The sequence below is a fragment of the Rhodococcus sp. 852002-51564_SCH6189132-a genome (genome assembly GCF_001665495.1).
GTDB classification, from domain to species: Bacteria; Actinomycetota; Actinomycetes; order Mycobacteriales; family Mycobacteriaceae; genus Rhodococcus; species Rhodococcus pyridinivorans.
In genome coordinates, this window is record NZ_LZMJ01000034.1 from 1 (window position 1) to 114,793 (window position 114,793).

Consider the following 114,793-nt stretch of genomic DNA (forward strand, 5'->3'; position numbering starts at 1 on the left):
GGGGCGGCGCGCCGCGCCCCCCCCGGCCGGGCGCCCGCCGCCGCCGGGCGGGCGCGCGCGGGGGTGGGGGGGGGGGGGGGGGGGGGGCGCCGCCCCCCCCCCCCCCCCCCCCCCCCCCCCCACCGGGGGTGGATCGGTGGGGCGGTGGATCAGAGGGCCCGGTCGCGGGTCTCCACTAGCGCCGCGGTGCAGACCAGGCTCACGAGGCCGATTCCGGCCAGCATGATCCCGATCGCGATACCGCCGTAGGAGGCGGCGAGCGGTGCGGCGATCATCGGCGGGATGGCGCCGCCGAGGACACCGGCGAAGTTGTAGCCCAGACCGGCACCGGTGTAGCGGTAGCGGGTCGCGAACATCTCGGGCAGCAGTGCTCCGCACGGCCCGTAGGCGATACCGAAGATCGCGAGGGTGATCATCATTCCGAGCACGAACGCAATCGGTGAGCCGGTGTCGAGGAGCGGGAACAACACCAGTGCCCAGACCACGGAGAAGGCGCACGAGACCATGATGACCTTCTTGCGCCCGAAGCGGTCGGAATACAGCGCGGACAGCACGATCGCGAGACCGAAGACGAGCGACGAGGCGATGCCCACCACCAGGACGAACGGCCGGTCGAATCCCAGCTCGGACGTCGCGTAGCTGGTCAGGTAGGCCGTGCCCATGTAGAAGAAGGCGAACATGATGGCCAGCGCGCCGCCGGCAAGGAAGATCTCCTTGGCCTGGTAGCGCAACGCGTCGAGGAAGGGCAGCCGGCGCGGGGCCTCGATCTCGGCGGCCGGGGCACTACGGCGGGCTTCCTGCTCCGCACGAAAGACAGGAGTCTCTTCGATGGCGAGGCGCATGTAGAGGCCGATGCCGACGAGAACGATGCTGAGCAGGAACGGGATCCGCCAGCCGTAGTTCAGGAAGGCGTCGTTGGTGTCGCCGAGGGCGAGACCGGTGAACAGGAAGGTTCCGCTCGACAGGGCGAATGCGATGGCGGGACCGAGCTGCGGGAACATCGCGTACAGACCGCGTTGGCCTGGTGGCGCGTATTCGGCGGTGAGCAGGGTCGCACCGGCCCACTCACCGCCCACTGCGAAGCCCTGGGCGAATCGCAGCAGCACGAGGATGATCGGGGCGGCGACACCGATGGTCTCGGCGCCGGGCAGAAGGCCGATGAGCAGGGTGGAGATACCCATCAGCAGCAGCGTGGAGATCAGCGTCTTCTTGCGTCCGATGCGATCGCCGAAGTGCCCGAACAGCATTGCGCCCACGGGGCGGGCGATGAAGGCGACGGCGAAGGTCGCGAAGGAGGCGACGGTACCTGCGGTCGATCCGAGCGCGGGGAAGAAGACCGTCGGGAAGACGAGCGCTGCGGCGGTGCCGTAGATGAAGAAGTCGTAGAACTCGATCGTCGTGCCCATGCAGCTGGCGACGGCGACGCGCCGGATACCGGGCCCTTCCTTCGAGGGGCCCGCGTGGCGGGGTGTGGATGGATCGGGACGCGAACGTCCCACCGGTCCGGCGACGGGGGGTTCGGCAGCCCCCGGGGTCGACACACTGGTCACGTGAGTCCTCCGTTGTCCGTTCGAACCGCGGGCGTGATCGCCTCGGCGGATGAACGAAACGTAGTGATGCCGGTCACCCCCGCACCACCCCCGAAAGGGGGGTAGAGGTGACCGGCATCACATAGTGCGCCGAACGAACGAAATTGTCAGCGGCCGGCGGCGCCCGCGATCTCCTGGCGCATCTCGCCCCACACGGAGGCGTAGGAGTCGATGTTGGCGGCCGTGGCCCACGCCAGCGAGCCGCCCTTGATCTTCTCCAGGGCCTCGGCGAACAGGTCCTGGTAGCGCGACAGGCGCGGCACGAACGCCGACACGTCGTCGAACAGACTCTGCGCCCGGCGGTCGAGGTCGATGAGGCCGTCGACGAATCCGTCGGCGTCCGCGTTCTCGAGGAGCGTGTTCAGCTCCTCGTCGAGCGGGAGGAACTGGTCGTAGAGCTCCGAGATCGAATCCTCGTCGATGGAGACCCGTTCGGCATCGAGCTGATCGTTCAGCTCGGAGGTGCCCTTGTCGGTGAGGCTGATGCCGCCGCCGTTCTCCGACGCCTTGCCCTGTTCGAGGAGCGCGGCCACCGCAGCCTGGCCGGCCGCCACCGACACACCGAGGTGCGCGGCGATCACCTCGGCAGTGACCTGCTTCTTCAGGCGCACCGTCTGCAGCAGTGCCAGTTCGTCCACGTTGCCTGCGAAGGCCATGCCCACTCCTCGTCGCACCCGCCGGGCGCCCACGTCGTCGTCCGGAATCCGGACGGATTCCGTCCCGATTCTGACGCACACCGGCAACCGGCAGGCGAGTCACCCTCCTCCCGATGGGATCACGCAGATGGGATCACGGGGACAGGCCGGGTACCGGGCACGCGTCGGCGGCCTCGGCGACCACGGTGGGCACATCGGACACGGCGGGCTCCACGCCGGCCTCCCGGTCCCGCCCGGTGAGTGGCCGGTGGGCTTCCAGGAGAGCCATTTCGTCGGAAGTGAACGCGCGCCCCCTGCTGAGGAACCGCACCCCCTCCGGACTCTCGAGACTGAACCCGGAGCCGCGCCCGGGCACCACGTCGAGGACGAGACAGGTGTGCTTCCACGCCTCGAACTGCGAACCGGAGATCCACACCGGCACGGCGTCCGCGCCGACCGGCGGATCGGAGCGGGTCTCCCCTGCCCCGAGGCGCAGGTCGAGGACTCCGAGGAGCACGTCGCAGTCGCCGACGACGAAATCGCCGTCGGGATAACACATCGGCGCGGAGCCGTCGCAGCATCCGCCGGACTGGTGCATCATGAGCGGTCCGTTGCGCTGCGCGAGGCGGCGCAGCAGGGCGACGGCATCGACGGTCGCCACGATTCGCGGGACGGTCACAGGCCTGCCTTTCCGTTGGGGTGCACGGTGTTCCGAGCGTATGGCAACGGCGCCTGCCACGTCGTGCGGACGTGACAGGCGCCGAAGTTCGGATCAGAAGAAGCCCTGTGCCTTGGGGGCGTAGGACACCAGGAGGTTCTTCGTCTGCTGGTAGTGGTCGAGCATCATGTGGTGGTTCTCGCGGCCGATGCCGGACTGCTTGTAACCACCGAAGGCCGCGTGCGCGGGGTACTGGTGGTAGGTGTTCGTCCACACCCGGCCGGCCTGGATGGCGCGACCGGCACGGTAGGCGACGCCACCGTCGCGGGACCACACACCGGCACCGAGACCGTAGAGGGTGTCGTTGGCGATCGAGATCGCATCGTCGAAATCGCTGAAGGACGTCACGGACACGACCGGGCCGAAGATCTCCTCCTGGAAGATGCGCATCTTGTTGTTGCCCTGGAAGATCGTCGGCTGCACGTAGTAGCCGCCCGAGAGGTCGCCGCCGAGATCGGCGCGCTCACCACCGGTGATGACCTTGGCACCCTCGCTCTTGCCGATCTCGATGTACGACAGGATCTTCTCGAGCTGGTCGTTCGAGGCCTGAGCGCCGATCATCGTGTCGGTGTCGAGCGGATCGCCCTGGCGGACGGCCTTGGTGCGGACCGCGGCGAGCGAGAGGAAGTCGTCGAAGATGTCCTGCTGGATCAGCGCACGCGACGGGCACGTGCACACCTCACCCTGGTTGAGGGCGAACATCGTGAAGCCTTCGAGCGCCTTGTCCTGGTAGTCGTCGTTCGCCGACAGCACGTCGGAGAAGAAGATGTTCGGGCTCTTGCCACCGAGTTCGAGGGTGACCGGGATCAGGTTCTGCGAGGCGTACTGCATGATCAGCCGGCCGGTGGTGGTCTCACCGGTGAACGCGATCTTGCGGATGCGCGGGCTCGACGCGAGCGGCTTGCCCGCCTCCACACCGAAACCGTTGACGATGTTGACCACGCCGGGCGGCAGCAGGTCGCCGATGATCGAGATCAGGTGCAGGATCGACGCCGGTGTCTGCTCGGCGGGCTTGAGGACCACCGCGTTGCCGGCGGCCAGGGCCGGCGCGAGCTTCCACACGGCCATGAGGATCGGGAAGTTCCACGGGATGATCTGGCCGACGACGCCGAGCGGCTCGTGGAAGTGGTAGGCGACCGTCTCGGAGTTGATCTCGGAGATCGAACCCTCCTGCGCGCGGATGGCTCCCGCGAAGTAGCGGAAGTGGTCGATCGCGAGCGGGATGTCGGCGTTGAGGGTCTCGCGGATGGGCTTGCCGTTGTCCCACGACTCGGCGAGGGCGATCGACTCGAGGTTCTCCTCGATGCGGTCGGCGATCTTGTTGAGGATCACCGCGCGTTCGGCGGGCGAGGTCTTCCCCCAGGCCGGCGCGGCGGCGTGGGCTGCGTCGAGCGCGAGTGCGATGTCTTCCTCGGTGCCGCGAGCGACCTCGGTGAACACCTCGCCGGTGACGGGGGTGACGTTCTCGAAGTACTCCCCCTTCACCGGGGGCACCCACTGGCCGCCGATCCAGTTGTCGTACCGGGACCGGAAGGACATGTGGGCGTCGGGCGAACCGGGGCGGGCGTACACGGTCATGTGCATCTCCTGCAGCGTCGAGCGGTCGGTATGTGATCCGAAACACTACGAACGCGAGGGTTGCAACTACGTTGCGAGCTGCCTGTCCAATCGGGTCAATGTGGCGTCGACCTGCGCGAAGCGGGGTGACCGGGGATCGATCGATGCCCGGTAGGCCGCCCAGGCGGTGATGTCCTCGCGGCCGTGGACGGACGCGGTCCATTGCGCGAGCAGATGCTCCTCGCCGCAGCGCAACAGCGCCGCCCGCACGCCCGAGCAGAGTTCGTCGCGGATCTCCTCGATGCCCGGCGCCACCGATCCGGGCAGGATCTCCTCGGTACAGAGGCGGACCGCCGAGGCCACGTCGCCGCGGTCGAGTGCGCGGCGCACGTCCGCGACATCGGTGTCGAGCGTGGTGAGCAGCCGATAGGGCCGCGATCCGAGGTGTTCGGCCCCGAGCACCTTGCGCAGGCGCGACATCTCGGCGCGGATGGTCACCGAGTCGAGTTCGTTCTCGTCGAGCAGCATCGCGAGCCGGTCGGAGCTCAGGCCTTCGGGGTGATCGGCGAGGATCAGCAGGATCTCGGCGTGCCGGCGGGACAGGCCGACGCGTTCGCCTCCGCGGTGCAGGGCGGGCCGCCCGGCGCCGATCGTCTCGATGCGCGGCGTCGCCGACGGGAACAACGGGCGGCCGCTCAGGGCATGCAACCGCAGTTCGGCCTCCGCCGCCGCGACCGTCGCGCGGACGAGTTGCAGGACCTCGGGCGCGGCGACGCGGTGCCCACCGGTGATGTCGATGGCACCGAGGACCCGGCCGCTGGTGGGGTCGTGCACGGGAGCGGCCGAACAACTCCATTCGTGCACCGTGCGGTTGAAATGCTCGGCGCCGAAGATCTGCACCGAATGATCCACGGCGAGAGCCGTTCCCGGAGCGTTCGTGCCGACGCGGTCCTCGCTCCAGTCGGCCCCTTCGACGAAACTCATCGACAGGGCGCGGTCGCGCGCGGCATGATCGCCCTCGACCCACAGCAGCCGTCCCTGTCCGTCGGTGATGGCGACGAGCAGTCCACTGTCGTCGGCGTCCTCGACGAGGAGCTTGCGCACCACCGGGCGGATCAGCGACATGGGGTGGCCGGCGCGGTACTCCTCGAGGTCGTGCCCGGAGAGCAGTGCGGGTTGTTCGACGACGTCGGGATCGATGCCGCGCTGCAGGCTCCGGCTCCACGAGTCGCGGACCACCGAGCGCACCCCGTCGAGCCGATCCTTGCCGCGGGCGGAGACGAACGTGCCGTGCGCGCGCAGTACCGCACGTGCGTGCGCGGCCACGTCCGCTCCCGGGTCGAGTGCCACCCAGGGGTTGGTCGTCGCGATTCCACGATCCGTCATGTACCGGCGCCTCCTCCCCTGACACTGTAGTCGGGATCACACCGTGTGCGGCAGGGCATCCCTCGCGGTCGCGGCGACGCGGTGGGCGAGCATCACCGCGGTGGCGTGCGGCCCACGGCTGGGGACCTGCGGAAACACCGAGGTGTCGACGACGCTCAACCCCTCGATCCCGCGCACGCGGCACCACTCGTCGACCACGGCGTTCTCGTCGTCGCCCATCCGGCACGTGCCCGACAGGTGCAGGGACGTTCCGAGCCTGCCGCCGCGCGCGTCCACGCTGCCGGCCTCGACGACGCCGGTGGTCGCGGCGAGGAGGTCGGCGGCGAGCCGGACACCCTCCTCCAGAGCTTGCCGGTCGGCCGGGTCGGTCAGGTATCGATAGTCGAGCAGAGGTGGACGTCGCGGGTCACGTTCGTCGAGCACGATGCGTCCGCGACTGCGTGGGCGCGTCAGGACGACGCCGAGCACCGGATCGGCGACACCGCTGCCGGGGATCGCCGCACCGAATGCCGCGGTGTACGGGCGCAGTTCGAGGTTCTCGGTGTGCAGGACCGTCTCGAGCAGCAGCGTGTGCGACGGGAGGCCCGGGCGGAATCGGTACGGGACGGCGAACTCCGGATGGTCGGAGAAATCGCGGCCCACCCCGGGAAGGTCGTGCAGCGGATCGATGCCGAGCCGGCCCAGTTCGTCGGCCGGTCCGATCCCGGAGAGCATCAGCAGCTGCGGGGACCTCACTGCGCCTGCGGCGACGATCACGCATCCGGCCGAGATCGTTCGTGGTCCGTCGGGTCCGGCGATCTCGACACCCACCGCGCGACCGCCCGCCATCACGACTCGGGTCGCGCTCACCCCGCCGGCGACCGTCAGATTCGGCCGGTCCAGGACGGGTGCCAGGTACGCGAGGAACGGACCCACTCTCGTGCCGTCGCGCATGTTCGACGGAACCGCACCCACCCCGTCGGGTCCGGGAGCGTTGAGGTCGGCGACCGGTGCGAATCCCGCACTTTCGGAGGCGTCGACGAAGGCACGCGAGAGCGGATGCATCCGTTCGCGCGGCACCCTGGCGACCGGTATCGGGCCGGAACTTCCGTGCAGGTCGCCGGGGATATCCGTGTCGGTCTCGACGGCCCGGAAGGACGGCAGCACCTCCTCGTACGACCACGAGGCGGGCCACGACGCGAAGTCGTCCGGCCGCGCACGCACGAAGTACGCGCCGTTGACCGCGCCGGAGCCGCCGAGCACCCGGCCCCGCGTCACGGTCGCCTGGACGTCCGAGGTCAACCGTCCGGGAAAGTCCGCCGTCCACGGGCTCTCCGGACCAACCGGAAGGACGGCAGCGTCACGGATCTCGCGCGGAACAGCGGACGCCGACCCGAACGCCGTGCCCTCCTCGAGCAGCAGCACGGTGCGGTCCGGATCGTCGCTGAGCCCGGCGGCGAGAACGCAGCCACAACTTCCCCCGCCGACGATCACCACATCGGCGTGCGCCGGGATCATGTCACTTCCGGATGTCGGGTACGAGCGCGGCCGCCGTGCGGGCGTCGAGCGCACCCTTCCACAGCCCCGCGCCGTAGGCGAGGTCGTCGAGGCGCTTGTAGAGCAGGTACCGGACGGGATCGAGCCCGCCGCTCTCGCGGTGCGTCTTCCAGTCCCAGATGCCTTCGGCCACAGCACAAGCCAGAACCGCCCGCCGAACCTTGCGGGAGAACACCGCTGCGACGACCGTGACCGGCCAGTAGTGCCGGCACACCGCCGACGCCACCTGCCACAGACCACCGGCGAATCCCTGGGCGGTGAGCAGCGCGGCGATGCGGTCGGGCCGGTCGAGTCCGGAGAACATCCGCCGCAACCGCACGAAGGTGACCACCTGGGTCAGCACCGCTGCGATCACCCCGACGCGGGTGAAGGTCGCGATCGCGACGCACGCGAGGAGCGTCCAGATCGACATCACCATCGGTGGGACGGAACCCGGATGCCGCTCGGCGAGCGGAGCCGCACCGGTTCCGTAGAATGCCTTGCGCGTCAACCACGTCCGGAAGCGGGTGCGATGGTCGTGCGCGACCCGCGAGATGGGCTCGTACCGCAACCGCCACCCCGAGGTCTGCAGTCGCCGGCACAGATCGACGTCCTCGGCCACGTGCATCGTCTCGTCGAAACCACCGCAGGCGACGAGCGCGTCGCGACGGACGAGCAGCGCCGCGCTCGGCACGTACGAGACGGGACCACCCGCGACCACAGCGGATTCCCGGCTGCCGAGGTCGAGCGACGAGCGTGCGTGCTCGTACTTCGCGAGCGCGCTGCTGTCGGGTTCGAGGGCCACGATGCGCGGCGCGACGAGTGCGACCGCAGGATCGGTGAAGTGCCCCAGTGATCGTTCGAGCCAGCCCAGCTGCGGCACCACATCGGAATCGAGGAAGGCGACGAATTCCGTTGCCACCTGCTGCAATCCGGTGTTGCGGGCCGCCGCCGGCCCGCGTGCGGTCTCGTGCCGGATCACCCGGACGCGACCACGTTCCGGCGCCTCGACCGGTTTCTCGGAACCGTCGTCGACGACCACGACCTCGTGCCCTTCGACAGCGGCGAGCAGACGGGCGAGGCCGGACGGATTGTCCTTGACCGGGACGACGACGGTGACGGCGGAACTCGGCGGCAGCTTCGTCGGCCGGGGGTTTCCGATGCCCGAGTCGAGCAGGCGTCGCGCGACCGCGGCGCTCTGCGCGTCCACCACCTCGACGAAGTCCTCGTCGATCATCGCTACGGCGGCGGGGGCAAGTGTGAGCATGCGCGTGGGCGATCCTCCGACGAGGACGCGTCCTCCGGCGAAGCTGCGCACCCGCGCGTCGATGCGCACACCGAAACCGTCGGGGAGCCGGGTCGCCGAGGGCTGCGCCGCCTCCGGGGACGTCGCCTGTGGAGTGATCGCCCGACTCACCGAAGCCTTCCTTCCGTTCCCGGCTGCCACCGGGCGACCTGTGCACTCGCCCGCTCGACCAGACTCGCGAACAGGCGCGCGCCGAGTTCTGCGGTGGCCTCGGTGGGGTCTCCCAGCACTCCGTTCGCGGACACCGAGACGATACCGGCTTCGCGCAGTCGTGGCATCAGTGCTCCGATCGGTTCCGTTGCGCCGACCGCGGCCCGCGTCATGTCGACCGCCCCGGGCGCCAGGTGCAGCAGCAGACTCGTCTCGGTGACACCGGCGTGGGCATCGGATCCGGGCACCGCGCACGGAAGCCAGGCAGCGTCGCGGCCTTCGTATCGCAGGAGGCTCACCGCCTCGATCAGCGGATAGGCGTTGCCGCCGTGCCCGTTGACGAAGACGACCCGCTTCGCCCATCGGCACACCGACCTGCCGTATTCGACGATCAGCGCCTTCGTCACCTCGGCTCCGATCGAGACGGTGCCGGCGAAACCTTCGTGTTCCCCGCTGGCTCCGTAGGGCAGGGGTGGCGCGAGGACCACCTCGGGCAGCTCGGCGGCGACAGCAGTCGCGATCCGGGTGTCGGTGTCGAGGGGAAGGTGTGGGCCGTGTTGTTCGAACGCACCGATCGGGACGGCCACCGTCACCCGGTCGGGTTCGATGTCCGTCCAACAGGCGTCGGCGAGCTCCCGCATCACCGCTCCGATGCTAAGGGTTTCGCGGGCGTGCACGAAACCCGGAGGTCTCGGTGGGTCCGCCCGGACGCCGAGATCCGGTCGGTACGCTTTCCCGGTGCTGATCGAACCTCGTCCGCTGGACGATCCGGACGTGCAGGACCTCATCGGCGAGGTCCAACTCGAATACGTGCGGAGGTACGGCGGACCCGACGACACCGAACTGGCGCCGCACGAATTCGACCCTCCGCGCGGGGTGTTCCTCCTGGCGGTGGCCGACGGGGCTCCGGCCGGGATCGGCGGCTGGCGTACACCGGAGCATGCTCATCGAGGGGTGCGCGACGATGATGCCGAGATCAAGCGGATGTACGTGCGGGCGAGCATGCGGCGCCGCGGTGTGGCGGAACGGGTGCTGGGTGCGCTGGAGCGGACGGCGACCGATGCCGGTCGCCGTCGCATGATTCTCGAGACGGGCAGCGAGCAACCCGAGGCGATCGCGTTGTACGCGAAGGCCGGGTACGTACCGATGACGGAGCGCTTCGGGCTCTACGCGGAATCACCGACGGCGATGTACTACTGCAAGGAACTGCCCCCGATCCGTCTGGCGACCGACGACGACCTGCCGGTGCTGCAGGAGATCGAACGCGCTGCGGGTAAGCCCTTCGCCGAGATCGGGATGGAGTTCGTCGCCGACGACGATCCTCCGTCCGTCGAGGAGTTGCGCGCCCACCGGGACGCGGGTCGCTGCTGGGCGTGGTTCGACGAGCACGGACGAGCGGTCGCGTATCTCGTGGCCGACATCGTCGACGACGGCGTTCACATCGAGCAGGTGTCGGTGCATCCCGATCACGCGCGTCGCGGGATCGGCCGCGAGCTGATCGACCACGTCGCGGGGTGGGCGCGGGACGCCGGGTTCGGATCGCTGACGCTGACCACCTACCGCGACGTGCCGTGGAACGGCCCGTACTACGCGCGTCTCGGCTTCCGCACGGTCGCGGACGATGCCCTCTCCCCTGGTCTCACCCGGATCCGCGTGGAGGAACGGAAGCACGGCCTCGACCGTTGGCCGCGCATCGTCATGCGCCGCGGGCTGAAGACGTAAGAGCCAGGTCCCTGGCGGCCCGATCCCCCTCGACGATCGCGGCGTGCAGGCGGCGTGGCGTCACCGCGTCGCCCACACGGATCACTCTCGTGCCGGATGCCGAAAGCTCCTGCCACAGCTCGTCGACGGGATCCTGATGGGTGGCGACGACGACCGCGTCCACCGCGAGCGTCGCCGGTTCGCCGGTCGCGTGGTGGATCAGGGTGACCTCGGCGCCGTCCGGCAGGTCCACGACACCGCCGACGGCGACGCCGGTGAGTCGCTCGATCCGCTTGTCGTGGGCGCGGCGCAACCAGCCGTCGAGCTCGAGCGTCAGGCCGAGGTCCTGGCCCACGAGCATTCCCGGCGTGCACACCGTCACCGCACTCCCCCGGTCGGCCAGTAGTTCGGCGACCGAGGTCGCCTGGTGGAAACCGAGATCGTCGACGACGAGGACGCGGCCGGAGGGTGCGGTGCGACCGGTGAGCACGTCGCGCACGTCGCTCACCCGCGCCGACGAACCCGCCCAGGCGGGCCGGTGTGGGCGCGCACCCGTCGCGACGACCACGACGTCGGGCGCGAGCGCGTGCAGCGTCGCGGCATCGGCGGTCACACCGGTACGCACCTCCACTCCCCTGCGGCGGCACTCGGCGTCGAGGTGGGTCACCGCACCGAGCAGTTCGGCACGGTGCGGGGCTGCAGCCGCCTCACGGATCTGGCCGCCGGTGCACCGGTTCCGTTCGAGCAAGGTGACCGAATGTCCTTCTCCGGCAGCCGTTACCGCCGCCTGCAGGCCCGCGGGTCCGCCGCCGACGATGACGACCCGGTGCGGTACGGCGGGCGCGGCAGGAGCGTCGGATTCGTACCCGGCCTGGGGATTGACCGCGCACGCGATGGGACGGTTGAGCCCGACCCGTCCGATGCATTCCTGATTGCAGCCGATGCACGGCCGAATCTCGTCGTCGCGTCCGGAGAGGGTCTTGTTCGCGAACTCCGGGTCGGCGATCTGCGCGCGCACGGCGCCGACCAGATCGCATACTCCGTCGGCGAGCGCGGCACCGATCTGTTCGGGTCGGGTGAAGCGCCCGACCCCGACGACCGGCAGCGACACCGCCGCCCGGATCGCGTCGGGGACGAACAGGGAATAACCGTGCGGGGTGGACATCGGCGCTTCGACCAGATGCAACGTCTCGGTCGCGACGCCCACGGACGTGTTGAGGTAGTCGACGTCGCCGCTCGCCTCGAGCATCCGCGCGACCTGCACGGCGTCGTCGATACCGACACCGCCATCGGTGCCGTCGTGACCCGTCAGTCGCACGCCCACGACACGGTCGCGCCCGACGGCCGCCCGTACCGCGGACACGACCTCGAGCAGCAGACGGGCCCGCCCGGCGAGATCCCCGCCGTAGCGGTCCGTGCGACGGTTCGTCGCGGATGCGAGAAAAGCGCGCAGGACGGATGCCTGGGAGCACTGGATCTCGACACCGTCGAAGCCGCCCTCGGCACAGCGGCGGGCGACGTCGGCGTAGCCCGCGGCGAGTTCGGCGATGTCGGATTCCGTCATCACGCGTGGGACCTCGCGGAAGAGCGGGTCGGGTTCGGGGCTCGGCGCCCACAGCGGTTGCCCCGTGTACATCGAGGTGCCCTGCGCGCCGTTGTGGTTGAGCTGCGCAAGGATCCGCGTGCCGTGTCGGTGGACGGCGTCGGTGAGGCGGCGGTAACCGGTGACGATGTCCGGGTCCCAGCCCCGGATCAGTTTCTCGTAGGGCCGGTCCGAGGGGTGCACGGTGTGCTCCTCGGTGACGATCATCGACGCGCCGCCGCGTGCTCTGGCGTCGTAGTACGCGATGTGACGGTCGGTGACGGTGCCGTCGACCGAGAAGTTGGTCAAGTGCGCCGGGAAGACGATGCGGTTGCGCAGGCTGACCGGACCGATCCGCAACGACGCGTGCGGAACGGTGCCGGTCGCCGTGCGCGTCACCGTCAGACCTTCGAGTTGCCCTGGTCGATGGCCATCTGGCTGCCGGTGATCGTGGAGGCCCGATCGCTCGCGAGGAACAACACGGTCTCCGAGATGTCGTCGGGGTCGGCCGCAGGCTTCTCGGTGAGGATGGGGACGAAGTTCGGTCCCCACGACGGGTTCTTCTCGAACAGCTTCAGGACGCTGACGTCGGTGCCCATCGGGGTGTTCACGCCGTAGGGGTGGATGGAGTTGACCCGGATACGGTACGGGCCGAGTTCCTTCGCCGCTGCCTGCGTGATACCGACGAGGCCGAATTTCGCTGCCGCGTAGTTGATCTGGCCTGGCATCGCCTTGAGGCCCGCCACCGAGCTGACGACGATGATCGATCCGCCGTTACCGGCCTCGATCATCGCGGGGGCAGCGGCCTTGAGGGTCTTGAAGACACCGGTGAGGTTGATGTCGATCAGCTCTTCGAACTGGTCGTCGGGCATTTCCCAGAAGCGGTTCCAGCTGCAGATGCCGGCATTGGCGACCACCACGTCGAGTCGCCCGAACTGGGCGACGCCCTCGTCGACGACGGCCTTCAGTGCGGCACTGTCGCGCACGTCCGCGACACGGGCGAGGATCTTCCCGCCGGCCTCCTCCACGAGGCGGACCGTCTCGTGGAAGTCGTCCTCGGTGGCCTGCTCGTAGGTCACGTACTCCGATACCGGGGCCGCGATGTCGACGCCGATGACGGACGCGCCCTCACGCGCGAACCGGATGGCGTGGTTGCGGCCCTGCCCGCGCGCGATCCCGGTGATGAAGACGACCTTGCCGTCGAAATCTCCCATGTCAGCCCTTCCGTAGACCCAAATTAGAACGCGTTTCAGTGTGCCCCACGTTACAGCGCCGTGGCCACCCGGTATCCCTCTCGGACGGCCTCGCGCACGGTCCTCGGGGCCACCTGGTCGCCGATCGACCGCGATCCCGGCCACTCGGACACTTCCGCCGGTAACGAGGGTGCGCAGTCGACCAGGACAGCGTCCGCCACCGGCCTGGATTCCCCGGACACCCGGTCGACGAGCACGACGCCGTCGGCATCGACCGAACCGACCCGGCACCCGAGATGTCTCGCCACGCCCGCCCGCTGCATGCGGACGTCGAAGGCGACGAGGTCCCCCGTCGGCGCAAGTCGTGATCCGGCGACCGGGTCACCCGTCGCATAGTGGACCTCCGCGCCGCGCTCCACGAGACGGTCGACGACGGCACTCGCCACCGGACCACCCGTCGGATCCCACACGACCATCCGGGACGCAGGCAGCCGAATCCCCGACAGCACCTCCGCGGCGGTCGCGTACCGCTCGGGTTCGGTCACCGGAAAGGAGGGTGGACGTGGAAGCCCGCCGGTGGCCTGCACGACCTCCGTACCCGCGGCGAGCGCACTCTCGATGTCGGCAGCGCTCACTTCCGTGCCGATACGGATGTCGACGCCGGACTCCAGGCACTGCTGTTCGAGCCAGTCGACGAGCGCAGCGAAGTCGGGCCGGCCACCGCGCGAGACGGCGGCGATCGTCCCACCGACCCGTTCGTCCGCCTCGACCAGGACGACACGGTGACCGCGCGTCGCTGCCACGCGCGCTGCTTCCAGACCGGCGGGTCCGGCACCCACCACGAGTACGTCGCGTGCGGAGTCCACTGGTCCGGGAGAGTTCCGTGTCTCGTCGCCGGCCTCCGGGTTCGCGATGCACCCCACGATCGGGTTGTGGAAGTCGTCGACGAGGCACGCCTGGTTGCAGCGCACGCAGGGACGCGGCCGACGACCGCGACGGACGGCGACGACGAGGTCGGGGTCGGCGATCTGCGCGCGGGTCATCTCGACCAGGTCACACGCACCGTCGGAGAGGGCCCGCTGCGCGTGGCCGGCGTCGACGATGCTGCCCTGCAGAGCGATCGGGACCGATCCGGAGATCTCGTCCCGGATGCGGCGGCACAGGTCGTCGTTGAATCCGGCGGGGACATGCGCGTCGGGCCGATACGACTCGGGTGAGAACAATCCACCGCGCACCACGGTGAGCAGGTCGACCGATGATGCGATCGCGCGGACGTATCCGGCGGCGATGTCGGGTGTGATGCCCGCCCACGGCGCGTTCTCGTTGCACGAGAGTCTCAGTGCAACAATGTGATCCGGGCCGATTCGCGCGCGAACGGCGGCGATCGCCTCACGCAACAGCCGCAGGCGTTCGGTGCCGTATGCGTCGTCGCGACGGTTGGTCAGCCCGGAGAGGAACTGCCGCAGCAGCGAGGTCGGTCCGGCGTCGAGTTCCACTCCGTCGAGACCCGCTTCCGCGGCGACGACGGCAGCACGGGCGAAGGACTCGACGAGCTCGGCGATTTCACGCTCGGTCGCTTCGGCAGGCAGTTCGCGTGTCACCGGATCCGGCACGCGCGAGGGTGCCCACAGCGGTGCCCGGGTCCACGCGCTCGAACCCTGCAGGCCGCGATGACCGAGGCCGGCGAGCACGAGTGTGCCATGCGGACGGCAGGCCTCGACGATCCGCCGGTAGCCGTCCCCGCAGTACTCGGCCAGCGGCGCGCGTTCGTAAGGGTGGTCGGACGGGTGCACCGACGCCGTCTCCGTGACGACGATCCCGCACCCACCCTGCGCACGTCGCGCGTAGTATGCGACGTGACGGTCCGAGAACGACCGGCCGTCACCGAGATTGGTGACGTGCGGACCGAAGATCACCCTCGACGGAGCGGTGCGTCCGGCGAGGGTGATCGGTTCGGTGAGCGCGGGGCTCATGTCGTCGGTTCGGTCAGATGCCGAGGTCGCGGCGGAAGCCGTCCGGCACGAAGACGTCGTCGGGGGTGAGCTCGTGGATCGAGTTCTTGCCCAGACCCATGAGGGCGGAACCGATTCCGCCGGAAAGGATGTCGAGGACGTTCTCCACGCCTGCCTGACCGTTCGCGGCCAGACCCCACAGGTACGCGCGGCCGATGAGCACGGCCCTGGCGCCGAGCGCGATCGCCTTGACGACGTCGCTGCCGCGGCGGATACCGCCGTCGAGCAGCACCTCGACGTCCTTGCCCACCGCTTCGGCGATCGCCGGCAGGGCCCGGATCGGCGCCGGGGTGCCGTCGAGGTTGTTGCCACCGTGGTTGGATACCGAGATGGCGGTGACCCCGGCGTCGACGGCGCGCTTGGCGTCGTCGACGCGCATGACGCCCTTGAGCATGAACGGTGCATCGCCCCACTGCTCACGCAGCCACGCGACGTCCTCCCAGGTGGGCAGGGGCGTGGTCATCCACTCGCCGTAGGCGCCGAAGAAGGTCGGGGCCTGGCCGTCCGGCGGTGTGAGGTTGGGGGTGGTCAGATCCGGCACGGCACCGGTCTTCGCCCATTCGAGGAGCCACTTGGGCCGGGTGATGCCCTCGGGGGCGAACTTGACCATCGCCTCGAGGTTCATCCGCTCCGGGATGGCGGGGCTGCCCCAGTCTCGACCGTTGGAGAACGACCAGTCCAGGGTCATGATCAGACCCTTCGCGCCCGCAGCGCGGGCACGTTCCATGCGTTGGATCAGCGTGTCGCGGCTGCCGACCCAGTACATCTGGAAGAAGGTCTTGTCGTTGACCGCCGCGACTTCCTCGATGGACTTGCTCGCGAACGACGACAGACCCATCGCGGTGCCGCGGGCGGCGGCCGCGCGGGCCACGGCGACCTCACCGTCCGGGTGCACGGCCTGCACACCGGTCGGCGAGATCATCACAGGCAGGGACACATCCTGTCCCATGATGGTCGTAGACATCTCCCGCTTGTCCGACAGTCCCGCGACGTGCGGGGCGAACCCGAGTTCGCGGAAGGCGGTGGTGTTGTCGTCGGCCGTGATGCCGGCCTCGGATCCGGCGACGAGTGCGCCGTAGACGGACTTGGGCAGGCGTTTACGGGCGCGCTGCTGTGCGATTGCGACGGTCTCGAACCATGGGTCCTGGGCCCACGGATTCTTCAACCAGGAAGGCTTGGCCATCGTCGGTCGTCTCCTCGGAAGGTCTAGAGCCCTGCGAGCGGATTCTCGTCGCAGAACTTGGCGGGGGGCTTGGTGAGCAGGGTCAGCGGTACCGGTGCGGCCGGGGTGCGCCGTTCGGCGCGCTTGCCGGTGCGCGAGTGGTCGACGCTCGACTGCGGCACGGTGCGCTCGGCTTCGAGCGCGGACTGCCCGTAGCCCTGCACGCACTCGGGATCGGGTCCGTCCATCGGCAGGCCGGTGAAGAACTTCGCGGCCATACAGCCGCCGCGGCACGCGTCGAAGAAGTTGCACGAGCCGCACGCACCGGCGGACTGCGGTTCGCGCAGTTCGCGGAACAGCTCGGAGTTCTTCCACACCGACGCGAAACCACCGTCGGTGAGGATGTTTCCGGCGTGGAAGTTCTCGTGGATCGCGAACGGGCACGCGTAGACGTCGCCGACCGGGTCGATCAGGCACACCACGCGTCCCGCACCGCACAGGTTCAGTCCGGGCAGCGAGCCGCCGCCCTCGCCGCCGAAGGCGGACAGGTGGAAGAACGAGTCGCCGGTGAGCACGCCCTCGCCGTGGGCGACGAGCCAGTCGTAGAGCTGCCGCTGCTGCTCGTGGGTGGGATGCAGGTCGTCCCACACGTCCACGGCGCGGCCGGACGGGCGCAGTCGCGTGATGCGCAGGGTCGCGCCGTAACGGTCGGCGAGAGCCTTGAATTCGTCGAGCTGGTCGACATTCTGGCGGGTGACGACGACGGAGATCTTCGCGTCGCGGAAGCCCGCCTCGGACAGGTTCTCCAGGGCACGCACGGCCATCGCGAACGAACCCGGCCCGCGCACGGCGTCGTTGACCTCGGCGGTGGCGCCGTCGAGGGAGATCTGCACGTCGACATAGTCGGAGGCGGCCAGCCGGGCGGCGACCTTCTTGTCGATGCGCACACCGTTGGTCGAGAACTTCACGCCCACCTGGTGTTCGGTGGCGTAGTCGACGAGTTCCCAGAAATCGGATCGCACGGTGGGTTCGCCACCGCCGATGTTGACGTAGAAGACCTGCATGCGCTGCAGTTCGTCGATGATCGCCTTGCACTGTTCGGTCGACAGTTCACGCGGGTCGCGCTTGCCCGACGAGGACAGGCAGTGCACACATGAGAGGTTGCAGGCGTAGGTGAGCTCCCAGGTCAGGCAGATCGGGGCGTCGAGGCCCTTCTCGAACTGGTCGACGAGGCGACCGACCTTCGGTGGGGCGGAGGTTGTGGGCGGTTCGAGCAGCGAGGTCATGGGCTGGTCCTTACAGACGTCAGACAGGAACGATCATGTGCGAATCGGCCAGGGTGCCCAGGGCACGCACGTAGGGCCGCTCTGCGTTCTCGTCGATCCCGTGCGCTCGCAACGCGTCTCGCACCGACCCGTGGTCGCCGAGGGATCGGACGACGTCGACGATGACGGTGTTCTTCAGGAACGACAACTTGCGGGTGCCGAAGTGGTAGAGCAACGCCCCGAACGGCTCGGGGCGAAGCGCTACCTGCGGGTGGAGCCGCCAGCCGGCACCCGGATCGAACATCTCGGTGTCCGTTGCTGTCTCGGTGTCCATTGCCAGGGGGGACACGTCGGTGGCTCCGGGCGCGGTCATGTCAGTACACGCCGCACATGCCGTCGATGGAGACCTCTTCGACGAGGGACTCCTCGATCAGATCGGATTCGATCACGGCGTTGTCACGATCGGACATGTTTCCTCCTCGGTTTCTTCTCCTGGATCGGAGCCGGTCGTCACAGTGGGACTTGCGCTGTGAGACGGTTCACCACCGTAATGGCATCGAGTGCAGAATGTCACGCCTTCGGGAGGAAGAATGACGCGTAGTCGCGGGAAACCGTCCGCTCGGATAGGTCGCCGCCCGTCCACCTCGAAGGAGGAACTCGCCGCAATCGGCATCGAGCTGTTCATGGAGGCGGGCTTCGACGAGACGAGCATCGACGACATCGCCGAGGCGGCCGACATCGCGCGACGCACCTTCTTCCGCTACTTCCCGTCGAAGAACGAGGTGGCCTGGGGAAACTTCGACGAACACCTCGCCGGCATGCGCGCGAGCCTCGAAACGATCCCCGAGGACGTTCCGCTCTCGGAAGCGCTGACCACCGCCCTGCACGACTTCAACACCTTCCCCGACAGTGAGGCCGAACGACACCGCGCGCGGATGGGTCTCATCCTGCACACGCCCGCGCTGCAGGGCTATTCGTCGGTGATGTACCAGGGCTGGAGACGTGTCGTCGCCGAGTTCGTCGCCCGTCGCATCGGGGCCGATCCCGACGACCACATCCCCCGCACCGTCGGCTATCTGCTGCTCGGTGTCGCGATCTCCGCCTACGAGGCGTGGCTCGACGAACCCGGATCGGATCTGCACGACTTACTGGCCACCGGGATGGGGACACTGACGGCCGGACTCGACTACAGTGACCCGCACTCCCCTTCCACACCGCCCCCTTCCACACCTCCGAAAAAGGTTGCGAAACAATGACCCTGCTCGATTCGCTCGCTCCCTGCAGCCCGGGCCGGTGGACACACGATCACGTGACGGTCGAACGCGTACCCGCCGGGCCGCTGAACGTCCGGCGCGAGGACGACCGACTCCACGTCACGCATTCCCTCACGGCCGAGCAGATCAGCGAGCGACTCGTCGCCGAGGTCACCGCCTCGATCCAGGACATCGAGTTCGGTCAGGACGAGTTCGAGCTGACGATGGTGGGACTCGTCCGCTCCACGGTGCCCGGCGCCCTCGACTCGTGGGTCACCTACTACCGCAACTCGCTCGGCGAACTGCTCGACGGTACAGCCGATTTCGCGCCCATCCATAATCGGGCCGCCGAACTCGTGCGTGGGAGCGTGCTCGACCTGGGGTCGTGTTTCGGCTTCCTGCCGCTGCGGCTCGCCGCCGCCGGCACCACCGTCACCGCCACCGACATCCTGCCCGGCACGATGCGCCTGCTCGATGCGGTCGCACCGCGGCTCGGGCTGCACGTCGACACGCTCGTGTGCGACGCGGCGAACGTCCCGGTGCCCGACGGCAGCGCCGACACAGTCACCGCGATCCACCTGCTCGAGCACGTCGACGACGCCCTCGGTGCCACGATCCTCGCCGAGGCGCTGCGGATCGCCCGGCAGCGGGTGGTGGTCGCGGTGCCGTTCGAGGACGAGGCGACGGCCTGCCACGGACACGTGCGCACCTTCGACCTGCCCGCACTCGAGGAACTGGGCCGCAGTACGGGGCGTCCCTTCGAGGTGTTCGAACACCACGGTGGGTGGCTCGTCATCGGGTGATCCACCCGGGCCATCCGCCTGCCCGCCCATCCGTTTCCCGTCCGGCGACGAATACCCGGTATGTACGGAAGGAGGTGGCGTGATGGACCACATCGTCGAGAGCCACTTCGGCTGGACGACTCGTCGCGTCGTCCTTCCCCACCCCGGCGCATCGCGGGACATGTCGTGCGGAGTGGTGACGGACTGTCGGCCGCTCCCCGAGCGACCGGACGTGCGGCTGCTCGTCTTCCACGACGATGCGGACGACTCCGACTACGACGCCGTGGCGATTGGAAAGACCGAGGGCGCGAACGACATTCCGGTACTGACCACCGTCGAGGAGTGTCTGCTCGTCACCGCGACCCGGCCCGGTTCCGGTCCCGCGATCGTGCTCGCCGCGCCGCCGGGTGAGGACGAGGGCCGACGGGTCCGGGAGATCACCCGGCAGCTTCTCCGAGGCGGACCGCTACTGCGCCTGATCCTGTATACCGGCGCACTGTCGGTACTCGTGCCATTGCACTCGCCTGCTCCGACCGGACGCTGACGCGGTGTGGACGTCGGGTCCGTACCCGCCAGTCCCCCGTCGCCGTATTTGCGGACGCGGCCACGCTCGTCGCGGACACCGAACGCGAAACCGTTGGCCGTCGCCGCGTGGCTCGACGACTGGGGTGCGGCCTACAGCAGCAAGCTCACCGCGCAGAGCTGAGCCGCGGAAGGGGCCAGGCGGTCAGATCAGCCCCTGCTTGCTGGCGGCGTAGACCGCCTCGGCCCGGCGGCTCACCCCGAGCTTGCGCATGATGTTGCTGACGTGAAACTTCACGGTGGTGGCCGAGATGAAAAGCTGCTCACCGATCTTCACGTTCGACATGCCGGCGGCGAGAAGCTTCAGCACCTCGAGTTCCCGGCCGGTCAACTGTTCGGCGGATGTGCCCTGCCCGTTGAGCGAACGCACGACCGCCGCCGCGCTGCGCGAGTCGAAGGCGCTCTCACCGCGAGAGACCGCCCGGATGGCGCGCACCAGTTCGGTGGTGTCGACGTCCTTGACGACGTAACCACGCGCGCCCGCGTGCACCGCCCGCACGACGAGTTGTTCGTCGAGGAAGGTGGTGAGCACGAGCAGACCGATGCCCGGGTGCGCCGAGGACAGCCGCCCGCACAATCCCAGTCCCTCGAAGTCCGACCCGGCCGAGAGCTTGAGATCGAGCAGCACGATGTCGGGGCGCATGCGGTCGACGAGCGCGAGCGCCTCCACGTCCGTCGAGGCCTCCCCCACCACTTCGAGATCCGGTTCGCGATCGAGGATCGAGCGGAGTCCCTGGCGGAGGATCGCGTGGTCGTCGACGAGTGCGATGCGCACCGTGCCGGGCCGCGCCCGCGGGGTCATCCGAGGCGGCGTGACGGTCATGACGGTTCTCCCACCTGTTGAGCTACAGCATTGTCCTGCAACGGGATACGGGCCGCGATTCGCACTCCACCGAACCGGGAACGACGCACCTCGAGGGTGCCACCGAGTTCGCGGGCGCGGGCCTGCATGTTCGCGAGACCGCGATGGCTCCCGTCGAGGTCGTTGGCGGCGAGTCGCAGCATCACCCGCAGACGCGCCGGGTCGCCGTCGCCGTCGTCAGCGACCGACAGCAGGACCGCATCGCGTCCATAACTGAGCCGCAGCACCACGCGACTCGCGTTGGCGTGCACCGCCGCGTTGAACAACGCTTCGCCGGCGATCCGGAGCAGGGCGTGCTCGGCCTCGCCGCTCAACTCGACCGGTGTGCCACCCATTCTCGTCTTGACCTCGAGTTCGCCCGGCATGTGGGCCACGCTGAGCTGTTCGAGCATCTCCGGCAACGACATCCGTTCGGAATCGGACGGCCGGTTCAGCGCGTAGATCGCGGATCGCAACTGCTCGACGGCACCGCGGGTGAGTTCCTTGGCGAGGTCGAGTCGTTCGCTGCGTTCGGCGTCGGGAATGTCGCTGCGGCACACCTCGATCTGCATGCCCGCCGAGAGCACGGCCTGCGTGACGCTGTCGTGGAGCTCGCGCGCGATGCGGTGGCGTTCCTCGTCGAGCGCCTGGTTCCGGTGGGCGACGCCCAGCTGCCGCTGCGTGAGAGCGAGTTTCTTCAGGGTCGCTTCGAGTTCCTCGTTGCGTGCCTGCAGATCGGCGGCGGAGCGGTTCGCTTCGCGGTAGGCCTGTTCGGCGCGTTCGAGCAGGAGTTGCCCGCGCTGGTAGAGCGCGGAGTTCTGCAGCGCGACCGCGGTCTGGCTGGCCAGGATCGACAGGACGGCGCGGTCGGTCGTGTCGAGGACGCGGTGGTCCGGCGTCCACGCGGCGATGGCGCCGGCGACTCCCCCGTCGAGGACGATGGGCACGAACGCATGGTGCTTCTCGACCAGCTCGCGTCGTTCGACGGCACCGGTGCGCACGGCGTCGAGCAGGGCCACGACCTCGTCGGGAAGGGGCGGCCCCTCGACGTTGTCGACGAGGAAGGGGGTGGCGTCGGGACCGAGCACGAGCCTGCGCGGCCCGGCATCGGGCAGGACACCGTCGGCGAGCGCGAAGGCCACCCACGTCGCGCTCAGGTGCGCGCGGGCGGCTTCGGCGACGGCGCAGATAAGCGTCTCGGGCCCCTCGACCGTGCGCACCAATGCCCGGGAGATCAGTTCGAGTGCGTGGACGACGCGTTCGAGCCGTTCGGCGGCGCCGCGGTACTGCGGATAGAAGGTCGACTTCCCGGAGCGGAGTCCGGTCAGTGCCGACAGGTCGGGAGCACTCACAGCGCCGTCCGGAACAACTCGATCATCTGGTCGCGGGTCGCGGTGCGCGGATTCGTCGACATGCACGCGTCGCGCAGTGCTCCCTCGGCGAGTCGCGGCAGGTCTTCCTCCCGCACGCCGAGTTGGCGCAGTCCGCGCGGCACGCCCACCTGACGGGCGAGGGCGTCGATGCGCGACGCGACGGCATCGACGGCCTCGGGCGCGGCACCGCGCGCCTCCTCCAGACCGAGGGTCGCGGCGACCTGGACGAACGGCTCGGGATCGTCGGCACCGTTGAACCGGATGACGTGCGGCAGCAGCACGCCGTTGATGACCCCGTGCGGCAGGTCGAGCAGACCGCCGACCTGATGGCTCATCGCGTGGGCTGCACCGAGGATGGCGTTGGTGAACGCGAGTCCGGCCTCGAGACTGGCCTGGGCCATGGTGGCGCGAGCGGGCATGTAGGTCGGGTCGTCGATCGTGCGCACGAGCGTGCCGGTGACCATGCCGACCGCCCGCAGTGCGTGATGGTCGGTGAGGGGGTTGTGGGCGCGGGAGACGAACGCCTCGATGCCGTGGGTGAGGGCGTCGAGTCCGGTGGCGGCGTTGAGGTCGTCGGGCATGGTGGTGAGCAGTCGCGGATCGATCACCGTGAGGTCGGGGACGAGCGACCGGCCGATGATGGTGATCTTGCTGCCGCGCGCGGTGTCGGTGACCACGCAGAACTGGGAGACGTCGGCTCCCGTCCCGGACGTCGACGGCACCATGACCATCGGCGGGATGGGCAACGGCGCTCGGTCGACGCCCTCGTAGTCGAGGATGTTGCCGCCATTGGCGGCGAGGATCGCGACGCCCTTCGCGGCGTCGATCACCGAGCCACCGCCCAGCGCGACGAGGACGTCGCAGCCCCGCGACCGGTACACCTCGTGGCCGGTCGCGACCTCGTGGTCCTTGGGATTGGGGGTGAGACCGGCCCACACGGTGGCGTCGACCCCCTGATCACGCAGGTGCTGCAGGAGTTCGTCGACCCAGCCGGCTTCGATCAGTCCCGGGTCGGTGACGAGCATGGGGCGGACACCGCCGAGCCGGACGGCGGCGTGGGCCGCTTCGACGAGCGAGCCCTCCCCGAAGACGATCTCGGGGGCGTGGAACTTGACCAGGGCCGGCCCCGAAGCGGGGTGGTCGTCCCGAGGGGGCGCGGAAGCACGGGGATGGGTCGTGTTCTGGTGTCCCGGCATGACGACGGCCACTGTTCACTCCTGACGATCCGCACGATCCGCGCACCTGTGTGATCCAGCTTACGGTGCGCGGGTTGTCGGGCGGAGCGGGCACGGGACGCACCGGACCGATGGTGAGGTCGGCACCTATTCGACAGGGTAGGTCACGGGCGTCGATCCGCGCTCGACGGATATAGGGCGCCGATCGTCACTGCCCGCCGGTATCACCCATCACGGCGCCCTCGCGTCGGGGGTCGGCGCCACCGATCCATCCCTCCCCCTGACGCAGCAGCGCGCTCAGTCCACTGGACTGCGGGGCGACGGACACCTCGTGGCCCCTGTCGCGGAGCTGCTGCACGAGTGGATCGTTCGCTCCGTCGTCGGCACCGTCGATCGCCGGATGCTCGCCGCCGACCCCTGTGACGGGGGTGTTCGCAGCGCCGAACGACACGGCCGAGACGGCCTGCTGCGGGTCGAGTCCCCAGTCGAGAGTGTTCACGAGTGTCTTGACGACGAACTGGATGATCACCGAGCCGCCCGGCGACCCGACCACCATCCGGATGTCGCCGCGACCGCCGTCGGAGGTGCGATCGAAGACGAGCGTCGGGGCCATCGAGCTGCGCGGCCGCTTGCCGGGTTCGACGCGGTTGGCGACGGGCAGTCCCTCCTCGTCGACCGGTTCGGCCGAGAAGTCCGTGAGCTGATTGTTGAGGAGGACGCCGTCGGTCATGTGGAACGAGCCGAAGGCCGACTCGATGGTGGTCGTCATGGATGCCACGTTGCCGTAGCTGTCCGCGACCGAGATGTGGCTGGTGCCGTGTTCGGGGCTCTGCGGCGGCATGCCGAGCGGGACCGGACCGAAGTCGCCGGGCTGCGCCTCGCCCATGCTCTTGCCGGGGTCGATCAGCCCTGCGCGTTCGGACAGGTAGTCCGGGTTCACCAGGGTCTCGAGCGAGCCACCCGGCAGGGGCACGAAATCGGCGTCGGCGACGTACTTGTCGCGATCGGCGTAGGCGAGTCGTTCGGCTTCGGAGATCAGGTGCACCGCATCCGCGTCGGGGACGCCACCGTCGGCATCGACATCACCCGGCGGCAGCGACGCGAGGTCGAAGTTCTCGAGGATGCCGAGCGTCGCCGCGACCGCCATGCCACCCGAGGACGGGTTGGGCATCCCGCAGATCTCGTACTCGCGGTAGGGGGTGCACAGCGGTTGCCGTTCCTTCGCCTCGTAGACGGCGAGATCGTCGAGGGTCATCGTTCCGGGTGTACGCCCGCCCGAATCGGTGCCGGTGGACTCGACGATGCCGGCCGCGATGTCACCGGTGTAGAAGGCGTCGGCGCCGTCGGTGGCGATCGCCGAGAGCGTCTTGGACATCGCCGGATTCGTGAGGATCTCACCTTCGGGCTTGGGCGAGCCGTCGGCCTGCAGGAAGTAGGCGCGGGCCTCGTCGTCGACGGCGAGCTGCTCGGCGGAATCGGCGATCGACTGCGCCAGACGGTCGCTGATCACGATGCCCTGATCGGCGAGATCGATCGCGGGGCGGAACAATTCGCCCCAGGCGGCACTCCCGTGCTTCGCGTGGACGGTTTCGAGCATCCGCACGACGCCGGGCACGCCGATCGAGCGGCCGCTCGCACGCGCGTCGGGGCGGGGTTCGGTGCGATCGGTGTCGCTGATCCAGCGCAGATAGTTCTCGGTCGCGGACATCGGTGCCGTCTCGCGGCCGTCGTATGCCTTCACCTCACCGGACTCGGCGTCGTAGTACACCAGGAACGCTCCACCGCCGATACCCGACGACTGGGGTTCGACCAGACCGAGGACCATCTGGGCGGCGACGAGTGCGTCGGCCGCGGTCCCGCCGTCGCGCAGGACCTCGCATGCCGCTTCGGTGGATGCGGGATTGGCCGTCGACACGGCGAAGGAGGAGGTGGTCACCGCGGTCATGCCGGCGCGGTAACCGGTCGCGATCTCGGGGTTCGTGGAGATGTCGCGATCCCCGGTCTCCGTCGCCGGCTGCGTCTCGGCGATCGGGGTGCCGTTGGGTTCGGCGGTGCAGGTCGCGGCTGCCGCGGTCTCCTGCACGTCAGCCGTACCGCCCGACTCCATATCGTCCGACGCGGACGTACACGCGCCGAGGAGGGTGATCGAGACGGCCGCGGCGAAGGCCGCGCGGACACCGGACCGGGCTCTCGAGGGCAGGACCATTCACTGACCGTAGCCGGGCGCGTGAGTGCCCGTAGGGAATTCGACCGCGATCCGTTTGCGCACGCGCGACGCCCAGCGCCGGCCCGTCCACCTGAAGCCCGCACGGCTGGAGATGCTGACCTCCTGGATCGACCGCTACCGGTTGGTGAAGGAACAGCAGTTCCGCGGTCTCGACGCCGTCGCGCAGTGGCTCGGCCCGCGCGGCATGGAGATGAAGATCGAGGAGTACGACCTCCGCACCGGCGGTTCGTACCGCTACGAACACTCCGACGACGGCGGCAGCTACCGCTTCGCGGGTGTCTTCCACACCGTCCGCGAGAACGAACTCATCGTCCAGACCTTCGAATTCCTCGGGTTCCCGGACGTGGTGAGCCTCGAGACGCTCACCTTCGTCGATCTCGGGAACGGCCGCTGCAAGCTGGTCGGCCATGCTGTGTACCCGAGCCAGGAGGCCCGCGACGGCATGGCGGAAACGGGCATGGAGACCGGCCTGACCGAGGGCTTCGAACGACTCGAGGAACTGCTGACCGGGTCCGCGACGCGGTGAGCGCCGTTCACCGCAGGGCGTGGCCGAGTTCGGCGGCGCGCGCGAGCAGTTGCGCGCCGTCGCGGGCGACGACCACCTCGTCGCACAGTTCGGCGTAATCGGGCATCGCGCAGGTCGCCTGCGGCCAGTACCGCTCGGGCTCGGGCGTGATCCACGCGAGGCGGTGCACGCGACGACGGAGTTCCTCGAGCCGATCGATACGCGGGGGCAGACCGTTGCAGCGCCCGTCCCCCACGACCAGCACCGACGTCCGGCCGTCGATCGATCCGGAATGTTCGGTGAGCAGTTCGTCGAACATCCTGCCGTAGTCGCTGCTCGCTTCGAGATCGACTGCGGGATGGGCGAGTACGGCCGCCAGTGCACCGTCGCCGTCGGCGGCGAGCAACTGTGTCGTCACGTCCACCGGACGATCGACGAACGCGACCACCCGGCACCGGTGCGCCCGTCCGTGCATCGCCTGGGCGAGCCGGAGTGTGAACGCGGTGATCGGACGGACCGACAGCGAGACGTCGGCGAGGACGAGCAGCCGCACCCGGTCGGGGCGGGGCGCGCGGACGACGAGCCGGAACGGCACCCCGTCGGTCCGCATCCCCGCTCGGGCGGTCCTACGCATGTCGAGCCGCCCGCGGGTCCGCTCACGCGGATGGGGCCGGACCGGTCCGCGCATGCGACGCAGCACCTCGTGGCACGCGAGTTCGATCTCGGCGCGATCGATGCCGGCGGTGTCGTGCGATTCGGGTGCCTCGACACCTTCGGTCCCCGGCGCCACGGCGGCGAGCGAAGCCACGAACGCCTCGACCGCATCCACGAGACGCGCGAGCTGGGATGCGGAGAGAGGTTCGTCGAGGACCTCTCCCCCGTAGGTGCGGTGCGGGTCGTAGGCGTCGAGCCACGCGAGAATCGACGCCGGGTCGTCCCACGACAACGATCCGACGACCGCGGCCCCCGGTTCACCGGACAGATCACCCACCGTCGTGGTCGCCGCATTCTCGACGTCGACGGTGTAGGTGACGCCGCGACGGCCCGAGTCCGCATCCGTGTCCACCGACAGATCGGCGTCGGACGACGTCATCGACACATCGTCGTCGTCCTTGTGCGGGTTGAAACCCTTGCGGGCCTCCGGAGTGTCGAAGTGGTCGCCGACCTCGGCTGCGCGTTCGTTGTACTCGGCGTAGCGCGCGACGCTCGGGTCGTCGCCGATCTCGAGTGCCGCCGGCAGGGACTCGGCGAACTGCGCGCGGGCGGGACCGCCGCCGCTCGTGGCGACGGCGGCGTCGACCGCACCGAACAACTCGTCGAAAGCGCGCTCGAAACCGGCCCGCTCGTGCGAGTACTTGGCACACACCGCCCGCAGGCACGCGCGCAGCGAATCCCGCTCGCGGGCGGGGACCATGTCGAGCACCCGGCGCACCTCGATGCTCTCGGCCGGTGACGCCGCGACACCGTGGCGTCGCAGGAGCAGGCCGAACACCGCCGCTACCACGTCGAGCACGTAGCGGGGGCGACGCTCGTCGAGCGCGGTCACCTGTGTGACCCGGGATGCGTGCATTGCGGGGTCACCCCCGCAGTCCGCTGCCCGCGGCGTCGCGACCACCACCACCGCGTCCCCGGAAGACGGCCGTCGTGGTGTTCGCCGGGCGCGATGCGACCGTCACGCGTTCACGCGACGAACCAGATTCGGTCACAACAGCTTCGGGCGCACTCGCTTCGGGTGCGATCGGTTCGGACACCGCGGCTGCCGGTGCCGCACCGCCGAGCCGGGTCTTCGCGAGGTCGACGTCGCCGGTGTACTTGAGCAGCGTCGCCAGCAGCACGTCGCGCATGCCGCCCAGCGAATCCGGATCGTCGGCGTCGTGTCCCATCACCGTCGCCGCGCGCGCGGCGTCGATGACCTCCGAGATCGAGGGACTCTTGCGCAGCGGCAGATCGCGCAGGGTCCGGGACAGGTCGACGATCTGGTGAGCCGTTCCCGGGCGCACGTCCGGCACCCGCGCGGTGACGATCTCGCGTTCACGCTCGGGTGTCGGGTATCCGACGTGGTAGTGCAGGCAGCGACGCTTGAGCGCGGGTGACAACTCGCGAGTGTCGTTGGAGGTCAGGATCACCCACGGTGTGGACCGGGCCGTGAACGTGCCGACCTCGGGGATCGTCACCTGCCGTTCGGCGAGCACCTCGAGCAACAGTGCCTCCATGGATTCCTCGGTGCGGTCCACCTCGTCGACGAGCAGGACCACCGGCTCCTCCGAGAGCACGGCCTCGAGCAGCGGACGGACCGACAGGAAGGTCTCCGAGTACAGTCCGAAGTCCTGCTGCGCGAGGAACTTCGACGCGTCCGCGAGGTCGGCGCGACCGGCGAGCAGTTCGCCGATGCGGTCGCGCAGCATCTGCACGTGCAGCAGCTGTTTGGCGTAGTCCCACTCGTAGAGGGCGCGGCTGTCGTCGAGCCCTTCGTAGCACTGCAGTCGAACCAGTTTCCGGCCGCCGACCGCGGCGAGCGCCTTGGCCAGTTCGGTCTTGCCGACCCCGGCGGGGCCTTCGAGCAGTAGGGGCCGCTCGAGTGCGGTGGCGAGGTGCACGACGGTCGCGAACTCGTCGTCGGCGATGTAGTCGTGCCGGCGCAGCGCATCCTTCAACTCGGCGCCCGAGGCGAACGGGGTCATCCGGGGTCTCCTTCTGTGGCGTGGTCGCAGCGGAGCAGGGCGCTCCCGGGGCGCAGGGGACGCCCCGGGAGCGCGGGTTCTCAGTAGGACCGGTTGATGCAGTGGTCGACGACCGGGATCATCGAGTCGACGGTGACCTCGCGGGGGTTGCCCGGGGTGCACCAGTCGTCCTGGATGTGCTCGGAGATCGCCCGGACGGTCTTCTCGTCGCCGCGGATCGCGTCTCCGCGACCCGCATACTTCTTGGTGTTCATCTGGTTCTTCTCGTACGAGTCGGTGCGCACCTGCCCGAAGTTGTCGGGGATGCCGACGTCCTTCGCGAGACGGATCGCCGCTTCGACGGCCGCGTCGGCGGCCTGGACGGTGGTCATGTTGCGGGTGTCCACGCCCATCGCGGTGGCGATGCGGGCGTAATGCTCGTAGCGGGAGGGCAGGTTGTACTCCCACACGCGCGGCAGGGCGATGGCGTTGTTGAGGCCGTGGTGGCTGTCGAAGAAGGCCGAGACGGCGTGCGAGATGGAGTGCACGATGCCGAGGCCGCCGGAGTTGAAGGCCTGCGCGGCGATGTACTGGGCGTTCATCATGCCTTCGCGGGCCTTGAGGTTGCGCGGCTCGAAGACCGCTTCACGCAGGTGCTTCGCGACGAGCTCGATCGAGTACAGGGCGTTGCCGAGCGACGGGGCGAAGTCCAGCCGGGAGACGTACGGCTCGGAGCCGTGGGCGAGGACGTCGAAACCGCAGTAGGCGGTGAAGTGCTGGGGGCAGCTGTAGTAGAGCAGCGGGTCGTCGATCGCGAGGGTGACGATCGTGGCCTCGTCGAAGCCGACCCACTTGTGTGGGTGGTCCATGTCGGAGGTGTCGGTGATGACGTAGGCCCAGGACGTCTCGGAGCCGGTGCCGGCGGTCGTGGAGACGGCGATGTGCGGCGGGTTCTCCTTGTTGGTGGACTTCGCGAAGCCCTCGAACTCGTTGATGTTGCGGCCGTCGTGGGCGATCACGACGCGGGCGCCCTTCGCGGCGTCGTGGCTCGATCCGCCCCCGACGGAGATGATCGAGTCGCACTTCTCCTTCTGGTAGAGCGCCGCGGCCTCCATGACGTTGTAGTCCTTGGGGTTGGACTCGACCTTGTCGTAGAGGACGACCTCGACGCCCTGGTACTCGATCTTGCCGATGAGCTCCTCGATGATCCCCGATCCGCGCAGGCCGGTGGTCATCAGCAGGGCACGCTTGAAACCGAGGTTCTTCGCCTCGACACCGAGGATGTCGTGGGCGCCGACACCCATCAGCGCGCGGGGGAAGGGGTGGAATTCCTTGATCGGGAAGTCCCAGATCTGATTGAGCTCGATTGCCATGGTGTATCTCCTCGCAGAGGGGGTGTACCGGATCGGGAGTGTGATGTGGACCTCATCCGGGATTCACCATCGACCAGAGCTGCGAGGCGTGAAAGGCACAGCGGCCGAAACCGTCCGGTCGCCGTGGGGTCACCACCCGTTCGGGTAGGGCACCTCCCGCTGACCGGGTGGGTTCCGCACCCGCCCGAGCAGTGCCGGTACCGTTTTCCTCATCCCATGCGCGCTGGTAACCTGAATTAGAACACGTTCTAGATTCGGTCGTGCGCGGCCATCTTTGCAGGAGAGGACGAGACCCACCCATGACGACTGTCGAGGTGCCCCACGGCTCACGCTCGGTGATCCTCACCGTGTCCGCCGTCGTCGAGGAGACCGCCGACACGCGGTCGATCGTGTTCGCCGTCCCGGACGAGCTGCGCGACAAGTTCGCCTACCGACCCGGCCAGTTCCTCACCCTGCGCATCCCGAGCGACCGGACGGGCTCGGTGGCCCGCTGCTACTCGCTCGCGAGCTCCCCGTTCACCGACGACGCCCCCAAGGTCACCGTCAAGCGCACCGCCGACGGCTACGGATCCAACTGGCTGTGCGACAACATCGCGGCCGGACAGACCCTCGAGGTGCTGCCTCCCGCGGGTGTCTTCACCCCGAAGTCGCTCGACCACGACTTCCTGCTGTTCGGTGCCGGCAGCGGCATCACCCCGGTGATCTCGATCCTCAAGTCCGCGCTCACCCAGGGCGGCGGCACGGTGGTGCTGGTCTATGCCAACCGCGACGAGGAGTCCGTCATCTTCGCCGAGGAGCTGCGCGCTCTCGCGGAGAAGTACCCGACGCGCCTGACCGTCGTGCACTGGCTCGAGTCCGTCCAGGGTCTGCCCACCGCCGACCAGCTGGCGACGATCGCAGCGCCCTACGAGTCGTACGAGGCGTTCATGTGCGGCCCCGGCCCGTTCATGGACACGGTCCACCAGGCACTGAACACCGTGGGCATGCCCCGTGCCCGCGTGCACGCCGAGGTCTTCAACTCGCTGTCGGGCGACCCGTTCGCCGACCAGGCACCGGTCGAGGTCAGCGACGAGGACGCCGCCGACGCCGCGACCGTCGAGGTCGAACTCGACGGCGAGGTCCACAAGCTCTCGTGGCCGCGCAAGCAGACCCTTGTCGACATCATGCTCGCGAAGGGCATCGACGTGCCGTACTCGTGCCAGGAGGGCGAATGCGGGTCGTGCGCGTGCACCGTGCTCGAGGGCAAGGTCGAGATGGAGAACTGCGACGTGCTCGATCCCGAGGACATCGAGGCGGGTTACATCCTCGGTTGCCAGGCGCGGCCGGTGACCGACCACCTCAAGATCGAGTTCTGAGCCGGCGGGCTCACGCCCCGCTGCTCACACCCTCTGCGGAAGTGCCCGGCGCCTACGAGCGTGCGGGCACGGGCACTTCCCGCATCCCGGCGGAGTCGGGCTTCGGCTTTCGCACGAGCACGCCGACCCCGGCCACGAGCGCCAGCACGGCGACGACCACGCCGTAGCCGACGGCGGTGGACATCAGGCCGAACGATCCGGCCGCCGCCCCGGCGGCCATCGCGGGCACCGAGAACGCGAAGTAGCAGACGACGAAGGTCGTTGCGAATATCCGGCCGCGCTCGTGGGGTCGGCCGAGCGAGCCGACCACGCCCATGGCCGCGACGAAGGTCGAACCCCAGCCGAAGCCGGCGACCGCGGTACCCGCGTAGTACGCCGCGACCCATCCCGTGAGGAGCGCGGTGATCACCGCGGCCAGTCCCGTCACGAGCAACACGGCCCCGAGGATCACGATGCGATGGGGGTCGCGGCGGGCCGTGGTGGTCGCCGCGACCGTGCCCGCCGTGAACAGCGTGCCGATCGCCAGACCCGCGGCGAGGCGGTTGTCGATACCGAATACCGAGTCGACGATCGAGGGCCCCAGCGACATGTACAGCCCGCCGAGTGCCCACGCCGACATCAGACTGGGCAGGATGAGCAGATAGCGGCCCCGGACCTCACGGGGCACCGACGCGCTCGGCGCCAGGCTCCGCAGGGCGTCGCGTCGCGACGGGAAACCCACCGACGGCGAGGTCTCCGGCACGAAGATCAGCGCGATCGCCAGCACGACGGCGAGAACGCCGACGACCGCATAGCTCAGGACCGTGGGGAGCGGCGCGAACTGTACGAGTACGCCGGCTCCCGCCGCGCCGAGCGCGAGGCCGAGCGACGGCGCCGCGGTGTTGATCAGCGGACCGATGTGCCTGTTCGGCTGCATCTCGATCACGGCCGCCGCCAGCGCGCTCGTCGCTGCGCCCACCGCGAGACCCTGCAGGATCCGCGCGACGATCAGCCACCCCACCCCCGGGGAGGCGATGAAGACCACCATGCTCGCCGCGAGCAACAGCAGGGCCGTCACGATCACGGGTCTGCGCCCGACGTGGTCGGACAGCGACCCCACCGTCACGAGCGCCGCGAGCAGTGCGAGCACGTAGACCGCGAACACCACCGTGAGCATCGCCGCGGAGAACCCCCACATCTGCTGGTAGACGGGATACAGCGGTGACGGTGCCGACGACGACGCGGTGAGGGTGAACGCTCCCAGGCCGACCACGGCGAAACCGAACGAGCGGATACGGCCGCGGGGCTGGACTGGAGCAGTCATCGAACCTCCAGAAGGTGATCGGCGCGTTCCACGCGAGAGACGAACGGCGTGTCCCACGCGGAAACGAACGAGCGCCTCCGCGCGAATTGGTGAACACCCCTTCACCAACATACTTCGCTCGACGAAGTATTCCTCCGGCCATCCACCCGACGGCTCGGACACTCAGAGGGAGGTGGCGTCCTCGACGTCCTCGTCCCGCATGTCACCGGGCGCCGCGAGCAGGGCGCGACCGGCAGCGAAGACCGTCGCTGCCAGCGGCAACTCTCCGGGCACACCGCTGCGGAAGACTTCGACACGGCCCGAACCCGAGGCGGGTCGCCCGAGCGCATCGATCCGGCGCAGCGTCTGCCGTGCGACGGCCTCGGCGCTGTCGAACAGGCGCACTCCGGCCGGCAGGTGTTCGATGATGGTGTCGGCGACAAGCGGATAGTGGGTGCAACCGAGAACCACACCCTGGACATCCCGAGGGGTGCGCTCGGCCGCGGAGGCGACCGCTGCGGCGACGGCCACCCGATCACCCGCATCGATGGCGTCGGCAAGTCCGTGACACGCCACGCCGACGACCTCGGACCCGTTCGCGAACTGGTCGATCAGATTCGCCTGGTACCTGCTCGCGGTGGTCGCCGCGGTGGCCCAGATCGCCACCGAATCGCACGCCGCGGCCGCGGGCTTGACCGCGGGGACCGTGCCCACCACGGGCACCGCCGGACCGAGATCGGCCCGGACGTGTTCGAGGGCGGTCACCGATGCGGTGTTGCACGGGAGCACGACCACCTCGGCGCCCCGGGCGACGGCGCGACGGGCGGTGGTGACGACCCGGTCGATCACCCAGTCCGGAGACTTCGGGCCCCACGGGGCGCCGTCGGGATCCGTCGACAACATGAGGTCGAGATCGGGACGCAACCGTCGCAGCCACGCGGACGTCGGCAACAGCCCGAGACCCGAGTCGATGAGCGCAACGATCACCCTACGAATCTAGCGGGTCGCGCACGGCCGGCCCGACGGCGGTCGTTCCGGCGCGCAGCTCACTCCCCTAGACCGCCGCCGTGAGCAGCTCGTCGATCGGGGCGCCCGCAGCGATCTTCGCGCGCGACTTCATGACCAGCGCGGGCAGGCCTCCGCCCACAGCGCCGACGAACCTGCCGTCGCGCTCGTAGTACGCGAGGAACTTGCGGCCGTCGTCGCGCACGACGTGCACCGTGTCGTCGGCGGTGACCGCACCGAGGCCCTGGATCTTGATGTCGTACTGGTCGCTCCAGAAGTAGGGCACCTGTGCGGCGGCCCCGGCCTCGACGCCCATGATGGTCTTCGCCAGGACGGATGCCTGCTCGCCGGCGTTCGTCCAGTGCTCGATGCGCCTGCGCCCACCGGCCGGTACCTGCCAGGACGCGACATCGCCGACGGCCCACACGTGCGGGGTGGAGGTGCGGCCCGTGCCGTCGCACACGACACCGTTCTCGACTTCGACACCCGATCCCTCGAGCCACTCGGTGGCCGGGATCGAACCGATGCCCAGCACGACGAGGTCGACGTCGATCTCGCTGCCGTCGCCGAGGACGGCGGAGGTGACACGGCCGTCGCCGAGGACGGCGGAGGTGACACGGCCGTCGCCCAGGACGGCGGAGGTGACACGGCTGTCGCCGCGGATCTCCGACAATCCGACGCCGGCACGCACGTCGACGCCCTCGGCGGTGTGCAGGCGGGTGACGAGAGCACCGACCTCGGCACCGAGCACCGATGCGAGCGGGGTGGGCTGCGGTTCGACCAGCACGACCTCCACCTCGCGCGCCCGCAGGCTCGCCGCGACCTCGCACCCGATGAACCCGGCACCGACGACGAGCGCGCGGGCACCCGGAACGATCGCCTCGCGCAGGGCGCGGCTGTCCTCGAGCGACCGCAGGACGTGGACCCCCGCCAGATCCGGCAGACCGGGGATGCGGCGGGGCCGCAGACCCGTGGCGACGACGAGTTCGTCGTAGCCGAGTTCGGTGCCGTCGCTGAGCGTGAGGATGCGCGACGCGGTGTCGACCGAGCGAGCCGCGGCACCGAGCATCAACTCGATGCGGTTGTCGCCGAAGAACTCGCTCGGCCGAAGAGTCGTGTCGTCGCGGTCGCCGCGCAGGACCTCCTTCGACAGGGGCGGGCGGTCGTAGGGCAGGTGCGTCTCGTCGCCGACGAGCACGAGTTCGCCCTCGTATCCGGCCCGGCGCAGCTCTTCGGCGGTACGCACCGCCGCCAGGCCGGCGCCCACGACCACGACGCGCTCCGGCGTACTCTCGGTCTCCCGCTCGTTCGACACCCTCGGCCCATCCTTCGCTTCGTCTGTTGCGACACGCATGCGCGTTCCGCGCGGTAGTGATGCATCCCACTCCGCGTCCCACGTTCTTACCAAACAGTGACGACGGGCGACAGACCTACGTCGGCCGTTAGAGTTCGAGGCACCGTGAGGACAATGGGATCCAGCACAGGATCGAGCACGGAACACGACCGGTACACCTACCTGGGAGCCCCTCATGACCAGCGACAGCGGCGCAGGTATCAGCCGCATACAGTTCGGCGCCGGAACCTCCTCCGGATCCGCCGACCCGCAGGGCCGCACGATCATCGCGGACGCGGTGGTGGCCAAGATCGCGGGGCTCGCGACCCGCGAGATCAGCGGCGTCATCGAGGTGGGCGCCGGCACCGCCCGCGTCGTGGGCGCACTGCGCGACCGCATCCCCGGTGCGCGCATCAACCACGGACAGGGTGTCGCCGTCGAGGTCGGTGAACGTCAGGCCGCGATCGACATCGGCATCGTCGCCGAATACGGCGTCGCGCTGCACGAACTCGCCGTCGCCATCCGGCACAACGTCATCGCTGCGGTCGAACGCATGACGGGACTCGAGGTCACCGAGGTCAACATCACGGTTTTCGACGTGATGCTCCACGAAGAGGCCGCGGCCCTCACCGACGACGCCAAACCCCGCGTGCAGTGAACCCCGGATCAGCAGCGCAGGCGAATGCGGCCGACCTGGTGGCGGACGCCGCGCTGTCCGTTCCCGGCGTCGTCGGTCTGCACCGCGGCGCATTCGGGGAGGTCGCCACCTATCTGCCCGGCCGACGGGTCGAAGGTGTGCGGCTGACCGATCAGCTGTGCGCGGTGCACATCGTCGTGCGGATCCCCGCCGATCTCCCGGCCGTCGCCGACGCCGTCCGCGTCCGGGTGTCCCCGCTGGTGGACGTCCCCGTCCAAGTGACCATCGAAGATGTCCACGCCGGTGAACGAGAAGGAGCCCCATCGTGAACCACACACCCGTCAGCAACACCGTCGTCGGACTCCTCGCGGGGCTGCTCCTGGCCCTCGCCGGCATCATCGGCGGGTTCAGCGGTCTGCTGTTCGCCGTGCTGCTCGGCGCGCTCGGTGCCGCGATCGGCGCCCATCGCGACGGCCACCTCGACCTCGGCGCCCTGTTGAGGAGTCGGGGCCGTGGCTGATCCCACCGCGTCCGACGTCGGGACATCCGACGACACCGGGACCGGGGTCGTTCCCCCGGGCGAACGCGGCAGCCTTGTCGTCAAGGACCGTGCGATCGAACGCATCGCCGCGGCTGCCGCGCTCGGCGTTCCCGGTGTGGTGCGGCACAGCGGAGGTGGGATCCTGCGTCTCACCGGCCGCGACCTGCCCCGGGCCGACGTCACCACCGGCGCGAAGGCCGTCGCGGTGAATCTCTACATCGCCGCCGAATGGCCGTACGACGCGGCGATGCTCACCCGCCGGGTCCACGACGCGGTCGAACGCCAGCTGAACGACCTGACGGGCATGCGGATCAGCGAACTCAACGTGCTCATCGTCGCGACCGCGCTCGTCGAGGACGGCGAGACCGACGAGGCGCAGCCACCCGTCGAGTACCTGGAATCCGACATCGTCGCGGCGCGGACCACTCCGCATCCCGACATCCCCACCGTCGCTCCCCTGCCACCGCTGGCGCCGCCCGCGGCCGCACCCGCCGCCGCGGTCGTGGCGATCGCGGCGCTCGCCCTGTCGTTCGTCGCCGCCCGGGAACTGCTCATCGTCAACGGGACGTACGGCGGTGCCCCGTGGCTGCGCAACTCCTTCGAGTGGTTCGGCCGTCTGCACTGGCACACCTGGCTCGCACCCGTCGCGGGCGTCTGCCTCGTCCTCGGGATCGTCCTGATCGTCGTCGCCCTCAAACCCCGCCGCCGGACGCATGTGCCGCTGCAGGTCGCGGGGCCGGTGCCCACGGTGTGGATGCGGCGCACGGACGTCGCACGCATGTGCAGCGCCCACGCGTCCGCGCTCACCGGCGTGCGCACGGCCCGCACGGTCGTCGACCGTCGCCGTGCCGTGGTGCGCATCTCGATCGAGGACGAGACACCGGTCGACGAGATCACCGCGTCCGTGCGCGGCGCGGTCGCCCCGAACCTCGCGGCGCTCGCCGACCCCGTCGAACTCGTGGTGGAGGTGGCGCGGTGAAACTCCGTACCGTGCTGGCGAATCGGCTCGTCACCTTCCTGGCGGGCCTCGCCCTCGCCGGTGCCGGCGCATTCGCCCTGGCGTGGGTGTGGCAGGTTCCCCTAGCTCGAGAGCAACTCTCGCGTCTCGACCGTCCCCGCGTGACCGACGTCCCGGACCAGTCGTGGTGGACACCGGCCCTGTGGTCGGTCTTCGCGGGCGGACTCGTGCTCGGCATCGCGTTGCTCGCTGTCAACCTGTCGCGCCGGCGCACGTCGACCGTGCAGCTCTACGACCAGGTCACCGACGCCACCCTCGGTGTCGAACTCGGTCCCGTCGTCGACGGTGTGGCAGCCGAACTCGCCGCCCTGCCGGGCGTGCGGGCCGTGCGCGGACGCGCGGTCGTCGAACGCCACCTGCCGACGCTCTCGGTGGTGGTGCACGCCGACCCGACCATCGATGTCACCGAGCTGACGGAAGCCGCGGAGGATGCCGCCCAGCGGGTCGCGCGCGCTCTCGGCGGGGCGCACGTGGCGACGCAGGTCCTGGTACATCTCGACCCGGCTGTGGACGTCCACTGAGCCCACCCACCCGGGGCCGGAACCCATCCGGCCCGGGGCGGCTCAGCTTCGGGCCGCGTCCACGAGGTCGTGCTCGACGCTGTAGTCCACGCGCATCCGGTCCATCGCCACGTCGCGCACCTTGTACGCCCGCTGTGTGGTGCGTTCGAGGTCCGGATAGCGGAATTCCTGGACGCGGTCGACGAGCGCGAGCAGCGGCCCGACGCGTCCGAGGACGTGCTTGAGCGGGCTGTCGGGGATGTGCAGGGCGTCGGCGTCGGCGTCGCCGATGAACACCCGCTGCAGCGAGTGCATCACCGTGCGGGCGACCGTCGTCCGGATCGGTGCGGTGCCCGGCAGCAGGTTGGCCAGCTCCGGGACGAGATACTGCTCGGTCAGCGCGGTGACGAAATCCCGGTCCTCGTCGCTGGGGCCGGGCGAGGTGAGCCGGTACAGGTCCTCGACCGCGATGTGGTCGCGTTCGGTGCGCAGGCCCAGTTCCTCGCCCATCCCGATCACGTGCCCGACGTAGCGCCACAGGTGGTAGATGTCGTCGAGTTCGCGATCGGTGAAGCGCACCCCGAGGATCTGCATCGCCTCGACCGCGATGTGCCCGAACTCGGCCATCGTGAGCGCCATGTACGACTGCGGGATCGGCACTCCCCAGGCGTCCTCGTCCCACACCCCGCTCGCGAGAATGCCCTTGCGCACGTGGGCGTGGATCAGGCGCACCCGCACAGTGAACGCGAATCCGCCTCCGTCGCGGCGCATTCCGCCGCGAGTGAGGACGTGCCGTAACCACTCCCCGACCTCGACCGACCGCACGGCCGGCTGACTCACATAGCGGCCCGTCAGTGCGAGAGGCTTTCCGGCGATGAAGTTTCCGGCACCGTGCAGCAGCGAGGCAGCACCGAGCACCATGCCGAGGATCGGCGTGTGCCGAACGAGCGCGTCGGCGGCGTTGTCGATGCGGTCGTGGTCGACCCAGGCGGGTTCGTCGTCGAGGAAGGCGAACAGCTCTCGCAGGGATTCGGGTGCGTCGGGGACCGCCTCGACACCGTGGGTGAGTGCGACGCGCACGGCAGCCGTCGCGGAGTTCGGACCGAAGTCGTCGTTCACCACGGCGTCGGCCGGCGGGTCGGCCTGCCACATGCCGTCGAGCCAGCGCTCGCCGAGATCTGCGTATCGGCGCACCGCAAGGTCGGCGTTGACGAGATCACGTGGGATGTGTCGCTCCATGCATCCATGGAAACACGAGGAATCCTCACTTACTATTCACTTTTCATGAGCTCCCCGCGCGGCAACAGAACCGCAGGCAGAACCCCTCGGAAGCGTCCTGTGCAGCAGCGAAGTCACGACACCCGCAAGTTGCTCCTCACCTCTGCGTACGAGTTGCTCGAGCGCAGCCCCACCGCGCGGATCAGCACCACGGCACTCGCCGAGCACGCCCACGTGAGCATCGGAACGGTCTACCGATACTTCCCCGACGTCGACGCCGTGCTCGACGAACTCCGCATGACCGCCGTCCACGCGATCACCACCTCGCTGTCCACCGCCATCGGGCGGGCGATGGACCAGCAGCCGGAGGACGCCATGGCGACGGTCGTGGAAAGCCTCACCGCCGCGTTCGAGAAACACGCCGCGGTGCTCCGGGTGTCGTACACCTCCGAGGAGATCGAGTTCGGACTCGCGTGGGCCGAGGTCGAAGGTCCGCTGCGGCCGCTCGGACGCATCATCCCGGCGCGGCTGCGACCCGATCTCGACGACGCAGCACTCGACGATCTCGTGTTCATCGTGATGGGAGCGACGGCGAGCCTGTGTTCACGGATCGCCCTCTTGCGGCCCCGGAGATCCGATCGGACCCGGATGATCGCGGTGACGGCGCGGATGCTCCTCGCCGCGATCGAGAGCGCCTGACGCACGGCGCATCGTGTACGGCGCTCATCTCCGGGTTCGAAAACAGACCCGACGTCCTGCCGAACGGCACATACTGATCACTGTCGTTCTCACACCGTCGTCTCGACCGAGGAGAGTGCTGTGCGTCGACTACCGATCGTGTTGTCCGCCGTGATCCTCACCGTCGTGGCCGCCTGCGGCAACGACACCTCGGGCGAATCACCGCTCGCCGCAACGTCCGAAGCGACCGCGACCGATGCGACCGCTACCGGCGCGGCGCCCGCCGACGAATTCCAGGACGTGCTCGACCGCGTCCGCGAGGACGTCGGCTTCCCGGGAGTCGTTGCGCGCGTGGTCACCCCGGACTACGAGTGGACCGGTTCGTCCGGCACGATCGGTGCGGATCGATCGGAGGAGCCCGGCCCCGGCGACCACACCCGCATCGGCAGCATCACGAAGACGATGACGATCACCGCTCTGCTGCAACTGACGGAGGACGACCGACTGTCGCTGGAGGATCCGATCGGCCGCTATGTGCCGGGCCTGCCGAACGGCGACGTCGCCACCCTGGGTCAGCTGGCCTCGATGGTGAGCGGTATCCCCAGCTACACCTTCGACGAGGAGTTCCAGCAGCAACTCTTCGACGATCCGGAGGCACCGTGGACCCCGGACGAACTCCTCGACTACGTACGCGGTGACGCACCGAACTTCGCTCCCGGGGAGCGGTTCGAGTACTCCAACACCAACACGATCGCGCTCGGGCTGGTCGTCGAGCAGGTTTCCGGGCAGAGCCTGCACGAGTACTTCCGGGCGAATGTCTTCGAGCCCCTGGGCATGGCCGACACCGTCATGCCCACCGACGCGGCCATCGCGTCACCGCACCTGTACGGGATCACCGAACAGGGACAGCCGGACGGGCAGACGGCCGATGCGACCGGTTGGAACCCGTCGTGGGGATGGTCGGCCGGCGCGGTGATCTCCACCGTCGACGATCTCGAACTGTGGGGCACGGCCCTCGGGACGGGCGAGGGCATCCTCTCCCCCGAGATGCAGCAGCTCCGTCTCGACTCGTTCCTGTTCGACGTCCCCGGTGCGACCGACACGCGCGCCTACGGCCTCGGGCTCGGTATCGAGAACGGCTGGCTCGGCCACACGGGCGAACTCCCCGGTTTCAACACCTACGTGGGATATCTGCCCGAGCGCCGGGCCGTGGTCGTCGCCGCCGTGAACAGCGACATCCCGACGGCCGACGGGGAGGAACCGGTGACCCCCGTGGCAAACCAGCTGAAGGAGATCGTCGGCTGATCGCTTGTGATCCAGAAACGCCGAACGGCGCCCACCCGGAGGGTGGACGCCGTTCGAGCGTCAGTGAGGACTAGCTCACTTGATGATCCCGTAGGCGGTGCCTACTTGATGATCCCGTAGGCGGTGCCTACTTGATGATCTTCGTGACGCGACCGGCGCCGACGGTGCGGCCACCCTCGCGGATCGCGAAGCGGAGGCCCTCGTCCATGGCGACCGGCTGGATCAGCTTGACGGACATCTCGGTGTTGTCACCGGGCATGACCATCTCGGTGCCCTCGGGGAGGGTCACAACGCCCGTCACGTCCGTGGTACGGAAGTAGAACTGCGGGCGGTAGTTGTTGAAGAACGGCGTGTGGCGGCCGCCCTCCTCCTTGTTGAGGATGTAGGCCTGGCCCTCGAACTCCGTGTGGGGAGTCGTGGTGCCCGGCTTGACGACGACCTGGCCACGCTCGACGTCCTCGCGCTTGATGCCGCGGACGAGGAGACCGACGTTGTCGCCGGCCTGGCCCTGGTCGAGCAGCTTGCGGAACATCTCGATGCCGGTGACCGTGGTCTTGGTCGAATCGGGGCGGATGCCGACGATCTCGACCTCTTCGTTGACGTTGATCACGCCACGCTCGATACGGCCGGTGACGACGGTGCCACGACCCGTGATGGTGAAGACGTCCTCGACGGGCATGAGGAACGGCTTGTCGGTCTCACGGACCGGGTCCGGGATGGAGTCGTCGACGGCCTGCATGAGATCCTCGACCGACTTGACCCACTTCGGGTCGCCCTCGAGAGCCTTGAGAGCCGAAATCGGAACGACCGGAGCGTTCTCGTCGAACTCCTGCGAAGCGAGGAGCTCGCGCACCTCCATCTCGACGAGCTCGAGGATTTCCTCGTCGTCGACCATGTCGGCCTTGTTCAGGGCGACGAGGATGTAGGGAACGCCGACCTGGCGAGCGAGCAGCACGTGCTCACGCGTCTGGGGCATCGGGCCGTCGGTGGCCGCCACGACCAGGATCGCGCCGTCCATCTGGGCGGCACCGGTGATCATGTTCTTGATGTAGTCCGCGTGACCCGGGGCGTCGACGTGCGCGTAGTGGCGCTTGTCGGTCTGGTACTCGACGTGGGAGATGTTGATCGTGATACCACGAGCCTTCTCCTCAGGTGCCTTGTCGATCTGATCGAAAGCGAAGCTCTCGTTCAGGTCGGGGAACTTGTCGGCAAGCACCTTGGTGATCGCAGCCGTGGTGGTGGTCTTGCCGTGGTCGACGTGACCGATGGTGCCGATGTTCACGTGCGGCTTGGTCCGCTCGAACTTCGCCTTCGCCACTGGATGTCCTCCTGGACTGTTGTTGCTTGCTGTATGCAGCAGTGCGGTTTGTATTACTTGGTCGTGCAGGTGACCGAGGGATAACCCGGAGGCTACTCGCCGGTCGCCTTGGCGATGATTTCCTTCGCGACGTTCGAGGGAACCTCTGCGTAGGAATCGAACACCATGGAGAAGTTCGCACGACCCTGGGTCTTCGACCGCAGATCGCCGATGTAACCGAACATCTCCGAGAGCGGAACCAGCGCCTTCACGACACGGGCACCACTGCGTTCCTCCATGGCCTGGATCTGGCCACGGCGGGAGTTCAGGTCGCCGATCACTTCACCCATGTAGTCCTCGGGCGTGGTGACCTCGACCGCCATGAGGGGCTCGAGGATCACCGGGGCGGCCTTGCGGGCCGCTTCCTTCAGCGCCTGCGAACCGGCGATCTTGAACGCCATTTCGGACGAGTCGACGTCGTGGTACGCACCGTCGATGAGGGTGACCTTCAGGTTCACCAGCGGGTAGCCGGCGAGCACGCCGTACTGCATGGCGTCCTGGGCACCCGCGTCGACCGACGGGATGTACTCGCGCGGGATGCGACCGCCGGTGACCTTGTTCTCGAACTCGTAGGTCGCGCCGTCCTCGCCGACGAACGGCGAGAGGCCGATGATGACCTTTGCGAACTGGCCCGAGCCACCGGTCTGCTTCTTGTGCGTGAACTCGAGCTTCTCGACCGGCTTGGTGATCGTCTCGCGGTACGCGACCTGCGGCTTGCCGACGTTGGCCTCGACCTTGAACTCGCGACGCATGCGGTCGACGAGGATGTCGAGGTGGAGCTCGCCCATGCCGCCGATGACGGTCTGGCCGGTCTCGTCGTCGAGTTCGACGGAGAAGGTCGGGTCCTCTTCGGCGAGCTTCTGGATGGCCGTCGACAGCTTCTCCTGGTCGGCCTTCGACTTCGGCTCGATGGAGACCTGGATGACCGGGTCCGGGAAGGTCATGGACTCGAGCACGATCGGGGCGTCCTGCGCGCACAGGGTGTCGCCGGTCGTGGTGTCCTTCAGGCCGATCATCGCGTAGATGTGGCCTGCCACGGCCTCGTCGACCGGGTTCTCCTTGTTGGCGTGCATCTGGAACAGCTTGCCGATGCGCTCCTTCTTGCCCTTGGTCGAGTTGAGCACCTGGGTGCCCGAGTCGATCCGGCCGGAGTACACGCGGACGAAGGTCAGCTTGCCGAAGAAGGGGTGCGCAGCGATCTTGAAGGCGAGAGCCGAGAAGGGCTCCTCCTTCGAAGGCTTACGACGCAACTCTTCTTCTTCGTTACCGACCTGGTGGCCGATGACGTCGCCGATGTCGAGCGGGTTCGGCAGGTAGTCGATGACCGCGTCGAGCATGGGCTGGATGCCCTTGTTCTTGAAGGCGGAGCCGCACAGCACCGGGTAGAGCTCGGAGTTGACGGTCATCTTGCGGATGGCCGCCTTGATCTCGGCGACGGTGAGTTCCTCGCCGCCGAAGTACTTCTCCATGAGCTCTTCGTCGGACTCGGCGACCGTCTCGAGCAGCTTCTCGCGGTACTCGGCAGCCTTGTCGGCGAGGTCGGCCGGGATCTCCTCGACCGTGGCCTCGGTGCCGATGTCGGTGGTGCCGCGCCAGGTGAGCGCCTTCATCTCGACGAGGTCGACGACGCCGTCGAAGGCATCCTCGGCACCGATGGGGAGCTGGAGGACCAGCGGCTTCGCGCCCAGGCGATCGATGATCGTCTGCACGGTGAAGTAGAAGTCCGCGCCCATCTTGTCCATCTTGTTGACGAAGCAGATGCGCGGAACGTCGTACTTGGCAGCCTGGCGCCAGACCTGCTCGGACTGGGGCTCGACGCCCTCCTTGCCGTCGAACACGGCGACTGCGCCGTCGAGGACGCGCAGCGACCGCTCGACCTCGACCGTGAAGTCGACGTGGCCGGGGGTGTCGATGATGTTGATCTGGTTCTTGTTCCAGAAGCAGGTCACAGCAGCGGAGGTGATGGTGATACCACGCTCCTTCTCCTGCTCCATCCAGTCGGTGGTCGAGGCACCGTCGTGCGTCTCACCGATCTTGTAGTTGACACCGGTGTAGAAGAGGATGCGCTCGGTGGTGGTGGTCTTGCCGGCATCGATGTGCGCCATGATGCCGATGTTGCGGACCTTGTTCAGGTCGGTCAGCACTTCCTGTGCCACAGGTAACCCCGCTCGTAGCTCGTGTCGGTCCTTGGGTGCGGACCACATGTTCTTGTGTTGTCAGCCGGCCTTTACGGGACCGACACAGTTGTGCGAGCAGCCGACCGGGAGGTCCGTGATGACGGCATCTCCCGGTCGGCGACGACTCACCAGCGGTAGTGCGCGAACGCCTTGTTGGCTTCAGCCATCTTGTGCGTGTCCTCGCGGCGCTTCACGGAGGCGCCGAGGCCGTTGCTCGCGTCGAGGAGCTCGTTGGCGAGCCGCTCGACCATGGTCTTCTCGCGACGCTGACGCGAGAACGTCACCAGCCAGCGCAGCGCGAGCGTGGTGGAACGACCGGGGCGAACCTCGACCGGCACCTGGTAGGTGGCACCACCGACGCGACGGCTGCGGACCTCGAGGGCGGGCTTGACGTTGTCGAGCGCGCGCTTGAGGGTGACGACCGGATCGGTACCGGTCTTCTCGCGAGCCTGCTCGAGCGCCTGGTAGACGATGCGCTCGGCGGTGGACTTCTTGCCGTCCAGCAGGATCTTGTTGACCAGCTGGGTGACCAGCGGCGAACCGTAGACCGGATCGGCGATCAGCGGGCGCTTGGGAGCGGGACCCTTACGTGGCATCAGCCCTTCTCCTTCTTCGCTCCGTAGCGGCTGCGGGCCTGCTTGCGGTTCTTGACACCCTGAGTGTCGAGCGAGCCGCGGATGATCTTGTAGCGCACACCCGGGAGGTCCTTCACACGACCGCCACGCACGAGCACCATCGAGTGCTCCTGGAGGTTGTGGCCCTCACCGGGGATGTAGGCGGTGACCTCGACCTGGGAGGTCAGGCGCACACGGGCGACCTTACGGAGAGCCGAGTTCGGCTTCTTCGGGGTGGTGGTGTACACGCGAGTGCACACACCGCGACGCTGGGGGCTGCCCTTGAGCGCCGCGCTCTTGACCTTGGCGGCCTTGTCGCGGCGGCCCTTGCGGACCAGCTGATTGATGGTTGGCATTAACCGGCTTTCTTCGTTGTCTGAAGCTGCTCACTTCGAGCAACCTCGGCTGTTCTGAAATTAGGGATCCATCGGTTGGGGCAAGAAAGCTGCTGCCCCGCACTCGCCCCTCGTGTGCACACGAGGTCGGGTGTGTCGCGTACCCCCACACAGGCAGCCGGGGGCTCGCTCCTGCAGATATCCACAGACCGCGCGCACGGCACTACCTCGCATAGGCACACAGACCGGCCCGGGCATGCCGGACACGACCCACAACGATACCCGGCGTGCGCGCATGAGGTCAAAGTGAGGAGCGCGCACCCTCCCGAGGATCCGCACACACCGTCAACTGCTGAGGTTCAGTGTGAGCCGGGCCAACGTAGCAGCAGCTTCACACGGGTCCGCTCCCCCGGAGGTGTACTGCACCCACCAGCCGAAGATGCCGGTCGTCGACGCCCCGGAACTGACCCCGCACGACAGCGGATCGCCGGGTCGGCGCATCTGCAGTGCCCGCCGGCCCTCGATGGTCGTGTTCTCGATCTCGTAACCGAGTCCCTCGGCGGCGGCGCGTTCGTGGTCGAGGGAACCGGTCTCGAACCAGTTGAAGGTGACCTTCACTACTCCCATGGGTCCCTCACCGTCCCAGCGGCAGATCGCACCGAAGAACCCGCGGTAGACGTAGTCCGCGCCCACGGCCTCGGCGATCTTCTCGTCGGCGACCGCATCGCACTCGGTGAGCAGCCGGGTGAATTCGGCGCCCGTGCCGCCGCCGATCCCCTCCGGGACGGCCCGCCCCTCGATGGTGCGGGTACATCCGGTGAGCAGAGCACCCGTCGTGAGGACGGTCGCGAGTGCGGCACCCCAGCGGCGGGCGTTCACTCCTGCACCCTTTCCACACTCGTGGTGGCCAGTCCGCGAGCGACGACGCAGGCGTCGGCGACGGGCGTGAGGTTCGAGTACGAGACCGACCAGTGGACGAAGTCGCCGCCGAACTCCACGCCGATCTCGCACAGCGTCGTCTGCCCCAGCTCGTTCTGATAGGACCCCATGAAACCCGACCGTCCCCCGATCTCGACGTCGGCGGCGGGCCGGCCGATGAGATCGGAGCCGGCGCGTTCGCGGCCGATGGGACTTCCCCGATACCACGAGAAGCTCACGCTGGGGCCGCCGACGTAGATCTCCCACTCGCAGCCCACCGAGTTGCGCGTCACCGTCGTGAAACTGCCGAGACCGAAAGCCGCCGCCACCTCGTCGTCGGACATCGCGCCGCACTCGTCGAACAGCGGGCCGGGGTCGGTGACGGACGCGGTCGGCGAGGTCTCGACCTGTCCGGCGTCGTCGGAGTTCCCGCACGCCGCCGCACCGAGACCCATGAGACCGACCGTCGCCACGGCGGCCGCCGTCCTTCCGATGCGCGGGAGAGGCATGGCGGGAAGACTACCGAGCCGGGCCCGCCTGTGTGCAACGACTCGAGGACTCCCGGAGCACCTCGTCGAGCTGCGCGGCCCAGTGCCGGACGATCTCCCGCCGGCGGGCCGAGTCGTCCGTCAGCACGTCGGCCAGGCCGAGGCCGCGCGCGAGATCCAGGGTCGCCTGCACCGTCCGGTGCACGACCGGATCGGTGTCGTCGGCACCGAGCTGCTCGACGGCCACCGCGTGCGAGACACGGCCGAACTTCTCCTCGAGCGGCAGGAGCATCTCGCGCAGAGCCGGATCGGCCGCCGCGGCCGTCCACACCTGCAGGGCGGCCTTGAACATGTTGCCGGTGCACTGGTCGACGATGCGCTCGACCACCGCCTCCGTGCGGCCGACGCCCTCGGGCACGTCGAACGGTTCGGTGCGGACCCGCTCGATGCGACTGTCGAACATGAACTCGAGCGATGCGGTGATGAGATCCTCCCGGGTCGGGAAGTGATGCTGGGCGGCCCCCCGCGACACTCCTGCCCGCTCGGCGACCACACTCACCGTGGTTGCGGCCCAACCGGATTCGACGAGGCAGTCGATCGTCGCCTCGAGCAGTCGCCGCCGCGTGGCGCGGCTGCGGTCCTGCTTCGGTTCTCGCGCCATCGGGACTCCTGTTCCTGCCTGTCCTGTCACGACCCCGTGGTCACGACCGTTCCGTCACGACTGATCTTCCGCCGAACGGGTATTCGTGCGACCCCGAGACCGTACGCAAAGGTCATCATCCGTACACTCGTATAACAGGTCGGGGGGAAAGGGGAGCACCACGTGGCGACCACCGTCAGGCGCGAGGACTACTTCGACGCCGCGCTGGCCATCCTGGCCACCAACGACCATGCCGGACTCAAGCAGGCACGGTTGTGCAGTCACCTCGAGGTGACGACCGGCTCGTTCTACAACTATTTCGAGAGCTGGGCGCAGTTCAAGACCGAATTCCTCCAGCACTGGCTCGAGAGCCAGACGCTCCAGCTCGCCGCCGCGGCGCGCCTCGAGGGTTCGATGACCCGGCGGCTCCGGTTGCTCGTCGAATTCGCGTGCAGCCTCCCCCACTCCGCCGAGTCCGCCATCCGCGGTTGGTCGCACAGCGACTCCGGCGTCCACGAGGTGCAGAGCGAGGTCGACGACCTGCGGTACGCGGTGGTGGCCGAAGCGGTGGCCCAGTACCTCGGTTCGAGGGACCAGGCCGAGCGGTTCGCGCGGATGGCCCTGTACACGCTCGTGGGCTACCAGCAGACCGTGCCGCTGCAGGACGTGAGCTCGTTGCGGTGGTCCCTCGCCTATCTGCTGGGGACGCTGCTCCCAGCGGAGGAGGCGGCCGGTCTCTTCCCGCCGGATTCCTTCCCGCCGAACATCGGAACCTCCGGGTTCGAGGTGTCGAACCCCGAAACCTCGAACCCGGAAGCATCCGACTCGGAAGCGTCGGCCTAGTACGACTTCGGCAGGCCCAGCGAGTGCTGGGCCACGAAGTTGAGGATCATCTCCCGGCTGACCGGCGCCACGCGTGCGATGCGCGCGGCGCCGAGCATCGCCGCGAGGCCGTACTCCCGAGTGAGGCCGGCACCGCCGTGGGTCTGGATCGCCTGGTCCAGCGAGGCGATCGCAGCCTCACCCGCGGCGTACTTGGCCATGTTCGCGGCCTCGGCGGCCCCGAAGTCGTCGCCGCTGTCGTAGAGGACGGCGGCCTTCTGCATCATGAGCTTGGCGAGTTCGAGCTCGATCCGGCGCTGCGCCAGCGGGTGCGCGATGCCCTGGTGCGCACCGATGGGCTGCTTCCAGACGGTCCGCTCGTTGGCGTAGCGCACCGCGGCGTCGAGGGCGTACCGGCCCATACCCACTGCCATCGCCGCGCCCATGATCCGTTCGGGGTTCAGTCCGGCGAACAGCTGCATGAGCGCGGCCTCCGGCTCACCGACGAGTGCGTCGGCGGGAAGTCGGACGTCGTCGAAGAACAGGGAGAACTGGTAGTCCGGCTCGAGGATGTCCATCTCCATGGGCGTCTTCGTGAAGCCCGGGGCATCGGTCGGCACGATGAACAGGGCCGGACGGAGCTTGCCGGTCTTCGCGTCCTCGGTGCGGGAGACGACGAGCACGGCGTCGGCCTGGTCGACACCGGAGATGTAGACCTTGCTGCCGGAGAGGATCCAGTCGTCACCGTCGCGGCGCGCGATCGTGGTGATGTTGTGCGAGTTGGATCCGGCGTCGGCCTCGGTGATGCCGAAGGCCATGATGCAAGAGCCGTCGGCGAGGCCGGGCAGCCATTCCTGCTTCTGAGCGTCGGTGCCGTACTTGGAGATGATGGTGCCGCAGATCGCCGGCGAAACCACGACGAGCAGCAGCCCGGCGCCCTTCGCGGAGAGCTCCTCCTGCACCAGCGCGAGTTCGTAGATGCCGGCGCCGCCGCCTCCGTACTGCTCCGGAAGGTTCACGCCGAGGAAGCCGAGCTTGGCCGCCTCCGCCCACAATTCGGTGAGCGGCTCGTGCGCGCGCGACTTGGGAAGTACGTAGTCGACGTAGTTGTAGCGCTCGGCCAGAGCCGCCACCGCAGCGCGTAGTTCCTTCTGTTCTTCGGTCTCGATGATGCTCACGGGGATGCCTTCCGAGTCGGGTGAGAGGACGCGCGGCCGTGGACGGTCGCATGAGGGAACAGGTGGGTCAGGCGCCGTAACCCAGCCGCTTGGCGGCGAGTTCGGTGAGGATCTCTGTGGTGCCACCACCGATGCCGAGGATGCGCATGTCGCGGTACTGCCGTTCGACCTCCGATTCGGCCATGTACCCGAGGCCGCCGAACAACTGAACCGCCTGGTCGGCGACCCATTCGCCGGCCTCGACCGCGGTGTTCTTCGCGAAACATACCTCGGCGATCAGGTCGGTCTCTCCCGCCACGGCGCGCTCGGTGACGTGCCGCGTGTAGACGCGCGCGACGTCGACGCGACGCGCCATCTCGGACAGGGTGCGCTGCACGGCCTGGCGGGTGATCAGCGGTCGGCCGAAGGTCTCGCGGTCGCGGCACCACGCGACGGTCAGGTCCAGGCACCGCTGCGCACCCGAATAGGCCTGGGCGGCGAGGGCGATCCGCTCGGAGACGAAACCCTGTGCGATCTGCCAGAATCCGGTGTTCTCCGCGCCGACGAGGTTGGTGACCGGTACGCGGACGTCGGCGAAGGACAACTCGGCGGTGTCCGACGCGCGCCATCCCATCTTGTCGAGCTTGCGGGAGACGGTGAAACCCGGTGTGCCCTTCTCGATCACGAGCAACGAGACTCCCCCGGCGCCGGGACCTCCGGTGCGGACGGCGGTGACCACGAAGTCGGCGCGGCATCCCGAGGTGATGTAGGTCTTCGCTCCGTTGACGACGTAGTGGTCGCCGTCGCGCACCACGGTGGTGGTCAGATGACCGACGTCCGATCCGCCGCCCGGTTCGGTGATCGCGAGGGACCCGACGAGTTCGCCTGCGAGAGTGGGCCGTACCCACTTGTCGATCTGATCGGGATCGCCGGCCGCGATGAGGTGCGGCAGGGCGATGCCGCACGTGAACAGTGATGCGAACGCGCCGCCCGAGGCCCCCGCCTCGTGGAACGCCTCGCACACGGTGAGCGTGTCGGCGCCGTCGCCACCGGAACCGCCGACCTCCTCGGGGAATCCGGCGCCGAGCAGGCCGATCTTCGCGGCCTCGACGTGCAGTTCGCGGGGCAGTTCGCCGGCGCGCTCCCAGTCGTCGAGGTGGGGCAGGATCTCACGCTTCACGAAACCGGTGACGGTCTCGCGGAGGGCGAGACGCTCGGGGGTGGTCCACATGCTCACGATGTCTCCGATGGTGTTTTCGGTCGAGGATGGTGTTTCGGTCGAAGATGTCTCGGCCGGAGGTGTCTCGACTGTGGGGCGGGCGGTCTCAGGTGGCGGACGAGCCGGGCTCGCGCCCGGCGCCGGGGGCACCGGCGAAGGCCTGCGCGAGGCCGGGCCATTCCTCCGCGTCCGGGCCGTCGGCGACGAGGGCGGTGTCGTCGCGGTGGATGCGCTGGGTGACGAGCAGGCAGAAGTCCAGGGCCGGGCCGGTGACCGACTGCGCGGCGTCCTCCGGACCCCATTCCCAGCTGTCCCCGTCGGGGGCGGTAAGCACGACGCGGAACGGCTCGGCCGGGGGCTTCCGGTCGCGGATGACGTACGCGAAGTCGCGCGTCCGCACCCCCAGGTGCGCGACGTTCTTCAGGCGCGCGGTGGGCGTGCGGGTGACACCGAGGGCGTCGGCGACGTCACCCCCGTGCGCCCAGGTCTCCATGAGCCGCGCGGTCGCCATCGACGCCGGCGACATCGGCGGTCCGAACCACAGGATCTTCGTACCCCGCGGGAGTTCGGCGAGCGCGTCGGCGAGTTCGCGGCGGGTGTCGCGCCAGTCGGCGAGCAACTCCGCGGGCGGCCGCCCCGCCTGTTCCTCGGCACCGACGTCGACGAATCCCAGCGGGTCGCCGAATGCCGCTTCGACCATCTTCACGAAGGCGTCCGGGTCGCGCACGGCGGTGAGCGCCGCCCGGTCGGTCCACAACAGGTGACCGATCTGGTGAGCGATGGTCCAGCCCTCCGCCGGGGTGGGCAGTGCCCAACTCTCGTCGGGCAGGGTCGCGACGAGAGCGTCGAGATCGTCGCCCTCCGCGCGGAGATCGTCGAGCACGATGTACAGATCGGACATGCGGCAAGCGTCACACGCCACAGCCCCAAAATCAAGCACGTGTGATTGTTTTTTGCGGCAGGCGTCGTTCGTGCTCGTCGGACAGACTGACGAGATGGCCGACGATTCCCGCACGCACACCGTCGGCCCTGTCGTCGCGGTCCTCACCGCGGTGCTGTCGATGCAGTTCGGGGCGGCCTTCGCCGCGACCCTGTTCGACCGGGCTGGTGCTCTCGGCACGGTGACCCTGCGCCTGCTGTTCGCCGCCGTGATCCTCTGCGCGTTCACCCGGCCCCGGCCGTGGACGTGGACACCGGAACAGTGGCGGGCGGTGGTGACACTGGGCGCGAGTCTCGCGCTGATGAACACGGCGTTCTACGGAGCGTTGACGCGACTGCCGCTCGCCGCGACCGTCACCATCGAGTTCCTCGGCCCTCTCGGACTGGCCGCGATCCTGTCCCGACGTATGCGCGACGCCCTGTGGGTGGTGCTCGCGCTGGGCGGGGTGGTCCTGCTCGGCGTCGGCGACGGTGCCGGGCTGTCCACCGTTCCCGATCCGCTCGGAGTCGCCTTCGCGCTGGTCGCCGCATCGGGGTGGGCCTGGTACATCGTGGCGGGCTCACGTGTGGCGACGACCCTGCCCGGATCGGCGGGGCTGGCCGGGGCGACGACGATCGCGGCCGTCGTCGTCCTGCCGTTCGGCGCGGCGACGGCCGGCACCGAACTCCTCCGGCCCGACCTCGTGCTCGCAGGACTCGCCGTGGCGCTGCTGTCGTCGGCGATCCCGTACACCCTCGAGATCCGTGCCCTGCGCGACCTCCCGAAGAAGGTGTTCGCGATCCTCATCGCGCTCGAACCCGCCGCCGCAGCGCTCGCCGGCGCTCTGGTGCTGGGGCAGGTCGTCGAACCTCTCGCCCTCGCGGGTATCGCACTCGTGGTGGTCGCGGGGGCTGGTGCGTTGCAGCACTCGCGCGCCTGACCCGGCGCCGGATGTAAGCCAGGTCAGCGGGTACGGGTGATCAATCGGACCAACTCCCCCGCCGGACCGGACAACACCCGCGGCGGCCTCCAGACCGCGCGGAGCACACGCTGCAGGTCGAGTCCGTCCACCGCGACCGCGACGAGCCGGCCGGAGTCCAGATACTCCTCCACCGCCAGGGTGCTCAGCACCGCCGGGCCCGTGCCCCCGAGCACACTCGTGCGGACCGCGGCTCCGCTCCCGAGTTCGAGCAGCGGTGCGGCCCGGTCGTACTCCTGCAACGCGAGGTCGAGGGTGCGGCGGGTACCGGACCCCTCCTCGCGGACGACCAGTGGTGTCGCCGCCAATTCGGCCACGGTGAGCGGGCGCCGCCGCCGTGCCCACGGATGCTGCGGCGGGACGACCACGACCAGGCGGTCGCGTGCCACCGCGACACTGTGCAGTCCCTCCGGAACCGTCGGCCCCTCGACGAACCCGACGTCGCATCCGCCCTCGGCGACGACGTCACACACCCGCATCGAGTTGTGGACCTGCAACTGGATCTGGACGTCGTCGCGGAGCGTGCGGAAGGCGCCGAGCCACCGCGGGATGAGGTGTTCGGCGACCGTCATCGACGCCGCGACCACCAGTTCGGGTTGCTGTTCGACGCGCAGTGCTGCAGCGGCGTCGAGGAGGCGTTCCGCGTCGGCCAGGACCTCCCGCGCCCAGTGCGCGACCACCGTGCCCTCCGGGGTGAGCACCGAACCCGTGCGGCCCCGCCGCACGAGGACCGCGCCGAGTTGCCGTTCGAGTCGGCGCAGCATGCGGGTCGCGTTGGGTTGGGCGAGACCGGCCGCGCGGGCCGCGGCGCCGAGCCCGCCCCGGTCGTCGACCCCGACGAGCAGTTCCAGAGCGACGAGATCCGGCCAGCTGGTCATGCACGAACGATATGCCGCACTCGCCACTCATATCCATTCGATATGAGCTCATGTCCGATCGACGGCTGGTGCGGACACCGCTGCGGCGGAAGAGTCGAGGCATGCTCACCGTCCACGCGCCCGTGTCCCGGCCCACCGTCGTCCCGGGTCTCCTCGTGGCCTCGGCGGGCGCGGTCGTCGCACTGGGAGCGGCGCACCTGATCCCCGGGACGAGCCCGTTGCTCGTCGCGATCGTCCTGGGTGTGGTCGTGGCGAATATCGGTCTGCCCGCACCGGTGGTCGGCCTTCTGGAGCCGGGCCTGGGTACGGCGTCGAAGCGTCTCCTCCGAGTGGGCGTCGCTCTTCTCGGCGTGCAGCTCGCGGTCTCCGATCTCGTCGACCTCGGGTGGGGCACAGCGGTCGTCGCGGCGACCGTCGTCGTCGCGGGTATCGGCGGGTCGCTCGCCTTCGGCCGGTGGCTCGGGGTGGGCTGGACCCAGCGCCTGCTCATCGCGTGCGGTTTCTCGATCTGCGGAGCCGCGGCCGCGGCGGCGGTCGACGGTGTGATCGATTCGCGCAAACGCGAACTCGTCACCACCGTCGCATTGGCGGTCGTCTTCGGCACCGCGATGATCCCGCTCGTTCCGCTCGCCGCCGGGATGCTCGGGCTGACTCCCGGGACCGCCGGTCTGTGGGCGGGTGCGGCGATCCACGAGGTCGCCCAGGTGGTCGCGACCGGCACCGCCCTCGAGGCCACCGCCGGTGGGGTGCTCGCCGCGGCGGTGACGGTCAAGCTCGCACGGGTGGCACTGCTGGCCCCGGTCGTGGCGGTCGTCGGGGTCGTCGCTCGGCGGCGCGGTGAGGACCGCCGCGACGAGCGCACTCCCCCGATCGTGCCGGTCTTCCTGCTGGGTTTCCTCGCGTGCGTCGCACTGCGCTCGACCGGACTGCTCGATCCGATCGTGGTGGAGGCTGCGGGGACGGTGCAGCGCACGCTGCTGACCGTCGCGATGTTCGCCCTGGGCGCGGGGGTGCGCCGGGAAGTGCTCCGCGGCGTCGGATGGCGTCCGATCGCGCTCGCGGCAGCGGCGACCGTCTGGGTCGCGGCGATAGCCCTGATCGGCGTGTTGTCACTCAGCGGGCGGTGACGATCAGGACGGCCGACGAGATCGCGAGCACCACGACCGTGGCGGAGACCGCGACGTTGCGCCACCAGAAATAGGGCGCGCGACCCGCGACCAGACCGCGCACTCGCGCGCGGTGACCGATCCGGGAGGCGAGCAGCACCGCCAGCACGGGCACGAGGCAGATCAGGCCGATCGACGCGACCACGGCACCAGGGCCCGGCACGAACCGCATGAATCCGAGCACCACCGCACCGAGCACCGAGGCGGTGCGCAGCCACGCCAGACTCGTCCGTTCGGGCTGCAGACCGACGTCGCCGTGCCGCAGATCGTCCCGGCTCACGGTGCGGCTCGTCTCACCGGGCGATCGCGACGGCGAGCACGACCCCCGAGACCCCGAGGGCCACGGCGAGCAGATAGGCCACCCACGGCACCGGGAGTGCCCGTCCGGTGCGCATCGCGTGCTCGACGCGGTGCCAGCGGATCAGCGCGAACACCGTGAGCACGGCGGCGAATCCGAGCAACGCGCACGCCAGCACCGTGCGGAGCCCCTCCGACACGATGCCGCCCGCGAAGGTCTCCAGCGCGACCGCCGCGGCGATGACGCCGAGCGCGGTCCGCACCCACGCGAGGAAGGTGCGCTCGTTGGCCAGCGTGAAACGAGGGTCCGGGTCCGTACCGTCACGCAGCGCCTTCGGGCGCCAACCGTGCAGCGCCTTCGGGCGCCGGCCTCCGCTGGTCTCCACGGAGCGGACTCTATCCCCGGACCGATCAGCCCACGACGAGATCGGACCCGCGGGCCGCCACGGGACGGGTCTTCAGCGGCCGCTTCGCCGGTCCTTCGACCGGCGCGCCGTCGAGGTCGTACCGGCTGCCGTGGCACGGGCAGATGATGCGATCGTCCTCGACACCGCTGAGATTGCAGCCCTGATGGGTGCAGATCGCGATGAACGCGCGGAAGTCGCCCTCTGCGGGCTGGGTGACGACGAGCCTCTTCGATTCGAGCATGACGCCCCCGCCGACCGGCACGTCCGCGACGGCGGCGACGACCTCCGCATCGGGTCCGGGAGGCGCCGTCGTGGTCGGTGCGGGCACCGCCGATCGCGCCTCGCCGGTGTCGCCGGACGATCCGCAGGCTGTAAGGGCCGCGCCGGCCGCCACCACACCGGCGCCGCCGATGAGGGTGCGGCGCGTGAGCGCCGTGCGGTCGAGGTTGTCGCTGCTCATGCACATGTCCGTTCGGGTCGGGATTCGGTTCTCCCGAGCCTATCGACGAACGTCCGGGCGGGCCGCGACCTGCGTCACCCGCGGCTGTGTCAACGACGCAGCGAGGCGAGCAGCGGAAGACGGCGTCGGCGACGACCGAGTTCGACGAGGCTCTCGCGGTCGGTGATCTTGACGCGCGGCCGACCCTGGGCTCGTCCGGTCTGCCGCTCGGCGGCGTCGATGGTCTTCCAGCCGTCCAGGTCCACCCGATCGGGCCTGCGCTGTGCGAGCAACCGGTTCAGCGCACGACGGTCGCCGCGGGGAGCGGCGAGTGCACCGGAGTCGAAGTCGGCCAGCAGCGCGGCGACGGTCTCCTTCGCGCATCCCTTGTTGGTGCCGATGACGCCGCTCGGGCCGCGCTTGGCCCACCCGGTGACGTAGACGCCGGCGTCCACACGACCGCCGGTGTTGGGAACGACCCCGCGGACGTCGTCGAAGGGCACACCCGGCAGGGGAACGCCGCGATAGCCGATCGACCGGAGTACGAGCGTGGCGGGCAGGTCCTCGAAACGGCCGGTGGGTCGGGCGGAGAGACGACCACTATCGTCGACGAGTTCGGTGCGTTCGATCCGCACGCCGGTCACGTGGTCGTCGCCGAGCAGTTCGCGCGGCGCGGCGAGGTACCGGAAGACGATGCGGCGGTGCCCGGGACGGACGGGCCGGCCGGCGTACTCGCTGGCGAGACGGACGCGCAGCGCGGTCGCCGCGTCCTCCTCCACGGCCCGGGCGCTCACCGGATCGAGTTCGAGGTCGGCGTCGTCGACGACGACGTCGACTCCGGTGAGGTCGCCGAGGGCGAGGAACTCCGGATTGCTGTACGCGGCCTGGGCCGGGCCGCGCCGGCCGAGCAGGACGACCTCGCGGATGTTGCTCTTCCGCAACGCCGTCAGGGCGTGGTCGGCGATGTCGGTGCGCGCGAGTTCGTCGACGTCCATGGTGAGTATCCGCGCGACGTCGAGGGCGACGTTGCCGTTGCCGACGATGACGGCGCGTTCCCCGGACAGATCGAAAGTGCGGTCGGCGTAGTCGGGGTGGCCGTTGTACCAGGCGACGAACTCGGTGGCGGCGTGGCTGCCGGGCAGGTCCTCACCGGCGACCCCGAGGCGGCGGTCGGACGACGCACCGGTCGCGTAGATCACGGCGTGGTGGTGCTCGAGCAGTTCGGCGTGGGTGATGTCGCGACCGACCTCGGTGGCAAGGTGCAGGGCGAACTCCTCGCGCCGGAACGACCATTCGAACGATTCCGTGACCGCCTTGGTCCCCGGATGATCGGGGGCGACACCGGCGCGCACGAGGCCGAAGGGAGTCGGGAGCCGGTCGAACATCTCGACCTCGACTTCGGAACGTTCGAGCAGTTCCTGGGCGGCGTAGCAGGCCGCGGGGCCGGCGCCGACGATCGCGACCCGCAGCGTTCCACGATCGCGCGGAGGCGCCGGGGTGGGCACGAGGGGCTTCCACCCCTCCGGCGCCGGGTGGTCCTCGTACCAGGCCGCGTTGATCTCGGCGAACCGCATCTGGGAGGGATCGAGCTTGTCGTCGGGCAGGATCGCCTCGACCGGGCACGCGTCGGCGCAGGCGCCGCAGTCGATGCAGGTCTTCGGATCGATGTGCAGCATCTCGGCGGTGGCGAACTCGGGCTCGTCCGGCGAGGGGTGGATGCAGTTCACGGGGCAGACTGCGACGCAGCTCGCGTCGTTGCAGCAGGTCTGGGTGATCACATAGGCCATGGGAAGGGTCCTCGGCAGCCGGGCGGAGCGTCCGCGAATTTCATGTAACGATCCGTAACAGTTAATTCGACTGTAGCGGCTGTCGCCGTGGGTTCGCAAGAGAACCTGCGACCGCCCACCGAAACTGCGAGAATCGCACGATCGGACATCCGACCCGGGGGGACACATGGCCACGTCGACGCCGAGCACCGATCTGCCTCGGACGCGACCGCTCACGGAACTGCCCGAGCAGGCGAACCCCTTCTCCACCGAGCGCACCGTCCGCACCGGCGACGTCGACACCGGTAAGCGACTGCGGCTCGACGGCATCGCCCGCTATCTCCAGGACATCGGCACCGACAACCTCGCCGCCGTCGGCGCGTCCGAGACCGACCCGCTCTGGATCGTCCGGCGCACGATCGTCGACGTGCACCGCCCCGCCGAGTACGGCCGCACGCTCCGGCTGCGACGTTGGTGCGACGCCCTGTCGACGCGGTGGGCGAACGTGCGGGTCCGCTTCGACGACCCCGGCGACGCCCCGGACGGCCCGCTGATCGAGACCGCGGCGTTCTGGATCGACATCGGTCCCACCACCGGCGCCCCCACCCGGATCAGCGACGGCCTGTTCGAGCACATGGCCCGCTACGCGCACGACACACGCCTGAAGTGGACGGCGTGGCTGCCCGCTCGCGCACCCGACGAGGTCGACGACGAACGCGTCTTCCCCCTACGCGCCACCGACCTCGACCCGTTCGGGCACGTCAACAACGCCGTCTACTGGCACGGCCTCGAGGAGCTCCTGCCCCTCCGGCCGGACATCCCGGACGCGCCGTACCGGGCGGTGATCGAACACCTGCGCCCCGTCGCCGCCGGCGAGACCCTCACACTGCGGACGACCCTGCGAGAGGACGGACTGACGGTCTGGTTCACGGTCGAGGATCACACTCGCGCGGTCGCGTGGATCGGCCGGAAACCGGACGCTCTACGGTGGACCCCATGACCCGTACCCTGATCTTGCTGCGCCACGGCAAGTCCGCGTACCCGGACGACGTGGACGATCACGAGCGTCCCCTCTCCCCCCGCGGACGCCGCGAGGCCGGACTCGCCGGTCGCTGGATCCGGGCGAACCTGCCCGAAGTGGACGCCGTTCTGTGCTCCACCGCGACCCGGACGCGCAAGACACTCGCCGAAGCAGCCGTGGAGGCTCCCGTCGAGTACCGCGACAGCCTGTACCACGCCGATCCGGAATCCCTGGTCGCCGAGATCCGGAGAACGGCCGACGACGTGCACACCCTGCTCGTCATCGGGCACGAGCCGACCCTCTCCGCGACCGTCCTCGGGCTCATCACGGATCACAGCACCGACGCTGCCCATCAGGTGGCCGAGAAGTTCCCCACCTCCGCGATCGCGGTCCTCACGGTGAGCGGATCCTGGTCCGAACTGTCGCGAGGCACCGCCGAACTCGTGGACTTCCACATCCCGCGCTGACCCGCGTCCCGAGCGACCCACCCCGAGCGGAACTGCCACGGGACGCTCGCACGCACGCCGTGACGGCATCACCGTCGAGAACAAATGACGAAGGTCCCGCCCCCGAAGAGAAGAGGGCGGGACCTTCGTCGTCTACTACGGCAGCGAACTACCGGTAGTCGTTGGAGTAACCGTAATCATCCAGCGGCACTGCAGCGCCGGTGTTCTGGCCGAAGCCGTCCGGCGAGTAGTACTGGTCGTCGTACGCCGGGATGGCGTACGCGGCCGCACGGGCCTCCTCGGTCGGCTGGACCTCGATGTTCCGGTACTTGTTGATACCGGTACCGGCGGGGATCAGCTTACCGATGATCACGTTCTCCTTGAGACCGATCAGCTTGTCCGAGCGGCAGTTGATCGCCGCGTCGGTGAGCACGCGAGTGGTCTCCTGGAAGGACGCCGCCGACAGCCACGAGTCGGTGGCCAGCGACGCCTTCGTGATACCCATGAGGACCGGACGGCCGGCAGCCGGCTCGCCACCCTCCTGAACCACACGACGGTTCGCAGCCTCGAACTCGCTGCGCTCGACGAGCGAACCGGGCAGGAACTCCGTCGAGCCCGAGTCGATGATCGTCACGCGACGCAGCATCTGACGCACGATGACCTCGATGTGCTTGTCGTGGATCGACACGCCCTGGCTCCGGTAGACCTCCTGGACCTCGTGGACCAGGTGGACCTGAACCTGACGCGGGCCCATCACGCGCAGCACCTCGTGCGGATCGGCAGAGCCCTCGAGGAGCTGCTGACCGACCTCCACGTGATCGCCGTCCGCGAGCACGCCCTCGGTGCCGTCGGCCTTGCGGATGACGTGCAGACGCTGACGCTTGGACAGCTTGTCGTACACGACCTCCTCGCCACCGTCGTCGGGGATGATCGTGATCTTGTAGAAACGATCGTCGTCCTCGAGACGGATGCGACCGGAGACGTCGGCGATCGGGGCCTTGCCCTTGGGGACGCGAGCCTCGAACAGCTCCTGGACGCGGGGCAGACCACCGGTGATGTCCTCACCGACGCCACCCTGGTGGAAGGTACGCATCGTCAGCTGCGTACCGGGCTCACCGATCGACTGGGCGGCGACGATACCGACGGCCTCGCCGATGTCGACGAGCTTGCCCGTCGCCATCGAACGGCCGTAGCAGGTCGCGCACACGCCGGTGCCGGTGTCGCAGGTCAGGACCGAGCGGACCTTGACCTTCTGGATACCGGCCTCGAGCAGCGCCTCGATCGCCGGGTCGCCGAGGTCGGAACCACGCTCGACGACGACGTTGCCGTTCGCGTCGACCGCGTCCGTCGCCAGCGTGCGAGCGTAGGTGCTGGTCTCGATGTGAGCGTCGCGCACGAGCTCACCGGTCGGCTGACCGGTCGCGTCGCGTGCGAGCTCGGCGATGGTCATCTCGATGCCGCGCGGCGTGCCGCAGTCGACCTCGCGGACGATGACGTCCTGCGAGACGTCGACCAGACGACGGGTCAGGTAACCCGAGTCGGCGGTACGGAGAGCGGTGTCGGCCAGACCCTTACGCGCGCCGTGCGTGTTGATGAAGTACTCGGCGACGGTCAGGCCCTCACGGAAGGAGGACTTGATCGGGCGCGGGATGAACTCGCCCTTCGGGTTCGTCACCAGACCCTTCATGCCCGCCAGCGAACGGATCTGGGTCATGTTGCCCGCAGCACCGGACTTGACGATCGTGGGGATCGGGTTGTCGTCCGGGTAGTGCGCCTCCATGACCTGACCGACCTCTTCGGTCGCTTCCTGCCACAGCTTGACGAGCGAGTCGCGACGCTCGTCCTCCGAGAGCTTGCCTCGGTCGTACTGCCGCTGGATGGCGTCGGCCTGGGTCTCGTACCGCTCGAGGATGTCCTTCTTCTCCGGCGGAACGAGCACGTCCGCCATCGAGATGGTGACACCCGAACGCGTGGCCCAGTAGAAGCCGGCGTCCTTGAGCTTGTCGACGGTCTGCGCGACAACGATCATCGGGTACCGCTCGGCCAGGTCGTTGATGATCGCGGCCTGGCGCTTCTTCGGCATGATGTCGTTGACGAACGCGTAGTTCGTCGGCAGCAGCTCGTTGAACAGCACGCGACCGAGGGTGGTCTGCGTGGTCCACGGCTCACCGAACTTCCAACCCTCCGGGAACAGCTCGTTCTCGACGTCGCGCGGCGGACGCAGCTGGGTCAGGCGCACCTTGATCGGAGCCTGGACCGACAGCACGCCACGGTCGACGGCCATCTGGGCCTCGGCCGGCGACGAGTAGACGCCCTGCTCGGGCTCGTCGGCGGTCGCGGCCGTGTAGGCGCCGGGGGCGTCCTCGACCAGACGGGTCAGGTGGAACAGACCCGTCACCATGTCCAGACGCGGCATGGCGAGCGGGCGGCCCGATGCCGGCGACAGGATGTTGTTCGACGACAGCATCAGGATGCGGGCCTCGGCCTGCGCCTCCGCGGACAGCGGGAGGTGCACGGCCATCTGGTCGCCGTCGAAGTCGGCGTTGAAGGCCTCACACACGAGGGGGTGCAGCTGAATGGCCTTGCCCTCGACGAGCTGCGGCTCGAACGCCTGGATACCGAGGCGGTGCAGCGTGGGAGCACGGTTCAGCAGAACCGGGTGCTCGTTGATGACCTCTTCGAGGACGTCCCACACCTGCGGGCGCTGACGCTCGACCATGCGCTTGGCGGACTTGATGTTCTGCGCGTGGTTGAGGTCGACGAGACGCTTCATCACGAACGGCTTGAACAGCTCGAGCGCCATCAGCTTCGGCAGACCGCACTGGTGCAGCTTGAGCTGCGGACCGACGACGATGACCGAACGGCCCGAGTAGTCGACGCGCTTACCGAGCAGGTTCTGACGGAAGCGGCCCTGCTTGCCCTTGAGCAGATCGGACAGCGACTTGAGCGGCCGGTTACCGGGACCGGTGACCGGCCGGCCACGACGGCCGTTGTCGAACAGGGCGTCGACCGACTCCTGCAGCATCCGCTTCTCGTTGTTGACGATGATCTCGGGGGCACCGAGGTCGATCAGTCGCTTGAGGCGGTTGTTGCGGTTGATGACGCGGCGGTACAGGTCGTTGAGGTCGGAGGTCGCGAAGCGGCCACCGTCGAGCTGCACCATCGGACGCAGTTCCGGCGGGATCACCGGCACGGCGTCGAGCACCATGCCCATGGGCGAGTTGCCGGACTGCTGGAACGCCGCCACGACCTTCAGGCGCTTGAGAGCACGGAGCTTCTTCTGGCCCTTGCCGCTGCGGATGGTCTCGCGCAGCGACTCGGCCTCGGCATCGATGTCGAAGTTCTCGATGAGCTTCTGGATCGCCTCGGCACCCATGGCACCGGTGAAGTACTCGCCGTAGCGGTCCTGGAGCTCGCGGTAGATCATCTCGTCGACGATCAGGTCCTTCGGCTTCAGCTTCGTGAAGGTCGTCCAGATCTCGTCGAGGCGGTCGAGCTCGCGCTGCGCACGGTCGCGGAGCTGACGCATCTCGCGCTCGCCGCCGTCCTTGACCTTGCGGCGGACGTCGGACTTGGCGCCCTCGGCCTCGAGTTCGGCGAGGTCGGCTTCGAGCTTCTGTGCACGGGCCTCGAGGTCGGCGTCGCGCTGGTCGGCGACCGACTTCTTCTCGACCTCCATCTCGGCTTCGAGAGTGGAGAGCTCGTTGTGGCGCAGCTCGTCATCGACCGACGTGATGACGTACGCGGCGAAGTAGATGATCTTCTCGAGATCCTTCGGCGCGAGGTCGAGCAGGTAGCCGAGACGGCTCGGCACACCCTTGAAGTACCAGATGTGCGTCACCGGAGCGGCGAGCTCGATGTGGCCCATACGCTCACGGCGGACCTTGGCGCGGGTCACCTCGACGCCGCAGCGCTCGCAGATGATGCCCTTGAAGCGGACACGCTTGTACTTGCCGCAGTAGCACTCCCAGTCCCGGGTGGGACCGAAGATCTTCTCGCAGAACAAGCCGTCCTTCTCGGGCTTGAGCGTGCGGTAGTTGATGGTCTCGGGCTTCTTGACCTCGCCGTACGACCAGTTACGGATGTCCTCGGCGGTGGCCAGGCCGATCCGGAGTTCATCGAAGAAGTTGACGTCGAGCACGTAACTTCCTTTCCCCTGTGCGGGTTGTATTGCTGCTAGTTGTCGCTATCGCTGCCGGGGCCCGACGCGGTACGCGCCCAGTGGTGTCGGGGTGCGTACCGCGTCGGCTCGGCTCCTAGTTCGCGAGGTCGTCGACCGTGGCCGACTCGTTGCGGGAAAGGTTGATGCCCAGGTTGGCGGCCGCCCGCTCGAGGTCCTCGGCGTCGCCGTCGGCCATCGCGATGGCCGCGCCGTCGCTGGAGAGGACCTCCACGTTCAGGCACAGCGACTGGAGTTCCTTGAGGAGCACCTTGAACGACTCGGGGATACCCGGCTCGGGGATGTTCTCGCCCTTGACGATCGCCTCGTAGACCTTGACGCGACCGACCACGTCGTCGGACTTGATCGTGAGCAGCTCCTGGAGGGTGTAGGCGGCGCCGTAGGCCTGCATGGCCCAGCACTCCATCTCACCGAAGCGCTGACCACCGAACTGTGCCTTACCACCGAGCGGCTGCTGCGTGATCATCGAGTACGGACCGGTCGAACGCGCGTGAATCTTGTCGTCGACCAGGTGGTGCAGCTTGATGATGTACATGTAGCCGACCGACACCGGGTACGGGAACGGCTCGCCGGAGCGACCGTCGAACAGCGTCGCCTTGCCGTCGGGGCCGACCATGACCTCGCCGTCGCGGTTCGGCAGCGTCGAGGACAGCAGACCCGTCAGCTCCTCCTCACGGGCACCGTCGAACACCGGCGTGGCGATGTTGGTGTCGGGCTCGGCGGCGAGCATCTCATCGGAGAGGTTCTGCGCCCACTCGGGACGGCTGCCGTCGTCGGCCACCTGGATCTGCCAGCCGGCCTTGCCGATCCAGCCCAGGTGCGTCTCGAGGACCTGGCCGATGTTCATACGACGCGGAACACCGTGGGTGTTCAGGATGATGTCGACCGGGGTGCCGTCGGGCAGGAACGGCATGTCCTCCTGCGGGAGGATCTTGCCGATGACGCCCTTGTTGCCGTGGCGGCCGGCGAGCTTGTCGCCGTCCTGGATCTTGCGCTTCTGCGCCACATACACGCGGACGAGCTCGTTGACACCCGGAGGCAGATCGTCGTCGTCCTCGCGCGAGAACACGCGAACACCGATGACCTTGCCGTTCTCGCCGTGGGGCACCTTCAGCGAGGTGTCGCGGACCTCGCGCGCCTTCTCACCGAAGATCGCGCGGAGCAGGCGCTCCTCGGGGGTCAGCTCGGTCTCGCCCTTCGGCGTGACCTTGCCGACGAGGATGTCGCCGTCGCGGACCTCGGCGCCGATGCGGACGATGCCACGCTCGTCGAGGTCGGCGAGGACCTCGTCGGAGACGTTCGGGATGTCGCGGGTGATCTCCTCGGCACCGAGCTTGGTGTCGCGAGCGTCGATCTCGTGCTCCTCGATGTGGATCGAGGTGAGCACGTCCTCCTCCACGAGGCGCTGCGACAGGATGATCGCGTCCTCGTAGTTGTGGCCTTCCCACGGCATGATCGCCACGAGCAGGTTCTTGCCGAGCGCCATCTCACCGTTCTCGGTGCAGGGGCCGTCGGCGAGGACCTGGCCGGACTCGACGCGCTGTCCTTCGTCCACGATCGGACGCTGGTTCGAGCAGGTGCCCTGGTTCGAACGGTCGAACTTGCGCAGACGGTAGGTCTTGCGGGTTCCATCGTCGGCCATGACGGTGATGAAGTCGGCGGAGACCTCTTCGATCACGCCGCTCTTCTCGGTGACGATGACGTCGCCGGCGTCGACGGCGGCACGCAGCTCCATGCCGGTACCGACGATCGGCGACTCGCTGCGCACCAGCGGCACGGCCTGACGCTGCATGTTCGCGCCCATGAGGGCACGGTTGGCGTCGTCGTGCTCGAGGAACGGGATCATGGCGGTCGCGACCGACACCATCTGGCGCGGCGAGACGTCCATGTACTCGACCTGGTCGGCGGAGACGTACTCGATCTCCGCGCCCTTCTTACGGACGAGCACACGCTCGTCCGAGAAGCGGTTGTCGGAACCGATCGGCGAGTTGGCCTGCGCGATGAGGTAGCGGTCCTCCTCGTCGGCGGTGAGGTACTCGACCTCATCGGTGACGACACCGTCGACGACCTTGCGGTAGGGCGTCTCGATGAAACCGAACGGGTTGACCCGCGCGTACACCGACAGCGAGCCGATCAGGCCGATGTTCGGGCCTTCCGGGGTCTCGATCGGGCACATGCGGCCGTAGTGGGACGGGTGGACGTCGCGGACCTCGAGGCCGGCGCGCTCACGCGACAGACCGCCGGGGCCCAGCGCCGACAGGCGACGCTTGTGGGTCAGGCCCGAGAGCGGGTTGTTCTGGTCCATGAACTGCGACAGCTGGGAGGTTCCGAAGAACTCCTTGATCGCGGCCACGACCGGACGGATGTTGATCAGGGTCTGCGGCGTGATCGCCTCGACGTCCTGGGTGGTCATGCGCTCACGGACCACGCGCTCCATGCGGGACAGGCCCACGCGGATCTGGTTCTGGATGAGCTCGCCGACCGTGCGCAGACGACGGTTGCCGAAGTGGTCGATGTCGTCGACCTCGACGGGAACCTCGACGCCGCCGGGGACGGTCATCTTGTTCTCGCCCGCGTGCAGGCGCACGAGGTACTCGATCGTGGCGACGATGTCTTCCTCGGTGAGGGTGGACGCCTCGATCGGCTGGCCCGTGTTCAGGCCGAGCTTCTTGTTGATCTTGTAACGGCCCACGCGCGCCAGGTCGTAGCGCTTGTCCTTGAAGAAGAGGTTCTCCAGCAGGGTCTGCGCGCTCTCCTTGGTCGGCGGCTCGCCCGGACGGAGCTTGCGGTAGATGTCGAGGAGCGCCTCGTCGGTGCCCGCCGTGTTGTCCTTCTCGAGCGTCGACATCATGATCTCGGAGAACCCGAAACGCTCGACGATCTGCTCGGTGGACCAGCCCAGCGCCTTGAGCAGCACGGTGACCGGCTGACGACGCTTGCGGTCGATACGCACACCGACGGTGTCGCGCTTGTCGACGTCGAACTCGAGCCAGGCACCGCGGCCCGGGATGACCTTGACGCTGTGCAGGTCCTTCTCGGTGCTCTTGTCGACGTTCTTGTCGAAGTACACACCGGGCGAACGCACGAGCTGCGACACCACGACACGCTCGGTGCCGTTGATGATGAAGGTGCCCTTGTCGGTCATCATCGGGAAATCACCCATGAAGACCGTCTGGCTCTTGATCTCACCGGTGTTGTTGTTGATGAACTCGGCGGTGACGAACAGCGGAGCCGCGTACGTCATGTCCTTGTCCTTGCACTCCTCGACGGAGGCCTTGACCTCGTCGAAGCGCGGATCGGAGAAGGACAGGGACATCGAACCCGAGAAGTCCTCGATGGGCGAGAGCTCGTCGAGGATTTCTTCCAGGCCACCGACGACGTGACCGTCGCCGCGCTCGGCAGCCTTCGCGCGCCAGCGCTCCGAGCCGATCAACCATTCGAACGAATCGGTCTGTAGATCGAGGAGCCCGGGAACTTCGAGGGGTTCGCGAATCTTCGCGAACGACACCCTCGTCGGGGCTCCGGGGATTCCGGCTACTGCCTTGGTCTGGCTAGAGACTGCCAAGATGCGTCCTTCCAGCACCTCACGCGGGCCGCTCCAACCGGTGCGACCGCCGCTGTACCTGCTTCTTCATGTGGGGCGTTTTCGCTGGTCGCAACCCGAACGAGAACCCCACCGACGCACCGAAACGGTCTCGCTCGAAAGAGCGAATTCCGACTCGACGATCAGAAGGTGAACAGGAGGCAGCCAGCGCAAAGAACTAACCTACACCTGAGTAGGCGAAATGTCCACAGGGGTGCCTCAAAGAAACCTGGCAAACGACCTCGAGCGGCTCACGAGGAAGCCTTCAGTCGAACAGGCGTACCGATAGAGTGACCGCTCGCGTCGCCTGCGTCAAGACTGCGCGTCCGGAACGATCCGCGCGTCGCGGCCGCGGACGCCCCCGGTGAGGGGGCGATCCGCAGCCGTCGTCACCGGTCGCGGATCTCCGAGACCAGCCATCGTCCGTCCGACTTCTCCATCCTCACCAGCAGCGGTGCGGCCGCACTTCCCTGGGCGATCCCGTCGCCGGTGGCGCTGACGTTGATGTAGGCGGCGACCTCGGCGCGGGTGTCGTCGATCATCGTCACGCCGATGTGCTCGACCATCACCTCGGTGACCGTGCGGGTGTCGATCGCGGCCTTCTTGGTGACGTCCGCGGTCGAGTCGAACTCCTCGAGCCGCTCCGGGGTCAGCAACTCCCGGATCCGGCCGAAGTCCTCGTCGATGGTGCGGTAGTCGTAGCCGTGCATGGTCTCGATCGCGACCTTCGCGGCCTCGGTGACCTCGCGTGTCTCCGCGGTGTCGACCCACGCGACGTTCGAGATCTCGGCGCCGGGGCGGAAGGCTGCGACCGCGGCGATCACCGCGAGCACCACCGCCACCGCACCGACGACGATCACCGGACGCCACCCACCGGAGGCACGCGACCTGCCGGCGTCACCGGCGGGAGGCTCGGGCGGATCAACCGGCTCGGCCGGAGACTCCGTCGGGTGCTCTGCGGGAGTTCCGTCGCCGGCCGCCGGGGCCGGCTTCTCCTGCTCCTCGTCCTGCTTGTCGAGCGTCACCTCGGAGGGTCGTGACTGCTCGGCAGAAGTTTCCTCGGCAGAGTTTTGCTCTGCCCGGGTCGGGCGTTCGTCCTCTGCCCGGGTCGGGCGTTCGTCCTCTGCAGGGGTCGCCCGAGGCGGTCGGGACGTGCCGGCGACCTTCGGCCGACGGCGCGGGGGCCCACTGGGGCCGGTCTTCCGTCGCTGCGGGGGCACTACACGTTCTCCTTCGTCGACTTGCCGAACATCACGGGCCCGCCTCGCCCTCGGGCGCGGGCGCCCCGGAACCCTCGGGCGCGGGCGCCCCGGAACCCTCGGGCGCGGGCGCCCCGTCCGGTGCGGGCTGCGCGCCGGGATCGGGAGCCGGAGCACCGGGGACCGGTCCCGACTCCATCTCGACGGAGGCGAGCGGTTCGATGGTCTCGGCCTTCCACACGTCGCCGTCCTTGCGCAGCGACACGAGCACCGGGACCTTGTTGGTCACGAAGTACTCGGGAGTCTGGGTGCGCACGGCCAGGACGACGAGCGCCTTGCCCAGGTCATCGTCGGTGTTGAGTTCGGTGAGCGTTCCGAACAGCACCTCGGCCGACATGCTGGTGCCGGTCTCCGCGACCCGGGCCCGGATGTCCTCTTCGGTCGCCGCGAGATCGTTGCGCAGGGCGTCGCCGGTGATCGACGACCGCATGTTCTCGATCGACAGGTCGACGTCGTTCGCGTCGACGCTGTTCAAGTTGACGGCCGCCTGCATGGCTCCCGAGAGCGCGGCGTCGCGCGCCTCGGCAGCCGAACGGTCCACCAGGAGCGCGCGCCCCCAGCCGTAGCCGAACCACACCGCCGCCGCGAGGGCGACGACGGCGAGCACCGAGACGACGGCGAGGGCCGCCCTGCGTGCCCCGCCCGGCCCCCGCCCGTCCGCGGGCGAGTTGCCGTCGGCGGAGGGGGGCGGGGTGGGCGGAGCGTCGGAGGAAATTGGTGCACTCACTCCACAAACCTACTAACTGCTCACTTCGGGGTGACTCCGAGCAACGGCGCGAGCTGCGTCGCGATCGGATTCAGGTTGAGCTTGTCGGGGTCCTTCTTCGGCTTGAAATCCCAGGGCTGGATCGTGTTCGGATCGGCGAAGACGATGCGGTTCGCGCTGCGCACGCCGGTGACACTGCCCTGCGGCACCTCGCACGAGGCGTTCGTGTTGAACGGGAAGTCCTGCTGGGTCTCGTCGAAGTTCGGATCCTGCGCGCGCATCTGCGCGAGGATCTCCTGCGTCCCCTCGTACCCGATGGTGCACGAAGGCGGATTGTTGGTCTCGAGCACGATGCCCTGACGCACCGCGCCGTCGCCCGGAGCGACCGTACTCGCACTGCCCGCGACGGCGGGAAGGAAGGCCAGCAGCGGCTGCAGAGCGATCGACTGCGGGGCTGCCGCTTCCGCCACCGCCGCGAGGTTGGCGAGGTCGGTGGTCAGGCCCGGGCCGGAGCCCTCGATCAGCTGGGAGAGCTGGTCGCTCGCGTCGGTGCCGGTGTCGATCAGGCGCCGCAGGTCGGGGTCGCTGTCGCGGAGCTGCGCGGTCACCAGATCCAGATCCGAGCTGAACTGCTGGATCGCCGACGACTGGGCGGACTGCGTGTCGAGCACCGTGAGGCTGTCGCGGATGAGCGTAACGGTCTGCGGCAGGTATTCGGTGCCCTTCTCGCTGAGACCGGCGAGCGCGTCGACGAGCACCTGCAGGTCGTCGCCGCGGCCGTCGAAGGCCGCGCCGAGCTCGGTGACGACGGTGCGCAGCGGCTCGAGCGGAACCGAGTACACGAGGTCGTTCGTGCTCAACAGCAGGTCTTCGACCGGCGTGGGCAGATCGTCCTCGGTGCCCTCGATGACGGAGCCCTGTTCGAGATAGGGGCCCTCGTCGTTCGGCGGCTGCAGATCGACGTACTGCTCACCGATCGCCGACCGGTTCGCCACGACGGGACGCGCCGACGCCGGGATCTGCGGTCCGCCGTTGTCGAGGCGCAGTTCGACGTTGATTCCGTCGTCCGTGAGGCTGAGCGCCCCGACTCGACCGACGGGCACCCCACGATAGGTGACCTCGGCGTTCGGGAAGATGCCACCGCCGGTGGGGAACCGCGCGTCGACGGTGTACTGGCCGAAGCCCATGAGGTTGTCGAGCCGCACGTACCGGGCACCGACGAACACGATGCCGAGCAGGGCGATGACCACGAACAGCGCGAGCTGCACTTTCACCAGGCGCGATCTCACTGCCCACCCCCGAGTCCGAGCTGATTCAGCAAACCTTCCAGCGGCCCCGGCGGCGGGGCCTCGTCACCGTCGGTGCCGGTGCCGGTGCCGGTGCCGGTATCGGTGTCCGTACCGGCCTCGGTGACCCCCGGGATCTCGATGCCGTCGGGCAGCGACACCCCTTCGGGCAGGGTCACACCGGGCAGACGCGGAGTAGGAAGCACCGGCAGCAACGACACGGTGGGCCAGCCCGGGGCAGGTCCGTTCCCGTCGTAGTACGGGTTGGACGGGTCGACGAGCGGCTTCGGATTGCCGAACTTCGGCTGGCGGTAGACCGGGTCGCCCTGGCCCACACCGAGCGCGGCCAGCGCATCGCCGATCTGCAGGTCGACGAGGAGGAAGAGGTTCACCGAGTTGCCCAGCGCGACCTTCTCGACACCGTCCGGGAACGGCACCGTGGGCACGAAGGAGAGCGCCTCGACGAGATCGTCGCCCGACGCCGCGAGTGCCTGGAGGGTCGGGCGCAGCGCCAGGAGATCGGCGATCAGATCCTCCTTGGACTGATCGAGAACGTCGACACCTGCGGTGCCGAGCCGGTCGAGCTGGCCGAGCAGCTGGGTCAGCTGCGGCCGCTGTTGCTCGAGCACCTCGGTCGCGACCGGCAGTTCGTCGAGCACGGCGGCGATCTTGTCGTTCTGCTCCGCGACCCGCACCGTGAGCTCGTCGAGTCCGTCGAGCGCCCGGGTGATGTCGTCGCGTTGCTGTTCGAGACCGGTGATCAGGGTCTCGGCCTGCTCGATGAGGCTGCGCGTGGTTCCCTCGCGGCCGTCGAAGGCCGTCGACAATTCGTTGACGATCGGCGCGAGCTGGCCGACACCGCCACCGTTGAGCAGCAGCGACAGCGCGCCGAGCACCGGTTCGAGTTCGGTGGCGTGCCGGGTGCGGTCGAGCGGGATCACGTCGCCGTCGGCGAGCCGGCCCGTCGGGGGCTCGTCCTCCGGAGGCGTGAGCTGCACGAACTTCTCACCGAGCAGACTCGACTGTTCGACGCTCGCGAGCGCGTTCGCCGGCAGGTCCACGCTCGAGTCGAGCACGATGCCGACGTCGGCGGTCCATCCGAAATCGGATGCGACCGAGATCGATTCGACGCGCCCGACCGGCACACCGTCGACCTTCACGCTCGACTGCGGAACCAGGTCGAGCACGTCGTCGAACTGGATGGACAGACGGATCGGATCGCTACCCACGTCGGCGCCGCCGGGCAACGGGACGTCGGACAGACCTCCGCACCCCGTGACCGTCACCGCGACCACGCACGCGGCCGCTCCGAAGACACCTGTGCGGCCCATCCTCTTCGCGCCGCTCACCGATCTCCTCCCCGGAGGTCGAGCCGAGGCGAGACCACGCCGGGCACCGTGCCCGGGGTGACCTGCCGCTGGATGTTCTCACCGCTCAGGACACCGAACGGCAGGATCAGATCCGGGGACCGCTGGTCCTCGGTGATCTGCGTGGCGACGTCGCGGCACCGGTCGATCAGCGGCTGCATCTGCCGGCCGAGCTGCTCGAAACGCTCGTCGCCGGGCACGAGATTGCCGAGATCGATGAGCTTGCACACCGCTCCCGCAGGGTCCTGCAGGTCGGGCAGCACGAGCCGCGATGCGAGCACACCTGCTTCGGCGTCGTACGAGTTGACGAGGTTGCTCACCGCGAGCGGGAGCAGCGTCAGCGAATTCACGAGTTCCTGCCGGCGGTTAGCCAGGGTCTCCGTGATCGGCACGAGTGCGTCGACGTTGTCCTTCACGGCCGCCTGGTTGTCGCGCACGAACGTCGCGACGTCGCCGAGCGTGACCGACAGCGTGTTCAGCGCCTCACCGAGGTTCTGCCGCTCCCCCGCCAGGAATCCCGACAGGTCCGAGAGCTGCGCATTGAACTGGCGCACCTGCTCGTCGTTGGCCGCGAGAGCACTGACGAACACCTGCAGGTTCTCGATCGTGCCGTAGAGGTCGTCGCGCGACTGGTCGAGCGTGCGCGCGGCGGCCGACAGGTTCTCGATGCTCTGCCCGAGGGCCTCACCGTTGCCGGCGAGGTTCTCCGCACCGACTTCGACGAAGTCGGTCAGCGCGCCCTCGCGGTTCGCGCCGTCGGGACCGAGCGCGCGGGAGAGCTCGTCGATGCTCGCGTAGAGCTCGTCGACCTCCACAGGGGTGGCGGTGCGCTCGCGGTCGATCACCGCACCGCTGCTCATCGTGTCGCCACCGGTGTAGGCAGGGGTGAGCTGTACGTAACGGTCGGCGACGACCGACGGGGTGATCTGCACGGCGCGGGCGTCGGCCGGGATGTCGACGCCGCGGTTCACCCGCAGACCGACCTTCACGAGGTCGCCCTGCGGTTCGACGGAGGTCACCTTCCCCACCTCGACGCCCAGCACCCGGACGTCGGAGCCCTCGTAGATGCCCACGGCCTTGTCGAAATAGGCAGTGATCTCGGTGGTGCCCAGCCGGGTGAACATCCACCACCCCGCTCCGGCCAGGGCCACCACGCCCGCGACGACGGCCGCGATCAGCGCGATGCGCCCGCGATTGCTGCGGGACTCGCCGTTCTCGGCGTGTGCCATCAGTTGCCCCCTTCCAGGCGGCGACCGGGCTCGCGGTAACCGGGGATCTCCGGTAGGCCCGGCGGGGTCAGGTTCACGACGACCTGGTCGAACCACCGGCCGTTGCCGACGACGTTGGTGTAGACACGCACGAACGGCTCGTACAGCTCCATGGCCCGATCGAGGTTGTCGTTGTTTTCCTGGAGGACGTCGACGACGCCGCGCAACTGTTGCAGGGCGGGACCGATGGTCTCGCGGTTCTCCTCGACGAGCCCGGAGAGCTCGGCCGACAACCGCTTGGTGCCATCGAGCAACTGGGAGATCGCCTCCTGCCGATTGTTCAGTTCCGCGACGAGCAGCGCACCGTCGGAGAGCAACCGGTTGAACTCGGCGTTGCGGTCGGCGAGCACCTTCGAGACATTGCCGGTCGCGTCGAGGAGCTTCTTCAGCTCCTGGTCACGACTCGCGACGGTCTCGGACAGGCGGCTGATGCCGTCGAGCGAGGCCCGGATGTCGTCGGGTGTCTCCGAGAACGCCTCCGACAGGGTCTGGAAGCCGGTCGCGAGCTGCTCGGAATCGATCTCGCCGAGGGTCGTGGCCGCCGACGAGAACGCTTCGATCACGTCGTACGGCGCGACCGTCCGGTCGAGCGGGATCCGGTCGTCCGGGTCGAGCACCTCCGTACCCCGCGGCTCGAGTGCCAGATACTTCTGTCCGAGGATCGTCTTGATCTGGATGGAGGCCGCCGTGTCGTTCCCGACCCATGCGTCCTGGACCTTGAACGAGACGATCACGCGGTCGCCCTCGAGGTCGACTCCGGTGACCTTGCCGACCTTCACGCCGGCGATACGCACCTCGTTGGTGGGTTTGAGACCCGCGGCCTCGCTGAATTCGGCCTCGTAGGTCGCGCCCGCCCCGATAATGGGCAGTTCGTCGAGGAAAAAGGCGGACAGTGTCCCCAGCAGCACCACGACGATGCCCAGGGCACCGGCGGCGGCCGGACTGCGACGTTTGCTCATCGTCCCTGCAACTCCTGCATCCCCTCTTGCGAGCAACGCTTCGCCGCATTCGTGTAGATGGGTTGGTTCACGGTGGGCAGCCCCGTCGGCAGATTCAGATACGGGACCGAACCGGGACCTGCGATGATGTCGATACCGCACAGGTAGAACTGGAACCACGAACCGGAGCTGGCCACGCGCCCGAGCTTGTCGAGCTTGACCGGCAACGTCTCGAGGACGCGGTCGACCTCGTCGCGGTTCGCGTTGAGATTCGAAGTGACCTGTTCGAGCGCCGTGATCGACTGTGCGATCGACGGGCGGGTGGGCTCGAGGACGTCGGAGACCGCGTCGGTCAGCCCCGCCATCGACGCCACGGCCGAACCGACGGTCGCCCGGTCGGCCGACAACCCGCTGACGAGTGCCTGCGTGTTGACCAGCAGCGAATCGAGCTGCTCGTCGCGCTGGTCGATCGTGGCCAGGACGGTGTTGAGGTTGTCGATCACCGCACCGATCACGCGGTCCTTGTCGGCGATGGTGTTGGTCAGCGACGCGGTGCTGCGCACCAGATCGTCGATCGTTCCGGCCTCACCCTGGAAGACCTGGATGATCTGGAACGAGAGCTTGTTGACGTCGTCGGCGCTCAGCGTCTGGAACAACGGCCGGAAGCCGTCGAAGAGCGTCGTTAGGTTCACCGCCGGCTTCGTACGCTCGATCGGGATCGTATCGCCGCCCGTGATCTTCTCGCCCTGCGCGCCCTCACCCTGACCGAGCGCGATGTAACGCTGGCCGACGAGATTGCGGAACCGGATGGTCGCGGTGGCACCGGCCGGGAGCCAGTCGCGCTCCTCGAGCGAGAAGGTGACCCGCGCCTGCCGTTCGTCGAAGACCGAGATCTCCTCGACCTGCCCCACGCGGACACCCGCGATGCGGATGTCGTCGCCCTTGTTGAGTGAGGTGACGTCGGAAAAGATCGCGTGGAACTTCGTTCCTCCCCCACCGCCGACATTGGCGATGGTCGCGGCGAGGACACCGGTCGCGAGGACGGTGACCACGGCGAACACGATGAGTTTGATCAGGGGTGCTGCGAGACCTCTCACTGGAAGCTCACCTCCGTACCGCGGATCGCCGGAGCGCCGAGCCGGGTGGTCCAGGACGGGACCTCCTCGGGGTCGACACCGGTGGCCTGTCCGTAGATGACGTCGAGCGTGTCCTGTTCCAGACGCGAGCCGGCGTACGAGACGGGAGTCGCGCCGCCGTCCGAGGTGCCGATGATCTCACCGACGTCGTCGGGGACGCCGGATCCTGCCGGGGCAGGGAAGAAATCGATGGTCTCGGGGCCGGGATTACGCGACGGCACCTGGTACGAACCGTCGTTGATCGAACCGCCCGGATACTGCGGGAAGGTGCGGCCGGGCGCGGTCACGTCGTCGTAGCAGGCCGGTCCGCGATCGTCGAGCAGACGCGGTTCGTCCTGGTTCGGCAGGTAGCGGCCCTTCGGGTTCGTGAACTGGATGTTCGCGCGCACACCCGGGAACGGATCGTCGGCCGCGAGCAGATCGACGGCGGCCGGCTTCGCGTCGGCGAATCCCTCGAAGGTGCACGGGAAGGACGGCGAGTAACGGGCGAGCAGCTGCAGCGCCTCCTTCGAATCGGCGGACAGCGTGATGATCGAGTTCGAGTTCTGCTCGATGAAATCGGCCGTCTGCGACGACGCTCCCGTCGCGCTCGCAAGCAGCGTGCGGATCTGGTTCTGCTGTTCGACGACCGTGCCACCCGTCGTGCGCAGGTTGTTCAGCGCCTCGACGAGATCCGGTGCGGCCTCGGAGTAGGTCTGCGAGAAATCGGCGAGTCCGCGCAGATCCTCCTGCAGTGTGGGCAGTTCGCCGTTCACCTCGCGGAAGATCTGTTCGAGGTCGTCGACCGTCTGTCCCAGCTTCTCGCCGCGTCCGCTCAGTCCCTGGGCCAGGGCGCCGAGCGTGTTGGCGAGGTCCTGCGGCGGGACGGCCTCGAGGAGCGGGAGCAGCCCGTCGAGCACGTCGCCGAGTTCGACTGTGCGCTCGCTCGTGTCCTGCACCAGCACATCGCCGTTCGTGACGGGACGCCCCGGATCGTCGGGGATGATCAGCGAGACGTAGCGCTCACCGAAGAGGGTCTTCGGCAGCAGCTGTGCGGTGGCGTTGACCGGGATCAGTTCGGCCTTGTCGGGGTCGAGCGCAAGATGCGCGGTGACGTCGCCGCCTTCCGCGCTCGTTCCGCGGACCTCGCCGACGAGCACACCGCGTGCCTTGACGTCGGCGTTGAGCGGCAGGGCGTTGCCGATGCTGTCGGTGCGGAGGTCGACCTTCACGACCTTCGTGAACGTCTTGTTGTACATCGCGATCGTGACGTACAGGAACAGCGCCAGCACCACGAAGAAGATCAATCCCAGGGTGCGGCGACGCAAGGGCGAAGTGGTCGTGTCGCTCATCCGGCCACCCTCACCGTGGTCGTCGTGCCCCAGATCGCGAGGCTGAGGAAGAAGTCGAGGATCGCGATCGTCACGATCGCGGTACGCACCGCGCGGCCCACGGCCACCCCGACGCCGGCGGGACCGCCGCTGGCGTGGAAACCGTAGTAGCAGTGGATGAGGATGACCACGAACGCGAAGACCAGCACTTTCGCGAACGAATACAACACATCCTCCGGTGGGAGGAACAGATAGAAGTAGTGGTCGTACGAGCCGCTCGACTGGCCGTTGAACAGCGTGCTGATCGTGCGGGTCGCGAGATAGGCCGCGAGGAGACCGATGATGTACAGCGGGATCACGGCGACGAAGCCGGCGATCATCCGGGAGGTCACCAGGAACGGCAGCGACGGCACGGCCATCACCTCGAGGGCGTCGATCTCCTCGCTGATCCTCATGGCACCGAGCTGTGCCGTGAAGCCGCAGCCCACGGTCGCCGACAACGCGAGCGCCGCGACGATCGGGGCCAGTTCACGGGTGTTGACGTAGGCCGAGAGGAAGCCGGTGAGCACCGACGAGCCGAGCTGCTCGAGCGCGGCGTATCCCTGCAGACCCACGACGACGCCGGTGAAGCCGGACATCATCGCGATGACGCCGATGGTGCCACCGATCACGGCGAGTGCACCGCTGCCGAAGGTGACCTCGGCGAGCAGCCGCAGGACTTCCTTGCGGTAGTGGGTGAGGGTTCGCGGGGTCCACGCGACGGCGCGCGCGTAGAAGGACATCTGGTCCCCCGCGCGGTCGAGCACGTTCAGCGGTGCGCGCACCGCTCGGCGACCCCGGAGAAGAACGAGATCTCCGCGGCCTCTGGAGACTGTCATCTGGTCAGGATCCCTTCGCAGGAACGATCTGCAGGTACACCATCGTCAGGATCAGGTTCGCGAAGAAGAGCAGCAGGAACGTGATGACGACAGTCTGGTTCACGGCCTCCCCCACGCCCTTCGGGCCTGCACCGGGGTGCAGCCCCTTGTAGGACGCGACGACGCCGGCGATCAACCCGAAGATCGCAGCCTTGAGTTCGGCGACGTAGAGGTCGGGTAGCTGCGCCAGGGCGGAGAAGGAGGCGAGGTAGGCGCCGGGGGTACCGCCCTGCAGCACCACGTTGAAGAAGTAGCCGCCGGCGATGCCGATCACGGAGACGAGACCGTTGAGCAGGAGCGCGACGAGCACCATCGCCAGTACTCGCGGGACGACGAGGCGCTGGATGGGATTGATGCCCAGCACCTCCATCGCGTCGATCTCCTCGCGGATCGTCCGCGATCCGAGGTCGGCGGTGACCGCGGAGCCGGCGGCACCGGCGATCAGCAGAGCCGTCACGATCGGACTGCCCTGCTGGATGACCGCCAGGACGCTCGCGGCACCGGTGAACGATTCGGCGCCGAGCTGCTTGATCAGCGAGCCGGTCTGCAGCGACACGACGGCGCCGAACGGGATCGCGACGAGCGCCGTCGGAAGAATCGTGACACTGGCGATGAACCACGCCTGTTCGATGAATTCCCGGAACTGGAACGGTCGGCGGAAGGTGTTCCGCACGACGTCGACGAACAGTTCGACGATGTTGCCGGCCTGGGTGAGTGCGCCGTGAACCGGCCGCACGAGCGAGCTGCCCGCCCCCATCTACTCTCCTACTTCTCCAGCCTGCGGCTGTACCACTGCTGACGCTGTACCACTGCTGCGGCTGGTGCTACTGCTGGGCCTGCTGCTCGTATCTCTCTCCGGTATAGGCGGGAATGATCTGGGTGTCGTCGTCGGCATAGCCCCGGGCTGTGTGGGGCGCGCCGTTGTGATCGAGCGACTCGAGGATGGCGCTCTGGGCGGCCGGGGGCAGGTTGTGCAGGATCGACCGCACCCGCTCCTGCCGACGCGCCACCGCCTGCCGCTCCGGCATCCCCGGAGTCGCCTGCATCTGCGGCACGATCCCCTCGACGTCGTCCACACCACCGGCATGATGACCCGCCTCGACGAGCGCCTGCTCGTGCGCCATCGTCGCCTCGTCCTTCTCCTCCGACATCCCGATCGGACCGATCATCGTGCCGTTGAGGAACTGCTTGACCACCGGCTCATCCGAAGTCAGCAACACCTCACGCGGACCGAACATCACCAACTGCCGGCGGAACAACATCCCGATGTTGTCCGGCACCGTGCGCGCCAGATTGATGTTGTGCGACACGATCAGGATCGTCGCATCGATCTCCGCATTGATATCGATCAACGTCTGCGAAATATAGGTCGTGCGCACCGGATCGAGACCCGAATCCGGCTCGTCCACCAGAATGATCTCCGGATCCAACACCAACGCCCGCGCCAGACCGGCGCGCTTCCGCATCCCCCCGGAGATCTCCCCGGGCAACTTGTCCTCGGCGCCGAGCAGACCGACGAGCTCGAGCTTGCTCATCACGATCCGCCGGATCTCCGACTCGGACTTGCGGGTGTGCTCACGCAACGGGAAGGCGACATTGTCGTAGAGGTTCATCGACCCGAACAACGCACCGTCCTGGAACAGCACCCCGAACAACTTGCGGATCTCGTAGAGCTCCTTCGAGGAGCACTGCAGGATGTCGGTGCCGTCGATGACGATCGAGCCCTCCTCCGGGCGCAGCAGACCGATCAACGACTTGAGGAACACCGACTTACCGGTACCCGACGGCCCGAGCAACGCGGACACCTCACCGGCCGGCAACGTCAACGTCACGTCCTGCCAGATACGTTGCGAGCCGAAGGACTTGGTCAGTCCCTCGACGGAAACCTCGACTCCCACGATCACCTCCGCTGTCCGATACCGTCGCCCCCGTGTGGGTTGGGCCACTCTATCGCATGGATAGTGGTACCTGTGACACGCGATCCTACTCATGAGTAAGGACGTTGTACAAGGGGGTACGCGTGTCTCGACTTACGCCGTGACCTGCATGAACACGGCGTAGATGTCGATTTCTGCCGATAACGGACATATCACTCGGCATTCATGCCCGAAATGCAGAAGGGCCGTTTCCGCGAAATTAATTCGCTAAAACGGCCCTGTGCGGAACCGTTCCGGAGAGCGTCGGAACGCTCGACGGAAAGTTCGGAAACCGTCTTACTTGACGGTGACCTTGGCGCCGGCCTCTTCGAGCTTGGCCTTGGCAGCGTCGGCAGCATCCTTGGCGACCTTCTCGAGGATCGGCTTCGGAGCACCCTCGACGAGGTCCTTGGCTTCCTTCAGGCCCAGGCCGGAGACGATCTCGCGAACGACCTTGATGACCTGGATCTTCTTGTCGCCGGCACCCTCGAGGATGACGTCGAACTCGTCCTGCTCGGACTCGGCCTCGGCAGCAGCGGCCGGAGCACCGGCGGCAGCGACGGCAACCGGAGCAGCAGCGGTGACCTCGAAGGTCTCCTCGAATGCCTTGACGAACTCCGAGAGCTCGAGCAGGGTCAGTTCCTTGAACGCGTCGAGCAGCTCTTCGGTGGTGAGCTTCGCCATGGTGGCGGTCCTTCCTGATAAGTCCCATGTCGCTGATCCGCGACCGGATGGGATGGTGCGTGCCGGAGCACGCGTGGATGTATCTTTCGCGGTGATGCAGATTCGCAGTGATGCGGATCAGCGTCAGGCGGCTTCTTCGCCCGCCTTCTTCTCCTGCAGAGCGGCCGCGAGGCGGGCCACCTGCGAAGCGGGGGCGTTGAACAGGCCTGCGGCCTTTGCCAAGTTGCCCTTCATCGCGCCGGCGAGCTTGGCCAACAGCACCTCGCGGGACTCGAGGTCCGCGATCTGGTTGACCTGCTCCACGGACAGCGCAGCGCCGTCCATGTAGCCGCCCTTGATGACGAGAGCCTTGTTGTCCTTCGCGAAGTTCTTCAGAGCCTTCGCAGCATCCACCGCTTCGCCCTTGACGAACGCGATGGCGGTCGGACCGACGAACAGATCGTCGAGACCCTCGACGCCCGCCTCAGCGGCGGCACGCTTGACCAGGGTGTTCTTGGCGACGGAGTAGGTGGCACCCTCTCCGAGAGCGCGACGCAGCTCGGTCAGACTTCCCACCGACAGACCACGATATTCCGTGATCACGGCAGCGGTGGAGGTCTTGAACTGCTCGGTGATCTCCGCAACTGCGGAAACCTTCTCGGGCTTTGCCATACTTCGCCTCCTCTCAGTAACAGTCGTTTTCCCGGTGTCCCGAGTGGGACGCCCCACCGGACGACCGCCGGGACCGGAAAACGACGAACGCCCCGGCGCAGGGCACACGGGGCATACAAGGAGGAGGAACTCGAATGCACCCGGAAGGCACATCGCGGTTCGTATCTCCCCTAACCTCGTCCTCCTGCGTGGGCCGCCGGACAACTCCGGACCTTCAACCGATCCGCACGCGGATTCGGTGACCAACGGTCTTGGGTAGAACATGATCGGGGTGAAGATCGGCGCACGCCGAACTACCCCACCACTGTAGCGGACGATGTGCACGAGATGCAAAACGGCCGGCACAGCGATGCTGTACCGGCCGCTTCAGGACGCACATCCACTGCGTGCAGTGCGAATTACTCCGCGGTCTCGAGGAGGTTGCGGGTGCGCTGCGGATCCACCGGGATGCCCGGGCCGGTGGTCGTAGCAATCGTGACCTTCTTGATGTAGCGGCCCTTCGCGCTGGACGGCTTGGCGCGGAGCACCTCGTCCAGAGCAGCAGCGTAGTTCTCGACCAGCTTGGTCTCGTCGAACGAGGCCTTGCCGATCACGAAGTGCAGGTTGGCGTTCTTGTCGACGCGGAAGCTGATCTTGCCACCCTTGATGTCGGTGACGGCCTTCGCGACGTCCGGGGTGACCGTGCCCGTCTTCGGGTTCGGCATCAGACCACGGGGACCGAGGACGCGGGCGATACGACCGACCTTCGCCATCTGGTCGGGGGTCGCGATCGCGGCGTCGAAGTCCAGCCAGCCGCCCTGGATGCGCTCGATCAGATCCTCGGCGCCCACGACGTCGGCACCTGCGGCCTCGGCCTCGGCAGCCTTCTCGCCCACCGCGAAGACGATGACGCGAGCGGTCTTACCCGTGCCGTGCGGCAGGTTGACCGTGCCGCGCACCATCTGGTCCGCCTTGCGGGGATCCACACCGAGTCGCATGGCGACCTCGACGGTGGCGTCGTAGTTCTTCGAGCTGGTCTCCTTCGCGAGCTTCGCAGCTGCGAGGGGGCTGTACAGGTTGTCCGAGTCGATCTTCTCGGCCGCGGCGAGGTATGCCTTGCTGCGCTTTGCCATGTTCTTTCCTAACTTCTCACCGGCAGGTGAATGGTTCGGGCGTGGTAGCGGGCCTGGCCGGCCCTCCCACGAGTGCTATGCAAGCCCGGGGACGGAGCCCCGGAACAGCGAGGGGCTCAGCCCTCGACCGTGATGCCCATCGACCGAGCGGTGCCGGCGATGATCTTCGCGGCAGCCTCGATGTCGTTGGCGTTCAGGTCTTCCTGCTTGGTCTTGGCGATCTCGCGCACCTGATCCATGGTCACCTTGGCGACCTTGGTCTTGTGCGGCTCGCCGGAGCCCTTCTGCACGCCTGCGGCCTTGAGCAGGAGCTTCGCGGCCGGCGGAGTCTTCAGCTTGAAGTCGAACGAACGGTCCTCGTAGACCGTGATCTCGACCGGCACGACGTTGCCACGCTGCGACTCGGTCGCCGCGTTGTACGCCTTGCAGAACTCCATGATGTTGACGCCGTGCTGACCCAGCGCGGGGCCGACCGGCGGAGCCGGGTTGGCCTGGCCGGCCTGGATCTGGAGCTTGATGAGCCCGGCGATCTTCTTCTTCTTGGGGGGCATCTCTATTCCTAGTTTCGTGCTCGGTGTGGTTCTTGCGTACTGCTACTGCAAGCTTGTGCGCGCCGGATGCCGGCGCCGTCGGATCCTGGGGATCGTCAGATCTTCGACACCTGGTTGAACGACAACTCCACGGGAGTCTCACGGCCGAAGATCGACACCAGGACCTTGAGCTTCTGCTGCTCGGCGTTGACCTCACTGATGGAGGCGGGCAGCGTCGCGAACGGGCCGTCCATCACGGTGACCGACTCGCCGACCTCGAAGTCCACCTCGATGGCGGGCTTCGCAGCGGCGGCGGGAGCCTGCTCGCCTGCGGTCGAAGCACCGGCCGCCGGCTTCTTCTTCGCCTGCTGCGGGAGGAGGAACTTCACGACCTCCTTGATCGTCAGCGGCGACGGACGCGACGTGGCTCCGACGAAGCCGGTCACGCCGGGGGTGTTCCGGACGGCGCCCCACGACTCGTCGTTGAGTTCCATCCGGACGAGGATGTAGCCGGGCAGGACCTTGCGGTTGACCTGCTTGCGCTGACCGTTCTTGATCTCGGTGACCTCTTCGGTCGGCACCTCGACCTGGAAGATGTACTCGGTGAGGTCGAGGTTCTGGACGCGGGTTTCGAGGTTGGTCTTGACCTTGTTCTCGTAGCCGGCGTAGGAGTGCACGACGTACCAGTCGCCGGGCTCGCGCCGCAGTTGCTTCTCGAGGGCCTCGGCCGGGTCGACCTCGTCCTCTTCGGCGGCGGCGTCGTCGGTGCCCTCCGCTGCGTCGGAGACCTCGACATCGGTCTCGGCATCGGTGCCGGACTCGACAGCAGCGTCGGACTCGGAGACCTCGGTGTCCGCATCCGCCGACTCGGCCGTCACGTCGTCAACCAAGGCCTCGTCCGAAACGTGCTCCTCGGCCGAAGCCTCGTACGAGTCGTTCTCGGGGGTGCTCACCGGGCACTTTCCTCTCGTCGATCACATTTTTCGTCTCGCGCGGACAGGCGCTAACCGAACAACCAGCTGACGCCCTGTACGAACGCCAGATCCAATCCGAAGATGAACGCCGTCATGACGGTCACGAACGCAAGGACCACGAGCGTGTAGGTGGTCAACTGCTTGCGGTTGGGCCAGATCACCTTGCGGAGCTCGGCGATGACCTCACGGAAGAAGCGCACGAGTCGCTTGAAGATGTTCTCGGACTTCGCGGCGGGACGATCGCTCACGGCCGTGGCCGAACGCGACGTCTTCTTCATGGACACCGCACTCGTCGTGGATGCCGAGGGATCGGCTGCACCACGACGGGTGGCCCGCTTGCCGGTCGGCCGAGCAGCCGCGGAAGAACCGTCGGGGGTCGCGCCGGTAGCCGTTCCAGCGTCGCCGGGAATGTTCCCTGCGGTGCCGCTGTGGCGCTGACCGCGCTCCTCGCTCACATCGTTCCTCTCGGTCGCTGGCAGTCCGGGGGCAGGGGCGACAGGACTTGAACCTGCAACCTGCGGTTTTGGAGACCGCTGCTCTGCCAATTGAGCTACGCCCCTCTGGTCGGACATCCACACTCGTACGAAGCGAGTGTCCGGAACCGACCCATCTGCGACCACATGACACGCGCGCTACCCCGTCGGGCCGTTACGGCCTTCGTAGAGCAGCGCGCTGCTATGCGATCCCAGAAGCCTAAGTGTACTGCATTGCCCCGGGACAAACCCAATCCGCTCGGCCGTCAGGCCAAACGGACCGTTGCCGTGGCGCGACCGAAGATCTTACGACCGTCGGACTTCGCCACGATAACGACCACTGCTGTCTTGCTCTCCGCGTCCACCGACTTGATCTTGCCGGTGAACTCGATCTCGGCGGCCTTGTCGGCCTCCACATATACCGGACTGGTGAACCGAACATTGTATTCGGTCACCGCGCCGGGGTCTCCCAGCCACTCCGTGACGAAGCCGGCCGCGATGCCCATCGAGAGCATGCCGTGCCCGACGACGTCGCGCAAGCCGGCCAGTTCGGCCACCTTGTCGCTCCAGTGGATCGGGTTGGGATCACCCGACACACCTGCATAGTTGACCAGATTTCCGCGCGTGAGCGTGACGACCTTCGACGGAAGCTCGTCCCCTACCGCGACATCCGCGAAGCTACGGAGTGTCACTGTGCATCACCACATCCTTGACCGCGTGCGCGATGTTGTCGTCGACCTCGCCACCGGAACGGGCGACGAGCGTCGTCCAGGAGGTGAGCACGAGATTGTCGTACTGATCCGTGATCACGTTCTTGGTGGTGATGATGTCGCTGCCGGCAGCTTGCCGGAAATCGTCGAGGTAGACGTCGCAGAACAGCCTGTCGCCGGCCTGGATCGGGCGGTGGTAGACCATCCGCTGGTCGGTCTGCATGATCTGGCTCAGGTCGTAGCCGGTGACGACCTCTTCGAACAGCTTGCGCTGCGCGATCATGCCGACGATCGAGACGAAGGTCAGCGGCGCGATCACTCCGTCATATCCCAGCCCCCGGGCTGCGTCGTCGTCGTGATGGGCCGGATGCGAATCGCGCACGGCACGGGCGTACTCGCGGATCTTCTCGCGACCGACCTCGTAGTAGTCGCCCACCCGGTAGTGGTGACCGACCATGGACTTGGCGTGCGCGGCGGCATCGAACGGGATCCCGGCCTGTTCGGTCGCGTCCACCGATTCCTGGTTCTCGAGTATGTTCGTCATACGCAAAACCTCCGCAATTCCGACGACGCCAACTGGCACGGTCGGTATTGCGGAGACCTTATGCGTCGACGTCGTTGCGACCGGCTACTTGGACTCGCGGTGCGACTGGTGCGTACCGCAGTTCGGGCAGAACTTCTTCAGCTCGAGCCGGTCGGGGTCGTTGCGACGGTTCTTCTTCGTGATGTAGTTGCGGTGCTTGCACACCTCGCAGGCCAAGGTGATCTTCGGCCGAACGTCAGTAGAGGAGGCCACGGGATGCCTTCTTTCGCGTCAATCCGATCAGTATCGATCAGGGTGGATCAATGAACTTTTGGTAGCGGTGACCGGACTTGAACCGGCGACGCAACGATTATGAGTCGTTTGCTCTACCAACTGAGCTACACCGCCTCGGTGCCGAGTGTCGCTACGAAGGCGGCACCTCAATCCAGCGAGCCCCCTGACGGAATCGAACCGTCGACCTTTTCCTTACCATGGAAACGCTCTGCCGACTGAGCTAAGGGGGCGTGGCCTCCGGAGCATCTCTGCTCGCTGCGGCCTCCAAAAGATTACACACACTCGGTCCTGGTGCAAAATCCGCTGGTAGAGGCGCATAAACGCCGCTCCTCTCCGAGCTCTGCCCACCCGCACCCACCCGTGCCCACACATACGCGCGCGGTGGGCCGGCGGGAGGCATCGGGCGCGAGGCGGAACGGCACCGCGTGCCGAGCCGCCCGGAACCTCGGGGAGAGCAGGACCCACACTCCGGAGCCCGCACCGAAGGGCCCCGGAATGCAGAACAGCCCCGGTTCCGAAGAACCGGGGCCGTTCCGGTGGCAGGTGTAGGATTCGAACCTACGTAGGCGTAAGCCGACGGATTTACAGTCCGCTCCCATTGGCCGCTCGGGCAACCTGCCGGGGTGCGATCGGGACCGCGTCCTCGATGCGTTTGGAAGAATACAACGCATACCCCCCCGAAACGCAAACCGAGTGGTCACAGCTCCGCGCGACCCGATAGCGTCGGGTGGACAGAACCCTTACAGACCGACCCCGAAGTGGAGTGAGACGTGGCTGATTCGTCGTTCGATGTGGTGAGCAAGGTCGACCGCCAGGAAGTGGACAACGCGCTGAACCAGGCGGCGAAGGAGATCGCCAACCGCTTCGATTTCCGGAACACCGGGGCGCACATCGAGTGGTCGGGCGACGAGGCCATCACGATCTCGGCCGAGACCGAGGACCGCGCGCTCGCCGCGCTCGAGGTCTTCAAGGAGAAGCTGATCCGCCGCGACCTGTCCCTCAAGTCCTTCGACGCCGGCGAGCCGACGCAGTCCGGCAAGGTCTACAAGATCACCGGCACGCTGGTGCAGGGCATCAGCCAGGAGAATGCCAAGAAGATCTCCAAGCTCATCCGTGACGAGGGCCCGAAGGGCGTCAAGGCGCAGATCCAGGGCGAGGAGCTGCGCGTGAGCAGCAAGAAGCGCGACGACCTGCAGGCCGTCATCTCGCTGCTCAAGAACGCCGACCTCGACATCGCCCTGCAGTTCGTCAACTACCGCTAGTACGTCGACCGCTGCCGACGACGCCCTCTCCTACGACTCCGCCCGCGACCGTCGTCGCGGGCGGAGTCGTCCGGGATGTCGTCTGTGGGGTGCCGTCCGGTCAGCGGATCCCGGCCATGCGCTCGAGCCGTTCGATGCGGTCGGCCATCGGCGGGTGCGTCGAGAACAGCCGGCTCATCTTGTCGCCCGCCCGGAACGGGTTGGCGATCATCAGGTGCGACTGGGCCGCGAGTTTCGGTTCGGGTGGCAGCGGCGCGGCCTGCGTGCCGAGAGCGAGCTTGCGCAGCGCCGACGCGAGGGCCAGCGGGTCGCCGGTGAGCTCGGCACCGGACTGGTCGGCCTGGTACTCGCGCGACCTCGACACAGCGAGTTTGACGACCGACGCCGCGATGGGGCCGAGCAGGGAAACCAGCAGCAGCGCCAGTGGGTTCGCGCCACCCTCCCGGTTGCCGAAGGCCGAGGCGAAGAACGCGAAGTTCGCCAGGCCCGAGATGACGGCAGCCATCGCGCCGGCGACCGACGAGATGAGGATGTCGCGGTTGTAGACGTGGGCGAGTTCGTGGCCGAGCACCGCGCGCAGTTCCCGTTCGTTCAGGATCTCCAGGATGCCCGTCGTGCAGCACACGGCGGCGTTTCGCGGGTTACGACCCGTGGCGAACGCGTTGGGGGCGTTGGTGGGGCTGATGTAGAGCCGCGGCATGGGCTGGTGCGCCGCGGTCGCGAGTTCGCGCACGATCCGGTACATCGCCGGTGCCTGCACCTCGGTGACCGGCTGGGCGTGCATCGCCCGCAGGGCGAGCTTGTCGCTGTTGAAGTACGCGTAGCCGTTCATGCCGACGGCGAGCACGATCGATATCAGCAGGATCGTCGAATTGCCGAACAACGCTCCGACGAACACGATCAGCGCGGACATTCCGATCAACAGACCGGCCGTCTTGAGACGGTTCGAGTATCCGTGCACGTCGCACCCCTTCCGCACCACGATTTCCCACTCATTCGTCCAACGAACGAGCGAACGGCGCGGTTCCCGCCCCGACCGGGGCGGGACGACACGACGGTCCGTCAGCCGACGCGGGCGACGGTGAAGTCCACGAGGCGACGCAGCGCCTCGTTCGCCGACCCCTGCGGCAGGGCATGGAGTTCGGCGTGAGCGCGGGCGGCGTAGGTCGCGAGAGTCGCCTTCGCCGCATCCATCCCCGGCGAGCGGACGAGCAGTTCGAGCGCCTCCGCGACGTGTGCTTCGTCCTCGATGGGACCGACGAGCAGTTCACGCAGACGATCCGCCTCCGGTCCGGTCTCCCGCAGCGCGTAGAGCACCGGCAGGGTGTACACACCCTCGCGGAGATCGGTTCCGGGGGTCTTGCCCGACTCCGTGGTGTCGGACGCGATGTCGATGATGTCGTCGACGATCTGGAATGCGGTGCCGACGGCGTCGCCGAGCCGTTCGAGACGCTCTACATGTTCCGGATCGGCGCCCGAGAACGTACCGCCGAAGCGACCGCTGGCGGCGATCAGCGAACCGGTCTTCTCCCAGATCACCCGCAGGTAATGCTCGACCGGGTCGTCGTTGGTACGCACACCGATGGTTTCGCGCATCTGACCGGTGACCAGCTCGGCGAACGTCTCCGCGATGATCTGCACGGCCGACGGACCCAGCGTCGACACCAACCGCGAGGCGTGCGCGAACAGATAGTCGCCGGCGAGGATCGCGACGCTGTTGCCCCAGCGCACGTTGGCGCTCGGGGCGCCGCGACGCATCGTCGCCTCGTCCATCACGTCGTCGTGATAGAGCGTCGCGAGGTGCACGAGCTCAACGACGGTCGCCGCCGTCACCACGGCGGGATCGGTGGGCTTCGGCCCGAGCTGCGCGGTGAGGATAGTGAACAGCGGCCGGAACCGCTTGCCACCCGCCTTAGCAAGGTGCAGTGCGGCCTCCGTCAGGAAGTCCTCACCGTCGGACAGTTCCTCGACCAGGAGTTTCTCGACGCTCGCGAGGCCGTCCCCGACTGTCGCGGCGAGGACCGGATCGCCGAGTTCCACACCGGCCACGACGGTGCTCGGCGCCGCATCGGCCGAACCAGCGGTCCGAGCCGCCCCCTCAGTGCTCACGATGACGTACCCATCCTGTTCTGTCGCCTCGACTTCACCGTAGTGAACCTAGCCGTTCGTTCCCCGATCCACCTCGTCGAGGCGGCCGATCGCGGCCTGAGAAGATGGAGCGGTGGTGGCCGAACACTCCGCGCGAGATCCGCGGCAATCCCAGTCCTGCGTTCCCGACAGTACCGATGTTCTCGTCGTCGGTGCCGGTCCAGCCGGTTCCGCCGCCGCCGCGTGGGCTGCCCGCGCCGGTCGCGAGGTGTTGCTCGTCGATGCCGCGACCTTCCCTCGCGACAAGACCTGCGGTGACGGACTGACCCCGCGTGCCGTCGCCGAACTCGACGAACTCGGCCTCGGCGACTGGCTGCGCACCCGCACCGTCAACCGCGGTCTGCGTCTCGAGGGCTTCGGTGGCCGCTTCGAACTCCCCTGGCCCGACTCGTCGTTCCCGGTCGTGGGCAGCGCCGTGCCGCGCACCGAACTCGACGCCCGGATCCGGCAGGTCGCGCTCGACTCGGGTGCCCGCGCCGTGGACGGAACGAAGGCCGTCGACGTCGAACGCGACGGCGACCGGGTCTCGGCCGTGATCTTCCGCACCGCCGACGGACCGCGGACCGTCCGCTGCCGCACGGTGATCGTCGCCGACGGGGTGCGTTCTCCCCTCGGCAAGGTGCTCGGTCGTCGCTGGCACCGCGACACCACCTACGGCGTGGCCGCGCGGGCCTACGCCACCTCCCCGCGCAGCGACGATCCGTGGATCACCTCGCACCTCGAACTGCGCGACGACGCGGGGGCCCTCCAGCCGGGCTACGGCTGGGTGTTCCCGCTCGGCACCGGCGAGGTGAACCTGGGAGTGGGGACCCTCGCGACCGCCTCGCGACCGGCGAGCGGATCGCTGCGGCCTCTCATCGACCTCTACGCGCGGCAGCGTCGCACGGAATGGGAACTCGGTGAGGTGACGCGTGTGGCGTCGGCGCTGCTGCCCATGGGCGGAGCCGTGTCGGGGGTCGCGGGCAGGAACTGGGCGCTGATCGGCGACGCCGCGGCGTGCGTCAATCCGCTCAACGGCGAGGGCATCGACTACGGACTCGAAGGCGGTCGGTTGCTCGCCGGGCTGCTCGACTCCGACGACCTCACCGACCTGTGGCCGGCGACGCTGCGCTCCCACTACGGCCGGGCGTTCTCCACCGCGCGTCGCCTTGCGAGCCTGCTCACGATCCCGAAGTTCCTGCCGGCGACCGGCCCGATCGCGATGCGGTCGCGGACGATGATGTCGGTCGCGGTGCGGGTGATGGGCAATCTCGTCACCGACGAGGACGCCGACTTCGTGGCCCGGGTGTGGCGGACGAGCGGTCATTTCTCGATGCGCTGGGACCGTCAGCCCCTCTTCGCCTGAGAGCCGATACAGCGCCGCGCGGTTACTTGCGTACCGCGCGGTGCCGATGCGCCCGGCCACTTGCGTACCGCGCGGTGCCGATGCGCCCGGCCACTTGCGTACCGCGCGGTGCCGATGCGCCCGGCTACTTGCGTACCGCGCGGTGCAGGGCGGTTATGCCCCCCGTGAGATTGCGCCACTTCACGTCGCTCCAGCCCGCGGCCTCGATGCGCCGGGCGAGCTGCTCTTGATCGGGCCAGGCCCGGATCGATTCGGCGAGGTAGACGTAGGCGTCGGGATTGCTGCTGACCGCCCGCGCGACCCGCGGCAGCGTCCGCATCAGGTACTCCATGTAGACGGTGCGTAGCGGTTCCCGCACGGGTGTGGAGAACTCGCACACCACGAGGCGTCCACCCGGCTTGACCACCCGGGCGATCTCGCGCAGTCCCTCGTCCGGGTCGGCGACGTTGCGCAGGCCGAAGGAGATGGTCGCGGCGTCGAAGACCGCGTCGGCGAACGGCAGTTTCATCGCGTCGCCTGCGACCATCGGGACGTTGCGGAACTCACCGGCGTGCAGCATGCCCTTGGAGAAGTCGGTGGCGACGACCCACGCGCCGGACCGTCCGAGTTCGACGGTGGAGACCCCGGTGCCGGCGGCCAGGTCGAGCACCCGCTCGCCGGGCTTCAGGTCGAGAGCCGCACGGGTCGCGCGACGCCACCCGCGGTCCTGTCCGAACGACAGGACGGTGTTGGTCAGGTCGTAGCGTGCAGCGACCCCGTCGAACATGGACGCGACCTCACGCGGGTCCTTGTCGAGCGACGCGCGTGATCCGTGAGTTGTTGCCACGGCCGAAACGTTACCCGCTCCCCTAGTGGACGCCGGCGCTCATGCGGCGCGGCGGAGCGCGTGCGCAGGAAGGCCCTGCACCCGCCGGTAATGGGCGAACAACTCGTCGCACAGCACGGGCCAGGTGCGGCCGAGCACTCCACTGCGTGCCGCACCACCGAACTCGTCCCGGACCCCAGGAGCGAGCAGCGCATCGACGGCTCGGGGCAGCAATTCGACGAAGCGGTCCACCGGCAAGCGGTAACCGTTGCGGCAGTGGGCGACGAGGTCGCGTGGTCCGCCCGCGTCCGGCACGATCGCCGGGACCCCGCTCGCCAGGGCTTCCTGCACGGCCTGGCAGAAGGTCTCGTGTTCGCCGGGATGGACGAAGACGTCGAGGCTCGCGTGGGCGCGGGCCAGTTCCTCGCCCCCCAGCTGCCCGGTGAACACGGCCGACGGCAGCTGACGTTCGAGCCGCGACCGTTCGGGACCGTCGCCGACGACGACGAGCTGCAGCCGCGGGTCGTGGGCGAGGATCGCGAGCCGCTCGACGTGCTTCTCGGGCGCGAGGCGTCCCACGAAACCGACGATCGGACGGCCGTCCGGCGACCAGCAGGCGCGCAGGTCCTCGTCCCGCCGGGACGGCGCGAAGCGGTCGGTGTCGACGCCCCGCGACCAGCGCCGCACGCGCGGGATGCCGTGGGCCACGAGGTCGTCCACGGCGGAGGTCGAGGGAGCGAGGGTGAGATCGCAGCCGCGGTGCAGGCGCCGAGTCCACCGCCAGGACGCACGCGCGGCGAGGCCGAGCCCGTAGCTGGAGGCGAATCCGGCCACGTCCGTCTGATAGATCGCGACCGTCGGAATGTCGAGACGTCCCGCGGCGGCGAGACCGCCGGCACCGAGCACGAACGGGGACGCGAGGTGCACCACATCCGGCGCGAAAGTGCGCAGCACCGGAAGGAGTTCCGGGCCGGGCACGCCCACCGGGAGGGAGCTGATCCTCGGTACGCGCACCGCCGGTACGCGGTGGACGGGTGTCCCGTGATGGTCGGACGGAGCGGGTGGCCTGCCTGCGACCGTGTCGGGTGCGACGACCAACGCGTCGTGTCCGGTGCGGTCGAGGTGCTCGAGGACGCGGAGCACCGAGTTGGTGACGCCGTTGACGTTCGGGAGGAAGGATTCCGCGACGATGGCTACTCGCACGCCGACAGCGTGGCGAGCCTGCGAGTCGAGCAGGTGCGAGTTCGGTGACCGATGAACGAAGTCGCGACGAACGTTTCGTTCGTCACACCTGCAGCTGTCGATCCTTCACGTCGGGAGCGACAGCGGGTGCGGCGGTCGCCCTCCGCCGCAGCCAGATCAGCACCGGCGTGGCGATCAACCATGTGACGACGATCACCGATCCGGTCGGGATCAGGGCGACGCGGGCGTCGCGACCGGTCACACGAACGAGATCGGGATCACTCCGGGCGTACTCGACGGCGATCCGCTGCCCGGTGGTCAGCCCCGTCGGGTACAGAACGCCGAGCTCCGGATTGTGCGTCACACCGTCAGGAGTGACGAAACTCACGGCGGACCGCACGGAGCCGGCCGAGAGCACCTCCGCGACGGCCGTGCCCGTGTCGGAGCGGATGGTGAGGTCGTTGCGGAGGGCGCCGAGGAACAGGATCACCGCAAGGGCGGAAATCGCCGCCGCGACCATGAGAACCACGCGTCGCGCGCGCTCGGGTCCGCTCACAGCTGCGCCCGCACCGCCGCGTGCAATTCGCGCAGCCCGGCCCGATCGGTGGTGACCTCGACCACACGGATGCCCGCGGGCGGCGCCGTGTCGTTCGAGAGGGCGAGCGCGAGTCCCTGCAGATCCACCAGCTCGTGCGGAACGCGGTAGGCCGCACACAGTGCCGCGAGGTCCATACCGTGCGGGGTGCCGAAGACACGCTCGAAAACACCCGCGTACTGCGGGTCGCCCTGTTCGAGCAATTCGAAGATTCCGCCGCCGTCGTCGTTCGCGACGACGATGGTGAGGTTCTGCGGCCGCGGCTCCGACGGCCCGATGAGCAGGCCCGACGCGTCGTGCAGGAAGGTCAGGTCGCCGAGCAGCGCGACGGTCCGTCCCTGCTCGTAGGCGAGTGCGGCACCGACGGCGGTGGAGACCGTACCGTCGATCCCGGCGACACCCCGGTTGGACAGCACCTTCACGTCGGGTTTCGGGTAGCTCACGAGCGCCGCGTCGCGCACCGGGTTCGACGCCCCGAGCAGCAGTTGGTCGCAGGGCTTCAGCGAGTCCGTCACGACCGCCGCGACGTGCAGTCCGGTGGCCTTCGGATGCCCGTCGAGCTGGGCGCGCACGGCCTTGTCGGTGTGTGCCGACAGCTGGCGGCATCGTTCGAGCCACGCCTCGTCGGGTGTTCCCGACACCACGGCGCGGGTGCCTGTCGCGATGACGTTGCCCGACACGTCGGGCCAGCGCGGGCCGGTGGTCAGCGCGTACACGGTGACGGCGGGGTCGGCGAGCAGGTTCGACACCGGCCGGTGCAGCGTGGGCCGTCCGGTGATGATCGCCTGGCGCGGCTTCAGGTGCGGCAGCGCCATCGGATGCACCGGGATGCCGTGCAACGGTGCGGTGGGTTCGGCGACGGTCGGCAGCCCGGACAATTCGGGGCGGTGGGCGGAACCGTGACCGGAGACGACGATCGTGTCGGGGGTCAGGTCGATCTCGAGCGGGACGTCGAGGGTGGCGTTCACCGTGGTGGTCCAGGCATTGCCGTCGGGGCGGCCCTCGGGCACCGGGACCTTCGCGTCGAGCTCGGGCACGAGCGGTTCGCGCAGCGGGATGTCGAAGTGGACCGGGCCGGCGTTGCCCGATCGGGTTCCGCGGGCGGCGGCGAGAACCCGGGAGACAGCCGAACGCCACTGGCTGTTCTGCTCGATGCCTTCGGCGAGGCCGAGACTGATGGTGGCGCGCACCTGGCTGCCGAACAACCCGAGCTGTTCGACGGTCTGGTTCGCACCGGATCCGAGCAGTTCGTAGGGGCGATTGGCGCTGAGCACGACCAGCGGGACGCGGGCGTAGTTCGCCTCGAGCACGGCGGGCGCGAGGTTGGCCACGGCGGTACCGGAGGTCATGACGACCGGGACGGGACGCCCCGATGCGAGGGCCAGGCCGATCGCGAGGAATCCGGCGGTGCGCTCGTCGATACGCATGTGCAGGCGCAGACGTCCTGCGCTGTCGGCGGCCTGGAGCGCGAAGGCGAGCGGCGCGTTGCGCGAGCCCGGGCACAGCACGACGTCCCGAACACCGCCCCGGGCGAGTTCGTCGACGACAGCAGTGGCCTGGGCAGTGGACGGATTCACGGAGTCCAGGGTAATTGCGCCGGAAGTGTGGCCGGGTACAGGTGCGGTCAGAATGGAGGCCGTGCGCACAGTCTTCGATCCCGCCGAGTCGAGTCCCGGCCGCTTCTACCGCCTTCTCACCGCGACAATCGTGCCGAGACCGATCGCGTGGGTGTCCACCGAGGCCGAGGACGGTGTGTTCAATCTCGCTCCGTACAGCTTCTTCACGGTGGCGAGTACGGCCCCGCCGGTCGTGCAGTTCACCTCCGTGGGCCGGAAGGACAGTCTGCGGAACATCGAGCAGACGGGCGAGTTCGTGATCAATATCGCGACCGTGCCGTTGATGGAGAAGGTCAACGCCTCGTCGGCGGCGTTCCCGCACCACATCGACGAGTTCACCGAGGTGGGGTTGCACGCCGAGCCGAGCGAGCGGGTGCGGCCCCCGCGGGTCGCGGAGGCACCCGCCTCGATCGAGTGCCGGTTGCACCGTGTGATCGAGATCGGCGACTCGTTCGTCGTGATGGGCGACGTCCTCGCCGTGACGGTCGATCCGGAGGTGCTGGCGGAGGACGGTGCCCCCGACTTCGCCGCGCTCGGCGCGGTGAGCCGGTTGGGGCGGACCGAATGGGGACTGACGCCCGCGGTGCGGAGACTGCAGCGGCCCGGCACTCCCGGGTGACGACACAGGTTAGGCTCCGCTGAACGATCGTCGGGATGCTGCACGTCGTCAGTGGTGGCATCCGAGCAACCTCGGAGGGCCGTATGGCGAAGAGCACCGGAACCGCACGGCGCAATCCCTATCTCAAGCCCGAGTCGCGGCGGATGGTGCGCGCGCAGGTACTCGCCGCCCAACGCATCAGCCCGACCTTCGTGCGCATCACCGTGGGCGGCGACGACGTCGACTCGATCGCACCGATGGGCTTCGACCACTGGTTCCGCATGTTCTTCCCCACCCCGGATCAGCAGGAACTGACCCTTCCCGGCGCGACCGACGACCGTTGGTGGCCCGAATACCAGGAACTGCCCGAGGAGCGGCGTCCGGTGTTGCGGAACTACACGTTCCGCCGTGTGCGACCTGCGGGCACCGGGCTGTTCGGTCCGACTTCAGAGATCGAGATCGATTTCGCGTCGCACGGCGATCTGGGTCCGGCTTCGGCGTGGGCGGAGCGGGCACAGCCCGGCGACGAGATCGGCATCCTCGACGAGGGCATCAGCAACCTGCCCCTCGACGAAGCACGGTCGTGGCTGCTCGTCGGCGACGAGAGCGCGGTGCCCGCCGTGGTCGGCATCCTCGACTCGATTCTTGCCCTCGACCCGCTCGCGGCCGTGGAGGTCTTCGTCGAGGTTCCGCACCCGGACGATCTCAGCGCCCAGAATCTGCCGACGGGCGAGAACGTGCGGGTGCATCCGGTGATCAGGACGGATGGCGAGGCGGTTCCGGGCAGTCTCGTCGTCGACGCGGTGCGGGAGTCGACGCCCTCGTCGGATTCGGCCCACGCGTTCGTCGCGGGCGAGTCGTCGCTCGCGACCGGCGTGCGCCGCCATCTCGTGCGCGAGTGCGGCTGGGACCGTGCGGCGGTGACCTTCATCGGCTACTGGAAGTACGGGGAGCCCGTCTACTGACGGACCCCTCGAACGACCCCCTCGAACGACGAACGTCGCGGTACCGACCGGCGAACCGGTTCGGGACCGCGACGTCCGGATGTCGCTGGTGTCGGCTCAGCCGGCGTGCTTCTGGATGAGATCACCCAGGCGCGGCAGGGCCTCGACGACGTGCTTCTTGGCCGAGGGGCGCAGCGAGTCGTAGACCTTCTTGACGCCGGACTTCGACGTGCCGGCGATGCGCTCGTCGGTCACGCCGAGGAGAGCGTCGGCGACGACCTCGCCGCGGGCGACCAGGAAGTCCGCGAACGAACCGTTGCCTGCGTACTCCACCCAGAACGGCTGGAGCTTCTCGACGAATTCGGGCAGCAGACCTTCGACGGCACCCGGCACGATGCCCGGGCCGACCTTCTTCACTGCTGCGTAGCCACCCTTGAGGGCGAGACCGGACGCACCCTTCTTGTCCGACACCTCAGCATCGATCAGGGCTTCGACGTCTGCCTTGACCGCCGGGAACTTGTCGGCGCCGAGGAGGGCATCGCCCAGAGCTGCAACCACTTTCACTGCCTCCGTAGATGTGACACTTGTGACCGTTGGGACGCGGGGAACGATATACGACGATTCCGTGCCGTCACAGTCCGCGTCCGGCGAGGTCGTCACAGTCCGCGTCCGGCGAGCACCGTACGGCACCGACGCACCCGCTCGCACCACCACTCGACTCGATCGGGATCGGCCCGCAGCGCGTCGAGCCGCTCGGGTTCGGGCTCGACCGCGACGACATCGAGCGCTCCGTCGGACATGTGCAGAGCCGGCGCGACGTCGGCTTCGAAGAAACCACCCGTGCCCAGCCCGCAGGCGTACGGGAGGTCGGGCAGGGCGGCTGCCGCCGCGAGACCGGTGGCGATCCCCACCGCGGAGTCGAGGGCGCTCGAGACGACCACCTCGACGCCGTGCCCGGCGAGTTCGTCGGCGAGCGCGACGAGGCGTCGGACCCCACCGAGCGGCGAGACCTTCACGACGGCGACGTCCGCTCCCCCGGCCCGCACGACCCGCAGGGGATCCTCGGCGCGGCGGATGCTCTCGTCCGCCGCGATGCGCACCCCGGGCAGTCGCCGGCGCACCTCGACGAGTTCGGGGACGGTCGCGCACGGCTGCTCGGCGTATTCGAGCGGACCGTCGGCGGTGAACGCCGTGAGGGCGCGGACGGCCTCGTCCACGCTCCAGCCGCCGTTCGCGTCGATCCGGACGTGGGGCACGTGTTCGCGCACGGCCCGGACGCGAGCGACATCCTGCGCGAGATCCTGGCCCGTTTCGGCGACCTTCACCTTCGCGGTGCGCGCGCCGGGGAACCGGGTGAGCACCTCGGGGACGCGCTCCGGGCCGATGGCGGGCACGGTCGCGTTGACCGCGATCCGGGAGCGGCGCGGAGCCGGATGGCCATGCCAGGCGGCTTCGATCGCCGACTGCAACCAGTGCGCCGCCTCGTCGTCGCCGTATTCGGGGAACGGTCCGAACTCGCCCCACCCGGCGGGTCCGCGCAGCAGCAGCACCTCGCGTTCGGTGATGCCGCGGAACCGGACGCGCATGGGCAGCGAGACGACGACTGCCCCGTCGAGCAACTCGTCCGCGGACGGGAGGGGCAGCGCGGACGGGAGGGGCAGGGAGGTCACGGCTGGCCCGGCAGCAACTGGACCATCAGCGCCTCGCAGTCGGCGAGGAGGTTGCCGTCGACATCGCGCAGTTCGGCCTTGCAGAAGGCCTTGCGACCGTCCACGCGGTCCACCCAGCCGTCGACGACGAGTTCGGTCTCGATCGGAGTGATCCTGCGGTAGTCGACGTGGAGATAGGCGGTGCGGGCGATCGGGCGGCCGTTGGCGTGGATGACCATGCCGAACAGGTCGTCGAACAGCAGTGGCAGCGTGCCGCCGTGCGCGGCCCCGTTGCCTCCGAGGTGGTAGCGGCGGAAGACGCCGCGCTCACGGACACCGTCCGGTCCGTACTTCTCGATCGTCCACGGCAGCAGCAGCGCGCTGCCGCGTCCGGGCAGGTCGACGTTGAATCCGGCGGGCGAGCGGCCCTCGGGCACGGCGTGCTCGGCGAGCAGGCCGACGAGTGCCTCGGTCTGCTCGATCGCGCGGTCGACGACCTCGTCCGGCGGGTTCGTGGAGACCATCAGATCCTGCAGACGCCGGAAGGTCTCGACGAGGCGACCGTAGTTCGGCCCCGCCTTCACCGGTTCGTAGACCGGGAATCCGCCGTGGTGTTCGTAGTCGTCGCGGGGATCGGTCTGCTCGGTCATGGTTGTGCACGTTATCGGGCGGCAGCGCACGTCGCCGAGATGTCCGGCCCTTTATGGTGACGAGGTGACCTTCGATCCAGAATTGTGGCGCCCGGTACCCGGGTTCGAGAACCTCACCGACATCACCTATCACCGACACGTCACGCAGGGCACGGTCCGCGTCGCGTTCGATCGCCCCGAGGTGCGCAACGCCTTCCGTCCGCACACCGTCGACGAGCTCTACCGCGTGCTCGATCATGCGCGGACCACCTCCGACGTGGGCGTCGTGCTGCTCACGGGCAACGGCCCGAGCCCGAAGGACGGCGGGTGGGCGTTCTGCTCCGGCGGCGACCAGCGGATCCGTGGCCGTAGCGGCTACCAGTACGCGAGCGGCGAGACCGCCGACACCGTCGACAAGGCCCGCGCGGGCCGGTTGCACATCCTCGAGGTCCAGCGGCTGATCCGGTTCATGCCGAAGGTCGTCATCGCTGTGGTCAACGGCTGGGCCGCCGGTGGCGGTCACAGCCTGCACGTCACGTGCGACCTGACGCTCGCCTCCCGTGAGCACGCCCGCTTCAAGCAGACCGATGCCGACGTGGGCAGCTTCGACGGGGGCTACGGCAGCGCCTACCTCGCCAAGATGGTCGGCCAGAAGTTCGCGCGGGAGATCTTCTTCCTCGGCGACACCTATACGGCCGAGGAGATGCACCACATGGGTGCGGTGAACAAGGTCGTCGACCACGACGAGCTCGAGAACGTCGCGCTGGAGTGGGCGCAGAAGATCAACGGCAAGTCGCCGCAGGCGCAGCGCATGCTCAAGTACGCCTTCAACCTGCAGGACGACGGCCTCGTCGGTCAGCAGTTGTTCGCGGGCGAGGCCACGCGTCTGGCCTACATGACCGACGAAGCGATCGAGGGTCGCGACGCTTTTCTCGAGAAGCGCGAGCCCGACTGGTCGCCCTACCCGCACTACTACTGATCCTGACGCGACGAACCGGACTTCGCCCCTGCTACAGCAGGTGCAAAGCCCGGTTCGCCGCGCAGGGAGGGGTCGTCCGACGGAAGGTCAGACGCAGTCGCGGCAGTAGGCCTGCTCGCCGGCGCCCGTCGCGCGACGGCTGTGGTGCTGGACGAGGAAGCAGCCCATGCAGGTGAACTCGTCCGACTGCTTCGGCAGGACCTGCACCGAGAGCTCCTCCGCCGACAGTGCCGAGAGGTCGGCGCCGGGCAGGTCGAGGGTCTCGAGGATCTCGCCCTCGTCGGTGTCGGCGGCCGCGGTGGGCTTGATGTCCAGCTCGTCCAGGGCAGTGCCACCGCCGCCCAGGATGTCGGTGGTGCGGGGAGCGTCGTAGTCGGTCGCCATGGCAGTTCTCCTCACTCGTTGTCGGCGGTGCCGCGCAGCCGCGGTAACGGCTGTGTCGGATCCGCTGTGGCAGGCCGGCGCTGTCATGGGCACCGTTGCCGTCAGTAATGTCCCATCGAAAGCTTCGTCAAACACATATGTTCAGTTACGTTCGAACCGTGTGCTCTCGGGCACACTGTGGGACATGACCGATCGCCAGAGTCCGCGAACCGCCCACACCCGCCCGGAAAGCGTCTCCGACGCCACTGTGAAAGCGACCGGCAAACTGTCCGAGGCCCTCGAGACCGTCGAGCAGGCGCGAGGCCATCTCTATGCCTTCCACCAGCTGATGGGCCGCGCCGATCTGCTCACCGGCGACGCCGAGGAGTTGTTCCGCGAGGCCGGGCACGACGAGATCGCCGAGCGGCTCGGCACCGAGATCATCGGACGCAACATCGCCGAGGGTCGCTGGACCTTCCAGCTCGTCGAGGAGTTCGACGACGGCTACTGGTCGGACTTCCGCACGTTCGAGAAGCAGGTGCGCGACGAACTCGTGGAGGGCCGGCGCCATCTGTTCGAGGCCGAGATGAAGGAATCGCGGCGCACGCACGGCCGCCGCCATCACGAGGCCTGCCCGGCCGAGGAGCAGTGACCGTGGAGATCCTCAGCAGCCGCACCATCCTCCGTCCGCGCGACCCCGAGGCCGCCCTCGAGTTCTACGGTTCGACGCTGGGACTGGCGATCGCCCGCGAGTATCCCGGCGGAACCGTCTTCTTCGCGGGGCAGTCGCTGATCGAGATCGCCGCGCACGGCCGATCCGACGACAGCGACGAAATGTTCCACGGCGCCCTGTGGCTCCAGGTGCGCGACGTCTACGACGCCGAGGCCGAACTGGCGCTGAAGGGCGTGCGCATCGTCCGGGGTGCGAAGCAGGAGCCGTGGGGACTGCGCGAGCTGTGGATCGCGGATCCCGAGGGGATCCCGATCGTCCTGGTGCAGATCCCCGAGGACCATCCCTTGCGGCGCGACCGCCGTTGACGAACGGAGGTACCCGGGCACGGCCGGAGGCAGTCGCGCGGCGCCGGTGATCTTGCACACAAGCCGTGCGGTCTGCTCTGCACTCCGCTCATGGTCGGAGTCCGAAAGAACCGGTCGGATGTGACGGCGAGACGCAGAATTCACATCCCCGTCGCTGTACATTCACCTGCCCGCTACCCCACAATCGACAGACGTGACCGCAGAGTTCGTCGTGCTCCTGGTGGTGGTCGTCACTGCCCTCGCTTTCGATTTCACCAACGGCTTCCACGACACCGGCAATGCCATGGCGACATCCATCGCCACCGGCGCCCTCAAACCCAAGACCGCGGTCACTTTGTCCGCGACTCTCAACCTCGTCGGCGCCTTCCTGTCCGTGGAAGTCGCCGCGACCGTCGCGAAGGGTGTCGTCGACCTCGACACCGTCGGCGGTACCGATCTGTTGCTCATCGTCTTCGCCGGTCTGGTCGGAGCGATCCTCTGGAACATCTCGACCTGGCTGTTCGGTCTGCCGTCCAGTTCGTCGCACGCCCTGTTCGGCGGTCTCGTCGGCGCTGCACTGGCGTCGATCGGTGTCCAGGGCGTCGTGTGGGACGGAGTCCTGGGCAAGGTCCTGCTTCCCGCCGTGCTCGCGCCCGTCATCGCGGCGCTGGTGTCCACGGTGGGCATCTGGTCGATGCACCGCCTGACCCGACCGGTCGCCACCGAGCACCGCGACCGCGGCTTCCGGCTGGGACAGATCGGCACGGCGTCCCTGATGTCCCTCGCGCACGGCACCAACGACGCGCAGAAGACGATGGGCGTGATCTTCCTGGCCCTCGTCGCCCACGGCACCATCACCGCCGACACCGAGATGCCGTTCTGGGTGAAGGTCGCCTGTGCCGTCGCGATCGCACTCGGCACCTATCTCGGTGGCTGGCGCATCATCCGCACGCTGGGCAAGGGCCTCGTCGAGATCGCCCCGCCGCAGGGCCTGGCCGCCGAGTCGTCGTCGGCCGCCATCATCCTCACCTCGAGCCATTTCGGTCTGCCGCTGTCGACCACGCACGTCGCCACGGGGTCGATCCTCGGAACGGGTCTGGGCACCAAGGGCGCCGAGGTGCGCTGGTCGGTGGCGCGACGGATGGTCGTCGCGTGGGTCATCACCCTGCCGTGCGCCGCGGTCGTCGGAGCGATCTGCTGGGCGCTCGCCCACCTCATCGGCGGCATGTCCGGCGTGCTCGTCGTGTTCGCAATCCTGTGCGCCCTGGCCCTGTTCATGTGGGTGCGCTCGCGCCGGCAGCCCGTCGACGCCTCCAATGTCACCGCCGACTGGGACGACAAGCTCGCCTCGGCGCCGGGTGCCTCCGAAACGGTCAGCAGGGAAGGACGCTTGTGAACCTGTTGACGCACACCCTCGATTCCCTCTGGCAGGTCGTTCTCGTGGGCCTGCTGCTCGGCGCCGGCCTGCCCTCCTTGTTCGCCCTGGGGGTCCGCGCGCTCGACACCGGTCGGGGCAGCGACGGCATACCGACTCCCGTGGCGCGGGCCGCTGCGGTGTTGTGCTTCGCCGTGGTCGCCTGCGCGATCCTGGCGGGAATCCTCCTGCTGGCGTCCGATTTCCTCGCCGGAACGTTCGGCATCGACATCTTCTGATCGGAGTGACGGGTGGCTCTCCCGCCGTTTCTCGCTTCCATCGTCGAGTGGCTCCGCGCCGGTTACCCCGAAGGGGTACCGGAACAGGACTACGTACCCCTGTTCGCACTGCTCGCGCGGCGCCTGTCCGACGAGGAGGTCGCCCAGGTCGCCGACACCTTGGTCGAGGACGGTGACCTCTCGATCAACCGCATCGACATCGCGGTCCTGATCAGCAAGATCACCAACAACATGCCGTCGCCCGACGATGTGGACCGGGTCCGCCGCCAGCTCGAGGCAGGCGGATGGGACACGACACAATACGATCTGTGACCACACTCGAGCTCCTGCCCGTCCCTGCCGGGTCCGCCGTCCGCTCCGTGCTGCCCACCCTGCAGCGCATGCTCGACGGTGACGGACCGGCTCTGCTCCCCGTCCCCGCCGGGGACGAGCGGGAGACGCTCCGACTCACCGCCGCACTGAGCCCCGGTGAACCCGTCGCGGACGGCGTGGGACTGGTGGTCGCGACCTCCGGCACGACCGGGACCCCGAAGGGTGCCATGTTGTCCGCGCAGGCGCTGCGCGCGAGCGGCGACGCCACCCACGCCCGACTGGGCGGGACGGGCTCGTGGCTCCTGGCCCTGCCCGCCCATCACATCGCGGGCATGCAGGTGCTGCTGCGCAGCCTGCTCTCCGGAACCGAACCCGTCGTCGTCGACGTGTCCGCCGGTTTCGATCCTGCGGATCTGCCGGCGGCGGTGGACGCCGTGCCGGGCCCCCGCCGGTACAGCTCGATGGTTCCCACGCAGCTGATCAAGGCCCTCGACCATCCCGACGCCACCGCGGCGCTTGCCCGCCTCGACGCGATCCTGCTCGGTGGGGCCGCGACTCCCGTGCCAATCCTCGACCGCGCCCGCGCGGCCGGCATCACCGTCGTGCGCACTTACGGCATGAGCGAGACCTGCGGCGGCTGCGTCTACGACGGCGTGCCGCTCGACGGCGTGTACGTGCGCGTCGACGGGGACTCGCGGGTGTGGCTCGGCGGCGCCACGCTCGCCTCGGGCTACCGGAACCTGCCCGACCATCCTGCCTTCGCCGAACCCGGCTGGTTCCGCACCGACGACGCGGGCATGCTCGACGACGGGGTCCTGCGCATCCTGGGACGGCTCGACGAGGCCATCTCGACCGGTGGGCTCACCGTGGTCCCCCAGGTGGTCGAGGCCGTGCTCGTCGAGCACCCGGCCGTCCGGGAGGTCGCGGTGGTGGGTCTGCCCGACGCCCGGCTCGGTCAGCGCGTCGCGGCGGTCGTCGTGCCCGTCCCCGGCGCGACGCCGACGCTCGCCGAACTCCGCGACCACGTCGAGGCCACGCTCGATCCCACTGCTGCGCCGCGTGAGCTGCAGGTCGTCGACACGCTGCCGCTGCGTGGACCGGGCAAGGTCGATCGCCGCGCCCTCGTCTCGCGCTTCTCCTGACGGGGTGCGCACGACGCGGCAGGCAGGCCCGGGTGCGAAGATCGATCCATGGCAACGGCTGGTCAATGGCTCGAAGGCGCTCGTCCGCGCACCCTCCCCAACGCGATCGCACCCGTCCTGGCGGGCACGGGCGCTGCGGCGTGGCTCGGTGAGGCCGTGTGGTGGAAGGCGCTGCTGGCACTGGTCGTCGCGCTCGGACTGATCATCGGCGTGAACTTCGCCAACGACTACTCCGACGGCATCCGCGGCACCGACGACGAGCGGGTCGGCCCGATGCGGCTCGTGGGTTCGGGGGCGGCGAGCCCCGGCGCTGTCAAGCGCGCGGCGTTCGTGTGCTTCGGCATCGCGGCCGTCGCGGGACTCGCTCTCGCCGTCACGACCGCCTGGTGGCTCGTGCTCGTCGGCGCGGTCTGCATCGCCGGGGCCTGGTACTACACCGGCGGAAAGAACCCGTACGGCTACAGCGGCTTCGGTGAGATCGGCGTCTTCGTGTTCTTCGGGCTGGTCGCGGTGCTCGGCACCCAGTTCGTTCAGGCCGGTCGCGTCGACTGGGTGGGTCTGGCCTGCGCGGTCGCCGTCGGCTCGATCTCGACGGCCGTCCTGGTGACGAACAATCTCCGCGACATCGCCACCGACGCGGAGACCGGCAAGCGGACCCTGGCGGTCAAGCTGGGCGACCCGAGGACCCGCACGCTCCACCTGGTGCTGGTCGTCGTGCCGTTCGTGATGTCGCTCGTGCTGGTCGCGGCGACGCCGTGGGCGCTCGCCGGCTTCCTCGCCGCACCGTTCGCGGTCCGCGCGCACAAACCGGTGCGGGCCGGTGCCCTCGGTCTCGCGCTGATCCCGGCGCTCAGCGATTCGGGTGTCGCGATGCTCGTGTGGGCGGTAGCCACCGCGCCCGCGCTGGCCTTCGGCTGACCATGACGCGGGCGCGGCGGACCGGGTCGCGGGCGGACGGGATCAGTCGCGGTCCGGGACGACCAGGCCGAGGACGAAGTTGACGATCGCGATGATCACGCCGCCCCACAGCGCCGCCCAGAAACCGTCGATCGTGAGGCCGTATTCGGTGAATCCGCTCAGCCACGCGGTGAGCATGAGCATCAGCGCGTTGACGACGAGCAGGAAGAGCCCGAGGGTGAGGATCACCAGCGGCAGCGACAGCAGCTTCACCAGCGGCTTCACGAGTGCGTTGACGACGGTGAAAATGGCGGCCAGCACGACGAGCGAGATGACCTTGCGGGTCGTGTCGGAGGTGCCTGCGGGATCGGTGAAGTCGATCCCGTCGACCAGCTCGACCGCGAGCCACAGACCGACCGCGTTGATGATCAACCGCAGTATCAGAGAAATCATGGTGCCACTGTGGCACACCGAACTCGGTCTCGTAACGGGCAAATCGGGCCCATCCGGGATCGCCCCTCCCCCTCAGGGGCCTCTCAGCGACGGACGGTAGCGTCGGCCGGCGTGCGTTCACGTCTTCTCCCCCTGCTTCTCGCTGTAGCCGGTCTGCTCCTCGTGGGCACGGGTTCGGTCTTCGCCTGGCTCGACCGCCTCCAGACGACGGTCGCGACCGTCTCGGAAGAGCCGAGTCCCTCTGCGGACGGCGTCGACGAGGCGCGGAGCAATCTGCAGCGGGCCGGACTGCCGCTGTCGGTGCTCGACGGCGGGGTCGGTCAGCTGACGGAGGGCAGCACCCAGCTCGACGACGGTGCCCACCAGCTCTCCGACGGTCTCCGGCAGGCCCGTGACGGCGGGGAGCAGCTCGCCGACGGTCTCGGACAACTCGACGGCGGTGTCGACATGCTCGGCGACGGTGCCCGCCAGGTGAGCGGTGGCGTCGACGAGGTGGTCGACCGGCTCTCCGGTTTCGGGGAGATGCAGGGCGACGTCACCGCGCAACTCGCAGCTGTCGCCGACACGCTCGGTGCGTCTGCAGATCCGGTCTCGCAGGGCGCGGCCGGCCGACTGCGCGGGCTCGTCGAGACCCTCGACACGCAGGGCCTCGGACCGGACACCCTCGCCCAGCTCGGGCAGTTGCGCGACGGCGCACGGCAGCTCGCCTACGAACTCACCGATCCGAACGCGCAGTTCGTTGCGGGCATGGCGCAGGCCGCCGACGGCTCGCGACAGCTCCGCGACGGCCTCGTTCTCCTCGACGACGGTGGCCGAGCCCTGACGGACGGCACCGGACAGCTGGTCGACGGTGTGGGGCCGGTGGCCGACGTCGTCGGTGGCATCGCCGACAACGTCCGGTCGGCCACCGAAGCGCTGCCGCGCACCGCGCCGGCCGCTACGGACACGCAGGCTGCGGAGGTCACGGCGACCTCGGATCGTCAGTGGTGGCCGTTCGCGACGATCGCGGTCGGCACGCTGCTGCTCGTCGCGGCGACGGTCGTCCCGCTCGTCGCCGGGCGTCCGCTCGCCGTCGCCCCCGCGCAGCCGACCCGGTAACCACCCGAAGGCTCGACGACCTCAGGCAGCGGCGTCGAGGTGGCCGCTCAGGCGCTGACGGAGCTGCGCGCGCGGCACGTGCGCTTCCACGAGGGCGCCGGTCGCCGGATCGTCGCTGCGCAGCAGTCCGAGCAGGAGGTGTTCGGGACGGATGACCCGTTCGCGGCGTGCGATGGCCTCCCGCAGCGCGAGTTCGAGCGACTTCTTCGCCGCCCGGTCGAACGGGATGTGACCGAGCCGGTTCGCGACGCCCCGCCGATCGGCGTTCTTCCCGTCGAGCACCCCCTTGCCGAAGGCCGCTTCGAGACGGCTCCGGACCTCGTCGAGATCGATCCCGATCGCTTCGAGCGCCGCGGCGTCCTCGTCACCGAGCGGGGCGTCGGCGGTGCGGGCGGCCCGGTCGGAGCGGAGCCCGTCGACCGTGAGACCTTCCTCCGCGAGCAGGACCCGCAGCGGTTCGTCCGCAGCGACAGCGGCCCCGATGAGCAGGTGCGACGCCTCGATCCGGGGATCGCACACCCGGATCGCCTCCTGTTGCGCTGCGACAACGGCGGATCTGGCACCGTCGGCGAATCGTTCGAACATGTCGATCACCTGCGCTTCCGATTGTGCTTCTGATGGACCGCCTGGCGGCTGACACCGAGCTCGTCGGCGATGGCCTGCCAGGACCAACCTCGCTCACGGGCATTCGTGACCTGGACCTCCTCGAGCCGTTCCAGCAGCCGGCGCAGGGCACGCACGGCGCGCAGGCCCACTGCGGGATCGGAGCTCGCGGCGGCAGCGGCGAGGGTGGTGGCTTCACTCATGTTGTCAATATAGGTTGACACCGAGGGCACGTCAACGACGATTGACAGAAACGGAATCTGCGCAGGTGGTGAAGGCTCTACCGGCACCAGCCGCCGGTGGTCGCGAACTTCTCCAGCACCGCGAGCGGCCCTGCGAGGTCCATCCCCTCGGCAGCGACCCACTCGTCGGAGAAATAAGTGTCGGCGTAGCGCTCGCCGCCATCGCACAGCAACGTCACGACGCTGCCCTCACGGCCCTCCGCGAGCATCTCGGCGATCAGGCCGAAGGCTCCCCAGAGGTTCGTGCCGGTCGAGCCGCCCACCCGACGTCCGAGCACGGTGCTCGCGTGCCGCATGGCGGCGATGGACGCCGCGTCGGGCACCCGCACCATCCGGTCGACGACCTCGGGCACGAAGGACGGCTCGACGCGCGGACGTCCGATCCCCTCGATACGCGAGGGCATGCCGGTCGTGTAGTCGGCCGATCCCGTCTCGAACCCGCCGAAGAACGCCGAGTTCTCCGGGTCGACGACCGCCAGCCGTGTCCGGTGACGGCGATAGCGGATGTAGCGGCCGAGGGTCGCGCTCGTGCCGCCGGTTCCGGCGCCGACGACGATCCACTCCGGCACGGGATGACGCTCGAGACGCATCTGCGAGTAGATGCTCTCGGCGATGTTGTTGTTGCCCCGCCAGTCGGTGACCCGCTCGGCGTTCGTGAACTGGTCCATGAAGCAGCCCCCGAACTCGTCGGCGAGCCGCTGAGCCTCGGTGTAGATCTCGGGCGGGCGGTCGATATAGTGGCACCGGCCGCCCTGCGCCTCGATGAGCGCGACCTTCGCCGGTGAGGTGCGGCGCGGTACGACGGCGACGAAGTCGAGGCCGAGGAGTCGCGCGAAGTACGCCTCACTGACCGCGGTGGACCCGGACGACGCCTCGATGATCGGGGTCCCTTCACGGATCCAGCCGTTGCACAGGGCGTAGAGGAACAACGAGCGCGCGAGACGGTGCTTGAGGCTGCCCGTGATGTGCGTCGACTCGTCCTTCAAGTACAGGTCGATGCCCCAGTCCGCGGGGAGGGGGTAGCGGAGCAGGTGGGTGTCGGCGCTGCGCTGGGCGTCGGCCTCGATGAGCCGGACCGCGTTGTCGACCCAGTCCCGGGGTGCGCTGCGGTCGACGACCGCACCGGTCGCCGTCACCGCCCGTTCTCGCCGCGCATGCGCTTCTCGAGGTCCGCGCGTTCGGTGCGCCGACGCTCATCGACCGCGGCGATGCCCACGTTGACGCGGCGCCGAAGCGACGCGAAGAGCACGAGCGAGACGGGCAGGGCGATGAGCACGGCGAACAGGGCCGCGACGAGGAGGGGGATTTCCACCCCGAATGCCCGCGGAACGTAGAGAATGAGCAGAGTGAGCACGACCACGAGGGCGAGTCGGGCCACCGAGTACAACGCGACGTCCCGGATCAGAGACCCGGCCCCCGCCTGACCGTCGGCGGCCGTGGCGCCCTCACCGTGAGGGTGTGGAGTGCGCTGGGAGGGGGTATCCGAGGGTTCGTTCCGGCGTTCGTCGTTCACCACTCCAGGTTAACCGGCCGCCCGGACGACGAGCTCCGCGTCGATTTCCGTAAGTCGGACATCCGTCCGTTTTGTCTATTACTTCCGCTTTACCAACCGTAGACCGTTCGAGCAACCAGGGGTATCGGTGCCACCATGGGCTTGGACATCCCGATCGAACAACTCGATCGCGTCGAACAACACGATCACGACAACCGGGAGGACATTCGCAATGAGCGCACCCACTTTCAACGGCGCGAAGGAATCCCTGCTGACCCCGGGCCAGGTGGCGGCACTGTTCCATGTGGATCCCAAGACCGTCACCCGGTGGGCCCACGCCGGCCGATTGGGCTCGCTGCGGACCCCCGGTGGCCATCGCCGCTTCCGTGAGTCCGAGGTCCTGGCGCTTCTCCGCTCCCTCACGACCGAAGCGACACGCTGATCCGAGACAGCAGAATCCGCACCTCCGGCGTACACCTGCCGGATCCCGGCCGACCACCCGCGGAACCCACGTGCCGGACCGGGTTCCTCCCACCTAGAATGTGGACGAACCGGTCTGCGGTCGCCGCGGCCCGGAGGTGCACGGCGAGGGCACGTCCTCGTCCGGCACCACCACGGTCAGGAGGTGCAACGTGCTCTATCTGTTGGCACTCATCGGTGCGGTGACACTCGCCGTCCTGCTGTGGAAGGCGTACGGTCCCACATCTCGTCCGCCGTCCCGCGTGATGGGGCCTGACGACGATCCCGACTTCCTGTGGAAGGTCGATCGCGAGGTGCACCGCCGCCGGAGTGGCGACGGCACCGGCGAGTCCGATCAGGAGCGGGGCGACTGACCGTTCGCGTTACGCCGAGCGGTCTGTCACCGCGCGGCGAAACCGTCGGTGATATCCGCGGCGAGTCCGAGCAGGGCGCGCCGCGTACCCGACTGCAACCGGTCCAGGTCGATCTCCGCCCCTTCTTCGAGGTGGGGATCGAAAGGCAGGACGTGGACCGCGCGGCACCGCTGTTCGAAGTGTCGCACCACGAGGTCGAGGTCGACCTTGCCCGACCTCGGCCGCACCGCGTTGACGACGGCCACCGACCGCTCGACGAGTTCGCGATAGCCGTGCGCGTCGAGCCAGTCGAGCGTGGCCGACGCGCTGCGGGCGCCGTCCACCGAACCGGAACTGATGACGACCAGCGTGTCGGCGTTCTCGAGGATCGCGGTCATAGCGGAGTGCATGAGCCCGGTCCCGCAATCCGTGAGCACGACGCTGTAGAACCGCTCGAGAAGACCCAACGTCCGTTCGTAGTCGTCGGCGCTGAAGGCCTCCGAGACCGCCGGATCGGTGTCCGAGGCGAGCACCTCGAGACGATGCGTGTTCTGCGAGGTGTAGGCGCGCACGTCCGCATATGTCTCGAGCAGCGACTGATCGCGCAGCAGCGTGCGCACCGTGGCCGGCGTCTGTTCGGCCACCTTCTGACTCAACGTCCCGCGGTCCGGATTCGCATCGACCGCGACGATCCGATCGCCACGCAGCTCCGCGAAGGTCGAGCCGAGCGTGACCGTGGTGGTCGTCTTGCCCACCCCGCCCTTGAGACTCAGCAGGGCGATCCGATGGCAGCCGTGCAGCGGTGCACGCACCCGCTCGGCCGATTCCTCCTTGCGTTGCTGCCGGGAACTCTCCCCCACGTGCACGCGACCACCGGTCGCCCGGTAGACGACCCGCCGCCAGCCCTTCCGCGGCGGCGCGGCGACCGGACGTACAAGTAGCGACGAGTCCAGCGCCGTCGCGTCCAATGCGTGTCCGTCGAGCCCCGACGACCCGTTACCGGCCCCATTCACCGCGTTCTCCCCCCGTCGACTGTCACGGACGACGGCGCGACGATAGCAGCCTCAGTTGAGCCCGGCGTACGAGTGCAGGCCCGACACGACCATGTTGATGATGAACAGGTTGAACAGCACCGTGACGAAGCCGACGATGTTGATCCACGCTGCGCGGGTGTTCCGCCAGCCGGAGGTCGCACGCGCGTGCAGATAGGCGGCGTAGATGACCCACGAGATGAACGAGACCGTCTCCTTCGGGTCCCAGCCCCAGAAGCGTCCCCACGCCGCCTCGGCCCAGATTGCCCCGAGGATGATGCCGGCGCCGAACAGCGGGAAGCCGATGATCGTGGTGCGGTAGGCGAGCCGGTCGAGGGTCTGCGCGTCGGGCAGCCGCTCGGCGATCGCCGCGAACACACCGCTGCGCTCCTCGCCCTTCGGGAAGCGGATGCGCAGCAGGAACAGCACGCTCGCGACACCCGAGACGAGGAAGATGCCGCTGCCGACGCTGATGATCGTCACGTGGATCGGCAGCCAGAACGATCGGAGGGCCGGCACCACGGGAGCGGCGTCGGCATACAACACCGTCGCCGCGAGGAACATGAGGATCAATACGGGGACCACCAGGTACACCCACATGATCCGGTAGGCCGGCTTGCGGAGGACGATCAGCCCGAAGATCACCGCGGCGGTGCACGCCATCGAGACGAACTCGTACATGTTGCCGAGCGGGAACCGCTCGGTGGCCAGCCCACGCAGGACGATCGAGGCGAGCTGCAGGCCCGCGACCACGACGACGAGCGCGCGTCCCATGTTGCCGAGACGCTGCGACACGGTGCGCTTCGGCGTCTGGTCGATCCGTCCCGGCCCGGTCGCGCGCTCGGCGGGGGCCTGCTGCCTTCCGGCGGCCACGAGTTCGCGTTCCCGCTCCGCCACGACGTCGGCCCGGTGGGTCGCGTACTCGGCGATGAGCAGCAGCAGAGCCAGCACGAGCACCGCGAACGCCGATTCGAAGGCCCAGTCGCTGTACTGCGCGAGGGTGTCGTTCTCTGTCATCAGTTCTTCTTCTCCTGTGCCGCCGGGGCGGAGGGTGCATCGTCGCCGAGAAGGCGCTCGACCAGCCGGTCGAACTCGTCTCCCCATCCGGCCTGATCGGTTCGTGCGAGACCGCCGAGCTCTACTACGGTCCGTCGTTCGCCGTCGCTCACTGTACCGTCCGGGTACGCGCGTGCCCACACTCTGCGTCGTTTGACCAGCAGCGACACGAGCAGTCCGCCCATCATGAAGATCGCCGCGACCAGCACCCACTGCTGAGCCGGGTCGTGGGAGACCTGCAGGTTGACGAAGTCGGTGGCCTTGTCGAATCGCACCTCGGTGCCGTCGGCGAGCGTCACGCTCTCCCCCGGACGCAGGTTGACACGATCCTGCTTCACGAGGCGTCCCTGATTGATCAGTTCCTTGTTGAGCGAGAACAGCGACTGCGGGTTGCCGGTGTCGAGACCGGAGTCGCCCTTGTAGATGTCGATGGCGACAGCCGGGTCCGTCAGGGCGGGGAAGATCGATGTGAGCAGCGTGCCGTGGAAGGACGCCGTCGGCGCGAACAGTCCCTCGATCGCGATCTGGTTCTTCCGGCGCTCGTCGGCGTCGGGGTACATGCCACCGGGCGGGTCGAAGCGCATGGCGCCGCTGCTGAGGAAGGTCGTCGCGTCGTCGGGCGCCCACTGCATCGTTTCGGTGCGGGTCTCGCCGTTCGGCCAGGTGACCGTGAAGGTCGGGGCGTAACCGTGACCCTGTAGGTACACGCGGTCGCTGCCGACCCGCAGCGGATGGTTGACCTTCAATTGCGCGTCGCGCCAGGTGTTCGTGACGAGGTCGTCGCCGTACTGGTACTCGATGTCGGAGGTGAACATCTCGGCCTGGCCGTTGTCGAGATAGTCGGCGACGAAGGTGTTCACCCGCACGCACATGGGGTTCAGACCGGTGCCGTCGAGCGTGCTGCCGGCGCGGAACGAGTCGAAGGAGGCGGGCGAGGTGGTGCAGAACTCCTCGCCGTTCGCGACGAGGATGCGCTGCCCCTCGTAACCGAAGAGCTTGCCGGCGGCGACGGCGACGAGCAGCCCGACGAGGGAGATGTGGAAGACCAGGTTGCCGGCCTCGCGCAGATAACCCTTCTCGGCGGACAGGGTCACCTCGCCGTCACGCCCGCGGGCACCGCCCTCGCGGCGCACGACCTTCCAACCGCGCAGCTCTTTCTGGATCCGGTCGAGGGCGTCGGCGGGGGCCTCGGCCACCATCGTCTGTGTGTGGTGCGGCAGGCGCTGCAGGTTGCGCGGCGCGGCGACCGGCGGGGTGCGCAGGGCGTGGAAGTGCTCGACGCAGCGCGGCAGGATGCAGCCGACCAGCGAGACGAACAGCAGCACGTAGACGGCGGTGAACCAGAAGCTTCCGAAGACGTCGAACAGCTCGAAGCGGTCCATGATCGGTCCGAGCGTCGGCCGGGCCGCGATGTACTCGTCGACCTTCTGGGTGTTGAGGCTGCGCTGCGGCAGGAGTGCGCCCGGGATCGCGGCGAGCGCGAGCAGGAACAGCAGGACCAGCGCGGTCCGCATCGACGTCAGGCCGCGCCAGGTGTTCCGCACGAAGGCCGTGGCACGTCCGAACGCGGCCTGTCGCGGCGGAGGCGACGGCTGCGGTGCGGGGGTCGGGGTGTGTGTCGCGGTCATACGGGCAGAGTCACTTCCGAGATGAACGAGTCACGGACCCAGGACACGAACAGGTCCCACGCACCGGTGACGAGAGCGATGCCGACGGCCATGAGCATCAGGCCACCGACGATTTGCACGGTCCGCGCGTGGGTGCGCAGCCAGCCCACCCCGCGCAGCGCCCGCGCCGAACCGAGCGCGAGCACGACGAACGGCAACCCGAGGCCGAGGCAGTAGGCGACGATCAGCGTCACCCCGCGTGCCGCGGTGGTGCCCTCGGTGCCCGCCGCGAGCGAGATGACGCCGGCGAGAGTGGGACCGAGGCACGGGGTCCACCCGAGCGCGAACACCGCGCCGAGCAGCGGGGCTCCCGCAAGGTTCGAGATGCGCCGGGGCGCCGGACGCGTGTCGCGCTGCAAGACTGGGATGAGACCGATGAAGACCAGACCCATCACGATGGTGACGACACCACCGATCCGCATGAGCAGTTCGCGGTTGACGGCGAGCGCGGAGATCGCCCCGAACACCGAGGCCGTCGCGAGGACGAACACCACGGTGAATCCGAGGACGAACAGCCCGGCGGCACCGGCCACCCGGAGGCGGCCGTCGCTGCGGACGGTCGTGGTGCGGGCACCGGCCTGCTCGGCGGTGACGGCGGGGGCCTCGGCTCCCACCACTCCGGCGAGGTAGGACAGATAGCCGGGAACGAGCGGCACGACGCACGGCGATGCGAAGGAGACGAGACCGGCGAGCAGGCACGCGCCCATCGCCAGCAGCAGCGGACCCGACAGGGCCGCGTTCTGGAAGGTCTCCCCGACACCCGACGCAAGGATCACTGTTACTGCTCCGAATCCGGTTCCGCCGCGACCCGTTCGACGACCGGTTGCAGGTCCTCGGCGAGCAGTTCGGTCAGGTAGACCGCAGCCACGCGGTGCTCACGGTCGAGGACGACCGTCGTCGGCACGACCGAGGTCGGGTAGTTGCGGCCGAGGGCGAGCAGCGACCGCATCGGCGGGTCGTAGATCGACGGGTAGCCGATCCGCTGGTCGGTGACGAAGTCCTGGGCCTTGTCGCGCTGATTGTCGCGGACGTTGATGCCGAGGAACTGCACCCCGAGATCTTTGGTGGCCTCGTAGACCTCCTCGAGATCGTCGGCTTCGCTGCGGCACGGCGCGCACCACTGGCCCCACACGTTGAGCACGACGACCTGGCCCTCGTAGTCGTCGAGGGAGATGGTCTCGCCCTCGTTCATGAGGTCCTCGCCGGTGAGCTCACCGAGGGTGCCCCGGTCGGCCGGGGGGTCGTAGAAGATGCGGGTCTGCCCGCCGGGCGAGACGAAGTCGAACGTTCCCCCGGTGGCGACGGCGTCGTCCCCGGTGGCGCAGGAGGTGAGAAGGACGGCACCGCAGATCGCGGCGACCGTCGCCCGGAACACCTTTCTCATGCGCCGTGGACGTTCGGGTCGGAGGCGCCGGCCGGCTCGGAGTAGACCAGGTCGACGAGGGTGTCACCCTCGTAGACCAGGGAGGTCAGCGAGGCGAGGCTGCACTGGCGGCGACGCGGGTCGTGCCACAGTCGCTCGCCCTCGAGGAAGCGGCGCAGCGTCCACACCGGGAGTTGGTGGCTCACGCACACCGCTTCCCGCCCCACCGCGGCCACGCGGGCCGCGTGGACGGCGGCGAGCATGCGGTGGGCGATCTGCAGGTAGGGCTCGCCCCAGGAAGGGGTGAACGGATCGCGCAGCTTCCACCAGTGGCGCGGGCGGCTGAGCGCACCGTCGCCGACCGAGACCTTCAAGCCCTCGAAGTCGTTGGCCGCCTCGATGAGGTTCTCGTCGGTGCGGATCTGCAGTCCGTGCTTCTCCGCGATCGGGGCGGCGGTCTGCTGGGCCCGTTCGAGCGGGGACGCGACCACGTGTGCGATGTCGTGGTCGGCGAGCGACGCCGCGACCGCACGTGCCTGGGCCTCACCGGTCACCGACAGCTTG

General features: G+C 68.5%; 116 protein-coding genes, 4 tRNA genes and 1 pseudogene (1 of these 121 cut by a window edge). 33 read left to right on the forward strand and 88 right to left on the reverse strand.

Annotated elements, in window-relative coordinates; translation table 11 throughout:
* Positions 1-149 precede the first annotated feature (149 nt).
* The 8 genes from A5767_RS06475 to mftE form a co-directional block, all read right to left on the reverse strand.
* A complete protein-coding gene (locus A5767_RS06475) occupies positions 150-1,550 on the reverse strand; it encodes an MFS transporter (RefSeq protein WP_006553529.1) in 1,401 nt (466 codons plus the stop codon).
* 146 nt (positions 1,551-1,696) lie between these two features.
* Complete coding sequence (locus tag A5767_RS06480; RefSeq protein ID WP_006553530.1) at positions 1,697-2,245, reverse strand: hypothetical protein; 549 nt, start codon at positions 2,243-2,245, stop codon at positions 1,697-1,699.
* A 133-nt stretch (positions 2,246-2,378) separates the two neighbouring features.
* Positions 2,379-2,903, reverse strand: coding sequence for a DUF779 domain-containing protein (locus tag A5767_RS06485; RefSeq protein ID WP_006553531.1), 525 nt, complete (start codon positions 2,901-2,903; stop codon positions 2,379-2,381).
* Positions 2,904-2,996: 93 nt separating this feature from the next.
* Entirely contained in the window at positions 2,997-4,520 is a 1,524-nt protein-coding gene (gene adh, locus A5767_RS06490; protein WP_064851985.1) for an aldehyde dehydrogenase, read from the reverse strand.
* Positions 4,521-4,586: 66 nt separating this feature from the next.
* Positions 4,587-5,885, reverse strand: a complete 1,299-nt coding sequence (locus A5767_RS06495) for a helix-turn-helix domain-containing protein (protein ID WP_024101641.1) — start codon at positions 5,883-5,885, stop codon at positions 4,587-4,589.
* A 36-nt stretch (positions 5,886-5,921) separates the two neighbouring features.
* Positions 5,922-7,382: a mycofactocin dehydrogenase MftG gene (mftG, locus tag A5767_RS06500; protein WP_064851953.1), complete on the reverse strand. Its 1,461-nt coding sequence runs from the start codon at positions 7,380-7,382 to the stop codon at positions 5,922-5,924.
* A gap of 1 nt (position 7,383) precedes the next feature.
* A complete protein-coding gene (mftF, locus tag A5767_RS06505; RefSeq protein WP_024101643.1) occupies positions 7,384-8,817 on the reverse strand; it encodes a mycofactocin biosynthesis glycosyltransferase MftF in 1,434 nt (477 codons plus the stop codon).
* Complete coding sequence (gene mftE / locus A5767_RS06510) at positions 8,814-9,497, reverse strand: mycofactocin biosynthesis peptidyl-dipeptidase MftE (RefSeq protein ID WP_019291273.1); 684 nt, start codon at positions 9,495-9,497, stop codon at positions 8,814-8,816. The genes mftF and mftE overlap by 4 nt, the downstream gene beginning before the upstream one ends.
* Positions 9,498-9,594: 97 nt before the next feature.
* On the opposite strand from mftE, the gene A5767_RS22520 reads away from it, so the two are divergent.
* Positions 9,595-10,578: a GNAT family N-acetyltransferase gene (locus A5767_RS22520; protein ID WP_082937619.1), complete on the forward strand. Its 984-nt coding sequence runs from the start codon at positions 9,595-9,597 to the stop codon at positions 10,576-10,578.
* On the opposite strand, the gene A5767_RS06520 is transcribed toward A5767_RS22520, so the two are convergent.
* From A5767_RS06520 to mftA, 7 genes are read right to left on the reverse strand one after another with little or no spacing between them, the layout of a single operon-like run.
* A complete protein-coding gene (locus A5767_RS06520) occupies positions 10,553-12,538 on the reverse strand; it encodes a mycofactocin system FadH/OYE family oxidoreductase 2 (protein WP_156665135.1) in 1,986 nt (661 codons plus the stop codon). The genes A5767_RS22520 and A5767_RS06520 overlap by 26 nt on opposite strands.
* A 2-nt stretch (positions 12,539-12,540) precedes the next feature.
* Positions 12,541-13,353 carry a mycofactocin-coupled SDR family oxidoreductase gene (locus A5767_RS06525; protein WP_024101647.1) on the reverse strand — a complete coding sequence of 271 codons (813 nt, stop codon included), beginning with the start codon at positions 13,351-13,353 and terminating at the stop codon, positions 12,541-12,543.
* Positions 13,354-13,403: 50 nt separating this feature from the next.
* Positions 13,404-15,305 (reverse strand): mycofactocin system FadH/OYE family oxidoreductase 1, encoded by a 1,902-nt coding sequence (locus A5767_RS06530; protein WP_064851954.1) that lies wholly within the window; start codon positions 15,303-15,305, stop codon positions 13,404-13,406.
* A gap of 13 nt (positions 15,306-15,318) precedes the next feature.
* On the reverse strand, positions 15,319-16,527 hold the full coding sequence (mftD, locus tag A5767_RS06535; protein ID WP_006553543.1) for a pre-mycofactocin synthase MftD: 1,209 nt from the start codon (positions 16,525-16,527) through the stop codon (positions 15,319-15,321).
* A gap of 23 nt (positions 16,528-16,550) precedes the next feature.
* Positions 16,551-17,792 (reverse strand): mycofactocin radical SAM maturase, encoded by a 1,242-nt coding sequence (mftC, locus tag A5767_RS06540; RefSeq protein ID WP_019291268.1) that lies wholly within the window; start codon positions 17,790-17,792, stop codon positions 16,551-16,553.
* Positions 17,793-17,811: 19 nt separating this feature from the next.
* Complete coding sequence (gene mftB, locus A5767_RS06545; protein WP_006553545.1) at positions 17,812-18,105, reverse strand: mycofactocin biosynthesis chaperone MftB; 294 nt, start codon at positions 18,103-18,105, stop codon at positions 17,812-17,814.
* A gap of 40 nt (positions 18,106-18,145) precedes the next feature.
* Positions 18,146-18,241, reverse strand: a complete 96-nt coding sequence (gene mftA, locus A5767_RS06550) for a mycofactocin precursor MftA (RefSeq protein WP_006553546.1) — start codon at positions 18,239-18,241, stop codon at positions 18,146-18,148.
* Positions 18,242-18,361: 120 nt separating this feature from the next.
* Here mftA and mftR point away from each other — a divergent pair, with 120 nt between their 5' ends.
* The 3 genes from mftR (at position 18,362) to A5767_RS06565 (ending at position 20,350) form a co-directional block, all read left to right on the forward strand.
* Positions 18,362-19,027 carry a mycofactocin system transcriptional regulator gene (mftR, locus tag A5767_RS06555; RefSeq protein ID WP_064851955.1) on the forward strand — a complete coding sequence of 222 codons (666 nt, stop codon included), beginning with the start codon at positions 18,362-18,364 and terminating at the stop codon, positions 19,025-19,027.
* The gene (gene mftM / locus A5767_RS06560) at positions 19,024-19,827 is read left to right on the forward strand and encodes a mycofactocin oligosaccharide methyltransferase MftM (RefSeq protein WP_006553548.1); all 804 of its coding nucleotides are present in this window, start codon (positions 19,024-19,026) and stop codon (positions 19,825-19,827) included. Before mftR ends, mftM begins: the two co-directional genes overlap by 4 nt.
* Before the next feature lie 82 nt (positions 19,828-19,909).
* Positions 19,910-20,350, forward strand: a complete 441-nt coding sequence (locus A5767_RS06565; RefSeq protein WP_064060468.1) for a hypothetical protein — start codon at positions 19,910-19,912, stop codon at positions 20,348-20,350.
* Between the two features lie 183 nt (positions 20,351-20,533).
* On the opposite strand, the gene A5767_RS06570 is transcribed toward A5767_RS06565, so the two are convergent.
* The 4 genes from A5767_RS06570 to ggt form a co-directional block, all read right to left on the reverse strand.
* The gene (locus tag A5767_RS06570; RefSeq protein ID WP_006553550.1) at positions 20,534-21,211 is read right to left on the reverse strand and encodes a MadR family response regulator transcription factor; all 678 of its coding nucleotides are present in this window, start codon (positions 21,209-21,211) and stop codon (positions 20,534-20,536) included.
* Positions 21,208-22,581: a MadS family sensor histidine kinase gene (locus tag A5767_RS06575; RefSeq protein WP_064851956.1), complete on the reverse strand. Its 1,374-nt coding sequence runs from the start codon at positions 22,579-22,581 to the stop codon at positions 21,208-21,210. The genes A5767_RS06570 and A5767_RS06575 overlap by 4 nt, the downstream gene beginning before the upstream one ends.
* On the reverse strand, positions 22,578-23,810 hold the full coding sequence (locus tag A5767_RS06580; RefSeq protein ID WP_024101652.1) for an iron-containing alcohol dehydrogenase: 1,233 nt from the start codon (positions 23,808-23,810) through the stop codon (positions 22,578-22,580). The genes A5767_RS06575 and A5767_RS06580 overlap by 4 nt, the downstream gene beginning before the upstream one ends.
* 175 nt (positions 23,811-23,985) lie before the next feature.
* Entirely contained in the window at positions 23,986-25,983 is a 1,998-nt protein-coding gene (gene ggt, locus A5767_RS06585; RefSeq protein ID WP_064851957.1) for a gamma-glutamyltransferase, read from the reverse strand.
* Between the two features lie 58 nt (positions 25,984-26,041).
* Between ggt and A5767_RS06590 the strand changes: the two are divergent.
* Positions 26,042-26,530: pseudogene (locus A5767_RS06590) on the forward strand (SRPBCC domain-containing protein); the annotation flags it as partial.
* 7 nt (positions 26,531-26,537) lie between these two features.
* Here A5767_RS06590 and madC read toward each other — a convergent pair.
* The 3 genes from madC to mdo all read right to left on the reverse strand — a co-directional run bounded on the left by madC (position 26,538) and on the right by mdo (position 30,542).
* Positions 26,538-28,079 (reverse strand): MadC family VWA domain-containing protein, encoded by a 1,542-nt coding sequence (gene madC / locus A5767_RS06595; protein ID WP_064851989.1) that lies wholly within the window; start codon positions 28,077-28,079, stop codon positions 26,538-26,540.
* Positions 28,080-28,086: 7 nt separating this feature from the next.
* Positions 28,087-29,190, reverse strand: a complete 1,104-nt coding sequence (locus tag A5767_RS06600; RefSeq protein WP_064851958.1) for a MadB family AAA-type ATPase — start codon at positions 29,188-29,190, stop codon at positions 28,087-28,089.
* A gap of 80 nt (positions 29,191-29,270) precedes the next feature.
* Entirely contained in the window at positions 29,271-30,542 is a 1,272-nt protein-coding gene (gene mdo / locus A5767_RS06605) for an NDMA-dependent methanol dehydrogenase (protein ID WP_024101655.1), read from the reverse strand.
* 299 nt (positions 30,543-30,841) lie between these two features.
* Between mdo and A5767_RS06610 the strand changes: the two genes are divergently transcribed.
* Positions 30,842-31,897 (forward strand): ferredoxin--NADP reductase, encoded by a 1,056-nt coding sequence (locus A5767_RS06610; RefSeq protein WP_064851959.1) that lies wholly within the window; start codon positions 30,842-30,844, stop codon positions 31,895-31,897.
* 52 nt (positions 31,898-31,949) lie between these two features.
* Here the strand turns inward: A5767_RS06610 and A5767_RS06615 are convergent, their stop codons facing one another.
* The 3 genes from A5767_RS06615 to A5767_RS06625 form a co-directional block, all read right to left on the reverse strand.
* A complete protein-coding gene (locus A5767_RS06615) occupies positions 31,950-33,200 on the reverse strand; it encodes an MFS transporter (protein ID WP_064851960.1) in 1,251 nt (416 codons plus the stop codon).
* A gap of 162 nt (positions 33,201-33,362) precedes the next feature.
* A complete protein-coding gene (locus tag A5767_RS06620; protein ID WP_006552244.1) occupies positions 33,363-34,166 on the reverse strand; it encodes a glutamate racemase in 804 nt (267 codons plus the stop codon).
* A gap of 67 nt (positions 34,167-34,233) precedes the next feature.
* Positions 34,234-35,499, reverse strand: a complete 1,266-nt coding sequence (locus tag A5767_RS06625) for an NAD(P)/FAD-dependent oxidoreductase (RefSeq protein ID WP_064851961.1) — start codon at positions 35,497-35,499, stop codon at positions 34,234-34,236.
* A gap of 214 nt (positions 35,500-35,713) precedes the next feature.
* On the opposite strand from A5767_RS06625, the gene A5767_RS06630 reads away from it, so the two are divergent.
* The 5 genes from A5767_RS06630 to A5767_RS06650 are packed head-to-tail and all read left to right on the forward strand — an operon-like array spanning position 35,714 to position 38,234.
* Positions 35,714-36,175 (forward strand): Asp23/Gls24 family envelope stress response protein, encoded by a 462-nt coding sequence (locus A5767_RS06630; protein ID WP_006552246.1) that lies wholly within the window; start codon positions 35,714-35,716, stop codon positions 36,173-36,175.
* Positions 36,172-36,483 (forward strand): hypothetical protein, encoded by a 312-nt coding sequence (locus A5767_RS06635; RefSeq protein ID WP_006552247.1) that lies wholly within the window; start codon positions 36,172-36,174, stop codon positions 36,481-36,483. The genes A5767_RS06630 and A5767_RS06635 overlap by 4 nt, the downstream gene beginning before the upstream one ends.
* Positions 36,480-36,674: a hypothetical protein gene (locus tag A5767_RS06640; protein ID WP_006552248.1), complete on the forward strand. Its 195-nt coding sequence runs from the start codon at positions 36,480-36,482 to the stop codon at positions 36,672-36,674. Before A5767_RS06635 ends, A5767_RS06640 begins: the two co-directional genes overlap by 4 nt.
* Positions 36,667-37,674, forward strand: coding sequence for a DUF6286 domain-containing Asp23/Gls24 family envelope stress response protein (locus tag A5767_RS06645; protein ID WP_064851962.1), 1,008 nt, complete (start codon positions 36,667-36,669; stop codon positions 37,672-37,674). Before A5767_RS06640 ends, A5767_RS06645 begins: the two co-directional genes overlap by 8 nt.
* A complete protein-coding gene (locus A5767_RS06650; protein WP_006552251.1) occupies positions 37,671-38,234 on the forward strand; it encodes a hypothetical protein in 564 nt (187 codons plus the stop codon). Before A5767_RS06645 ends, A5767_RS06650 begins: the two co-directional genes overlap by 4 nt.
* Before the next feature lie 42 nt (positions 38,235-38,276).
* Here A5767_RS06650 and A5767_RS06655 read toward each other — a convergent pair whose 3' ends face one another.
* The gene (locus A5767_RS06655; RefSeq protein WP_064851963.1) at positions 38,277-39,452 is read right to left on the reverse strand and encodes an oxygenase MpaB family protein; all 1,176 of its coding nucleotides are present in this window, start codon (positions 39,450-39,452) and stop codon (positions 38,277-38,279) included.
* A 99-nt stretch (positions 39,453-39,551) separates the two neighbouring features.
* Here A5767_RS06655 and A5767_RS06660 point away from each other — a divergent pair, with 99 nt between their 5' ends.
* Entirely contained in the window at positions 39,552-40,130 is a 579-nt protein-coding gene (locus A5767_RS06660) for a TetR/AcrR family transcriptional regulator (protein WP_024101661.1), read from the forward strand.
* Between the two features lie 120 nt (positions 40,131-40,250).
* Positions 40,251-41,414, forward strand: coding sequence for a serine hydrolase domain-containing protein (locus tag A5767_RS06665; protein WP_064851964.1), 1,164 nt, complete (start codon positions 40,251-40,253; stop codon positions 41,412-41,414).
* A 127-nt stretch (positions 41,415-41,541) separates the two neighbouring features.
* On the opposite strand, the gene tuf is transcribed toward A5767_RS06665, so the two are convergent.
* From tuf to A5767_RS06700, 7 genes are all read right to left on the reverse strand, one after another.
* Complete coding sequence (gene tuf, locus A5767_RS06670) at positions 41,542-42,732, reverse strand: elongation factor Tu (protein ID WP_006552255.1); 1,191 nt, start codon at positions 42,730-42,732, stop codon at positions 41,542-41,544.
* A gap of 92 nt (positions 42,733-42,824) precedes the next feature.
* Positions 42,825-44,927, reverse strand: coding sequence for an elongation factor G (gene fusA / locus A5767_RS06675; RefSeq protein WP_064851965.1), 2,103 nt, complete (start codon positions 44,925-44,927; stop codon positions 42,825-42,827).
* A 146-nt stretch (positions 44,928-45,073) separates the two neighbouring features.
* Positions 45,074-45,544 carry a 30S ribosomal protein S7 gene (rpsG, locus tag A5767_RS06680; protein WP_006552257.1) on the reverse strand — a complete coding sequence of 157 codons (471 nt, stop codon included), beginning with the start codon at positions 45,542-45,544 and terminating at the stop codon, positions 45,074-45,076.
* Complete coding sequence (rpsL, locus tag A5767_RS06685) at positions 45,544-45,918, reverse strand: 30S ribosomal protein S12 (RefSeq protein ID WP_006552258.1); 375 nt, start codon at positions 45,916-45,918, stop codon at positions 45,544-45,546. Before rpsL ends, rpsG begins: the two co-directional genes overlap by 1 nt.
* A 324-nt stretch (positions 45,919-46,242) precedes the next feature.
* Entirely contained in the window at positions 46,243-46,776 is a 534-nt protein-coding gene (locus A5767_RS06690) for a DUF3558 domain-containing protein (RefSeq protein ID WP_064851966.1), read from the reverse strand.
* Positions 46,773-47,324, reverse strand: coding sequence for a DUF3558 domain-containing protein (locus A5767_RS06695; RefSeq protein ID WP_064851967.1), 552 nt, complete (start codon positions 47,322-47,324; stop codon positions 46,773-46,775). The genes A5767_RS06690 and A5767_RS06695 overlap by 4 nt, the downstream gene beginning before the upstream one ends.
* A gap of 10 nt (positions 47,325-47,334) precedes the next feature.
* Positions 47,335-47,964 (reverse strand): TetR/AcrR family transcriptional regulator, encoded by a 630-nt coding sequence (locus tag A5767_RS06700; RefSeq protein WP_064851968.1) that lies wholly within the window; start codon positions 47,962-47,964, stop codon positions 47,335-47,337.
* A gap of 162 nt (positions 47,965-48,126) precedes the next feature.
* Between A5767_RS06700 and A5767_RS06705 the strand changes: the two genes are divergently transcribed.
* Positions 48,127-48,786 (forward strand): TetR/AcrR family transcriptional regulator, encoded by a 660-nt coding sequence (locus A5767_RS06705; protein WP_006552262.1) that lies wholly within the window; start codon positions 48,127-48,129, stop codon positions 48,784-48,786.
* Here the strand turns inward: A5767_RS06705 and A5767_RS06710 are convergent.
* From A5767_RS06710 to A5767_RS06720, 3 genes are all read right to left on the reverse strand, one after another.
* Positions 48,783-49,943: an acyl-CoA dehydrogenase family protein gene (locus A5767_RS06710; RefSeq protein WP_006552263.1), complete on the reverse strand. Its 1,161-nt coding sequence runs from the start codon at positions 49,941-49,943 to the stop codon at positions 48,783-48,785. The two genes, A5767_RS06705 and A5767_RS06710, sit on opposite strands and share 4 nt — an antisense overlap.
* Before the next feature lie 67 nt (positions 49,944-50,010).
* Positions 50,011-51,159: an acyl-CoA dehydrogenase family protein gene (locus A5767_RS06715; protein WP_064851969.1), complete on the reverse strand. Its 1,149-nt coding sequence runs from the start codon at positions 51,157-51,159 to the stop codon at positions 50,011-50,013.
* An 88-nt stretch (positions 51,160-51,247) separates the two neighbouring features.
* On the reverse strand, positions 51,248-52,042 hold the full coding sequence (locus A5767_RS06720) for a TIGR03084 family metal-binding protein (protein ID WP_064851970.1): 795 nt from the start codon (positions 52,040-52,042) through the stop codon (positions 51,248-51,250).
* 94 nt (positions 52,043-52,136) lie between these two features.
* Between A5767_RS06720 and A5767_RS06725 the strand changes: the two genes are divergently transcribed.
* Positions 52,137-53,000: an EamA family transporter gene (locus A5767_RS06725; protein WP_064851990.1), complete on the forward strand. Its 864-nt coding sequence runs from the start codon at positions 52,137-52,139 to the stop codon at positions 52,998-53,000.
* A 23-nt stretch (positions 53,001-53,023) separates the two neighbouring features.
* Here the strand turns inward: A5767_RS06725 and A5767_RS06730 are convergent, their stop codons facing one another.
* The gene (locus tag A5767_RS06730) at positions 53,024-53,917 is read right to left on the reverse strand and encodes a LysR family transcriptional regulator (RefSeq protein ID WP_016690882.1); all 894 of its coding nucleotides are present in this window, start codon (positions 53,915-53,917) and stop codon (positions 53,024-53,026) included.
* Positions 53,918-54,018: 101 nt separating this feature from the next.
* Here A5767_RS06730 and A5767_RS06735 point away from each other — a divergent pair, with 101 nt between their 5' ends.
* A complete protein-coding gene (locus A5767_RS06735) occupies positions 54,019-55,044 on the forward strand; it encodes a YeiH family protein (RefSeq protein ID WP_064851991.1) in 1,026 nt (341 codons plus the stop codon).
* Here A5767_RS06735 and A5767_RS06740 read toward each other — a convergent pair.
* The 4 genes from A5767_RS06740 to A5767_RS06755 form a co-directional block, all read right to left on the reverse strand.
* Positions 55,031-55,363: a DUF202 domain-containing protein gene (locus A5767_RS06740; RefSeq protein WP_006552269.1), complete on the reverse strand. Its 333-nt coding sequence runs from the start codon at positions 55,361-55,363 to the stop codon at positions 55,031-55,033. The genes A5767_RS06735 and A5767_RS06740 overlap by 14 nt on opposite strands.
* Positions 55,364-55,376: 13 nt before the next feature.
* Entirely contained in the window at positions 55,377-55,766 is a 390-nt protein-coding gene (locus A5767_RS06745; RefSeq protein ID WP_006552270.1) for a YidH family protein, read from the reverse strand.
* Positions 55,767-55,791: 25 nt separating this feature from the next.
* On the reverse strand, positions 55,792-56,247 hold the full coding sequence (locus A5767_RS06750) for a Rieske (2Fe-2S) protein (protein WP_006552271.1): 456 nt from the start codon (positions 56,245-56,247) through the stop codon (positions 55,792-55,794).
* A gap of 89 nt (positions 56,248-56,336) precedes the next feature.
* Complete coding sequence (locus tag A5767_RS06755; RefSeq protein WP_064851971.1) at positions 56,337-58,013, reverse strand: FAD-dependent oxidoreductase; 1,677 nt, start codon at positions 58,011-58,013, stop codon at positions 56,337-56,339.
* A 166-nt stretch (positions 58,014-58,179) separates the two neighbouring features.
* On the opposite strand from A5767_RS06755, the gene A5767_RS06760 reads away from it, so the two are divergent.
* Together A5767_RS06760 and A5767_RS06765 are read left to right on the forward strand one after the other, a co-directional pair.
* Positions 58,180-58,992 (forward strand): acyl-[acyl-carrier-protein] thioesterase, encoded by an 813-nt coding sequence (locus A5767_RS06760; protein ID WP_024101674.1) that lies wholly within the window; start codon positions 58,180-58,182, stop codon positions 58,990-58,992.
* Positions 58,989-59,480 carry a SixA phosphatase family protein gene (locus A5767_RS06765; protein WP_006552274.1) on the forward strand — a complete coding sequence of 164 codons (492 nt, stop codon included), beginning with the start codon at positions 58,989-58,991 and terminating at the stop codon, positions 59,478-59,480. The genes A5767_RS06760 and A5767_RS06765 overlap by 4 nt, the downstream gene beginning before the upstream one ends.
* A gap of 148 nt (positions 59,481-59,628) precedes the next feature.
* Here the strand turns inward: A5767_RS06765 and A5767_RS06770 are convergent, their stop codons facing one another.
* The 26 genes from A5767_RS06770 to A5767_RS06895 all read right to left on the reverse strand — a co-directional run bounded on the left by A5767_RS06770 (position 59,629) and on the right by A5767_RS06895 (position 85,896).
* Entirely contained in the window at positions 59,629-63,600 is a 3,972-nt protein-coding gene (locus tag A5767_RS06770) for a DNA-directed RNA polymerase subunit beta' (RefSeq protein ID WP_006552275.1), read from the reverse strand.
* A gap of 115 nt (positions 63,601-63,715) precedes the next feature.
* Positions 63,716-67,222, reverse strand: a complete 3,507-nt coding sequence (rpoB, locus tag A5767_RS06775; protein WP_064851972.1) for a DNA-directed RNA polymerase subunit beta — start codon at positions 67,220-67,222, stop codon at positions 63,716-63,718.
* Between the two features lie 389 nt (positions 67,223-67,611).
* Positions 67,612-68,247: a hypothetical protein gene (locus A5767_RS06780; protein ID WP_197483218.1), complete on the reverse strand. Its 636-nt coding sequence runs from the start codon at positions 68,245-68,247 to the stop codon at positions 67,612-67,614.
* 226 nt (positions 68,248-68,473) lie between these two features.
* Positions 68,474-69,088: a hypothetical protein gene (locus tag A5767_RS06785; RefSeq protein WP_024101678.1), complete on the reverse strand. Its 615-nt coding sequence runs from the start codon at positions 69,086-69,088 to the stop codon at positions 68,474-68,476.
* A gap of 140 nt (positions 69,089-69,228) precedes the next feature.
* On the reverse strand, positions 69,229-70,476 hold the full coding sequence (locus tag A5767_RS06790; protein WP_039958116.1) for an MCE family protein: 1,248 nt from the start codon (positions 70,474-70,476) through the stop codon (positions 69,229-69,231).
* Positions 70,473-71,804, reverse strand: coding sequence for an MCE family protein (locus A5767_RS06795; RefSeq protein ID WP_064851974.1), 1,332 nt, complete (start codon positions 71,802-71,804; stop codon positions 70,473-70,475). Before A5767_RS06795 ends, A5767_RS06790 begins: the two co-directional genes overlap by 4 nt.
* A 14-nt stretch (positions 71,805-71,818) precedes the next feature.
* A complete protein-coding gene (locus tag A5767_RS06800; RefSeq protein ID WP_064851975.1) occupies positions 71,819-73,069 on the reverse strand; it encodes an MCE family protein in 1,251 nt (416 codons plus the stop codon).
* Positions 73,069-74,067 (reverse strand): MCE family protein, encoded by a 999-nt coding sequence (locus A5767_RS06805; protein WP_006552282.1) that lies wholly within the window; start codon positions 74,065-74,067, stop codon positions 73,069-73,071. The genes A5767_RS06800 and A5767_RS06805 overlap by 1 nt, the downstream gene beginning before the upstream one ends.
* Positions 74,064-75,143 (reverse strand): MCE family protein, encoded by a 1,080-nt coding sequence (locus A5767_RS06810; protein ID WP_024101683.1) that lies wholly within the window; start codon positions 75,141-75,143, stop codon positions 74,064-74,066. The genes A5767_RS06805 and A5767_RS06810 overlap by 4 nt, the downstream gene beginning before the upstream one ends.
* A complete protein-coding gene (locus A5767_RS06815; protein WP_064851976.1) occupies positions 75,140-76,513 on the reverse strand; it encodes an MCE family protein in 1,374 nt (457 codons plus the stop codon). Before A5767_RS06815 ends, A5767_RS06810 begins: the two co-directional genes overlap by 4 nt.
* Positions 76,510-77,370, reverse strand: a complete 861-nt coding sequence (locus tag A5767_RS06820; RefSeq protein WP_024101684.1) for an MlaE family ABC transporter permease — start codon at positions 77,368-77,370, stop codon at positions 76,510-76,512. The genes A5767_RS06815 and A5767_RS06820 overlap by 4 nt, the downstream gene beginning before the upstream one ends.
* Positions 77,371-77,374: 4 nt before the next feature.
* Positions 77,375-78,166: an MlaE family ABC transporter permease gene (locus tag A5767_RS06825; RefSeq protein ID WP_006552286.1), complete on the reverse strand. Its 792-nt coding sequence runs from the start codon at positions 78,164-78,166 to the stop codon at positions 77,375-77,377.
* Between the two features lie 67 nt (positions 78,167-78,233).
* Entirely contained in the window at positions 78,234-79,310 is a 1,077-nt protein-coding gene (locus tag A5767_RS06830) for an ABC transporter ATP-binding protein (RefSeq protein ID WP_033096350.1), read from the reverse strand.
* 312 nt (positions 79,311-79,622) lie between these two features.
* Positions 79,623-80,009, reverse strand: a complete 387-nt coding sequence (rplL, locus tag A5767_RS06835; RefSeq protein WP_003937621.1) for a 50S ribosomal protein L7/L12 — start codon at positions 80,007-80,009, stop codon at positions 79,623-79,625.
* Positions 80,010-80,132: 123 nt separating this feature from the next.
* On the reverse strand, positions 80,133-80,660 hold the full coding sequence (rplJ, locus tag A5767_RS06840) for a 50S ribosomal protein L10 (RefSeq protein WP_006552288.1): 528 nt from the start codon (positions 80,658-80,660) through the stop codon (positions 80,133-80,135).
* Between the two features lie 398 nt (positions 80,661-81,058).
* On the reverse strand, positions 81,059-81,772 hold the full coding sequence (gene rplA, locus A5767_RS06845; RefSeq protein WP_006552289.1) for a 50S ribosomal protein L1: 714 nt from the start codon (positions 81,770-81,772) through the stop codon (positions 81,059-81,061).
* Between the two features lie 116 nt (positions 81,773-81,888).
* Entirely contained in the window at positions 81,889-82,323 is a 435-nt protein-coding gene (rplK, locus tag A5767_RS06850) for a 50S ribosomal protein L11 (protein ID WP_006552290.1), read from the reverse strand.
* 95 nt (positions 82,324-82,418) lie between these two features.
* Complete coding sequence (gene nusG / locus A5767_RS06855; RefSeq protein WP_006552291.1) at positions 82,419-83,255, reverse strand: transcription termination/antitermination protein NusG; 837 nt, start codon at positions 83,253-83,255, stop codon at positions 82,419-82,421.
* Between the two features lie 50 nt (positions 83,256-83,305).
* On the reverse strand, positions 83,306-83,731 hold the full coding sequence (gene secE, locus A5767_RS23035) for a preprotein translocase subunit SecE (protein WP_024101687.1): 426 nt from the start codon (positions 83,729-83,731) through the stop codon (positions 83,306-83,308).
* Positions 83,732-83,763: 32 nt separating this feature from the next.
* Positions 83,764-83,836: transfer RNA gene (locus A5767_RS06865), tRNA-Trp, on the reverse strand.
* A gap of 179 nt (positions 83,837-84,015) precedes the next feature.
* Complete coding sequence (gene hadB, locus A5767_RS06870) at positions 84,016-84,441, reverse strand: (3R)-hydroxyacyl-ACP dehydratase subunit HadB (RefSeq protein WP_064851977.1); 426 nt, start codon at positions 84,439-84,441, stop codon at positions 84,016-84,018.
* Positions 84,428-85,003 carry a (3R)-hydroxyacyl-ACP dehydratase subunit HadA gene (gene hadA, locus A5767_RS06875; protein ID WP_006552294.1) on the reverse strand — a complete coding sequence of 192 codons (576 nt, stop codon included), beginning with the start codon at positions 85,001-85,003 and terminating at the stop codon, positions 84,428-84,430. Before hadA ends, hadB begins: the two co-directional genes overlap by 14 nt.
* Before the next feature lie 84 nt (positions 85,004-85,087).
* Complete coding sequence (gene rpmG / locus A5767_RS06880; protein ID WP_003941903.1) at positions 85,088-85,255, reverse strand: 50S ribosomal protein L33; 168 nt, start codon at positions 85,253-85,255, stop codon at positions 85,088-85,090.
* 59 nt (positions 85,256-85,314) lie between these two features.
* Positions 85,315-85,390, reverse strand: a tRNA-Met gene (locus A5767_RS06885).
* A gap of 43 nt (positions 85,391-85,433) precedes the next feature.
* Positions 85,434-85,506: transfer RNA gene (locus A5767_RS06890), tRNA-Thr, on the reverse strand.
* Between the two features lie 307 nt (positions 85,507-85,813).
* Positions 85,814-85,896, reverse strand: a tRNA-Tyr gene (locus A5767_RS06895).
* A 150-nt stretch (positions 85,897-86,046) separates the two neighbouring features.
* On the opposite strand from A5767_RS06895, the gene A5767_RS06900 reads away from it, so the two are divergent.
* Positions 86,047-86,538, forward strand: a complete 492-nt coding sequence (locus A5767_RS06900; protein WP_006552295.1) for a YajQ family cyclic di-GMP-binding protein — start codon at positions 86,047-86,049, stop codon at positions 86,536-86,538.
* A 100-nt stretch (positions 86,539-86,638) separates the two neighbouring features.
* On the opposite strand, the gene htpX is transcribed toward A5767_RS06900, so the two are convergent.
* Complete coding sequence (htpX, locus tag A5767_RS06905; protein WP_024101689.1) at positions 86,639-87,499, reverse strand: zinc metalloprotease HtpX; 861 nt, start codon at positions 87,497-87,499, stop codon at positions 86,639-86,641.
* 101 nt (positions 87,500-87,600) lie between these two features.
* Positions 87,601-88,647 (reverse strand): polyprenyl synthetase family protein, encoded by a 1,047-nt coding sequence (locus tag A5767_RS06910; protein ID WP_064851978.1) that lies wholly within the window; start codon positions 88,645-88,647, stop codon positions 87,601-87,603.
* Between the two features lie 112 nt (positions 88,648-88,759).
* Between A5767_RS06910 and A5767_RS06915 the strand changes: the two genes are divergently transcribed.
* The gene (locus A5767_RS06915) at positions 88,760-90,031 is read left to right on the forward strand and encodes a geranylgeranyl reductase family protein (RefSeq protein ID WP_064851979.1); all 1,272 of its coding nucleotides are present in this window, start codon (positions 88,760-88,762) and stop codon (positions 90,029-90,031) included.
* Between the two features lie 124 nt (positions 90,032-90,155).
* On the opposite strand, the gene A5767_RS06920 is transcribed toward A5767_RS06915, so the two are convergent.
* From A5767_RS06920 to menD, 4 genes are all read right to left on the reverse strand, one after another.
* Entirely contained in the window at positions 90,156-90,857 is a 702-nt protein-coding gene (locus A5767_RS06920; protein WP_071935515.1) for a demethylmenaquinone methyltransferase, read from the reverse strand.
* Between the two features lie 39 nt (positions 90,858-90,896).
* Entirely contained in the window at positions 90,897-92,039 is a 1,143-nt protein-coding gene (locus tag A5767_RS06925) for a glycosyltransferase family 4 protein (RefSeq protein WP_024101692.1), read from the reverse strand.
* Positions 92,040-92,121: 82 nt separating this feature from the next.
* The gene (locus A5767_RS06930) at positions 92,122-92,574 is read right to left on the reverse strand and encodes a DUF3592 domain-containing protein (RefSeq protein ID WP_064851980.1); all 453 of its coding nucleotides are present in this window, start codon (positions 92,572-92,574) and stop codon (positions 92,122-92,124) included.
* The gene (gene menD, locus A5767_RS06935) at positions 92,571-94,190 is read right to left on the reverse strand and encodes a 2-succinyl-5-enolpyruvyl-6-hydroxy-3-cyclohexene-1-carboxylic-acid synthase (protein WP_064851992.1); all 1,620 of its coding nucleotides are present in this window, start codon (positions 94,188-94,190) and stop codon (positions 92,571-92,573) included. Before menD ends, A5767_RS06930 begins: the two co-directional genes overlap by 4 nt.
* Positions 94,191-94,242: 52 nt before the next feature.
* Here menD and A5767_RS06940 point away from each other — a divergent pair, with 52 nt between their 5' ends.
* A complete protein-coding gene (locus tag A5767_RS06940) occupies positions 94,243-94,848 on the forward strand; it encodes a flavin reductase family protein (protein ID WP_039585385.1) in 606 nt (201 codons plus the stop codon).
* 83 nt (positions 94,849-94,931) lie between these two features.
* Entirely contained in the window at positions 94,932-95,792 is an 861-nt protein-coding gene (locus A5767_RS06945) for a siderophore-interacting protein (RefSeq protein ID WP_039958135.1), read from the forward strand.
* Between the two features lie 96 nt (positions 95,793-95,888).
* Here the strand turns inward: A5767_RS06945 and A5767_RS06950 are convergent, their stop codons facing one another.
* From A5767_RS06950 to A5767_RS06960, 3 genes are all read right to left on the reverse strand, one after another.
* The gene (locus tag A5767_RS06950) at positions 95,889-96,329 is read right to left on the reverse strand and encodes a DUF6918 family protein (RefSeq protein ID WP_006552306.1); all 441 of its coding nucleotides are present in this window, start codon (positions 96,327-96,329) and stop codon (positions 95,889-95,891) included.
* A gap of 98 nt (positions 96,330-96,427) precedes the next feature.
* Complete coding sequence (locus A5767_RS06955) at positions 96,428-97,432, reverse strand: o-succinylbenzoate synthase (RefSeq protein WP_082937623.1); 1,005 nt, start codon at positions 97,430-97,432, stop codon at positions 96,428-96,430.
* A 5-nt stretch (positions 97,433-97,437) separates the two neighbouring features.
* Positions 97,438-98,070, reverse strand: coding sequence for a PaaI family thioesterase (locus tag A5767_RS06960; RefSeq protein WP_006552307.1), 633 nt, complete (start codon positions 98,068-98,070; stop codon positions 97,438-97,440).
* A 64-nt stretch (positions 98,071-98,134) separates the two neighbouring features.
* Between A5767_RS06960 and A5767_RS06965 the strand changes: the two genes are divergently transcribed.
* Positions 98,135-99,028: a 1,4-dihydroxy-2-naphthoyl-CoA synthase gene (locus A5767_RS06965; RefSeq protein WP_006552308.1), complete on the forward strand. Its 894-nt coding sequence runs from the start codon at positions 98,135-98,137 to the stop codon at positions 99,026-99,028.
* An 87-nt stretch (positions 99,029-99,115) separates the two neighbouring features.
* Here A5767_RS06965 and A5767_RS06970 read toward each other — a convergent pair whose 3' ends face one another.
* Positions 99,116-99,412, reverse strand: a complete 297-nt coding sequence (locus A5767_RS06970) for a DUF4193 domain-containing protein (protein WP_006552309.1) — start codon at positions 99,410-99,412, stop codon at positions 99,116-99,118.
* A 184-nt stretch (positions 99,413-99,596) separates the two neighbouring features.
* Here A5767_RS06970 and A5767_RS06975 point away from each other — a divergent pair, with 184 nt between their 5' ends.
* The 7 genes from A5767_RS06975 to A5767_RS07005 all read left to right on the forward strand — a co-directional run bounded on the left by A5767_RS06975 (position 99,597) and on the right by A5767_RS07005 (position 104,433).
* Positions 99,597-100,043: a hypothetical protein gene (locus A5767_RS06975; protein ID WP_024101700.1), complete on the forward strand. Its 447-nt coding sequence runs from the start codon at positions 99,597-99,599 to the stop codon at positions 100,041-100,043.
* A 2-nt stretch (positions 100,044-100,045) separates the two neighbouring features.
* Positions 100,046-100,429 (forward strand): VOC family protein, encoded by a 384-nt coding sequence (locus A5767_RS06980; protein WP_064851994.1) that lies wholly within the window; start codon positions 100,046-100,048, stop codon positions 100,427-100,429.
* 193 nt (positions 100,430-100,622) lie between these two features.
* A complete protein-coding gene (locus A5767_RS06985) occupies positions 100,623-101,804 on the forward strand; it encodes an inorganic phosphate transporter (protein WP_064851981.1) in 1,182 nt (393 codons plus the stop codon).
* Positions 101,801-102,061, forward strand: a complete 261-nt coding sequence (locus tag A5767_RS06990) for a hypothetical protein (protein ID WP_064851982.1) — start codon at positions 101,801-101,803, stop codon at positions 102,059-102,061. Before A5767_RS06985 ends, A5767_RS06990 begins: the two co-directional genes overlap by 4 nt.
* Positions 102,062-102,073: 12 nt before the next feature.
* Entirely contained in the window at positions 102,074-102,373 is a 300-nt protein-coding gene (locus A5767_RS06995; protein WP_006552314.1) for a DUF3349 domain-containing protein, read from the forward strand.
* Positions 102,346-103,515, forward strand: a complete 1,170-nt coding sequence (gene menE, locus A5767_RS07000) for an o-succinylbenzoate--CoA ligase (protein ID WP_371683078.1) — start codon at positions 102,346-102,348, stop codon at positions 103,513-103,515. The genes A5767_RS06995 and menE overlap by 28 nt, the downstream gene beginning before the upstream one ends.
* A 48-nt stretch (positions 103,516-103,563) precedes the next feature.
* Positions 103,564-104,433: a 1,4-dihydroxy-2-naphthoate polyprenyltransferase gene (locus tag A5767_RS07005; RefSeq protein ID WP_006552316.1), complete on the forward strand. Its 870-nt coding sequence runs from the start codon at positions 103,564-103,566 to the stop codon at positions 104,431-104,433.
* 42 nt (positions 104,434-104,475) lie between these two features.
* On the opposite strand, the gene A5767_RS07010 is transcribed toward A5767_RS07005, so the two are convergent.
* Positions 104,476-104,865 (reverse strand): phage holin family protein, encoded by a 390-nt coding sequence (locus tag A5767_RS07010; protein ID WP_033096110.1) that lies wholly within the window; start codon positions 104,863-104,865, stop codon positions 104,476-104,478.
* Between the two features lie 111 nt (positions 104,866-104,976).
* Between A5767_RS07010 and A5767_RS07015 the strand changes: the two genes are divergently transcribed.
* On the forward strand, positions 104,977-105,963 hold the full coding sequence (locus tag A5767_RS07015) for a hypothetical protein (RefSeq protein WP_064851983.1): 987 nt from the start codon (positions 104,977-104,979) through the stop codon (positions 105,961-105,963).
* A 21-nt stretch (positions 105,964-105,984) separates the two neighbouring features.
* Here the strand turns inward: A5767_RS07015 and A5767_RS07020 are convergent, their stop codons facing one another.
* The 4 genes from A5767_RS07020 to A5767_RS07035 form a co-directional block, all read right to left on the reverse strand.
* A complete protein-coding gene (locus tag A5767_RS07020) occupies positions 105,985-106,548 on the reverse strand; it encodes a Clp protease N-terminal domain-containing protein (RefSeq protein WP_064851995.1) in 564 nt (187 codons plus the stop codon).
* Positions 106,549-106,553: 5 nt separating this feature from the next.
* A complete protein-coding gene (locus tag A5767_RS07025) occupies positions 106,554-106,769 on the reverse strand; it encodes an HTH domain-containing protein (RefSeq protein WP_006552320.1) in 216 nt (71 codons plus the stop codon).
* A gap of 77 nt (positions 106,770-106,846) precedes the next feature.
* Entirely contained in the window at positions 106,847-107,944 is a 1,098-nt protein-coding gene (locus A5767_RS07030) for a PLP-dependent cysteine synthase family protein (protein WP_064851984.1), read from the reverse strand.
* The gene (locus A5767_RS07035) at positions 107,941-108,324 is read right to left on the reverse strand and encodes a DUF4229 domain-containing protein (RefSeq protein WP_006552322.1); all 384 of its coding nucleotides are present in this window, start codon (positions 108,322-108,324) and stop codon (positions 107,941-107,943) included. The genes A5767_RS07030 and A5767_RS07035 overlap by 4 nt, the downstream gene beginning before the upstream one ends.
* A 208-nt stretch (positions 108,325-108,532) precedes the next feature.
* Here A5767_RS07035 and A5767_RS07040 point away from each other — a divergent pair, with 208 nt between their 5' ends.
* Positions 108,533-108,742, forward strand: coding sequence for a BldC family transcriptional regulator (locus A5767_RS07040; protein WP_006552323.1), 210 nt, complete (start codon positions 108,533-108,535; stop codon positions 108,740-108,742).
* Between the two features lie 190 nt (positions 108,743-108,932).
* Positions 108,933-109,133, forward strand: coding sequence for a hypothetical protein (locus tag A5767_RS07045; protein WP_024101710.1), 201 nt, complete (start codon positions 108,933-108,935; stop codon positions 109,131-109,133).
* A gap of 26 nt (positions 109,134-109,159) precedes the next feature.
* Here the strand turns inward: A5767_RS07045 and A5767_RS07050 are convergent, their stop codons facing one another.
* The 6 genes in view from A5767_RS07050 to A5767_RS07075 are tightly spaced (at most 51 nt apart) and all read right to left on the reverse strand, a layout consistent with a single transcriptional unit that may run on beyond the window.
* Entirely contained in the window at positions 109,160-110,125 is a 966-nt protein-coding gene (locus A5767_RS07050) for a MinD/ParA family ATP-binding protein (protein WP_039585392.1), read from the reverse strand.
* A gap of 51 nt (positions 110,126-110,176) precedes the next feature.
* Positions 110,177-111,160: a c-type cytochrome biogenesis protein CcsB gene (gene ccsB, locus A5767_RS07055; RefSeq protein WP_006552326.1), complete on the reverse strand. Its 984-nt coding sequence runs from the start codon at positions 111,158-111,160 to the stop codon at positions 110,177-110,179.
* Positions 111,160-112,827, reverse strand: coding sequence for a cytochrome c biogenesis protein ResB (resB, locus tag A5767_RS07060; protein ID WP_019291208.1), 1,668 nt, complete (start codon positions 112,825-112,827; stop codon positions 111,160-111,162). Before resB ends, ccsB begins: the two co-directional genes overlap by 1 nt.
* The gene (locus tag A5767_RS07065; protein WP_006552329.1) at positions 112,824-113,642 is read right to left on the reverse strand and encodes a cytochrome c biogenesis CcdA family protein; all 819 of its coding nucleotides are present in this window, start codon (positions 113,640-113,642) and stop codon (positions 112,824-112,826) included. Before A5767_RS07065 ends, resB begins: the two co-directional genes overlap by 4 nt.
* A gap of 2 nt (positions 113,643-113,644) precedes the next feature.
* Positions 113,645-114,250, reverse strand: coding sequence for a TlpA disulfide reductase family protein (locus tag A5767_RS07070; RefSeq protein ID WP_006552330.1), 606 nt, complete (start codon positions 114,248-114,250; stop codon positions 113,645-113,647).
* Positions 114,247-114,793, reverse strand: partial view of a histidine phosphatase family protein gene (locus A5767_RS07075; protein WP_006552331.1) — the 3' portion only. 104 nt of this gene lie beyond the right edge of the window; 547 of the gene's 651 nt are visible here — the last part of the coding sequence; the start codon falls outside the window, past its right edge; its stop codon occupies positions 114,247-114,249. Before A5767_RS07075 ends, A5767_RS07070 begins: the two co-directional genes overlap by 4 nt.

Excerpts from the sequence above, each read along its gene's own strand:
- A5767_RS06480 (WP_006553530.1), bottom strand. The coding sequence starts at position 2,245 with ATGGCCTTCGCAGGCAACGTGGACGAACTGGCACTGCTGCAGACGGTG.
- adh (WP_064851985.1), bottom strand. The coding sequence starts at position 4,520 with ATGACCGTGTACGCCCGCCCCGGTTCGCCCGACGCCCACATGTCCTTC.
- A5767_RS06495 (WP_024101641.1), bottom strand. The coding sequence starts at position 5,885 with ATGACGGATCGTGGAATCGCGACGACCAACCCCTGGGTGGCACTCGAC.
- mftG (WP_064851953.1), bottom strand. The coding sequence starts at position 7,382 with ATGATCCCGGCGCACGCCGATGTGGTGATCGTCGGCGGGGGAAGTTGT.
- mftE (WP_019291273.1), bottom strand. The coding sequence starts at position 9,497 with ATGCGGGAGCTCGCCGACGCCTGTTGGACGGACATCGAACCCGACCGG.
- A5767_RS06525 (WP_024101647.1), bottom strand. The coding sequence starts at position 13,353 with ATGGGAGATTTCGACGGCAAGGTCGTCTTCATCACCGGGATCGCGCGC.
- A5767_RS06530 (WP_064851954.1), bottom strand. The coding sequence starts at position 15,305 with ATGAGCCCCGCGCTCACCGAACCGATCACCCTCGCCGGACGCACCGCT.
- mftD (WP_006553543.1), bottom strand. The coding sequence starts at position 16,527 with ATGGCCAAGCCTTCCTGGTTGAAGAATCCGTGGGCCCAGGACCCATGG.
- mftC (WP_019291268.1), bottom strand. The coding sequence starts at position 17,792 with ATGACCTCGCTGCTCGAACCGCCCACAACCTCCGCCCCACCGAAGGTC.
- mftB (WP_006553545.1), bottom strand. The coding sequence starts at position 18,105 with ATGGACACCGAGACAGCAACGGACACCGAGATGTTCGATCCGGGTGCC.
- mftA (WP_006553546.1), bottom strand. The coding sequence starts at position 18,241 with ATGTCCGATCGTGACAACGCCGTGATCGAATCCGATCTGATCGAGGAG.
- mftR (WP_064851955.1), top strand. The coding sequence starts at position 18,362 with ATGACGCGTAGTCGCGGGAAACCGTCCGCTCGGATAGGTCGCCGCCCG.
- mftM (WP_006553548.1), top strand. The coding sequence starts at position 19,024 with ATGACCCTGCTCGATTCGCTCGCTCCCTGCAGCCCGGGCCGGTGGACA.
- A5767_RS06565 (WP_064060468.1), top strand. The coding sequence starts at position 19,910 with ATGGACCACATCGTCGAGAGCCACTTCGGCTGGACGACTCGTCGCGTC.
- A5767_RS06570 (WP_006553550.1), bottom strand. The coding sequence starts at position 21,211 with ATGACCGTCACGCCGCCTCGGATGACCCCGCGGGCGCGGCCCGGCACG.
- ggt (WP_064851957.1), bottom strand. The coding sequence starts at position 25,983 with ATGGTCCTGCCCTCGAGAGCCCGGTCCGGTGTCCGCGCGGCCTTCGCC.
- madC (WP_064851989.1), bottom strand. The coding sequence starts at position 28,079 with ATGCACGCATCCCGGGTCACACAGGTGACCGCGCTCGACGAGCGTCGC.
- A5767_RS06600 (WP_064851958.1), bottom strand. The coding sequence starts at position 29,190 with ATGACCCCGTTCGCCTCGGGCGCCGAGTTGAAGGATGCGCTGCGCCGG.
- mdo (WP_024101655.1), bottom strand. The coding sequence starts at position 30,542 with ATGGCAATCGAGCTCAATCAGATCTGGGACTTCCCGATCAAGGAATTC.
- A5767_RS06610 (WP_064851959.1), top strand. The coding sequence starts at position 30,842 with ATGACGACTGTCGAGGTGCCCCACGGCTCACGCTCGGTGATCCTCACC.
- A5767_RS06615 (WP_064851960.1), bottom strand. The coding sequence starts at position 33,200 with ATGACTGCTCCAGTCCAGCCCCGCGGCCGTATCCGCTCGTTCGGTTTC.
- A5767_RS06630 (WP_006552246.1), top strand. The coding sequence starts at position 35,714 with ATGACCAGCGACAGCGGCGCAGGTATCAGCCGCATACAGTTCGGCGCC.
- A5767_RS06655 (WP_064851963.1), bottom strand. The coding sequence starts at position 39,452 with ATGGAGCGACACATCCCACGTGATCTCGTCAACGCCGACCTTGCGGTG.
- rpsG (WP_006552257.1), bottom strand. The coding sequence starts at position 45,544 with ATGCCACGTAAGGGTCCCGCTCCCAAGCGCCCGCTGATCGCCGATCCG.
- rpsL (WP_006552258.1), bottom strand. The coding sequence starts at position 45,918 with ATGCCAACCATCAATCAGCTGGTCCGCAAGGGCCGCCGCGACAAGGCC.
- A5767_RS06695 (WP_064851967.1), bottom strand. The coding sequence starts at position 47,324 with ATGCCTCTCCCGCGCATCGGAAGGACGGCGGCCGCCGTGGCGACGGTC.
- A5767_RS06700 (WP_064851968.1), bottom strand. The coding sequence starts at position 47,964 with ATGGCGCGAGAACCGAAGCAGGACCGCAGCCGCGCCACGCGGCGGCGA.
- A5767_RS06720 (WP_064851970.1), bottom strand. The coding sequence starts at position 52,042 with ATGTCCGATCTGTACATCGTGCTCGACGATCTCCGCGCGGAGGGCGAC.
- A5767_RS06725 (WP_064851990.1), top strand. The coding sequence starts at position 52,137 with ATGGCCGACGATTCCCGCACGCACACCGTCGGCCCTGTCGTCGCGGTC.
- A5767_RS06730 (WP_016690882.1), bottom strand. The coding sequence starts at position 53,917 with ATGACCAGCTGGCCGGATCTCGTCGCTCTGGAACTGCTCGTCGGGGTC.
- A5767_RS06735 (WP_064851991.1), top strand. The coding sequence starts at position 54,019 with ATGCTCACCGTCCACGCGCCCGTGTCCCGGCCCACCGTCGTCCCGGGT.
- A5767_RS06750 (WP_006552271.1), bottom strand. The coding sequence starts at position 56,247 with ATGAGCAGCGACAACCTCGACCGCACGGCGCTCACGCGCCGCACCCTC.
- A5767_RS06755 (WP_064851971.1), bottom strand. The coding sequence starts at position 58,013 with ATGGCCTATGTGATCACCCAGACCTGCTGCAACGACGCGAGCTGCGTC.
- A5767_RS06760 (WP_024101674.1), top strand. The coding sequence starts at position 58,180 with ATGGCCACGTCGACGCCGAGCACCGATCTGCCTCGGACGCGACCGCTC.
- A5767_RS06765 (WP_006552274.1), top strand. The coding sequence starts at position 58,989 with ATGACCCGTACCCTGATCTTGCTGCGCCACGGCAAGTCCGCGTACCCG.
- A5767_RS06795 (WP_064851974.1), bottom strand. The coding sequence starts at position 71,804 with ATGGGCCGCACAGGTGTCTTCGGAGCGGCCGCGTGCGTGGTCGCGGTG.
- A5767_RS06800 (WP_064851975.1), bottom strand. The coding sequence starts at position 73,069 with ATGGCACACGCCGAGAACGGCGAGTCCCGCAGCAATCGCGGGCGCATC.
- A5767_RS06805 (WP_006552282.1), bottom strand. The coding sequence starts at position 74,067 with ATGAGCAAACGTCGCAGTCCGGCCGCCGCCGGTGCCCTGGGCATCGTC.
- A5767_RS06815 (WP_064851976.1), bottom strand. The coding sequence starts at position 76,513 with ATGAGCGACACGACCACTTCGCCCTTGCGTCGCCGCACCCTGGGATTG.
- A5767_RS06820 (WP_024101684.1), bottom strand. The coding sequence starts at position 77,370 with ATGACAGTCTCCAGAGGCCGCGGAGATCTCGTTCTTCTCCGGGGTCGC.
- A5767_RS06825 (WP_006552286.1), bottom strand. The coding sequence starts at position 78,166 with ATGGGGGCGGGCAGCTCGCTCGTGCGGCCGGTTCACGGCGCACTCACC.
- rplL (WP_003937621.1), bottom strand. The coding sequence starts at position 80,009 with ATGGCGAAGCTCACCACCGAAGAGCTGCTCGACGCGTTCAAGGAACTG.
- rplJ (WP_006552288.1), bottom strand. The coding sequence starts at position 80,660 with ATGGCAAAGCCCGAGAAGGTTTCCGCAGTTGCGGAGATCACCGAGCAG.
- rplA (WP_006552289.1), bottom strand. The coding sequence starts at position 81,772 with ATGGCAAAGCGCAGCAAGGCATACCTCGCCGCGGCCGAGAAGATCGAC.
- rplK (WP_006552290.1), bottom strand. The coding sequence starts at position 82,323 with ATGCCCCCCAAGAAGAAGAAGATCGCCGGGCTCATCAAGCTCCAGATC.
- hadA (WP_006552294.1), bottom strand. The coding sequence starts at position 85,003 with ATGACGAACATACTCGAGAACCAGGAATCGGTGGACGCGACCGAACAG.
- A5767_RS06940 (WP_039585385.1), top strand. The coding sequence starts at position 94,243 with ATGGAGGCCGTGCGCACAGTCTTCGATCCCGCCGAGTCGAGTCCCGGC.
- A5767_RS06945 (WP_039958135.1), top strand. The coding sequence starts at position 94,932 with ATGGCGAAGAGCACCGGAACCGCACGGCGCAATCCCTATCTCAAGCCC.
- A5767_RS06960 (WP_006552307.1), bottom strand. The coding sequence starts at position 98,070 with ATGACCGAGCAGACCGATCCCCGCGACGACTACGAACACCACGGCGGA.
- A5767_RS06970 (WP_006552309.1), bottom strand. The coding sequence starts at position 99,412 with ATGGCGACCGACTACGACGCTCCCCGCACCACCGACATCCTGGGCGGC.
- A5767_RS06975 (WP_024101700.1), top strand. The coding sequence starts at position 99,597 with ATGACCGATCGCCAGAGTCCGCGAACCGCCCACACCCGCCCGGAAAGC.
- menE (WP_371683078.1), top strand. The coding sequence starts at position 102,346 with ATGGGACACGACACAATACGATCTGTGACCACACTCGAGCTCCTGCCC.
- A5767_RS07005 (WP_006552316.1), top strand. The coding sequence starts at position 103,564 with ATGGCAACGGCTGGTCAATGGCTCGAAGGCGCTCGTCCGCGCACCCTC.
- A5767_RS07010 (WP_033096110.1), bottom strand. The coding sequence starts at position 104,865 with ATGATTTCTCTGATACTGCGGTTGATCATCAACGCGGTCGGTCTGTGG.
- A5767_RS07020 (WP_064851995.1), bottom strand. The coding sequence starts at position 106,548 with ATGTTCGAACGATTCGCCGACGGTGCCAGATCCGCCGTTGTCGCAGCG.
- A5767_RS07025 (WP_006552320.1), bottom strand. The coding sequence starts at position 106,769 with ATGAGTGAAGCCACCACCCTCGCCGCTGCCGCCGCGAGCTCCGATCCC.
- A5767_RS07040 (WP_006552323.1), top strand. The coding sequence starts at position 108,533 with ATGAGCGCACCCACTTTCAACGGCGCGAAGGAATCCCTGCTGACCCCG.
- ccsB (WP_006552326.1), bottom strand. The coding sequence starts at position 111,160 with ATGACAGAGAACGACACCCTCGCGCAGTACAGCGACTGGGCCTTCGAA.
- resB (WP_019291208.1), bottom strand. The coding sequence starts at position 112,827 with ATGACCGCGACACACACCCCGACCCCCGCACCGCAGCCGTCGCCTCCG.
- A5767_RS07070 (WP_006552330.1), bottom strand. The coding sequence starts at position 114,250 with ATGAGAAAGGTGTTCCGGGCGACGGTCGCCGCGATCTGCGGTGCCGTC.